This is a genomic window from Rhizobium tibeticum, from assembly GCF_900110205.1.
In the GTDB taxonomy this organism is placed as follows: domain Bacteria; phylum Pseudomonadota; class Alphaproteobacteria; order Rhizobiales; family Rhizobiaceae; genus Rhizobium; species Rhizobium tibeticum.
The window spans coordinates 1-112329 of sequence record NZ_FOCV01000010.1; the positions used below are offsets into that span (position 1 = coordinate 1).

Annotated in this window: 108 protein-coding genes and 2 pseudogenes; 47 read left to right on the forward strand and 63 right to left on the reverse strand. The window is 59.8% G+C overall.

From position 1 onward, the window contains the following. Positions 1-511: 511 nt before the first annotated feature. The 6 genes and pseudogenes from nadC to BSG20_RS38825 all read right to left on the reverse strand — a co-directional run bounded on the left by nadC (position 512) and on the right by BSG20_RS38825 (position 5630). Entirely contained in the window at positions 512-1363 is an 852-nt protein-coding gene (gene nadC / locus BSG20_RS12645) for a carboxylating nicotinate-nucleotide diphosphorylase (protein WP_177309838.1), read from the reverse strand. A gap of 1 nt (position 1364) precedes the next feature. Next, the gene (locus tag BSG20_RS12650) at positions 1365-2903 is read right to left on the reverse strand and encodes an L-aspartate oxidase (protein WP_072375703.1); all 1539 of its coding nucleotides are present in this window, start codon (positions 2901-2903) and stop codon (positions 1365-1367) included. Next, the gene (gene nadA / locus BSG20_RS12655; RefSeq protein ID WP_072375705.1) at positions 2900-3871 is read right to left on the reverse strand and encodes a quinolinate synthase NadA; all 972 of its coding nucleotides are present in this window, start codon (positions 3869-3871) and stop codon (positions 2900-2902) included. The genes BSG20_RS12650 and nadA overlap by 4 nt, the downstream gene beginning before the upstream one ends. Positions 3872-3940: 69 nt before the next feature. Then, positions 3941-4843: an NUDIX hydrolase gene (locus BSG20_RS12660; protein WP_072376021.1), complete on the reverse strand. Its 903-nt coding sequence runs from the start codon at positions 4841-4843 to the stop codon at positions 3941-3943. A gap of 97 nt (positions 4844-4940) precedes the next feature. Beyond that, positions 4941-5203, reverse strand: a pseudogene (locus tag BSG20_RS12665) (hypothetical protein); the annotation flags it as partial. Positions 5204-5327: 124 nt separating this feature from the next. Then, the gene (locus tag BSG20_RS38825) at positions 5328-5630 is read right to left on the reverse strand and encodes a hypothetical protein (RefSeq protein WP_420884117.1); all 303 of its coding nucleotides are present in this window, start codon (positions 5628-5630) and stop codon (positions 5328-5330) included. A gap of 66 nt (positions 5631-5696) precedes the next feature. Between BSG20_RS38825 and BSG20_RS12675 the strand changes: the two genes are divergently transcribed. After that, complete coding sequence (locus BSG20_RS12675) at positions 5697-6086, forward strand: helix-turn-helix domain-containing protein (protein ID WP_072375709.1); 390 nt, start codon at positions 5697-5699, stop codon at positions 6084-6086. 30 nt (positions 6087-6116) lie between these two features. On the opposite strand, the gene BSG20_RS12680 is transcribed toward BSG20_RS12675, so the two are convergent. The 6 genes from BSG20_RS12680 to BSG20_RS12700 form a co-directional block, all read right to left on the reverse strand. Then, complete coding sequence (locus tag BSG20_RS12680; RefSeq protein WP_072375711.1) at positions 6117-6386, reverse strand: hypothetical protein; 270 nt, start codon at positions 6384-6386, stop codon at positions 6117-6119. A gap of 68 nt (positions 6387-6454) precedes the next feature. Beyond that, positions 6455-7201, reverse strand: a complete 747-nt coding sequence (locus BSG20_RS12685) for a TfuA-like protein (protein WP_072375713.1) — start codon at positions 7199-7201, stop codon at positions 6455-6457. Continuing rightward, complete coding sequence (locus tag BSG20_RS12690; protein ID WP_072375715.1) at positions 7198-8457, reverse strand: YcaO-like family protein; 1260 nt, start codon at positions 8455-8457, stop codon at positions 7198-7200. The genes BSG20_RS12685 and BSG20_RS12690 overlap by 4 nt, the downstream gene beginning before the upstream one ends. A 12-nt stretch (positions 8458-8469) precedes the next feature. Beyond that, positions 8470-8601 carry a hypothetical protein gene (locus BSG20_RS38380; RefSeq protein WP_280142187.1) on the reverse strand — a complete coding sequence of 44 codons (132 nt, stop codon included), beginning with the start codon at positions 8599-8601 and terminating at the stop codon, positions 8470-8472. Between the two features lie 125 nt (positions 8602-8726). Beyond that, complete coding sequence (locus tag BSG20_RS12695) at positions 8727-10673, reverse strand: AfsR/SARP family transcriptional regulator (protein WP_072376023.1); 1947 nt, start codon at positions 10671-10673, stop codon at positions 8727-8729. Positions 10674-10914: 241 nt separating this feature from the next. Next, positions 10915-11955 (reverse strand): glutamine synthetase beta-grasp domain-containing protein, encoded by a 1041-nt coding sequence (locus tag BSG20_RS12700; RefSeq protein WP_072375717.1) that lies wholly within the window; start codon positions 11953-11955, stop codon positions 10915-10917. 493 nt (positions 11956-12448) lie between these two features. On the opposite strand from BSG20_RS12700, the gene BSG20_RS12705 reads away from it, so the two are divergent. Together BSG20_RS12705 and BSG20_RS12710 are read left to right on the forward strand one after the other, a co-directional pair. Further along, a complete protein-coding gene (locus BSG20_RS12705; protein ID WP_072375719.1) occupies positions 12449-12649 on the forward strand; it encodes a DUF2735 domain-containing protein in 201 nt (66 codons plus the stop codon). A gap of 210 nt (positions 12650-12859) precedes the next feature. Next, on the forward strand, positions 12860-14071 hold the full coding sequence (locus BSG20_RS12710; RefSeq protein ID WP_072375721.1) for a TIGR03862 family flavoprotein: 1212 nt from the start codon (positions 12860-12862) through the stop codon (positions 14069-14071). Between the two features lie 340 nt (positions 14072-14411). Here BSG20_RS12710 and panB read toward each other — a convergent pair whose 3' ends face one another. Together panB and panC are read right to left on the reverse strand one after the other, a co-directional pair. Beyond that, positions 14412-15233, reverse strand: coding sequence for a 3-methyl-2-oxobutanoate hydroxymethyltransferase (gene panB, locus BSG20_RS12715; protein ID WP_072375723.1), 822 nt, complete (start codon positions 15231-15233; stop codon positions 14412-14414). Beyond that, positions 15233-16108, reverse strand: a complete 876-nt coding sequence (panC, locus tag BSG20_RS12720; RefSeq protein ID WP_072375725.1) for a pantoate--beta-alanine ligase — start codon at positions 16106-16108, stop codon at positions 15233-15235. Before panC ends, panB begins: the two co-directional genes overlap by 1 nt. Positions 16109-16617: 509 nt before the next feature. Between panC and BSG20_RS12725 the strand changes: the two genes are divergently transcribed. After that, positions 16618-17283, forward strand: a complete 666-nt coding sequence (locus tag BSG20_RS12725; RefSeq protein WP_072376025.1) for a J domain-containing protein — start codon at positions 16618-16620, stop codon at positions 17281-17283. A gap of 20 nt (positions 17284-17303) precedes the next feature. Here BSG20_RS12725 and BSG20_RS12730 read toward each other — a convergent pair whose 3' ends face one another. The 3 genes from BSG20_RS12730 to BSG20_RS12740 form a co-directional block, all read right to left on the reverse strand. Then, entirely contained in the window at positions 17304-18299 is a 996-nt protein-coding gene (locus tag BSG20_RS12730) for a Tim44 domain-containing protein (protein ID WP_072375727.1), read from the reverse strand. An 88-nt stretch (positions 18300-18387) separates the two neighbouring features. Beyond that, a complete protein-coding gene (locus tag BSG20_RS12735) occupies positions 18388-18846 on the reverse strand; it encodes a YbaK/EbsC family protein (RefSeq protein WP_072375729.1) in 459 nt (152 codons plus the stop codon). 52 nt (positions 18847-18898) lie between these two features. Beyond that, a complete protein-coding gene (locus BSG20_RS12740) occupies positions 18899-19672 on the reverse strand; it encodes a DeoR/GlpR family DNA-binding transcription regulator (protein WP_072376027.1) in 774 nt (257 codons plus the stop codon). Between the two features lie 538 nt (positions 19673-20210). Here BSG20_RS12740 and BSG20_RS12750 point away from each other — a divergent pair. From BSG20_RS12750 to BSG20_RS12775, 6 genes are all read left to right on the forward strand, one after another. After that, entirely contained in the window at positions 20211-20954 is a 744-nt protein-coding gene (locus BSG20_RS12750) for a glycosyltransferase family 25 protein (protein ID WP_083539918.1), read from the forward strand. Beyond that, on the forward strand, positions 20951-22321 hold the full coding sequence (locus tag BSG20_RS12755; RefSeq protein ID WP_072375734.1) for an O-antigen ligase family protein: 1371 nt from the start codon (positions 20951-20953) through the stop codon (positions 22319-22321). Before BSG20_RS12750 ends, BSG20_RS12755 begins: the two co-directional genes overlap by 4 nt. A 5-nt stretch (positions 22322-22326) precedes the next feature. Continuing rightward, a complete protein-coding gene (locus BSG20_RS12760) occupies positions 22327-24252 on the forward strand; it encodes a polysaccharide biosynthesis protein (RefSeq protein ID WP_072375735.1) in 1926 nt (641 codons plus the stop codon). Between the two features lie 46 nt (positions 24253-24298). Next, positions 24299-25210 carry an NAD-dependent epimerase/dehydratase family protein gene (locus BSG20_RS12765; RefSeq protein ID WP_072375736.1) on the forward strand — a complete coding sequence of 304 codons (912 nt, stop codon included), beginning with the start codon at positions 24299-24301 and terminating at the stop codon, positions 25208-25210. Positions 25211-25254: 44 nt separating this feature from the next. Further along, complete coding sequence (locus BSG20_RS12770) at positions 25255-25833, forward strand: sugar transferase (RefSeq protein ID WP_072376029.1); 579 nt, start codon at positions 25255-25257, stop codon at positions 25831-25833. 123 nt (positions 25834-25956) lie between these two features. Then, positions 25957-26394 carry a GFA family protein gene (locus BSG20_RS12775; protein ID WP_072375737.1) on the forward strand — a complete coding sequence of 146 codons (438 nt, stop codon included), beginning with the start codon at positions 25957-25959 and terminating at the stop codon, positions 26392-26394. A gap of 32 nt (positions 26395-26426) precedes the next feature. Here BSG20_RS12775 and BSG20_RS12780 read toward each other — a convergent pair whose 3' ends face one another. Together BSG20_RS12780 and BSG20_RS12785 are read right to left on the reverse strand one after the other, a co-directional pair. Beyond that, positions 26427-27485 (reverse strand): adenylate/guanylate cyclase domain-containing protein, encoded by a 1059-nt coding sequence (locus tag BSG20_RS12780; protein WP_072375738.1) that lies wholly within the window; start codon positions 27483-27485, stop codon positions 26427-26429. Positions 27486-27570: 85 nt separating this feature from the next. Beyond that, entirely contained in the window at positions 27571-28017 is a 447-nt protein-coding gene (locus BSG20_RS12785; protein WP_072375739.1) for an SRPBCC family protein, read from the reverse strand. A gap of 303 nt (positions 28018-28320) precedes the next feature. On the opposite strand from BSG20_RS12785, the gene BSG20_RS12790 reads away from it, so the two are divergent. From BSG20_RS12790 to BSG20_RS12810, 5 genes are read left to right on the forward strand one after another with little or no spacing between them, the layout of a single operon-like run. Next, on the forward strand, positions 28321-29148 hold the full coding sequence (locus BSG20_RS12790) for a metallophosphoesterase family protein (RefSeq protein ID WP_072375741.1): 828 nt from the start codon (positions 28321-28323) through the stop codon (positions 29146-29148). Continuing rightward, entirely contained in the window at positions 29145-30314 is a 1170-nt protein-coding gene (locus BSG20_RS12795; protein ID WP_072375743.1) for an ABC transporter ATP-binding protein, read from the forward strand. Before BSG20_RS12790 ends, BSG20_RS12795 begins: the two co-directional genes overlap by 4 nt. Further along, a complete protein-coding gene (locus BSG20_RS12800; RefSeq protein WP_072375745.1) occupies positions 30307-31236 on the forward strand; it encodes a carbohydrate ABC transporter permease in 930 nt (309 codons plus the stop codon). Before BSG20_RS12795 ends, BSG20_RS12800 begins: the two co-directional genes overlap by 8 nt. Then, positions 31233-32069: a carbohydrate ABC transporter permease gene (locus BSG20_RS12805; protein WP_072375747.1), complete on the forward strand. Its 837-nt coding sequence runs from the start codon at positions 31233-31235 to the stop codon at positions 32067-32069. The genes BSG20_RS12800 and BSG20_RS12805 overlap by 4 nt, the downstream gene beginning before the upstream one ends. A gap of 25 nt (positions 32070-32094) precedes the next feature. Further along, positions 32095-33360: an ABC transporter substrate-binding protein gene (locus BSG20_RS12810; protein WP_072375749.1), complete on the forward strand. Its 1266-nt coding sequence runs from the start codon at positions 32095-32097 to the stop codon at positions 33358-33360. 57 nt (positions 33361-33417) lie between these two features. On the opposite strand, the gene BSG20_RS12815 is transcribed toward BSG20_RS12810, so the two are convergent. Beyond that, positions 33418-34395, reverse strand: coding sequence for a substrate-binding domain-containing protein (locus BSG20_RS12815; RefSeq protein WP_072375751.1), 978 nt, complete (start codon positions 34393-34395; stop codon positions 33418-33420). A gap of 219 nt (positions 34396-34614) precedes the next feature. On the opposite strand from BSG20_RS12815, the gene BSG20_RS12820 reads away from it, so the two are divergent. Next, positions 34615-35745 (forward strand): calcium:cation antiporter, encoded by a 1131-nt coding sequence (locus BSG20_RS12820; RefSeq protein ID WP_072375753.1) that lies wholly within the window; start codon positions 34615-34617, stop codon positions 35743-35745. 157 nt (positions 35746-35902) lie between these two features. Here the strand turns inward: BSG20_RS12820 and BSG20_RS12825 are convergent, their stop codons facing one another. The 4 genes from BSG20_RS12825 to BSG20_RS12840 all read right to left on the reverse strand — a co-directional run bounded on the left by BSG20_RS12825 (position 35903) and on the right by BSG20_RS12840 (position 41048). Continuing rightward, positions 35903-36262 carry an SPW repeat protein gene (locus BSG20_RS12825; protein ID WP_072375755.1) on the reverse strand — a complete coding sequence of 120 codons (360 nt, stop codon included), beginning with the start codon at positions 36260-36262 and terminating at the stop codon, positions 35903-35905. Positions 36263-36613: 351 nt separating this feature from the next. Continuing rightward, the gene (locus BSG20_RS12830; RefSeq protein WP_244541324.1) at positions 36614-38404 is read right to left on the reverse strand and encodes an alpha/beta hydrolase family protein; all 1791 of its coding nucleotides are present in this window, start codon (positions 38402-38404) and stop codon (positions 36614-36616) included. 146 nt (positions 38405-38550) lie between these two features. After that, complete coding sequence (locus tag BSG20_RS12835) at positions 38551-39969, reverse strand: oligosaccharide flippase family protein (protein ID WP_072375757.1); 1419 nt, start codon at positions 39967-39969, stop codon at positions 38551-38553. Continuing rightward, on the reverse strand, positions 39966-41048 hold the full coding sequence (locus BSG20_RS12840; RefSeq protein ID WP_072375759.1) for an endo-1,4-beta-xylanase: 1083 nt from the start codon (positions 41046-41048) through the stop codon (positions 39966-39968). The genes BSG20_RS12835 and BSG20_RS12840 overlap by 4 nt, the downstream gene beginning before the upstream one ends. Before the next feature lie 202 nt (positions 41049-41250). Between BSG20_RS12840 and BSG20_RS12845 the strand changes: the two genes are divergently transcribed. The 3 genes from BSG20_RS12845 to BSG20_RS12855 all read left to right on the forward strand — a co-directional run bounded on the left by BSG20_RS12845 (position 41251) and on the right by BSG20_RS12855 (position 45142). Beyond that, positions 41251-42729: a GumC family protein gene (locus BSG20_RS12845; protein WP_072375761.1), complete on the forward strand. Its 1479-nt coding sequence runs from the start codon at positions 41251-41253 to the stop codon at positions 42727-42729. After that, positions 42722-44086 (forward strand): O-antigen ligase family protein, encoded by a 1365-nt coding sequence (locus BSG20_RS12850; RefSeq protein ID WP_072375763.1) that lies wholly within the window; start codon positions 42722-42724, stop codon positions 44084-44086. Before BSG20_RS12845 ends, BSG20_RS12850 begins: the two co-directional genes overlap by 8 nt. Positions 44087-44209: 123 nt before the next feature. Next, the gene (locus BSG20_RS12855) at positions 44210-45142 is read left to right on the forward strand and encodes a glycosyltransferase family 2 protein (protein ID WP_072376033.1); all 933 of its coding nucleotides are present in this window, start codon (positions 44210-44212) and stop codon (positions 45140-45142) included. 6 nt (positions 45143-45148) lie between these two features. On the opposite strand, the gene BSG20_RS12860 is transcribed toward BSG20_RS12855, so the two are convergent. Both BSG20_RS12860 and BSG20_RS12865 read right to left on the reverse strand, forming a co-directional pair. Then, complete coding sequence (locus BSG20_RS12860; protein WP_072375765.1) at positions 45149-46009, reverse strand: DUF6492 family protein; 861 nt, start codon at positions 46007-46009, stop codon at positions 45149-45151. A gap of 17 nt (positions 46010-46026) precedes the next feature. Next, the gene (locus BSG20_RS12865; protein WP_072375767.1) at positions 46027-46806 is read right to left on the reverse strand and encodes a WecB/TagA/CpsF family glycosyltransferase; all 780 of its coding nucleotides are present in this window, start codon (positions 46804-46806) and stop codon (positions 46027-46029) included. Positions 46807-47071: 265 nt separating this feature from the next. Between BSG20_RS12865 and BSG20_RS12870 the strand changes: the two genes are divergently transcribed. Then, positions 47072-48163, forward strand: coding sequence for a glycosyltransferase (locus tag BSG20_RS12870; RefSeq protein WP_072375769.1), 1092 nt, complete (start codon positions 47072-47074; stop codon positions 48161-48163). A 56-nt stretch (positions 48164-48219) separates the two neighbouring features. Continuing rightward, a complete protein-coding gene (locus BSG20_RS12875) occupies positions 48220-48432 on the forward strand; it encodes a hypothetical protein (RefSeq protein WP_072375771.1) in 213 nt (70 codons plus the stop codon). Positions 48433-48599: 167 nt separating this feature from the next. On the opposite strand, the gene kduD is transcribed toward BSG20_RS12875, so the two are convergent. The 3 genes from kduD to kduI are packed head-to-tail and all read right to left on the reverse strand — an operon-like array spanning position 48600 to position 50550. Continuing rightward, a complete protein-coding gene (gene kduD / locus BSG20_RS12880; protein ID WP_072375773.1) occupies positions 48600-49352 on the reverse strand; it encodes a 2-dehydro-3-deoxy-D-gluconate 5-dehydrogenase KduD in 753 nt (250 codons plus the stop codon). Positions 49353-49359: 7 nt separating this feature from the next. Further along, positions 49360-49698 (reverse strand): cupin domain-containing protein, encoded by a 339-nt coding sequence (locus tag BSG20_RS12885; protein ID WP_072375775.1) that lies wholly within the window; start codon positions 49696-49698, stop codon positions 49360-49362. A 9-nt stretch (positions 49699-49707) separates the two neighbouring features. Beyond that, positions 49708-50550: a 5-dehydro-4-deoxy-D-glucuronate isomerase gene (gene kduI / locus BSG20_RS12890; RefSeq protein ID WP_072375777.1), complete on the reverse strand. Its 843-nt coding sequence runs from the start codon at positions 50548-50550 to the stop codon at positions 49708-49710. A gap of 247 nt (positions 50551-50797) precedes the next feature. On the opposite strand from kduI, the gene BSG20_RS12895 reads away from it, so the two are divergent. After that, the gene (locus tag BSG20_RS12895; protein ID WP_072375779.1) at positions 50798-51565 is read left to right on the forward strand and encodes a FadR/GntR family transcriptional regulator; all 768 of its coding nucleotides are present in this window, start codon (positions 50798-50800) and stop codon (positions 51563-51565) included. A gap of 81 nt (positions 51566-51646) precedes the next feature. Here the strand turns inward: BSG20_RS12895 and eglC are convergent, their stop codons facing one another. The 3 genes from eglC to BSG20_RS12910 are packed head-to-tail and all read right to left on the reverse strand — an operon-like array spanning position 51647 to position 56246. Further along, the gene (gene eglC / locus BSG20_RS12900; protein WP_072375781.1) at positions 51647-53131 is read right to left on the reverse strand and encodes an endo-1,3-1,4-beta-glycanase EglC; all 1485 of its coding nucleotides are present in this window, start codon (positions 53129-53131) and stop codon (positions 51647-51649) included. Positions 53132-53190: 59 nt separating this feature from the next. Next, positions 53191-54498 carry an HlyD family type I secretion periplasmic adaptor subunit gene (locus BSG20_RS12905; protein ID WP_072375783.1) on the reverse strand — a complete coding sequence of 436 codons (1308 nt, stop codon included), beginning with the start codon at positions 54496-54498 and terminating at the stop codon, positions 53191-53193. Further along, a complete protein-coding gene (locus BSG20_RS12910; RefSeq protein ID WP_072375785.1) occupies positions 54495-56246 on the reverse strand; it encodes a type I secretion system permease/ATPase in 1752 nt (583 codons plus the stop codon). Before BSG20_RS12910 ends, BSG20_RS12905 begins: the two co-directional genes overlap by 4 nt. A 686-nt stretch (positions 56247-56932) precedes the next feature. On the opposite strand from BSG20_RS12910, the gene BSG20_RS12915 reads away from it, so the two are divergent. Further along, positions 56933-57514, forward strand: a complete 582-nt coding sequence (locus BSG20_RS12915; RefSeq protein WP_072375787.1) for a L,D-transpeptidase — start codon at positions 56933-56935, stop codon at positions 57512-57514. Further along, positions 57511-58032: pseudogene (locus BSG20_RS12920) on the forward strand (inositol monophosphatase family protein); the annotation flags it as partial. The gene BSG20_RS12915 and the pseudogene BSG20_RS12920, both read left to right, overlap by 4 nt. Positions 58033-58262: 230 nt before the next feature. Here the strand turns inward: BSG20_RS12920 and BSG20_RS12925 are convergent. From BSG20_RS12925 to BSG20_RS12960, 8 genes are all read right to left on the reverse strand, one after another. After that, the gene (locus BSG20_RS12925) at positions 58263-59114 is read right to left on the reverse strand and encodes a glycerophosphodiester phosphodiesterase (protein WP_072375788.1); all 852 of its coding nucleotides are present in this window, start codon (positions 59112-59114) and stop codon (positions 58263-58265) included. Beyond that, the gene (locus BSG20_RS37360) at positions 59107-59391 is read right to left on the reverse strand and encodes a TOBE domain-containing protein (RefSeq protein ID WP_244541325.1); all 285 of its coding nucleotides are present in this window, start codon (positions 59389-59391) and stop codon (positions 59107-59109) included. Before BSG20_RS37360 ends, BSG20_RS12925 begins: the two co-directional genes overlap by 8 nt. A 173-nt stretch (positions 59392-59564) precedes the next feature. Then, positions 59565-60587, reverse strand: coding sequence for an NADP-dependent oxidoreductase (locus tag BSG20_RS12935; RefSeq protein ID WP_072375790.1), 1023 nt, complete (start codon positions 60585-60587; stop codon positions 59565-59567). Positions 60588-61123: 536 nt separating this feature from the next. Next, a complete protein-coding gene (locus BSG20_RS12940; RefSeq protein ID WP_072376035.1) occupies positions 61124-61627 on the reverse strand; it encodes a GNAT family N-acetyltransferase in 504 nt (167 codons plus the stop codon). 20 nt (positions 61628-61647) lie between these two features. Beyond that, complete coding sequence (locus BSG20_RS12945; protein ID WP_083539913.1) at positions 61648-62526, reverse strand: carbohydrate ABC transporter permease; 879 nt, start codon at positions 62524-62526, stop codon at positions 61648-61650. A 2-nt stretch (positions 62527-62528) separates the two neighbouring features. Further along, positions 62529-63419 carry a carbohydrate ABC transporter permease gene (locus tag BSG20_RS12950; protein WP_072375794.1) on the reverse strand — a complete coding sequence of 297 codons (891 nt, stop codon included), beginning with the start codon at positions 63417-63419 and terminating at the stop codon, positions 62529-62531. Further along, positions 63416-64525, reverse strand: coding sequence for an ABC transporter ATP-binding protein (locus tag BSG20_RS12955; protein ID WP_072375796.1), 1110 nt, complete (start codon positions 64523-64525; stop codon positions 63416-63418). Before BSG20_RS12955 ends, BSG20_RS12950 begins: the two co-directional genes overlap by 4 nt. 92 nt (positions 64526-64617) lie before the next feature. Further along, positions 64618-65874 (reverse strand): ABC transporter substrate-binding protein, encoded by a 1257-nt coding sequence (locus BSG20_RS12960; protein ID WP_072375799.1) that lies wholly within the window; start codon positions 65872-65874, stop codon positions 64618-64620. A gap of 157 nt (positions 65875-66031) precedes the next feature. On the opposite strand from BSG20_RS12960, the gene BSG20_RS12965 reads away from it, so the two are divergent. Together BSG20_RS12965 and BSG20_RS12975 are read left to right on the forward strand one after the other, a co-directional pair. Next, positions 66032-66826 (forward strand): GntR family transcriptional regulator, encoded by a 795-nt coding sequence (locus tag BSG20_RS12965; RefSeq protein ID WP_072375801.1) that lies wholly within the window; start codon positions 66032-66034, stop codon positions 66824-66826. Between the two features lie 574 nt (positions 66827-67400). Beyond that, positions 67401-67895: an HD domain-containing protein gene (locus BSG20_RS12975; RefSeq protein WP_083539914.1), complete on the forward strand. Its 495-nt coding sequence runs from the start codon at positions 67401-67403 to the stop codon at positions 67893-67895. A gap of 309 nt (positions 67896-68204) precedes the next feature. Here the strand turns inward: BSG20_RS12975 and BSG20_RS12980 are convergent, their stop codons facing one another. Continuing rightward, entirely contained in the window at positions 68205-69500 is a 1296-nt protein-coding gene (locus BSG20_RS12980) for an MFS transporter (protein ID WP_072376039.1), read from the reverse strand. 348 nt (positions 69501-69848) lie between these two features. Next, positions 69849-70484, reverse strand: a complete 636-nt coding sequence (locus BSG20_RS12985; RefSeq protein ID WP_072375805.1) for a GntR family transcriptional regulator — start codon at positions 70482-70484, stop codon at positions 69849-69851. A 173-nt stretch (positions 70485-70657) separates the two neighbouring features. Here BSG20_RS12985 and BSG20_RS12990 point away from each other — a divergent pair, with 173 nt between their 5' ends. The 5 genes from BSG20_RS12990 to BSG20_RS13010 are packed head-to-tail and all read left to right on the forward strand — an operon-like array spanning position 70658 to position 75204. Beyond that, positions 70658-72082, forward strand: coding sequence for a M20 family metallopeptidase (locus tag BSG20_RS12990; RefSeq protein ID WP_072375807.1), 1425 nt, complete (start codon positions 70658-70660; stop codon positions 72080-72082). Then, entirely contained in the window at positions 72079-72798 is a 720-nt protein-coding gene (locus tag BSG20_RS12995; RefSeq protein WP_072375809.1) for an ABC transporter permease, read from the forward strand. The genes BSG20_RS12990 and BSG20_RS12995 overlap by 4 nt, the downstream gene beginning before the upstream one ends. After that, on the forward strand, positions 72798-73538 hold the full coding sequence (locus BSG20_RS13000) for an ABC transporter permease (protein ID WP_072375811.1): 741 nt from the start codon (positions 72798-72800) through the stop codon (positions 73536-73538). The genes BSG20_RS12995 and BSG20_RS13000 overlap by 1 nt, the downstream gene beginning before the upstream one ends. Continuing rightward, positions 73535-74317: an ABC transporter ATP-binding protein gene (locus tag BSG20_RS13005; RefSeq protein WP_072375813.1), complete on the forward strand. Its 783-nt coding sequence runs from the start codon at positions 73535-73537 to the stop codon at positions 74315-74317. The genes BSG20_RS13000 and BSG20_RS13005 overlap by 4 nt, the downstream gene beginning before the upstream one ends. A 32-nt stretch (positions 74318-74349) precedes the next feature. Continuing rightward, on the forward strand, positions 74350-75204 hold the full coding sequence (locus tag BSG20_RS13010; protein WP_072375815.1) for a transporter substrate-binding domain-containing protein: 855 nt from the start codon (positions 74350-74352) through the stop codon (positions 75202-75204). 589 nt (positions 75205-75793) lie between these two features. On the opposite strand, the gene BSG20_RS13015 is transcribed toward BSG20_RS13010, so the two are convergent. The 12 genes from BSG20_RS13015 to BSG20_RS13070 form a co-directional block, all read right to left on the reverse strand. Then, positions 75794-76708 carry a TIM barrel protein gene (locus BSG20_RS13015; RefSeq protein WP_072375817.1) on the reverse strand — a complete coding sequence of 305 codons (915 nt, stop codon included), beginning with the start codon at positions 76706-76708 and terminating at the stop codon, positions 75794-75796. Positions 76709-76811: 103 nt separating this feature from the next. Further along, positions 76812-77690, reverse strand: coding sequence for an ABC transporter permease (locus BSG20_RS13020; RefSeq protein ID WP_072375819.1), 879 nt, complete (start codon positions 77688-77690; stop codon positions 76812-76814). A gap of 11 nt (positions 77691-77701) precedes the next feature. Then, positions 77702-78628, reverse strand: coding sequence for an ABC transporter permease (locus tag BSG20_RS13025; RefSeq protein WP_072375821.1), 927 nt, complete (start codon positions 78626-78628; stop codon positions 77702-77704). 10 nt (positions 78629-78638) lie between these two features. Further along, a complete protein-coding gene (locus BSG20_RS13030; protein ID WP_072376041.1) occupies positions 78639-79622 on the reverse strand; it encodes an ABC transporter ATP-binding protein in 984 nt (327 codons plus the stop codon). Continuing rightward, positions 79619-80635 carry an ABC transporter ATP-binding protein gene (locus BSG20_RS13035; protein ID WP_072375823.1) on the reverse strand — a complete coding sequence of 339 codons (1017 nt, stop codon included), beginning with the start codon at positions 80633-80635 and terminating at the stop codon, positions 79619-79621. The genes BSG20_RS13030 and BSG20_RS13035 overlap by 4 nt, the downstream gene beginning before the upstream one ends. Positions 80636-80725: 90 nt before the next feature. Then, positions 80726-82354, reverse strand: a complete 1629-nt coding sequence (locus BSG20_RS13040; RefSeq protein WP_072375825.1) for an ABC transporter substrate-binding protein — start codon at positions 82352-82354, stop codon at positions 80726-80728. A 270-nt stretch (positions 82355-82624) separates the two neighbouring features. Beyond that, positions 82625-83581: a sugar-binding transcriptional regulator gene (locus BSG20_RS13045; protein WP_072375827.1), complete on the reverse strand. Its 957-nt coding sequence runs from the start codon at positions 83579-83581 to the stop codon at positions 82625-82627. An 84-nt stretch (positions 83582-83665) separates the two neighbouring features. Then, on the reverse strand, positions 83666-84370 hold the full coding sequence (locus BSG20_RS13050) for an HAD-IA family hydrolase (protein ID WP_072375829.1): 705 nt from the start codon (positions 84368-84370) through the stop codon (positions 83666-83668). Between the two features lie 32 nt (positions 84371-84402). Beyond that, positions 84403-85152, reverse strand: coding sequence for a glycerophosphodiester phosphodiesterase family protein (locus BSG20_RS13055; RefSeq protein WP_072375831.1), 750 nt, complete (start codon positions 85150-85152; stop codon positions 84403-84405). A 500-nt stretch (positions 85153-85652) separates the two neighbouring features. Beyond that, positions 85653-87947 (reverse strand): xanthine dehydrogenase family protein molybdopterin-binding subunit, encoded by a 2295-nt coding sequence (locus BSG20_RS13060; RefSeq protein ID WP_072375833.1) that lies wholly within the window; start codon positions 87945-87947, stop codon positions 85653-85655. Beyond that, positions 87944-88927, reverse strand: a complete 984-nt coding sequence (locus BSG20_RS13065; protein WP_072375835.1) for an FAD binding domain-containing protein — start codon at positions 88925-88927, stop codon at positions 87944-87946. The genes BSG20_RS13060 and BSG20_RS13065 overlap by 4 nt, the downstream gene beginning before the upstream one ends. Continuing rightward, complete coding sequence (locus BSG20_RS13070; RefSeq protein WP_072375837.1) at positions 88927-89400, reverse strand: (2Fe-2S)-binding protein; 474 nt, start codon at positions 89398-89400, stop codon at positions 88927-88929. Before BSG20_RS13070 ends, BSG20_RS13065 begins: the two co-directional genes overlap by 1 nt. Positions 89401-89637: 237 nt before the next feature. On the opposite strand from BSG20_RS13070, the gene BSG20_RS13075 reads away from it, so the two are divergent. After that, on the forward strand, positions 89638-90231 hold the full coding sequence (locus BSG20_RS13075; protein ID WP_072376043.1) for a TetR/AcrR family transcriptional regulator: 594 nt from the start codon (positions 89638-89640) through the stop codon (positions 90229-90231). Positions 90232-90324: 93 nt separating this feature from the next. Here the strand turns inward: BSG20_RS13075 and minE are convergent, their stop codons facing one another. The 4 genes from minE to BSG20_RS13095 all read right to left on the reverse strand — a co-directional run bounded on the left by minE (position 90325) and on the right by BSG20_RS13095 (position 92671). Beyond that, on the reverse strand, positions 90325-90585 hold the full coding sequence (gene minE / locus BSG20_RS13080) for a cell division topological specificity factor MinE (RefSeq protein ID WP_024316787.1): 261 nt from the start codon (positions 90583-90585) through the stop codon (positions 90325-90327). Further along, positions 90582-91400 carry a septum site-determining protein MinD gene (gene minD / locus BSG20_RS13085; protein WP_072375839.1) on the reverse strand — a complete coding sequence of 273 codons (819 nt, stop codon included), beginning with the start codon at positions 91398-91400 and terminating at the stop codon, positions 90582-90584. The genes minE and minD overlap by 4 nt, the downstream gene beginning before the upstream one ends. Before the next feature lie 32 nt (positions 91401-91432). Then, positions 91433-92155, reverse strand: coding sequence for a septum site-determining protein MinC (minC, locus tag BSG20_RS13090; protein ID WP_072375841.1), 723 nt, complete (start codon positions 92153-92155; stop codon positions 91433-91435). A gap of 378 nt (positions 92156-92533) precedes the next feature. Beyond that, on the reverse strand, positions 92534-92671 hold the full coding sequence (locus tag BSG20_RS13095; RefSeq protein WP_072376045.1) for a DUF1127 domain-containing protein: 138 nt from the start codon (positions 92669-92671) through the stop codon (positions 92534-92536). Between the two features lie 364 nt (positions 92672-93035). Between BSG20_RS13095 and BSG20_RS13100 the strand changes: the two genes are divergently transcribed. Next, a complete protein-coding gene (locus BSG20_RS13100; protein WP_072375845.1) occupies positions 93036-95117 on the forward strand; it encodes an alpha-ketoacid dehydrogenase subunit alpha/beta in 2082 nt (693 codons plus the stop codon). Between the two features lie 3 nt (positions 95118-95120). Then, positions 95121-96347 (forward strand): dihydrolipoamide acetyltransferase family protein, encoded by a 1227-nt coding sequence (locus BSG20_RS13105; protein ID WP_072375847.1) that lies wholly within the window; start codon positions 95121-95123, stop codon positions 96345-96347. 41 nt (positions 96348-96388) lie between these two features. On the opposite strand, the gene BSG20_RS13110 is transcribed toward BSG20_RS13105, so the two are convergent. Beyond that, positions 96389-96676 (reverse strand): copper amine oxidase, encoded by a 288-nt coding sequence (locus tag BSG20_RS13110; protein ID WP_143147479.1) that lies wholly within the window; start codon positions 96674-96676, stop codon positions 96389-96391. An 83-nt stretch (positions 96677-96759) separates the two neighbouring features. Beyond that, positions 96760-96978 (reverse strand): DUF1127 domain-containing protein, encoded by a 219-nt coding sequence (locus BSG20_RS13115; RefSeq protein ID WP_072375851.1) that lies wholly within the window; start codon positions 96976-96978, stop codon positions 96760-96762. Positions 96979-97095: 117 nt separating this feature from the next. Between BSG20_RS13115 and BSG20_RS13120 the strand changes: the two genes are divergently transcribed. The 9 genes from BSG20_RS13120 to BSG20_RS35575 all read left to right on the forward strand — a co-directional run bounded on the left by BSG20_RS13120 (position 97096) and on the right by BSG20_RS35575 (position 106541). Beyond that, the gene (locus tag BSG20_RS13120; RefSeq protein WP_072375853.1) at positions 97096-97995 is read left to right on the forward strand and encodes a LysR family transcriptional regulator; all 900 of its coding nucleotides are present in this window, start codon (positions 97096-97098) and stop codon (positions 97993-97995) included. 290 nt (positions 97996-98285) lie between these two features. Further along, entirely contained in the window at positions 98286-100025 is a 1740-nt protein-coding gene (locus tag BSG20_RS13125; RefSeq protein WP_072375855.1) for a putative bifunctional diguanylate cyclase/phosphodiesterase, read from the forward strand. Then, a complete protein-coding gene (locus BSG20_RS13130; protein ID WP_072375857.1) occupies positions 100022-100537 on the forward strand; it encodes a ubiquinone biosynthesis methyltransferase UbiE in 516 nt (171 codons plus the stop codon). The genes BSG20_RS13125 and BSG20_RS13130 overlap by 4 nt, the downstream gene beginning before the upstream one ends. Then, positions 100534-101712: a class I SAM-dependent methyltransferase gene (locus BSG20_RS13135; protein ID WP_072375859.1), complete on the forward strand. Its 1179-nt coding sequence runs from the start codon at positions 100534-100536 to the stop codon at positions 101710-101712. The genes BSG20_RS13130 and BSG20_RS13135 overlap by 4 nt, the downstream gene beginning before the upstream one ends. After that, a complete protein-coding gene (locus tag BSG20_RS13140; protein WP_072375861.1) occupies positions 101709-104066 on the forward strand; it encodes a SpoIIE family protein phosphatase in 2358 nt (785 codons plus the stop codon). Before BSG20_RS13135 ends, BSG20_RS13140 begins: the two co-directional genes overlap by 4 nt. A 4-nt stretch (positions 104067-104070) precedes the next feature. Beyond that, positions 104071-104625: a slr1658 superfamily regulator gene (locus tag BSG20_RS13145; protein WP_072375862.1), complete on the forward strand. Its 555-nt coding sequence runs from the start codon at positions 104071-104073 to the stop codon at positions 104623-104625. An 18-nt stretch (positions 104626-104643) separates the two neighbouring features. Further along, positions 104644-104982: a slr1659 superfamily regulator gene (locus BSG20_RS13150; protein ID WP_072375865.1), complete on the forward strand. Its 339-nt coding sequence runs from the start codon at positions 104644-104646 to the stop codon at positions 104980-104982. Positions 104983-105035: 53 nt separating this feature from the next. Next, positions 105036-106217, forward strand: coding sequence for a helix-turn-helix domain-containing protein (locus BSG20_RS13155; RefSeq protein ID WP_072375867.1), 1182 nt, complete (start codon positions 105036-105038; stop codon positions 106215-106217). Positions 106218-106364: 147 nt separating this feature from the next. Further along, complete coding sequence (locus BSG20_RS35575; protein ID WP_244541326.1) at positions 106365-106541, forward strand: hypothetical protein; 177 nt, start codon at positions 106365-106367, stop codon at positions 106539-106541. Here the strand turns inward: BSG20_RS35575 and BSG20_RS38830 are convergent. Further along, positions 106538-106684 carry a transposase gene (locus tag BSG20_RS38830; RefSeq protein WP_083539920.1) on the reverse strand — a complete coding sequence of 49 codons (147 nt, stop codon included), beginning with the start codon at positions 106682-106684 and terminating at the stop codon, positions 106538-106540. The two genes, BSG20_RS35575 and BSG20_RS38830, sit on opposite strands and share 4 nt — an antisense overlap. 325 nt (positions 106685-107009) lie before the next feature. Between BSG20_RS38830 and BSG20_RS13165 the strand changes: the two genes are divergently transcribed. Further along, positions 107010-107231 carry a hypothetical protein gene (locus tag BSG20_RS13165; protein WP_024316773.1) on the forward strand — a complete coding sequence of 74 codons (222 nt, stop codon included), beginning with the start codon at positions 107010-107012 and terminating at the stop codon, positions 107229-107231. A 162-nt stretch (positions 107232-107393) separates the two neighbouring features. Here BSG20_RS13165 and BSG20_RS13170 read toward each other — a convergent pair whose 3' ends face one another. After that, positions 107394-107987: a hypothetical protein gene (locus BSG20_RS13170; RefSeq protein WP_072375869.1), complete on the reverse strand. Its 594-nt coding sequence runs from the start codon at positions 107985-107987 to the stop codon at positions 107394-107396. Between the two features lie 319 nt (positions 107988-108306). Between BSG20_RS13170 and BSG20_RS13175 the strand changes: the two genes are divergently transcribed. From BSG20_RS13175 to BSG20_RS13185, 3 genes are all read left to right on the forward strand, one after another. After that, positions 108307-108684, forward strand: a complete 378-nt coding sequence (locus tag BSG20_RS13175) for a VOC family protein (protein WP_072375871.1) — start codon at positions 108307-108309, stop codon at positions 108682-108684. 50 nt (positions 108685-108734) lie between these two features. Further along, positions 108735-110279, forward strand: a complete 1545-nt coding sequence (locus tag BSG20_RS13180; protein WP_072375873.1) for a DHA2 family efflux MFS transporter permease subunit — start codon at positions 108735-108737, stop codon at positions 110277-110279. Between the two features lie 248 nt (positions 110280-110527). Beyond that, positions 110528-111550, forward strand: coding sequence for an LLM class flavin-dependent oxidoreductase (locus BSG20_RS13185; protein WP_072375875.1), 1023 nt, complete (start codon positions 110528-110530; stop codon positions 111548-111550). 90 nt (positions 111551-111640) lie between these two features. Here the strand turns inward: BSG20_RS13185 and BSG20_RS13190 are convergent, their stop codons facing one another. After that, positions 111641-112228, reverse strand: a complete 588-nt coding sequence (locus BSG20_RS13190; RefSeq protein WP_072376047.1) for an IMPACT family protein — start codon at positions 112226-112228, stop codon at positions 111641-111643. Positions 112229-112329: the final 101 nt, after the last annotated feature.

Sequence of the window (112329 nt, forward strand, 5' to 3'; positions counted from 1 at the left end):
CAGTCGAGAGCCCGTATCTCATCATATCGGGGAGCAGCCACCTTCCAAGATCGCGATCGGATCCAGAGGGGCCTCGTGCCCGCGATTACACCATGGATGTCCGTCTTCGGGAGTGAGGTGGCTCGCCCTAGACTGTTCTTCCGGCTTCATGTGGGCAATTGCATGGGAGACACGACAGATCACGTCACAACAGCCGCAGGCTCACGAGTTCAGGCATTGGCGGAGGCGGGACAACGGCAGGGGAACGCCCGTTCGCCGCTTTGTGGCGAACTTCCGCGACAAAGATCTGTCTCGATGCAAAACTGGTGAGAACATCACCTTCACAGGCTACCTGGAACGTCAGGGGACCACACCCGCTGTCGAAGGTAGCCGCTGATGTAGCGCCATAGAGCAGCGGTTACCTCCACCAACGGTGCGGATCGACGTACATCGACAGGCTGGCGACGCGCATCTATCGGCTCACGTGGCTGACGCGTCGCGAACATATTGAGGCACTTGCCAACAGTATCAGTCAGCCTGGCACATCGAGACCGATATCCAATGTCGGGGCGCTGTGCGTGCACCAGCCAACTGAAACGAGATCGACGCCCGAGGCCGCGATTGCAGCGACCGTCGAAGGCGTTACCCGGCCCGAGGCCTCGGTGATTGCGCAGCCATTGACGATCGCGACCGCTTCGCGCAGCTGCGCCGGCGTCATATTGTCGAGCAAGACTGCGTCGACATCCTCCTGCAGCGCATCACGTAGCTGCTCGAGCGTATCCACTTCGACCTCAATCTTGACCATGTGTCCGACGCCGGCGCGGGCCCGACGGATCGCCTCGGCCACGCCGCCGGCAATCGCGACGTGATTGTCCTTAATCAGGACGGCATCATGGAGCGCAAACCGATGGTTCATGCCGCCGCCGGCGCGAACCGCGTATTTTTCCAGAGCGCGCAGTCCGGGAGTCGTCTTGCGCGTGCAGGCAATCGATGCCTTCGTACCCCTTACCGCCTCGACCAGACTTGCCGTCACGGTCGCGATGCCCGAGAGGTGGCCTAGAAAATTGAGCGCGGTGCGCTCGCCGGTCAGCAAGCCGCGCGATGGTCCGTTGATCGTGGCAATGGAGTCACCCGGCCTGACTTGGGAACCTTCCTCTATTTGCCGAACCACGTGGATTGCAGGGTCGACGAGATGGAAGGCGAGCTCGGCGGCATCGAGACCGGCAATGACACCCGCCTGCCGCGCCACCATGACCAGCGACGAGCGATGATCTGCCGGGACAACCGCGGCCGAGGTGATGTCGCCGGCAAGGCCGAGATCTTCGAGGAGGGCGGCGCGCACCAGCGGTTCGATGACAAGTCGCGGCAAAGGGGCAAGGGACATATCAGGCACTCCGGGCAAAAGAATGAGTGTCGGCACGCGCGACATTAAGCACATCAACGAGCGTCATGAAGCGGCGTTCGGCGACAGCCAGCTTCAATGGGAAATCGGTGCGTGCATGCGCGCCGCGGCTTTCCTTGCGCAGCATTGCAAAGACGGCAATCGTCAAAGCAACAATCGCCGGATCGGCAGCGGGACCACCGTTTTCGGCGACTGGCAACAGGGTGGCGACCGCCCCTTGGAGAGCACCGGCATTGCGCAGCACGCCGAGGTGACGCGATACGAGCGCACGCACGGCCGAAGCATCCGGCGCTGGCACAGATGGCACCCGCCGCACCGACCGAACGGGACCCGCCGAGGTCGCGCTGATGCCACCGGCAGCCCGCAGGCCGAGGGCAGCTGCCTCAAGCAAAGAGTTGCTGGCCAGCCGATTGGCGCCATGCAGCCCGGTTGAGGCCGCCTCGCCGACCACCCACAGGCCTGCAACCGAGCTGCGTCCCGTCAAATCGGTCGCAACTCCACCCATGTGATAGTGAACGGCAGGGCGCACCGGTATGACATCGCTTGTCGGGTCGATGCCAGCCTCACGGCATAGCGCGTGGATCGTTGGAAAGCGGGAGGCGAAACGACCGCGGAGCGCACAACGAGCGTCCAAGAAGACCCGCCGTCCTTGCGAAAGCTCTGCGCTGATGGCGCGCGCAACGACATCGCGCGGCGCGAGTTCCTCTCCATCGATGCCGGACATGAAGCGCTCGCCTCTGTCATTGACGAGGATGGCGCCCTCGCCGCGCACCGCCTCACTGACAAGCGCCAGCGGCGCTCGGGCAGAATCGAGGCCGGTCGGATGAAACTGCACGAATTCCATGTCGGCAAGGCTTGCGCCTGCCCTTGCCGCCATCGCAAGTCCCTGGCCGAAATTGCACATGGGATTGGTCGACGCGTCATAGAGCCCGCCGATGCCGCCCGTCGCCAACACCACCCTGTTGGTCACGAGGGTGGCGAGTTGCGCTCCTCGAGAGACGGTCAGACCGCTGATCGAACCGTCATGGGTCAGGAGCGAACGCACCTCGGTTGCATCGAGCACCGTGATCGAGGGCGTCTTGGCGACCGCGGCAAGGAGAGCGGCGATGATCGCGGCGCCCGATCCGTCTCCTGATGCATGCACGATGCGTCGGCGCGAATGGGCAGCTTCCAGACCAAGCACGAGGCGCCCTGCGCCATCTCTGTCAAACGAGACGCCGGCACGCTCCAGGGCGGTGATGACGGCGGGGCCATCGGCGATGATCTCAGATGCGGCTTGCGCATCGCACAGACCGTCGCCGGCAGCAAGCGTGTCGGAAAGGTGCAGATGAGCGCTGTCATCGTCGCCAAGACTTGCGGCAATCCCGCCTTGCGCCCAAGCACTCGAGGTCTGCGCACCAATGGCGCCGCGGGTGACGAGCACGACCGGCTGCGGTGCCAGCGTCAGCGCCGTCATCAGACCGGCCAGACCGCTTCCAACGACGACAACCTGCCCGCTGAACGCGTCAAGACGCTCGGTCATATCGCAAGCATCCGCTCGACGGCACGCCGGGCAGCAACGGCAATGTCGGGGTCGACCGTGACCTCGTGGCGATTTTCCTCCAGGGCCGCGCGGATGTTGGCGAGTGTAATCCGCTTCATATGCGGGCAAAGGTTGCAGGGACGAATGAACTCGACATCGGGGTAATGCACCGCGACGTTGTCGCTCATCGAGCACTCGGTGAGGAGCACGACCCGGGCTGGCCGCTTCTGCCCGACGAAATCGGACATCACCGCAGTCGATCCGGCAAAGTCCGCCTCGGCCACGACATCCGGCGGACATTCGGGGTGTGCCAGCACCGTCACGCCGGGATAGTTTTCGCGCAGTTGCTTGACGTCATCGGCCGTGAACAGTTCATGGACCTCGCAATGACCATGCCAGGCAAGCACCTCGACCTTCGTTTCGCGCGCGACGTTGCGGGCGAGATATTCGTCCGGAATCATCAGCACACGCGGCACGCCGAGCGACTCGACGACCTGTTTGGCGTTTCCTGATGTGCAGCAAATGTCCGATGCCGCCTTCACCGCCGCCGAGGTATTCACATAGGTGATGACGGGCACACCGGGATGGGCTTGGCGCAGCAGCGCCACATCCTGCGGCGTGATCGAATCCGCCAGAGAGCAACCCGCCCCCATGTCCGGTATGAGCACCGTCTTTTCCGGATTGAGGAGCTTGGCTGTCTCGGCCATGAAATGCACGCCGGCGAGAACAATGACGTCGGCATCCACATCGATCGCCTTGCGGGCGAGTGCCAGGCTGTCGCCAACGATATCGGCCACCCCGTGGTAGATTTCCGGCGTCTGGTAGTTGTGTGCCAGGATGACGGCATTGCGCCGGCGCTTCAGCTCGAGGATCGCCTCGACGTCATCGGCAAACGACATCCACTCGGCTTCGGGAATGACGCGACGAACACGCTCATAGAGCGAGGACATGGAAACGCGGTGGTTCATGGTTGACTCCTCGTTATGCTCTATCTGAGCATATCATTCGCCCATAGATATTCTCACGATGAGCATATGTCAATTACGAGAGAGTGGTAATTTCGATCCGGCGAGGGCGCGTTCTTCGAGGACGACATGCCGGTAGCGAAACAGCTTTGCGGGCCGCCCGCCCGTTTCGCTCGTCGTCTCGCCAGTCTCCTCGACCAATTCCTGCTGTTCGATCAACCGGCGGAAATTCTGCTTGTGCAGCGTCAGTCCGGCCAGCGCTTCGACGCTGCGCTGCAATTGCAGCAAGGTGAAGCTCTCCGGCATCAGCTCAAAGACGACTGGACGGTATTTGATCTTCGCACGCAATCTTGCAATGCCCGTCGCAAGGATGCGCCGATGGTCGGCGAACATCGCCCGGCCCGGATTGGTTTCGACCGGGCAGCCGGCCTCTGTCACGATGCCCGCTTCGTAGAGCAGTTCATAGCGTTGCAACACCAGATCCTCATTCCACGCGGCCTCGCGGAGCCCGAAAGCGAAATTCGCCCGGCGTAACCGCTCGTTCTGGCGGACGGGATCGCGCTCGGCCCACGCGACAAGACGCGTTACGATCCCATCGAGGATCGCCGGTCGCCCAGCGCGCCAGTCTTCCCAGGGGAAATAGCTGTACCAACCATGCCAGCCGGGTCGGCCGCCGCCCGGCGTCGCCTGCTCACGGACCAGACCGAGATAGCTGATCGAAATCGTCCTGCCGCCCAGGATCTCGTTGTTTCGGTCGCGGTCGGCAAAGGTGTAGAGTTGCTCCAGATAGCCGACGGGATGGCCTGTCTGCTCCTGAACCCACTCGCGCAGACCGCTCTGCAAGGTGCGGTGCCCCATTTCGAAAGGACCGGACGGAAGCGCGTCGCCCGATCGGATCGTCATGACACGCGGTTCGCCGCCCGTCACCGCCACGAGTACGGCTATCAATTCGGCATGGGCAAACCCGATCGTCACGGCGGCCACGAATCCATTCTATCGACGGCTCAATCTCTGGCACAGCAAACCGCCGCGTGAAAGCACCCCGGGGCATGACCACGGCAAATTGCTGACACTAGCGCAGGAACTGCCGGAAGCGTTTCAGCGCAAAATAGAAGAAGATGGCGCCGAGCGCAAAGAGCGCTGCAAGCTGCGGCCATACCACACTCAGGCCGGCCCCGCGGAACAGCGCCGCCTGGGATAGAATCACGAAATGCGTGTTGGGCGCCGCCAGCATGATGGTCTGAATGATCTTGGGCATACTCTCGCGCGGCGTCGTGCCGCCCGACAGCAACTGCAGCGAGACCAGCACGAGCTCAGGAGAAACCCAAGCTGCGGGGCTTCGAGCTGCCCGGGTATCCATTTGGGCGAACACCTGCCCGCCTCAACGAAATCGCCCTCGTTGACAAGAATGTCCTGAATGCGGCCGGCAGTCTTTGTCGAGATATCGATCTCGGCGGCCTCAATGCGCCCATTTACCGCCGGCAATACCATCAGGGAGACCATTATCGGTGAATTTCAGCCAAGCATAATACCCCCGGCCTCGATAATGGAGAGTAACGCAAGCAAAAGCCAGCTCTTCGTCGACATCAGGACCTCTCAACTCGGAGCGAATGGCCGACCACGATCTATGGTTGCTTTCAACCATAACAGCGATTTGACGGTGCAAATAATTACTATTCAAACGGATAATCGAATCTTCAATATGTTGAGCCCAGGCGCTCTGTACGCGATAAAAACGAATCAACACAATTGATCCGATCAATTATCTCCGTTAGGTTGATTGCTGGCATAATAGTCGCGCAACAACCGGCGTTGGAAGGAGAGAGCCATGAAAGATGGACCCCATGCAGTTGATATTCACGTCGGGAAGACGATCCGCATAAAGCGTCTGATGCGTAAAGTATCGCAGACCGAACTTGGCGATCGGGTCGGCGTTACGTTCCAGCAGATTCAAAAATACGAAAAAGGCGCCAATCGCGTTTCGGCGAGCATGCTGGTCGAAATCGCCGGCGCTCTCGATGTCGATGTCCGGTCTTTCTTCGAGGACGTCAGCACGGCGAACGACAATCCGACGCCCAGCGAGGAATTCGTTGTTTCGCGCGATGGCGTTCTGCTCAACGCCGCCTTCCTGTCGATCAAGAACGAGGCGGTTCGCAAGAAGATCGTAAAGCTCGTGCAGGCAATTGCCGGCATGGAGCAACTGGACGACGCCGAGTAACAGCACGGTCCGAACGTCCCGGCCTGATCGTCAATGGCAATCGAGAAGCACAAGGTTCTCGCTGGCATCCTTCATCGCGACCTGCGTCTTGGTGCCGATCAGCTTTTCGAGATTGACATCGAGTTCTCGCTCGGGGTCGATGCCGTCCCAATCGATGACGACCTGAAGAAGAGCCATATTGGTCAAGTGCGTCAGATTATGGAGCTTGAGCCTTTGGGCTTCATCCTTTGCGGCCGAGAGCAACCGGAAGATTCTGGCATACTCGCTACCCGTTCCCTCGTCCCTCGTCAGAATGTTCATTGCCACCGCCTTCTCTGCTGATGAGCGCCTTCTCGGCTTCAACGAGATCCCATCATTCAGGTCCAGCGTTACTCGAGCGTTACAGGCGTGACAGCCGCTGTGACTTCCGCCCGCAAATGCTCCCAGTGAGAGGTCGCAGCGAAGCCCCAGTCACGCTCCTGAGCGGCAAACTCCACGTCCTGCAGATATTGCAAGACGAGTTCGGCATCCTGACGCTTGCGCTCGATCTTTCGCGATCGAACTATCCGCAGGATCTCCTTGGCGCGGCCGTCCTTGGGGAAAGCGCAGCCTTCGACAACCTTGGGATAGGTGCGCTTTGAAAAGTGGAGCAAGCGGCCAGCAAGCAACAGCATCTTGTGTTCTGCAAGCGAGACCGCGCCCGTCCGGTACAGGTCATCGATCGTCGGCTGAAAATCCACCCAGGGGATGGAGAGGGGAAGCCAGCCGAGCTCTTCGGGTGCATGCACGAGCGCCACAGCCTCATCGTCGATCAGGCGACCTTGCGCATAGTCCTCGTAGATCGAGCCAAGACCGACCATGCCGAACGCCGCGCATTCGGCCGCGCGAAGCGCACCCATGCTGGCGCCGCCGACGACAACGACATTGTGCTGCAATGCGTAGAGGATTTCCTTATGCCATACCGAAGGCACTTCCCCGAAGTAGCCATCGACAATCCCGATCGCGCGCGCACCGTCCTGCACGGCTTGCAATATGTCACCGCGCGCAGCCGGCCCACGAAAATGGATCGACGGGTTTCCCGCGCGAAGCGTGCCGATGTCAGCTCCGAAGCTCGGCCCTGCGAAGATGACCTTCATTGCATTGCTCCCTGCATGGCGTTGACGGCGCGCAACCCGAGTTGAATGTATTCGCCGCTGACATCCACTTCGAGACCGGGCACGATCATGCGAACGACCGAGACCGGCAGGCGCGGATGGGGAAGCGGTACGGCCACCACCTGATCGATACCTCTCGACGCTAAGCGATCGAGAATCTGCGAGATGTTTTCCTGAATGGTGCGCCGCGAAGGTTCGAAAGAGAATGTGGGAGCGGCTGACGTCTCATCGCAGAGATTGATGAGCTCCTGCATCGGACCGCCGTCGTCGAGCCTCTGGTAAAGACGCGGCGAAAAGTCGTCACGACTGCCGGCAATTGCTGTCAAGCGGCTCTGCGCTGCCTCGGTGATGGCGCGCAGGGCTGCACGAACCGGATCAGGATGGCATCCACATCCGCCACAAACATGGGTCCAACGCGCATCTACGCGGTCCCCGAGATTGCCGGGAATGATGACGGCGAGAAAGCTGGGGACGCCAATATCGGTCGTCATGTCGAGCAGCAGCAGACGCATTCCCGCGCGCTCGATGCGATCGACAATGATATCGAGGACGGGGTCGGCGAATGCATTCGGATCAATCCGCGCGCCGCGCAGTTGCTCATATGGGCGCAACTGCGTCAGCGCCCAGGCGTCGCGTTCGACCAGTTCGCAAAGCCCGTGAAGCACGGCTTCTGCCGGCCGGTTTCCAGATGCGAGACCATCGCTCGACTGCTCGAAACCCGATGGCCGGACGCCCCGATGGTCGAGGCCGACGAGCGGCCAGGGTACGAAGACCGGACGGTTGGAGATGATGTCCAGGCCTTCGCCCCAGGCAATTGGCTCGGAACCAATCTCGGAAGGAACGCAGCGCGCCACTGAATCGAGGTCGATCATCGGCGCATGCTCAGCCCTCATACCGGCCAGAGTGGCAATCACAAGATCGCTCGGCTGGTTTTCCGCAACGCGTGTCTCAACGGCCTCCATCGCCGCCGAGGTCATTGCCGCCTCTTCGTCGATGCCCTTCCCCTGGAAGACGGAAAGCGTGTAGCTGTTGGGTCGCGTGGCAAAGGCTACGGGGATCTCAAGAAGGTCTAGTGCGGTGAGCAGCCCCACCCGCGTAATACCAAGTTCCTTGAAATGCGGCTTGATGGCCGCGAATGTCTGTCCAGGCGCCAGCGAGCGGTCGTGGTAGCTGTTGATAGCCGCCGATGAGAAGCTGAGATCTTGCGCCAGGCGCTCGAGTGCGGTCTGAACAGACATTCGCATGATTCCTCAACGGAACTTCAGGGCGTGAACGATGTTTGCCGTGGCGTTCGTGTCGAGCTGCACGGCCTCCTGCTTCAGGACGGCCTGAGCGGCGGCCGAAAGGCGGACTGCAACTGGCTTGATCTGAACCGTCGTCATTGTGTCATCTCCTTGCTGGAAGCAGCATTGTGCTGCGGACAGCGAGAAGATGCCCCGGCGGGCGTTATTTCGGCGTGACCGAGACTCGCGCTAAGAAGGAGGTGAAACGCTGAAGTTGTATCGCTTCAGGACAATCCGGCCATGCGAAGGCCGTCAATCAGCTGACGGGTGTCGTCCGGATTGCGATCCGGCACGAATTGCCAGACATCATCGGTTCGGAAATCAGGGAAATTCTCGAGGACGATGGAGGCATAGCGCGCCGCGGTTCTAAGATCGCCGTTCTTTGCATGAGCCGCGGCCAACAAACGCGAGGTTGCGGGACGGTCCTTGACACGATCCAGGACCTCGATCGCCTTCGCGTAATTTTCCTGGACGAAATGAATGCCGCCAAGATTCCAATAGTAGTAATCCGGCGGCAGCGGATTGAGCTTGAGTGCCGCCAAACTCAACTCCAGTGCCCGATCACTCTGTCCGTCATGCAACAGCGCATCCGCATAATCGGCGAGGATGTCGGCGTCATTCGGGTTGAGCATCTGTGCCTCGGCAAAGAAATCGAGGCTGTCGGCGAAGCGGCGGCGGTAAAGGGCCACGAAGCCCAACTCGCGCATCGCCCGGCCACTGTTGGGGTCGCTGTCGCGCGCAAGCCAGGCCGAGCGGTCGGCGTCCTCGAGTAATTGCGTGTCCTTCATTCCGCGCACCAGCCATTCCATGCCAAGCACGCGTGCCATTCCAGCGTGCGCGGACGAGAATTTGTCATGGCGTGCAAGCGCTGATTTGAACCATTTGCGGGCCTGGCGCAGGTGCTGAAGATCAGTCTTCGAAACGAGACGCTTTCCTTCAAGGTATAAGCGATAGGCCGACGGATTGACGTCGTGCGTCATATCCAGCAGCTCGCGGCGCTCGATCGTATCGGCGAGCGTCATCACGATACGCCGCGCAAGCTGCCCGAAGGACTGATTGACCTTCTGCATCGCAAGAGGCAGGTCGATCGCCCACAGCACCTCGGCTGTCGAAGTCTTCGTCAAACGGCAGGTCGAATAAATGTCTTCCTCGCGACCATGGATCGTGACGTATACAGTATAGTCAAACCGCAGTTCAGGTGGCGTTGGCGCAGGAATGGCGCCTGTAAGACTGCGATTGACGATTTCCAGACTGGTATGGGCGGCAATAACCTTGAAGCCGCGCTGCTGGCTCAGCCCGATCGTCACCTCTTCCAGCAAGGCGCGCCCCACGCGCTGCAGCACCGGATCCGACAAGATCGTATCCGGCGGCAGAATGAGGACGCGGGGCTGCCCGACCGGGTCGGTGGACGCGTTGCCTGATACGGCAATGGCGGAATTGGCCAGCATGGCGGGTGCGATGACCCCAAGTTCGTGAGCGAGTGCCTGCGTCACCGCATCGGGTTCCGCACCGTAGTCGGTCTTCAGCTCACTGCGGCAGCGGAAATATGCCTGGCGCGCTGCCGCAAGATCTCCGGCCTCGACGTGCCTTTTCATCAGCGCCCTGCAAGCGACCTCGTTTGCAGGATCGGCCTCAATGAGCAACCCTGCGAGGAAGAGGATATCGCCAGACGTCCGCTTCTCCGGCGTTTCAAGCAGCGCAATGATATGTGCCTCGCGGCGCTCAGCGATGCGCTGCCTTTCCACGCCGACGCGCTCTTCGGCTTCAATTGTTGGCGCTTTGAACCCCTCGACAAGATCACCGCGAAGCAAATCCCATGCAGGACGTGGCAACGGAGCGGCGGCATTGCTCAAGACGAGGACGTCAGCTTCCCACCCCTTGTCGTTAAACGCGACATGGGTCTTGGTCGCCTTGATGAGGCGCGGCATACCATCAGGAACGCTGCGATCGATACGAGCAAGAAGCTGGCGCAAGCTCCCGGCCCGCTGTTTGGACTGGTCCGATTGCCACAGGATGGCGCGCAGGATTTCGCGGTCCATGGAATATTGCGGCGCAGTCACCAGGAAGGCGAGCAGCGCATAGGCTTTCTCCGGCAAGGCAATCTCATGCCCTTCTGCGAAAAGCACGGGCGTTCCGAGTAGGCGCAGGACGTAGCTCTGTTTGCCTGTCACGGGCAACTCGCGATTGGAGGATCCGCCATGAGTATAGGACCAAACAATCACAACGCAAAAGGATTATGCTTGTTCGGTTGAAGTTTTCAACCGCTGGCTGATTTTGGTGGATGACTGCGGCGAACGCATGCCGACCCGAAGGCTGTTTCGGTGGAAATGTCAGCGTCAACTAGACCAATAACAAGAAAAATGGCGCCGATCAGTCGATCGGCGCCATCATATGCAACGCGGAATTGGTAACTTAGGCAGCTGCCGAAGCAAAACCGGCGGTCGGAACTTCCGAGATCGTCTTTAGAACCTGCGAAGCGATCTGGTAGGGGCAACCTTGAGAATTCGGGCGACGATCTTCCAGGTAACCGCGATAGTCGTTCTTGACGAAGGAGTGCGGAACGCGGATCGAGGCACCACGATCGGCAACACCGTAGGAGAACTTGTTCCACGGAGCCGTTTCATGCTTGCCGGTCAGGCGCTTGTCGTTGTCCGGGCCGTAAACGTTGATGTGGTCCATCAGGTTCTTGTCGAACTGCGCCATCAGAGCTTCGAAATAAGCCTTGCCGCCGACTTCGCGCATGAACTTGGTCGAGAAGTTGCAGTGCATGCCCGAACCGTTCCAGTCGGTATCGCCGAGCGGCTTGCAGTGATACTCGATGTCGATGCCGTACTTTTCCGTGAGGCGCTGCAGCAGGTAGCGTGCCATCCAGATCTGGTCGGCGGCCTTCTTTGAGCCCTTGCCGAAAATCTGGAACTCCCACTGACCCTTGGCCACTTCGGCGTTGATGCCTTCATGATTGATGCCGGCTGCGAGGCACAGGTCGAGGTGCTCTTCAACGATCTCGCGGGCAATCGAGCCGACGTTCGAGTAGCCGACGCCGGTGTAGTACGGGCCCTGCGGAGCCGGGTAGCCGCTTTCGGGGAAGCCGAGCGGACGACCGTTCTCGTAAAAGAAGTATTCCTGCTCGAAGCCGAACCAGGCGTCCTCGTCGTCGAGGATGGTGGCGCGGCTGTTGGACTGATGCGGGGTGACGCCATCCGGCATCATGACTTCGCACATGACGAGAACGCCGTTTGTGCGAGCCGGGTCCGGATAGAGCGCGACGGGCTTTAGCACGCAATCGGAGCTGCGGCCTTCTGCCTGCATCGTCGACGAACCGTCGAAGCCCCAGAGCGGAAGCTGCTCAAGCGTCGGAAAAGCGTCGAATTCCTTGATCTGCGTCTTGCCGCGGAGATTTGGTACCGGGGTGTACCCATCGAGCCAGATGTACTCGAGCTTATACTTGGTCATTTGCGATTCTCTCAAACATAAATCGTGAGCAAATCCTCACGCGGATCCGACCGTTGCGACGACCGGACCGCGAAGGGATGCCAAACCATATGCACGTTGCGTGCCAGTTTATGAGCGATGCCGTCGCGAGCAATTTGGGATCGTCTGATAGAGCCGTAGGGCAGGTTTGGCCGGCGGCACTTGCGGAGCGCGGAACTAACAGCGGACTCAATCAGTTAGTCGCCGGAGGAATTTGTTGTACGTGAGTTTCCAAGGGCCAGTGAAAGCCGACCAAGGCGCGCGACATTTTTTCGCAAGTCAACTACACTGATTATTATTTATGCAGATGATTATCTTTTATACTCGATGAGATTCTGTTTCAAATGACAGCAGATTTAAGTGCCCATAATTGCAACAAATATTGCACTTTTTTCAATCAGATCGCGCAAATCCTGTGCAAAGCTGCTATGGTGATGACAACGTCCTCGGGCGTGGATGAACAAGGAGGCATTGAATGGCCATTGGTGTGCATCACGAGACGGCAAAGATTTACGCCTTTCCCAAGCGCTTCGCTGCGACAGAGCGTCGCCCGGCGGTTGATATTGAACGGGATATTACCCCGTCCGTCTACGAAAGTTGCTGGTATCACGACGAGGCGATCAAAGAAGCCGCAGAGCCAGCACAGCCGAAGTTCACACCCCGCATTGTGGATTGATCTTTCCTCTGATCGTGCCGTCACCATGGTGACGGCGTATAAATTCCGGGTTCGACGGCCTTGTCTGCTCGGAGAGTGGGCGCCCGGAACAATATGCACATAGCACCTTTAAACCCGAGCGCCGGGCTCCGAACCCCACGACGACACTCTTGCACATGGCGCTTTCGCGGGCCATGAGAGGCCTTCGATATCGATCCTGGGCGATTTTTGATGGTCAAAAAGCAAATCGCGATCCTCGGCGGCGGCCCGGCAGGCCTGACGGCTGCCGAAAGCCTGTCATCGCTCGGGCACGTGGTCACGGTCTATGAAGCCATGCCGACGGTTGCACGGAAACTTCTCCTTGCCGGCAAGTCCGGGCTGAACATTACCCATTCCGAGGATTACGACCGCTTCGCGTCACGCTTCGGCGCGTCGAACGCCCGCCTCCGCGAAGCGCTCGATGGCTTCGAGCCGTCCGAGGTTAGGGCCTGGGCGGCGGGACTCGGTGCCGAAACATTCGTGGGATCCTCGGGGCGGGTGTTTCCGACGGCAATGAAAGCTTCGCCGCTTCTTCGCGCCTGGCTGCGAAGACTTGAGGCACAGGGCGTTCGGATCCTGACACGGCATCGCTGGCTGGGATTTTCGGACGGGGGCTACGTGATCGCAACGCCCGAGGGTACACATGTGATCCAGCCGGACGCGGCCCTGCTGGCGCTTGGCGGGAAGAGCTGGCCTCGGCTCGGCTCCGATGCCGGCTGGCTGCCTTGGCTCAGAGAGAAAGGCATCGCAGTCGATGACTTTCAGCCCGCCAATTGCGGCTTCGATGTGGATTGGAGCGACCATCTGCGGCGGGGGTTTTCCGGTGAACCGGTCAAATCGGTCACGGCGACCTCGACAGCCGGTACCATTCCAGGAGAATTCGTCGTCACCCGGCATGGCATCGAAGGCAGCCTCGTCTACGCTCACGCTGCCGCGTTGAGGAGGAGCTTAGCGGCCGGGCAAACCACAACCCTTGACGTCGACTTGACGCCGGGACGCGCACAGGATCGCATCGCCCGTGAGCTTGGAAAGCAAGATCCGAAAGCTAGTTTGTCAAACCGGCTTCGAAAGGCTGCCGGCATCGACGGTGTGAAGGTGGCTCTTCTACGTGAACTCGCAGGTTCCGCGAACCTCGGCGACCCTCATCAATTGGCCGGTCTAATCAAGGCGCTGCCGATCCCCGTTCAAAGACCCCGCCCGATCGCCGAGGCGATTTCCTCGGCAGGCGGCGTCATATGGGATGAAATTGATCGGAGCTACATGCTGAAGGCGCTGCCCGGCCTCTTCGTCGCCGGTGAGATGATCGATTGGGAAGCACCGACCGGCGGCTATCTCTTGACGGCATGCTTCGCCAGCGGGCGTGCCGCCGCCCTTGGGATCGAGGCCTGGCTCAGCAGGGCCTAAAGGTCGGCTATCAACGTCCGACATCACAGATGTGGTGGCTGCCCGCCTAAGGGCCGCGTCCTCGCTTGGAAGAGCACTCAAGCAGACGCGCAGGCACAATTTTCGCCCACCTTCCCGACAGTGGGCCATCACGGAGCACTGCCCCATGAGATCGATCAGGCGATGGAGCGGCCCTTTTTGCCCTCGATGATATGGCAGGACTGAGATTGAAGGCCGGCGTCTGCTTGCTGAAGTGTCGCGGCTTGCCAGTGACATCGACGTGGTCATGATCAACCACCCGGCTTCCCGCCCACAAGGGCGGATCATGCTCGTCACTGCAATCCGGCCTGAGGAGCGAGCCCTACCGCTTCGGTTGAAACGTATGCTCCTTGGCCGGAAATTGGCCAGTTCGGACCTCCTCGGCGTAGGCCTCAGCGGCTTGAGAGACGAGCGGGCCCAGATTAGCAAACCGTTTGACGAAACGCGGCATGAAGTCGTTGAAAAGACCGAGCATGTCGTCCGACACCAGCACCTGCCCGTCGCAGGCAGGCGACGCGCCAATGCCGATGGTTGGCACGCCAAGCGAAGCAGTGATGTCGCGGGCAACGGGTTCGACAGTTCCCTCGACAACAACCGCAAAGGCACCGGCCTCGGCGACGGCCAGAGCATCGCGTCGAATCTTCGCCGCCTCCTCATCTGAGTGTCCGAGCGAGCGAAAGCCACCGGCCGTGTTGACAAGCTGCGGCATGAGCCCAACGTGAGCGAAAACTGGAACCCCTCTTGCGGTCAGGAAGGCGATCGTCGCCGCCATTTCCTCCCCGCCCTCCAGCTTGACGCCATCGCAGCCGGTCTCCTGCATCAGCCGCACGGCGCTGCGAAACGCCTGTTCCTTTGATTCCTGGTAACTGCCGAAGGGAAGATCAACGATGACGCAGGCATGCGACGCGCCGCGCATGACGGCACGGCCATGGGCAACCATCATGTCGAGGGTCACTCCAACCGTCGTTTCCATGCCGTAAAGCACCATGCCGAGAGAATCGCCGACAAGGAGAAGGTCGCAGTGGGGATCGAGCAGGCGGGCGATCGGCGTCGTGTAGGCCGTCAGGCAGACGACGCGGTCCTTGCCCTTCATCGCTCGGATCGAGGCCGTTGTCAGCCGCTTCTGCTTGCTATGGGTGCTCACTATGCCGCCCTCGAATTCTTGATTGATTTGAGCCCGATGACCCTATTGTCGAGAAGCCGAGTGGTGCCGATGCGCACAAAAAGTGCGACAAGCGCAGACACCGATTGCAGCGAAGACAAGCGCTCAAGGGTTTCAGGATGGCGTACGGCGACCACTTCGGGTGTGGCGAGCGGCTCTGCTGCGATGAACTGCCTCAACGCGGCCTCCAATTCTTCGGGGCTATCGCAGCCCTTCGCATAGAGCCGCTCGGCTTCTGCCAGGGCATTTGGCACGACAACGGCCGCGGCCCGTTCCCGCGCGCTGAGGTAGACATTGCGCGACGAGCAAGCAAGCCCGTCGGCTTCTCGCACAGTCGGCACGGCAACGATGCCAACCGGTAGAGCGAGATCCTCGGTCATCCGCTTGATCAGCGCCACTTGCTGGTAGTCCTTCTCGCCAAAATAGGCGCGATCGGGCTGCACGAGGTTGAAAAGTTTCGTGACGACGGTCGCCACACCCGCGAAATGTCCCGGCCGGACCTCCCCTTCGAGCTTGTTTGCGAGCGTTGGAACATCGACAAGCGTCAGCATCGGTCGTGGATACATTTCGCTGACCTCGGGTGCAAACAGGACATCAACGCCGGCAGCCTCGAGCATTGCGCTGTCACGCGCCAGATCACGCGGGTACTGGGTCAGGTCTTCATTGGCGCCGAACTGCAGCGGGTTGACGAAGATCGATACAACGCTCACTTCGTTTTCGGCGCGCGCGCGCGCGACCAACTCCATGTGACCGACATGCAGGAATCCCATGGTCGGCACAAAGCCGATCGTCTTGCCGTTACGCCGATAAGCGCGAAGCTGATCACGCAATTCTGCGATCGTACGGATCGTGCGCATAAAACCTCCTCCGAATTCCCCGAAGCCTGAGCGCAGGCCGGACAAATGGTGGCGGATAGAACGCGATTTGACGAAATGCGTCAACGCGACTGCGCGATTATAACGATTAAGCAGGAGGCTGGGCATGTGTATTCTTCGTATTTCGGTAACGGCCCCTCAGCCTTCGCAGTTGAGCAGGCTGACTTTATCGCTCTTTCATGCGAATCGGCGTCAGTGTTGATGATCTGCAACGCCACATCGGATGCGGGATCCGTTGTGACGGCGTCACCTCCGGGACGAGACACTAGCGGGGATAGTTGCGCTAATCTGATGCAATTGCCCGCATGTCCAAGGTTTTTGATATCTCGGAACGTCCTATCAAAATGCCTGGCCCAGTCCGCCATTCGCTCGTGCGACTTTGTTTATTCTTTTTGTCCAAACTCCGCCCCAGTGATGGTAGAAGAATTCCCCGATGGACGGAATGCCCTTCATGGGTGTCACGGCAATGTCCGAACAGCGACGGAGGGATGGTGACCAATCCTTATGAGATTCTCGGGGTCCGGCGAGATGCAACCGACGACCAGGTGAAGGCCGCGTATCGGCGTCGCGCCAAGACGACGCATCCGGACTCCGGCGGCGACCCGGATGCGTTCAGCCGTGTCCAGAAGGCCTACGAGCTTCTGTTGGATCCGGTCCGCCGAAAGGTGTTTGATGACACGGGCTATGATGTCGAGCTCGCCGATCCCATCGACTTGCAGGCCTTGATGGTGATCGAAAAGCTCGTCAATCAGCTAACCTTGGATGAGCGCGAGCCAGGCACATTTGATCCGCTCGCCCGCATGCGCTCCGACCTTTCGGAGGAAATGCGCAAGGCGCGTTTCAGCAAGCGCGAACTCGAGCGTCACGCCTCACGCATAGAGCATCATCTGGAACGGCTGGAAAAGCGACCGGCGACCGATATCCTCGGCTCCATGTTGCGCGCCCGTATCAAGGCAATTTCGGCGGCGATCGGCGAAACCGAGGCCAAGATCAAGGCCAACGAACGCGCATGCGAAATGCTCTACGATTATGCTTATGAAGTCGACGTTCACGAAGGCGAGGAAGGCCTCGCTGTCGAGGATCAGTCAGCGCCGGCCCTGCGCAACAAGCGGGACGATCGCCCGCTTTGGGTCGTCCCCGCCGCTCAAGAAGGTTGAAGGGCATTCGCCGCGTGGGTTTACGCGGCGCGCTGGTCGGTGCCTTGGATTGCGGCAAGCTTCCACTCGTCTGCGCCCCTGCGCACGAATGTCCAGACTTCCGTCGTTTCCGTTGGCCGACTGTTATCGCCGCTGACGAGTTTGCCGTTCGCCCGCTCGACGAGGGCGTCGATTGAGGAATAGCGCATGGCGAGTGTTGCGTAGTCCGCCCCATCTTCCCGCCAGGCTTCGGCAATATCGCCCTGCAGCAGCTTCACGTTCGACACGTCGTTGCGCACGCCGTTCGTCGCATTCTCCCCAAGTTCCTCGGCAAGATAGGACATGGCTTCGGGCGTCGTCAGGCGACGCAATGTGCCATAGTCTTCGGCCCCGTAGGCGGTCTGCACCTCGGTCAGCAGTTCCTCGAAGCGGTCAAGATCGCGCTTGCTCAAGCCGATCTCGTCATTCGGCTTTGTGTTTGCCTGCTGCTGCCCAAAACCTGCCGCCGACCCGATCGAGGGAATCTGAAACGGCGCGTTGCCGCTCGGGGCCATGTTACTGGCTCCCCCGTGGCTCGGACCGCCATAAGCCGGTTGACGGCGATTGGCAAAGAAGCGCATGGCAAAGGAAATCGCAATCGCAATCAGGGCGATCTGCAACAGCATGCCGAGGAATCCGAAGCCGCCGCCAAAACCGTGGCCGAGCAACATCCCAAGCAGTCCGCCAGCGATCAGGCCGCCGATCATCGACCTTCCAAAACCATTGAAGAGGCCGGGCCTTTGCGTACCGACAGGCTGCTGACCGGCGTACGGCGCGTTGGTTTGCGAGCGAGGCGTCATCGAACGCTCGATTGGGGCGGCCGGCGAAGGCGCGGTGCTCGTGACGGGCGGTGCCTGGAAAGTCCGCGTGCCACGGCTGCCGAACCCGGAGCTGCCGGCACGGCGCGCATCGGCCTCGCCGATCGAGGCAAATACGGTAGCGCCTGTCAAAACGGCAATTGCCGCAATCTTGGCAAAACGCGAAACGGCACGAGGCATCCAATCTCTCCTGTCATGACAACCAATGCATGTCAGGAACTTATATAGGGACTGCTTTGCCGGTTTGAAGCTTGAGGCGCACCGATCTTTATTGGCACACGTCGACCCAGGTCGCCCCTGTCAGTTCTGCCAAGCGCTCGGTCGATATGCGCACGGCCGAGTTGGTGGAACCGGCAGCCGGCACGACTTCATCAAATCGCCGCAGCGAAACATCGCAGTAGATCGGCAAAATCTTCGGTAATCCGAAGGGGCAGACACCACCAACAGGATGGCTGGTAACCTCCACGACCTCCTCGGGCCCAAGCATCCGGCCCTTGCCTCCGAAGGTATCCTTGAACTTCCTGTTGTCGAGGCGCGCCAGACCGCCGGCAACGACCAACATGGTTTCCTCACCGACACGCAGGCAGATCGTCTTGGCGATCTGAGCGGGATCGACCCCATGCGCCTCCGCAGCCAAGGCCACCGTCGAGGAACTTTCGGCGGTTTCGACAATTTCGATATCGGGAGCATGGGCGCTGAAAAACGCGCGAACGGTTTCTAGACTCATGGCCAAAAGCTAGCGCAGGACCCCGATCAAATGAACCCCAAATTATCAGTGTCTATGCAGGCGCCGACCCAGTCTCGATCAACTTCACGCTGTTTTCCTGACAGAGACGACGGATCGAAGGCGTAATGCATCGATCGGTGATGAAGGTATGCACTTGAGGAAGCTGCGCGATGCGTACCGGTGCAGTCCGCTCGAATTTTGTCGAATCAGCCACCAGGATGACATGCCGCGCGTTGGCGATGATTGCTTGCGCCACCTTCACTTCGCGAAAGTCATAGTCAAGCAGCGCGCCGTCCTCGTCGATAGCGGACGCGCCGATCACGGCATAGTCCACCTTGAACTGTCTGATGAAATCAACAGCCGCCTCGCCCACAATGCCGCCATCCGAACCACGCACCACGCCGCCGGCTATGACAACCTCAATGCTCGGAAGCAGCCGCAGTCTATTGGCAACGTTGATATTGTTGGTAATGACCATCAGCTCGCGATGGCTCGTCAGCGCTTCACCGACAGCCTCCGTCGTCGTGCCAATATTGATGAAAAGCGAGGCATTGTTCGGAATAAGGCCCGCCGCCGCGACGCCGATCGCCTGCTTTTCGGTCGCGGCGATCTGGCGTCTTGCCTCATACTTTACATTCTCGGTACCGCTTGGAAATGTCGCGCCGCCATGAACGCGCGTGAGAATCTGTCCATCGCAGAGGTCGTTCAGATCCTTGCGGATCGTTTGCGGTGTGACGGAGAAATGGGTCGCGAGTTCCTCGACGAAAACGCGGCCGTTCGACTTGGCCATGCCAACTATTTCCGTTTGGCGATCGCTCAGGAACATAGGTTCGGCCTCTTTCATTTACGTTTCGTTTCGCAACATGAGAATGCTTAACAGAGGCTTCAGCGGGCGCAAGAGCGATTGGCAGCACCAATGAGATGGCGAGAGACTGTCGATCTCGTCTGCTCTGGCGCTTCCGACGCGATGCGCGGCCGGCACCCGGCCCGTTCAAGCAAAAACCGGGGAGCGAAACCGCGAAATTGGTGGGAATTTGCCCATGCGATCCACATCGGGGTTGCAAAGACGCGCGAGTACGACGATAGGAGACATCGGGCTGCATTTGCGCTTGAGCTTACCACCGCAGGGTTCCTAACCGTGGCGCGCTTGCTGTGGTTCGAGCAATTGTCGCTGTCACAATTGTGGACATACACGCAGAAGCTGTTGTAGATAAGGATGGGCAGAAATATTATCTATTCAAGCCGTCGAAAGCGGCCCTCGACTTGCGGTTCCTATCATCTCCTGGGCGCGCAAGGGCCAAAAGAGTGCCACAAATGACGCGGATCAGATGCTCAAATTGAACACAGCAATAGGAACGAACCGTTTGCAACGTCTGATCGGTGCGTATGTGATCAATCTGGACAGCTCCTCAAAGCGATGGGCGGAAGTATCGTCGCAGGCGACCTTTGCCGGCATGCAGATCGACCGAATCCCTGGTGTCGATGGGAGCTCGATCCCCGCAGCGCAAAGATCTGGATTCAACGAAAAAGAGTTCTTGCGCCGGAATGGCCGGCAGATGCTGCCTGGCGAATATGGCTGCTACCGTGCTCACATGAGGGCCTTGGAAGCTTTCCTCTCAAGCGACTTTGAAAGCGCCATCATCATGGAAGACGACGTGGAGTTGCGTCAGGATTTCACGCTGAGGGCAGCTGCGATCTTAAAAGCGGTGCCTTCCGCCGAGGTGGTAAAATTGCTCAATCACAGGTCGAAGTGGTGCCGAACGGTGGCCATCTCGGAGTATGGAGATTCCATTGGGCGCTGTCTGCACGGTCCGCAAGGGTCCGCAGCTTGCTACCTGGTTACGCGCGAAGGCGCCCGTAAGCTGCTTGAAAGCGCGAGTAATATCGAATTTCCCTACGACATGACCCTTGAGCGCGGATGGAAGACAGGCGTTAACATCTATACCGTCCGGCAAAATATCGTCGAACTTTCCGAGCGCTCAGCTGTGAGCCAGATTGCCAACAGGGCTCAATACCGCGCCGTGAAGTTGCGAGGCGTTCGTAAAATCGGAACGCACTTTCTTCGCTTGATCGAGTATGCCCGCCGAATACGGTATGCACTATCATGACAATATCCACATCTAGCAGTCCGGTGAAGTCGGCAACCCTCGACGTCGTCATCGCCATCTTGTGGCTGGGAATGATGTCAGTGACGTTGATCGAAAGCGATTTCTATCGATACGCTGCCCTCCTGCTCATGGGCCTGGCCCTTATGCTTCGCAAGGCCCCTTTGCGGACGTCGTTGACCGACTGGTTGGCGATCTTATGCGTGGCCTGGGGTGCCGTGGCCTTGTTGAGATTTCTCTTCGGATTGATTGTCGACGGTGAAAGAGGCGCATCCGAGTGGCTCTACGCTTTTGCAATCTTTTTTCCTGCGATGGGCCTGGCGCTGCATACGAGCTGGCATCTGATCAAGCCGATTTTGCTGGCTTTCTTCTGCAGTGCGCTTGTCCTCCTGATCATCTCGACGCCGTTTTCGGCGATCGTGGCGGGTGAGCGGATGTCCCCTGCCTTCCATCATAATTCAATTCACGGATCCGTCGGCTGCGGCTTTATCTTCATCGGGGCCTTTTACTGGGCGCTGCATCAGTGGGAAATTGGAAGCTCGGCGCGCGCCAAGGCCGTTGTCTCAGCGATCGCCGTGATGGTGATCGGCCTGGCGATTTTCAATATTTATGGCGCCAAGTCCAAGGGCGTGTGGTTGGCGCTACTGCCAGCGCTTGGCCTGATGACTGCAGCGACGCTTTTCTACCTCAGGCGAAAGACTGTGCTCGCCGCCGCCATCAGCGGCCTTTTGCTTTTGTCGTGGGGCGTCTACGAGGTTCGTGACAACGTGGCGCACTTCGGTGCTGCCACGCTCAATTCTGTTGTGATGATCGTCGAGCGGCTGGATAGCGGCGTTTCGGTGGAACGCGTTATGCAGGACGCGATCGCCTCGTCGGACACGCCGATCTCGCTGGATGAACGGCTGCAGCTGTGGGCCAACGCAATCGACGTTATATCCGTTGCCCCGACCTTCGGTAGCGGCAATTCGTGGCTTACGATTTGGCAAACAACGCCTTACCGTGGTGTGACTTACACCCTGTTGCACAATGGCTACCTTGAGATCCTGGTCCGATATGGCTTTACCGGTCTCGCCATATTGGCGCTGATCGTCATTTCGGCCATCTATCGTATTTATCGGGCTTCCTCGGCAGGCGTGATCAGCAAGAGCGCTTTTGCTTGCTACCTGACCTTCGCGGTCTATTTTGCCGTCACGATCCTCAGCAATTCGAATAACCGGCTCGCCCTCGGCGAATCCTACGCCCTGCTATTTGCGGCCACCTGTTTTGCCTGTTCGATAAGGCTGCGTGCCGGTTCGATTGCCCAGCGCGGCAATGCCGCTCTGCGTGCCAGCGGTTCGTCCGACGCAATCCCAGCTCACCTGCGGGGATAGGGCCGATGCGGGCGGTTTCCGACAGATACGTTCAAAGCATTCTTGATCTGCCGAGGCCGACCAAACGGGCGTTGGCGGTGTTGGTTGATTCGTGCCTTTGCATTCTGACGATCTGGCTGGCCTTCTGCTTTCGCTTGAATGATTGGGTGACGCTGACGGGTATGCAGCTCGTAACAATTCCAGTGTCCCTTGTGATTGCGCTGCCGATCTTCATCACAATGGGTCTTTACCGGGCAATCTTCCGCTTCCTCGGCTGGTCGGCGTTCATCACGGTGATCAAAGCCATAACGATTTACGGCCTTGCGTTCATGGCGGTTTTTACTGCCATCAGCTTCCCGGGAATACCACGCACGATCGGCATTATGCAGCCGTTGTTGTTACTGCTGGCGATCGGCCTAAACCGCTTTATGGCAAGATATTTCCTGAGTGAGGCCTACAAGCGGATACTGCGGCAGAACACGCAGACAAACATGCTCATCTATGGTGCTGGATCCGGCGGCAGGCAGGTCGCCGGCGCGCTGAGCGGCAGTGCCGATTTCAAGGTCGTCGGCTATCTCGACGATGACAAAAACCTGCATGGGAGCCTCATTGGCGGCGTTGCGGTTTACGATCCGGAGAAAATCGTCGCATTGAGCGCGCGGCTGAACGTCCGCACGATCCTCTTGGCGCTTCCTAAAATTGATCGGTCGCGCCGGAACGAAATCCTGGAGCAGCTCAGGGGCGCGCGCGTTGCCGTTCGCACTGTCCCCGACCTGAACGCCCTTGCCGGCGGCCAGGCCGAGTTCACCGATCTGCAGGAACTGGATATTGAGGATCTGTTGGGTCGCACACCGGTTCAGCCGGATCAAGCGCTCTTGGAACGCAACATCCGCGGCCGCGTCGTGCTCGTGACAGGCGCGGCCGGATCAATCGGCAGCGAACTCTGCCGCGGACTGGCTCGGCTGAAGCCGGCTGCGTTGCTGATCCTCGACCAAAATGAATATGGGCTCTATGCCTTGGAGAACGAGCTTGCCGGCAACAACCCGGACGCCGGGCTCCAGATCGTGCCGCTGCTTGCAAACGTTTGCGACGAGCTTCGAATCCAGAAGATTATGGAGACTTGGCGACCAAACACCGTCTATCATGCGGCCGCCTACAAGCATGTACCGCTGGTCGAAAAGAACCCGGTCGAAGGGGTCAAAACGAACATCTTTGGCACTGTTGCGGTCGCGAGAGCAGCGATCGATACCGGCGCTGAAAGGTTCATATTGATCAGTACGGACAAAGCCGTCAGACCAACCAACGTCATGGGCGCCACCAAACGGCTCGCGGAAATGGCGCTTCAAGGGTTGGCGGCCGAAGGCGCCTCGACCATTCTCACGATGGTGCGGTTTGGCAACGTGTTGGGATCTTCCGGTTCGGTTGTTCCCTTGTTTCGCCAGCAAATTCGCCAGGGCGGCCCTATCACGTTGACGCATCCCGAGATCACGCGCTTCTTCATGACGGTGCCGGAAGCGACCGAGCTCGTCATTCAGGCCGGGTCCATGGCCAAAGGAGGCGATGTTTTCGTCCTCGACATGGGCGAGCCGGTCAAAATTATCGATCTGGCTCGGCGCATGGTGGAGCTATCCGGCTTGACCATCGAAGACGAACGAAATCCGTCAGGAGATATCAGTATTGTTACGACCGGCCTGCGGCCGGGAGAAAAGCTATACGAAGAACTGCTGATCGGCGACAATCCCGAGCCAACTGAACATCCCAAAATCATGCGTGCGCGGGAGCGGTTTATCGAGTGGGAGATACTGACGCCGAAACTTCGGCAATTGAGTTCCACTGCCGACGAGGGCGATGTCGAGGGGCTGCGCGGCATTCTGAGCGCACTCGTCCAGGACTATCATCCGTTCGACGGCGTGGTTGACCTCGTCTCCGTTCGGCAGGGAGCCAGCCAGTGACAGCCTATGTCGAGGCGTTCGTGCTGCCGTCTGTTGGGAGCCGAGCATGATACTCGTTACCGGCGCGACAGGCTTTGTCGGTCGAGATCTTCAGCACGCACTTCGCATCCGCGACTTTGCATTCAGGGAGGCCGGCCGCTCCGCTCAAGCGGGATGTATTGCCGTTGGCAACATCGATGGTGCGACGGATTGGAAAGCCGCGTTGGTTGGCATCGATGCCGTCATTCATCTTGCGGCGGCAAATCAGAATGTCATCGATGGATCAAACTCAGGACCCGCAGTTTTCCGGACGGTGAACACCGAAGGGACAATCAACGTTGCTCGGCAGGCGGCCGCCTATGGGGTCAAACGGTTCATATTTATCAGCACGATTAAGGTGAACGGCGAACGATCGGTCAGGGGCCGTCCATTCACGCCGCATGACCTCCCTCATCCGACGACCGAGTATGCCGTGTCAAAGCTTGAAGCAGAACAAGCTCTGATCGCATTGTCCAAGACAACGGGCATGGAGACCGTCATCATTCGCCCGCCGCTGGTCTATGGGCGCGGCGCTGGCGGCAGCTTCCGCGCTCTCACGCAGCTCGTTCGGAGCGGAATTCCGCTGCCCATGGCTTCAATCGACAATCGAAGGTCCATGGTCTACGTCGAAAATCTCACCGATCTCATTATGACCGCAGTATCTCATCCCGCCGCCCCTGGCCAGATACTGCTGGCAGGCGATGATGAGGCAGTCTCGACGCCCGAGCTGCTGCGGCGGCTGGCAGCTGCCATGGGGCGCCCGGCGCGATTGGTTCCCTGTCCTTGCGCCGTTCTGCGTATTCTTGGCCGGGCAACGGGCAAAGGAGAGCTCGTAAGCCGCCTGACCGATTGGCTGGAAGTGGACATATCTGATACGCGCGGGCTATTGGACTGGAATCCGCCCTTTGATATGCGAAACGCCTTGAAGCGCTCACTTTGAGAGCTTCTGGCGTCAACGTTTAATACAGGAACTTGAATCTTTCGATGCTCAACGGCTTTAACAGATCTTTGAAGCGACTGTTTGATATCTGCGCTGCGTGTCTCGGACTGATCGTTCTTGCGCCGGTCCTGGTTATCATCGTGGTCCTCGTGCGTCGATCGTCCCCTGGCGGCGCGCTGTTTCTTCAGGAGCGGGTCGGCCGGGCTGAAGTACCGTTTGTTTGCATCAAATTTCGCACGATGGCGGCAGGTTCTCCCAATGTCGGCTCTCATGATGCGGCTTTATCCTGGATCACGCCGCTCGGCCGAAAACTGCGGGCATACAAGCTCGACGAACTACCTCAACTCATCAACGTTTTGCGCGGAGAGATGAGCTTCGTTGGCCCTCGCCCGTGTCTTCCCACGCAGCATGACGTCATCGCTGCACGGCGCAAGCGCAAGGTATTTTCCGTGAGGCCTGGCATAACGGGGTTGGCTCAGCTTCAAGGAATTGACATGTCGACGCCCGATGCGCTCGCAGAAGTCGACGCCCGCTACATTCAAAAAGCTGGTTTTTGGCAAGACATAGTCCTCGTGATCAGCACTTTGGCCGGGCGGGGAACAGGAGATGCGGCCGCGAAGTAGGAGCTGGCTGGACAACATGAAAATGTCAAACGGACTGAGCAGCGAGCGCCGGGGCGTGCTTGGCTATACACGCCTCGGTTCATCTGCGTTAGAATGACGGGCAATCGTCGGGGGAGGATTTGCATGACCACAGGCGAAGCACAACGCGCCGTCCCCAAAATCACCCGCGGCTCCTGTCATTGCGGAGCGGTTCACTGGGAGTTTCGCGGCACCATTCCAGATGCCACGATCTGTAACTGCACGGTTTGCCGACGCTACGGCGTGCTATGGGCCTATGGCTACGATGGCCAAGGAATTCACGTCGAAGACGAAACCGACGCACTTGCCGCTTATATTTGCGGCTCGCGGAGCCTTTCCTTCAACTTCTGCCGTCGCTGCGGCAACCTCGTCACCTGGCGCGCGTTGCGGCCAAGTCGCAACGGGGAGACAAGAATCGCCGTCAACCTCCGTCTCGCCGAACCAGCTGAGGTGGCCGACGTTCGGCTGCAGCGCTTTGATGGTCTCCACAGTTTCGAGGATCTGCCGCCGGACGCGCGCACCGTCGCAGATGTCTGGTTCTAGGCAGGTGGCTACGGCTCATCGTCGCGGCAGTCTCAGTCGCCGGGCAGCGTAAAGACCTCGCAGGGCTCAGCAATCCCGCGCAACACGTGGCGGCCCACAGGAACCAGCGTGGCAGTTGTCTTTTCCGCGACCGCGCCGGAAAGCAACACGGTCAACCCCAGAGGCTTGCATAACCCTTCAAGCCGGCTGACCAAATTGACGGCCGGCCCGATCGCAGTGAAATCCAGCCGGTCGGCGGCGCCGATATTGCCCCAGAGAATCTCCCCGAAATGGAGTGCCACACCGAAGGGGAGTGGCGGCAACCCCTGGTCTTGGCGCACGGTATCGAGATGGGCCATGCCGGCACGGGCAGAAGCAACCGCGCGCAATGCCGCCTCGCATGCCTCGCCGGGCGTGCTGGTGTCGGGAAAGATTGCCAGTACCCCATCGCCCATGAACTTCAACACCTCACCGCCGAAAGCGTGGACCGCACCGGCGATGCGATCAAACCAGGCGTCGAGCGTGGCGATCATCACCGCAGGTTCCGTCGCCTCGGACAGCGCCGTGAAGTCGCGCAGATCCGCGCAAAGCAAAGCCGCCCGTATGGTTTCGCCGGTGCCGCGAGACAAAGCGCCGGCCAGCACGCGGGCGGCGCTTCGTCGGCCGAGATAGGCTTCGAGAAGCGCGGCCAACCCCGCCCTTGCCGCCAGCGCCACCAGGGATGGTGCCGCAAAACGTGCCGCCTCGTGCAGTTTGCCTGCCTCGGCTGCAGTAAACGCCCGCGTTCCGGCCCACCCCAGAACTGGGCTCTCCGTTGCCGAGCCCACCGTATCCTCCTGGACTGGTCCAAGGCCAGTCAACCATTCATGCCCGGCCGGATTGCATGAAACATCGGTGAAGCTTAAAGCCTCGATCACGGCTCCGGTTTCGGCCCGCCACAACCATGTGCGGCGGGCGATGATGGGGTGCGGTGCCGCCAGTGTCAGGGCGCCGCCTGCCAGCGGCAACCCGTCTGTCAGCAGCCTGCGGCCCAATTCGGCCAGAAACCACTCGAGGTCCGGCGATGCGCCCGCTTCGTCGACCAGCCATGCAAGGGAGGTGGGCAGATCCATGCCTAGATCATGCCATGTCGACTGAAAGCTGTCACTCGTGGTTCAATCTGCTCACCGCAGAGCCGACGGAACGGGAGAAAAACCATCAAACCCGACCGGACCAGGGATCCGGGCCCGGATCGCGCCCGGCCGCGTATTGCGCCAGTCTGCCGATATAATGCTCCCAGCCTTCCGCATGTCCGGCACACTGTTCGGCATTCGGCAATCCGGTATGGGTCAACCGCAACAGGGTTCCATCCGGCTTCTCGATGAGGTCTATCTCCACCAAGCTCGACCCGGGCGGTACAATCTCGCTCCCGTCCCAGCCAAAGCTGTAGGCGAGCCGGTGGACAGGCACAACCTCCCGGAAGGAGCCCCGGGCGAAGCGAGCGCCGGTAACGTTGACGAGGTAAAGGCCACCTGGCTGGGGCTCGACTTGTGCCTCAGTCCCCATCCAGCGCAGGATCTTTTCGGGATCGGTGAGCAAGGCAAAAACAGCAGAAGGCGGCGCCGAAATGTGGGTCTCGCGGTGGACGACAAGGGGCTCTTGCATCAACGTCTCCTCTGGCTGCTGCAATCTGATCCGCCGACGGGCTAATCGGCGCCTTTCGTGAATTCTCACCTGAAGGGAGATAGGCACGAGGGCTGCCGCAACAAGTACACCACTGCGCCCTGATTGCACCGCTGCGCACCAGTTCAATCCGGAACAGAACACCGTCATCTGCGTGACAGTTGTGCGACGAAAAAGAAACGGCGTTGGAAAACGGTGTTATGGGCCTGACACAGGCCAGCATTAAAGAGGCTGCAAAGAAGCGTGCCTCGTAGTCGGGCACGCTCCCGAACCAGAGAGCGGCCCGTGAAAATCATCCAGATCACCGACACCCATTTCAGCCCGGAGAAGGCGCATTTCAATGGCAACTGGGCGCCTCTTCTGAATTGGATCGAGGCAACGGATGCTGACCTCGTCATCCATACCGGCGACCTCACCGTCGACGGCGCCGACAAGGAAGGCGACATCACCTTCTGCATGGATCTGATGCGCCAGACGTCGATCCCGATGCTCATCGTGCCGGGCAATCACGATGTCGGCCACCTGCCAGGCTCGGATCAGCCGGTGAATGCAGAGCGTCTGCAGCGGTGGCGCGCGCTTGCCGGTGACGACCGCTGGATCGAAGACGCGAATGGCTGGCGCCTCGTCGGCCTCAACTCCCTGCTTCTCGGCCACGAGGACGATGAGGAGGAAGCGCAGTTTGAGTGGTTGCAGACCGTCTTTAACGAACGCAACAGTCGCCGTCTTGCGCTGTTTGCCCATAAGCCGCTTTTCGTTGACGAACCCCATGAAGGCGATACCGGCTACTGGTCCGTCCACCCGAGACAGCGCAGGCGGCTCTACGATCTGATTGCTGCCCACGAGGTACCGCTCTTTGCCAGTGGTCACCTCCACTGGGCCTGGCAGGGGCGCTTCGAAAACACCTCGCTTGTCTGGGGTCCGTCGGCTGCCTTCGTCATCGACAAGATGGAGCGTGCAATGCCGGGCGAACGTCTCGTCGGTGCTGTCATCCACACGCTCGGCGACGAGGTCACAAGCGAAATCGTCACCGTGCCGGGCATGACCGCGCATTTTCTCGATGACGTGGTGCACGAGGTCTACCCGAAAGCCGTAAAGAAGGAGATGGTTGAATGAGTGCCCTGTCCCTTCGCGGCATCCATAAATCGTTTGGCGGCAACCCGATCCTGAAGGGCGTCAGCCTCGATGCGGAGCCGGGCGAATTCATCGCGCTTGTCGGTCCATCCGGCTGCGGCAAAAGCACCTTGCTGCGCATTCTGGCTGGCCTCGAGACCGCCGATGGCGGCGAGATCAAAATTGCGAACAGGGACATCAGTACCCTCAAGGCGGCCGAGCGCAACATCGCGATGGTTTTCCAATCCTATGCGCTCTATCCGCATCTGACCGCCGCGCAGAATATCGCCGTGCCGCTCGTCATGCGCCGGCTGACGCGCGCCGAGCGCCTGCCCGTCATCGGGTCGCTGATACCCGGCCAGCGCAAGACGGTCGCCGACATCAAGCGGGATGTGCGCAGCATGGCGGCTTCATTGAAGATAGATCACCTTCTCGACCGCAAGCCGGGCCAGATGTCCGGCGGACAGCGCCAGCGCGTCGCCCTCGGCCGTGCCATGGTGCGCCAACCGGCAGTCTTTTTGATGGACGAACCGCTTTCCAATCTCGACGCCAACCTGCGTGTACATGCCCGTGGTGAGATCGTCGAACTGCATCGCCGCGCCGGGGTACCGACCCTTTACGTCACCCATGACCAAGCCGAAGCACTTTCCATGGCAGATCGGGTCGCCGTGATGATCGGCGGCGCGCTCCTCCAGCTGTCGCCACCGCGGGTCATCTATGACGATCCGCAGCATATTGAAGTCGCAAAGTTCATCGGCCAGCCGCGCATCAATCTTCTGCCTTCGCAGATCGAGGCGGATTCGACGGTGGCCGTCGGCGGCGTCCGCTCTGCACTCTCAAACCGCACTCTTTCGACCGGCGCGGCAGTGACGCTCGGCATTCGCCCGGAATTTGTCCGCATTGCGCGCGGCGGTGATGGCGGCCTGAAGGCCCGCATCGAGCGCGTGGAATTCCTCGGCTCCGAGATCATCGTCTATAGCCGTCTGGATGCGATCGGCGAAACCATGATCGCCAAGGTCTCGCCCGTCGAAGGCACCGGCCTTGCAGCCGGCATGCCGATCCGCCTGCATGTTGCCGGCGAGCATATTCTTGTGTTCGGCGCCGATGGGGCACGCCAACCTGTAATGCCGCAGACGACCAGCGTTGCGCGGGAGACTGCGCATGGCTGATATTGCCGCATCCTCAGGCGTCATCGGACGCACCCCGTCCAGGACGGCCGAGCGCCATGAAGCCAGGACGGCTTGGCTGCTGTGCCTGCCGGCGATCGTGCTCGTCTTCCTGTTCATCCTTCTGCCGGTTGCAGCAGTGATCGCGCTCGGCTTTTCCGATTTCGAGCTCGGCTATGCGGGCTTCAAGTTCGTCGGCTTCGAAAATTACGCAGAGCTCTTGACCGATCGCACCTTCCAGCGCTCGCTCTGGAATACGATGGTCTATACGGCGATCGTCACGCCGGTCTCGATTTTCATGGCGCTTGGCCTTGCCATGCTGATCGAAACCGAGGGTATCGGCCGCTCCTTTTTCAGGACCGCCTATTTCCTGCCCGTCGCCTCGCTCCTAGTCGCCATGGCGACGGTCTGGCAATATCTCTTCCATCCGACCATCGGGCCGGTCAACGCGATGCTGTCGCAAATCGGCATCCAGGGCCCGAACTGGCTCGGCGCGTCGAGCACCGTGCTCTATGGCCTGTCGATCATCGGCATCTGGCAGTCGGTGGGCTTCAACCTGGTGCTCTTCCTAGCAGGCCTCACTGCCATCCCCCGCGAACTCTATGCAGCAGCGGAAGTCGATGGCGCCCGCTCGGGCTGGGATCGCTTCCGTCTCGTCACCTGGCCCATGCTCGGCCCGACGACACTTTTCGTGACGACGATCAGCATCATCAACTCCGTCAAGGTCTTCGAAACGGTCAAGACGCTGACCGAGGGCGGCCCCAACAAGGCTTCCGAAGTGCTTCTTTTCACGATCTACCAGGAAGGCTTTGTCTATCTGCGCGTCGGCTATGCCTCGGCCATGACTGTCGTCTTCCTCGCCATTCTGGTCGTCCTGATGTTCCTGCAATACCGCATCCAGGACCGGCAGGTACACTACACATGAGCGCAAACACCCTCCTCCTCGCCCGGATCGTTCGGCTGTCGATCCTGAGCCTTGGCGCGCTCGTTTTCCTCGCACCCTATATTTTCATGGTCTCGACGGCGGGCAAGGCCCAGAGCGACATCTTCACGTCCTCGTTGTCGCTCGTCCCGCAGCAATGGTTTCACGTCCAGAACTTCACAAAGGCCTTGTCGCGCGTCTCGATGGGCAACCTGCTTTTCAATGGCGTGATTGTCTGCCTTCTGATCCTTGTCATCCAGGTAATAATCGCGGTCCCCTGTGCCTATGCCATGGCGAAGCTCAAATTCCGGGCGGCCCGCGCGATGATGGTGCTGGTCATGCTCGGCCTGCTGGTCCCCATCCATGCAACCGCGCTGCCGCTCTATGTCGCCTTCGACAAGGTGGGTGGCCTGAACAGCTATTTCGCGTTGGTTGCGCCCTTCACGATCTCGGTCTTCGGCATTTTCCTGTTCCTGCAGTTCTTCCGCTCCATCCCGGACGATCTGATCCACGCAGCCCGCCTTGACGGCATGACGGAGGTTGGCATCATCGCGCGCGTCATCGTGCCGAACGCCTGGCCAGCGATCACCGCCTTTGCGATCTTCTCGGTCGTGGCGCATTGGAACGACCTCTACTGGCCGCTGATCGTCATCTCGAACCAGGCCTACGCCACACCGCCGCTCGGCCTTCTCTATTTCCGCGCCGCGGAGGCCGGAGACGACTACGGCGCGCTGATGGCCGCCACTCTCATCATCACCTTCCCCCTCGTCGCCGCCTTCCTGCTGGCACAGAAACGCTTCGTCGAGGGCATCACCATGACCGGTCTCAAGGGCTGACCGGTCTTAAACCAGGAGCCATGCGATGAAGCATTTCACCCAGATCCTTGCCGCCGCCGCGATCGCCATGACGGTGTCGCTTCCGGCCCATGCCGAGACGACACTGACCGTGCATTATCCGATGCCGGGATTCTTCAAGGACGTGATGGACACGATCTCGAAGAAGTTCATGGAGGAAAACCCCGACATCAAGATCCAGTTTGCCAACCCGTCGGCGACCTACGAGGAAGGCATCCAGACGATCATGCGCCAGGTCGGCACGCCGGAGATGCCGGACCTGACCTTCATCGGCCTCAACCGCCTGCGCATGGCCAATGAGCGCGACATCCCGGTCGACATGGGCCCGCTGATCGCCAAGGACAAAAGCATGGCGGAACAGGGCTTCTCCGACACAATCCTGAAGCTCGCCCAGGTGAACGGCAAGCAGGTCGGCCTCGCCTTCGCGACCTCAAACCCGATCATGTATTACAATGCCGACCTGGTGAAGGCCGCAGGCGGCAACCCGGACAACCCGCCGAAGAGCTGGGACGAGGTCATCGAACTTGGCGCAAAGATCAAGGCGCTTGGCAACAGCGTCGACTCCATCGACTTCCGCTGGCAGGGCGACGATTGGATGTTCTCCGCGCTGCTGTTCGGCGCCGGCGGCAAGATGCTGAGCGAAGACGAAAGCAGCGTTGCCTTCAACGGTCTGGAAGGCCAGAAGGCGATGACCATTATCGACCGCATGGTCAAGGAAGCCGGCATGCCTGTCTTCACCAAGGCCGCCGGCGAGCAGGCCTTTGTTGCCGGCAAGGTCGGCTTTGCCTTCCAGACGACCGGCGCGTTGCGCAACACGATCAAGAATGTCGGCGGCAAGTTCGACCTTCGCACGGCCGAAATCCCGCTGATCGATCCGGTTAAGGGCAAGCTGCCAACTGGCGGCAACGCGGTCGTCATCCTGACGCATGACGCCGCCAAGCGGGATGCCGCCTGGAAATTCGCCAAATTTGCCGCCGGCCCTTATGGCGCCTCAGTCGTCGTGCCCGGCACCGGCTATGTGCCGAACAACGAGCTGGCCGCGAAATCTCCGGAATATCTCGGCGACTTCTACAAACAGAACCCGCTCTTCCAGGCTGGCCTGAAGCAAATGCCGCGCATGATCCCGTGGTACGCATTCCCAGGCGCAAATGGTGTTCGCGTCACGCAGACGATCGTCGACAATACCTCGCGTGTCGTCGACCAGTCCGCAACGCCGCACGAAGCGCTGGACGACGCTGCTGATGAAGTAAAGCGTCTGCTGCCACGCAGCTGATCGTCAAGCTTAATGAGGACGACAACCACCGCTCCCGTGGAGCGGTGGTTTTGCTTTTCAGATCGCGCGAACTGTTCCGCCACGCCGCAAGCAATAGTCGATATCGAAATGCCGGGCAGGTGCAGCGTTTTCGGCCATATCCAGGAGCAACGAGGCCGCAGTTGTCCCCATGCTGGCGTCCGGCATTTCCATTGTCGTCAGCGACGGATCCATCATCTGGCCGATCGCGATGCCGTCGAAGCCGATCACCGACACGTCGCGGGGCACGCAAAGTCCCTCGCGCCGCAAGGCTCCGATCACCGCGAAAGCCAGAAGATCGTTGGAGGCAATGATTGCGGTTGGCGAAAACCTAGCCAATACGGCGCTCAAATCGAGTTGGTCATAGCCGCCAACGAACGGAATCTGTACGGGATCCAACGCTGCGATGCCGTCCTCCAGCATCGCCTGCCGATAACCGTCATGCCGCAACCGCGCCCGATCGGAAGCGGTAAAGGTGCCGGAAACAAACAGGATCGCTTTGTGGCCAAGTGCGGTCAGCATTTTCGTTGCTTCGTATCCCGCCCCGAAGTTGTCGACGGTGACGGCGGCGGGAAACATCTCCGTCGGAAGGTTGCCGAGGAGGACGGTCGGCGGCATCGATGACGGCAGGTTTCTGGTGTTCAATGGATCGCACAAAGTCAGGATCAGTCCCGTCGGCCTGTCGTTCAACAACGCCTGTATGGCATCCGCTTCGCGCGCGGGCTCATAGTGTGATTGCGCAATCAGTACCCCGTGACCTCCAACCAGCATCCTGTTCTCGATACCGGACAAGGACGAGGCGAAGACGGGGTTCGTGATGCTTGGAATCAGAACCCCGATTACGGGACGTCTGCCAACCTTGCCGCCTGCCACTGTCGATCGGTAGCCGAGCTCGGCGGCAGCGCGCCGAACGCGCCGGCTCATCGCATCGCTGACGGAACCATTGAGACTAAGGGCCCGGCTTGCCGTCGCAAGCGAACAACCAGCTCTTTGCGCCACTTGTTGCAAGGTCGTCATGCGCACTTCCCCAATCATCGAACCTGCCACCAACACTTGGGCCCTATTTCGACTTTTGAGATGAAGGTTTTATGTCAGCGGGAAACGGTTGCGCACCATCAGCGGCAATCAAGGCAACCGGTGGCCGCATCAACCCAGTGAAGTCGGCTTGAGTGATGGGAGTGGACGGATGGGCCGGGTTGTGGCGTATTCTTCGAAACGACTATGAGGACCTGCAGAATGAACGCGGAAGTAGTCACGCCGCGACGCCCCAGGTTGGCGCTGATACGCCGGGAATGGCTGCTTGCGGTCAGCATTGCGACGAGCGTCGTGTTCCTCTTTTTCGGTGAAGTTCTCTTCGAGTTGCTTGCCAATCCGATATGGCTGGCAGTTATCTTCATCTGGCTGTTTTCAGTCGTGCTTGGTTCTGCATTATCAGTCGTGCGCCACGCCGATCGTCTTGCGGAACAACTGGGAGAGCCTTATGGGACGCTTATCCTCACGCTTGCCATTACGTCGATCGAGGTGATGGCCATTACGGCTGTCATGCGGCACGGCGAAAGCAACCCGACGCTGGTGCGTGACACGCTTTTTGCCGTCGTGATGATCATCCTCAATGGCATGGTTGGCCTGTCCTTGCTAATCGGAGGCTGGCGGCGGCATGAGCAGCACCACAATCTGCAGGGCGCCAACGCCTATCTGGGCGTTATCGTGCCTCTGGCGACCCTCAGCATGATCATGCCGAATTTTACCCATCCGACAAATGGACCGCCCTATTCCACCGTCCAACAAACGGTTCTTGCCTTCATTTCCGTTGGGCTCTACGGCGTGTTCCTGACCCTGCAGACCGGTCGCCATAGAGGCTTCTTCATCGATGATGCCGGTGAGGCGGCGTTGGGGCATAGCAGAACCATAGAAGGATCTCTGTGGCCGCCCGTTATTCTGTTGGTTGCTTACATGGCTCTCGTCGTTATCCTGGTCGAACAGCTGGCCGCGCCAATCGATTATTTTATCGAGACACTTCGTGCTCCCACAGCACTGGGCGGCGTCGTCATGGCTGTCCTCGTCGCAACACCGGAGGCAATCAGCGCCGTGCGAGCCTCGGTCGCCAATCATCTGCAGCGGTCGGTCAACATTTTCCTGGGATCAGTTCTATCGACAATTGGACTGACCGTACCTGCAATGCTGGTCATCAGTCACCTCACTGGCCATCCCGTCGTGCTGGGCCTAGAGCGCACCGATGCCGTGATGCTCATTCTGACGCTGGCCCTCAGCATCATCACATTTGCGAGTGGTCGCACGCACCTCATGCAAGGCGCCGTGCACCTCGTTCTCTTCGTCGCCTACTTCCTGCTGATATTCGAAGTTTGAGGCGCCATTGCCTGCTCATGATCCGTCGGCACCACAGCACGATCAGCATTGCCCTTCGCGATCAATGCTGATCGCGAATCGAGCTGCAGCATCATTTGAGCGGTGGGCACGTTCAGTTCAGAGCGTCCACCGCTGCGGCGACCGGATCAGGCCTGGTCTAAGCGTGGGCGTGCGGATGATGAACATCCCAGACTGCCCACAGCGACACGGCGGCAACAAGCACACCAAGCACGACAACCGTCCACATCGCGCTCGCATTGACCGCAAAGCCGAGCAGCCAGGGCGACGCAATCAGCCAAAGGCCGAGCACGAGATTTGCCCATTCCTCCCATTCGGAAAACGCCGACAGGGCCGCGGTGGCTAGCGCAGCAAGCATGACGGCAACGATCCAGGCATTCCAGCTCGGCATCGCTTCGGCCGCGAAACCGACAACCCACGGCGAGACGAACAAGCAAACCGCCAGAACCAGATTAGCCCAGTCCTGCCTTTTCCTTCCTTCCATCAAAGTGATTGCCATGATGACCTCCCAATTTGAAGCTTACCAGGCGTCGCGTGAACTTCACGCTTAAGTAAATAAATTGGTGAACCATAAGACTTAATTCAAGATATGACCAAACAATGCCTAAACCCTTGTGCCTACAATAGCGCTCGCGCAGAGCATTCCGTCAGACCAACCCGAGTAAATTCCTGCATAACTTGCAGTTTTTCGACCTGCAACAATCAGCCTGGGTCATCATTCGGGCGGCAAAAATACAGCCCAAACTCCGCGATTCCGATTGCCTGAAAGCCCGAGCTCCGCTCAGCGGAGCCGGCGCCTGTTGAGCAGTGTGACGTTTATAACGACAACCGGAATGCCTACCGATCCGCGTCAGCCGTGAGCGGCACGTTGCTCATGACAACGGTTGCCAAGTGCAAGAGCTTGCAGCTTTGTCAGCTCAATCATCCTTTCACGCGCCGGCAGCGGCGTGAGATTATGGTCGGCGTCAGGAAACAAATGCAGTTGCACATTGGGGTAGGCGGACAGTTTTTCACCCGCGTCACCAAAGTTTACCCGGAACATCTCCTGCCCTTCGTCACCTTCCGTATAAATGATCGAAAGCGGGGTGCCCCGGTTGGCCAGGGCCTGAAAATCGCGATGCACGTGGCCCGTGAGCTGCGTGATCGGCTTGGCCGGCGCAAAGACGGGAGACAGCCCGCCGGCCATCCGATCGACGAGGCGAATAGAGATATTCTTGGTTACCGCGGTCAGATCCACGTCACCGGCCCAAAGGCGGCGAACCGTCTCCATATCCAGGGCATTCCTCATATAGGCCTTGAGCGTCTTCGGAAGCCCCTTGAAGCGCCAACGGAACGCGACCGGATTGACGATCATGCACGCGTCCCAGCGCGGATCGGCAAGGACGCTCCTGAAGGCGACGTAGGCACCGCTGCAGCGTCCGATCAGCAGGGCGCGTTCGCTTATGCCAAGACTGTCAACGTAGTCGCGGGCCATGCCGACATCGGCAATCTGGGTCTCGTCATAGAGGACCTGTTTTCGACGGGCCGCGACTGGCGGGCTATCCCCGACGCCGGCGCTGTCAAAGCGCAAGGACGATACGCCGACGCTCGCCAGCTCGCGTGCAAGCGCGACCGAGGAGCAGGCCCAACCTGCCGCATGATCATAGGCCGTCGTCAGAATAACGGCGGTCACGCCGATCGAATGACCGGTTGGCTCGCACAAAACCCCGTAGAGGCGGTCGTTTGGACCGAAACGAACGCCCGTCTCGCGAATTGCGCCGGCACGGACCGATGCAATCGGCGAAGGCGTCTTGGCCGGTAGCGTACTCTGGCCCCGCGGCAGCGATTGTAGCCACTCGATCAGTTCATCGATGAGCGCCTCAGGGATTTCCTGGTTCAGTGGGTTGGATACAAGCGCATCATATCCGGCAAAGGGTGTCGCGCGCAGATGGCAGCCTGCGGCCTGGAGACGGTCGCGAAACGTCGTGTCGGCTTCCAAGCCCGGGCGCTCGGCCATGAAGATATGTGGCTTGATGGCAATTTCGAGGCCGTTGAGGTCGACTGCCTTGAGGTCTTCTGCAACAGCGCGCGGCATGCGCAATCCCGCAATCGACCCGGGCGCGCTATCGCGCAGCTCCTGCTTTATGCCGAGACCATCATCAATGAGCCGCGAAAACAACGAAAGTTCGCGCAGATATGCACGCCCTTTCAGCACCGGCGCCAAAAGGGCAATCGCTGCAACTGATGGCTCAAAATGAGCTTGCATGAGCGCGAGACTGGCGCCGATGCCCTGGCCGATGAACACGAGGTTTCGGGCGCCTGAAAGCATCTTGAGTTCTTCGGCCGCCTTGCCGGTCACCTCAGACCACACCGACAAGCCGCGTTCGGCCGACGTCTCGTCGAGCGAATTCACGGTTCCGGGATAATCGAAGCGCAGGCTCGCGACGCCGACTTCTGCGAACCGTTCCGCCAAGATGCGATAGAACCGGCGCGTGCACATCTCCTCGATCCCCCAGGGGTTGAGAAGAAGCACTGCGAGATCGCTCTTCGGGGCGTCGTCATCGGCTGGCGTAAACAAACCAGGATGCGACCCGAAGACCGTCGGCTGCGAGGCAGAACGCCCCTTTCCTTCTCCGGAGTTCATGCCAGTCTGGTTCACCATGGCCTCCCCTTGCCAAGCCTTCCGATTGCGTGCCCACCGAACGTATCTCCCACTGATATACTTGAGGCGTTAAGAATTCGCGGAAACTCAGTGGCGTTACTTACCCTTTTGGTCCGTGCTCGATTGCAAAACCCCAGTGTCGCCGATCAGGCTGGCCGCAGCCGCCTCGTCAGCGCCATGCGCACGCCGGCGAGGTTCAGCGCAAATGCGGCTGCCGCATAAGCCACGACACCTGTGACGATTGGCACAGTCAGGTCGAAGACAGCATTGCCCGTCGGATGCCTGACCACCATGAAGGTCGGTGCCGCCATCGTGGCGGTTGCAAGACTAACCTTGACGATCGGGCGCAGTTCGAGTGGCAAGCGATGGGCGCGGTAGGACAGGAAGTACCCGGCGATCACGCCACCTATCTCGGCGATCAGCAGCGCCCAGGCCGCGCCGACAAGCTGGAAACGCGGCACGAGGACGAACATGGCGATGATGTTGATTGCCAGAATGATCATGCCTTGCGCGCCCATCAGGCCCGGCTTCTTCGCCAGCTGGAAGCTGACATGGACGAACTGATAGGAGATCGAGCGAAACAGCCAGGCAAATACCAGGATCGGGATGAGGATGGCAGCCGCATCGCGAAACTCGGGCCCAAGGATCAGGCTTGCAAAACCAGATGCCACCAGCGCCAGTCCAACGACCATCGGCATCAGCACGGTCAGCAGCACCTCGGCGGTTTCCATCAGATGCCGGTTCGTGGCCTTGTGGCCATCCTGCGCCAGCAGACGGATTGCCAGCGGAATCGTTGCCGAGCCGATCGCGACACCGGGAAACAGGATGATCTGCCGGACGAGATCGGCAGCGGCACCATAGACGCCTGCGGCCGTCTCGCCGATATAGGTTACGATGATCATTCGGTCGAGAACCGTGTGCAGCACGAAGACGAAGGACGAAGCGGTCATCGGCAGACCAAAGCGCAACATATCTTTGAGCAGCCCGGTATCGAACGGATGGCGCGGCCGGCGCCAGACATCTCGCGCATAGATCAACAGGGTCACGAGATAGGAGCAGGCCACGCTGACGAGCAGGCCCTGCCCGCCCATTCCGAACACCATCACCAGGCCTGCGGAGAAGATGAGCGTCAGCACAGCACGCAGGATGACCGACCACATGTAGGCGCCGGTCTGCTGGCGTGAGCGGAACACCTCCTGCACGAATTCGAACAGCCCGACCATGAAGGCCACGAACACAGCAGGCACGACATAGGTCGACGAGTCCTCGGCGATCAGCCAGGTTGCGAGAATGACGAGCGGGCTGAGCAGCATCAGTCCCGCATAGGCGCAAAGCGCGGTGGTACGGACATCCTTCGATCCCCCTTCGGAATCGAAACGCAGCACCGAGAACTTAATCCATCCGAACAGCAGGGTCGATATGACGCCGGCGACACCGGTGCCGACGACATAGATGCCGTATTCGTGCGGGCTCAGCATGCGGGTGAAGAGCACGACCGAGACGAACCCGAACAAGGCCGATACGGCGTTGGCAATCATGTATGTCGAGATCTGGCGAAACATCATTCGGCAGCACGCGTGAATTCGTCGATCACCTTCATCAGCGCCTTTGGGCGACACCCGGCATCGAGCGGCAGCGGACGGTTCGGCTTGCCGTCGTCGCGCTTAAACCACATCGGCACCCATGTATAGCGATCGGTGATGCCCCAGGTCAGGATTGCACTTGGCCGCGCCACGTCAGAGATCGCTTTGAGGAAATCACCCGCCCGTGCCGCGACGATCTGGTCCCGGTCATATTCCCGTGCGGGCAGCTTGTTGTCGATCACGTCGAGTTCGGTCACGAGAACCTCGAGCTGCATTTCCTTCACCGCCTCGACGAATTTCGACAGGCCCTCCTTTTCGATTTCCATGTCGCCCGGAAGATGTCCCTGAATGCCAACGGCATGGAGCGGCACGTCGCGATCCTTCAGATCGCGCAGGAGGTCGAGCAACGCCTGGCGCCGGTCGCGGCACTGCTGTGTCGGGTTCTCAATATTGTAGTCATTGATGACGAGCTGAGCGGAGGGGTCGACGTCAGCGGCAGTGCGCAGGGCAAGCTCGATGTAGCGCTTGCCGAGCCGCTCCTGCCAGATCGACCCACGGATCGTCGCCCCACGCTCGGGATGCTCGGCGATCGCCTCGTTGACGACGTCCCAGCTTGGAATCCGCCCCTGGTAGCGTCCGACGACGGTGGTGATGTGATGGACGAGCTCGCGTTCGGCTTGCGCCGGGCTCGCAATGGTCTGGGTCCAATCCGGCATGGCTCCGTACCAGGCGAGCGTGTGGCCGCGCATCTGCATGCCGTTCTGATGGGCAAAATCGATCAGCCGGTCAGGCTGATCGAACACGAACTGGTCTTCACTCGGACGCAGGTCGAACCATTTCAATCCACCCTCGCCGACCACGAGTTGGCAGTGGTCGACAATGGCTGCCTTGTAGTCGAATTCGGTATCGAGAAGATCCGTACGCACTGCCGCGCCATAAGGGATCACGCCTCTTACAGGCGCTGCCTTGGCAGTCGGGTCACTCCAGACAATAGGATCGAGCGCGCCGGAGGATGCCAGTCCGGCACCCACTGCGCCGAGAACGAAGTCCCGCCTGCGCATAAATTGATATCCTTAGATTGCGTATTAATGAACCAGAATTCGACCGCGCACGCGGGCAAGACCTTCAACTTCTGCTTTTTAGTGGAGACTTGCTTCGCGCGCACGCGACAATTGAAATCGCTCTTAATGGATACTTAAGGAAAATCAGGTCTCTTAACCATAAGTTCGCGCTTTCGCGCCGTGTCAATAAGATCTCGCCGCCATGTATGAAGCCGCTCCCCGACATCAGACCCCGGTCATCAGTACGCGCGGCTGGACGAACCGGGAGAAGCACGACGTTGGTGTTCCAGGGCGGCCGGTCCTCAAGGTTGCCGAGCCCGCTGCCGCGGAAGGCCGCCTTTCCGTCTTTCAGGAGCTGTTTCAGTTCGACCTTGCACGCATCCTCAAATGGTTGCGCTCGGGTCTTGTCTGGATCATCGCGTTTGCCATCCTGGGTGCTGTCGCCGGCTATGCCGTCGTATTTGTCGTAAAGCCGCGCTTTTCGGCAGGAATCGATCTTCTCGTCGACCCGTCGAACCTGCGGGTCGTCGCTGATGACATCTTCTCCGAAAGCATGCAGCGAGACACGCAACTGCTGGATGTCGAGAGCAAATTGAGGGTCCTGACGTCAGGTAACGTGTTGAGCCGCGTGATCGACGACCTGAAGCTCACCGTGGATCCCGAGTTCGTTTCACCGACATCGAAGGATCCGGCCAGCGACGCGCTGCGCGCACTTGCAAAACGCGTCACCGCCCGCCGGGACGAGCGCTCTTTCATCGTCAATGTCGCCGTATGGACGCAGAGCCCGGCCAAATCCGTTACCATCACCAACGCGATTGCGACCGCCTTCCAGGAGGAACTCGCCAAGGCGGAATCGGAAGGAGCCGGCCGGGCGGCAAGCTCGCTGTTTGCGCGCCTCGGCGATCTGAAGGTCGAGGTCGCCAAGGCAGAAGCTGCCGTCGAGGCGTTCAAGCGCGAACAGGGGTTGCAATCAAGTTCCGGGGAACTCGTGAGCACCCTGATGTCAAACCAGACGAACACACAGCTGATCGACGCCAAGGCGCGCCTCATCCAGGCGCAGTCGCGTTATAATGAACTTGTATCCACCAACCCGAAGAACCGTCTCAACGCCTCTGCCCTGCAGTCGGAAACGATGACGATGCTGCGCACGCAGTATTCGACCCTCAGGCAACGCGTGACGTCTCAATCGGCGGTACTGGGGCCGCGTCATCCGATGATCCTGGGGCTCGGGCCCCAGCTCAGAGCGCTGGAAGGCCAGATCGACGCCGAGACGGCACGCATCGTGCAAGCCGCAAAGGCCGAACTCGACCAAGCCAGATCGGCGCTTGACGCGCTGAACTCGGAAGCCAACCAGATGAAATCCTCGGTCTTCCAGGATACCACCGCGCAGATCCACCTGCGCGAACTGGAGCGCGAGGCGCGCGCCAAGGCGACGGTCTACGAAGCCTTCATGGCCCGGGCAGGAGAAGCCGCTGAGCGCCAGCAGATCGACACGACCAATGTGCGAATTGTTTCGCCGGCAGTCGTCCCGACAGCGCGCAGCTTCCCGCCGCGTGGCTATGTGCTTTCCGGTGCCGGCGGCGTCGTCGGCCTTTGCCTCGGCCTTGCCGTCGCGGTCTTGTTGGGGCTTTGGCGAGACTATCGCCGGCTGAGCGCCGGTTTGGGCAAAGCCTATGGCTGACGTTGGCAGAACTACCCCGGTCAGAAACGGCGGCGCCTTCGCAGCCTTTCTCTTCCTGTCTATCTTCAGTTACTTTTGGGTCGGACTGAACCCGTTTCCCGATCCGAACGCCGCCAGCCTTTCCACACCCTATGGCGGCAGCTCGAACGTCCTCAATCAGTTGATCGTGATCGCCATGTCGGGCGTGGTGCTGGCCACAGTATTGCAAAACCCGGCGCGTCACCTGCTGCTGCGCCCCTATGGCCTCCTGATTTGTCTGCTCGTGTGGCTGCTCTTCACCGCTCTCTTTGCGGGCGATCAGAGCGCGGCCTTCCGGCGCATCGTTTTTGCGATCCTGGTCTGCCTTTGCGCAAATGCGACGCTGCTCATTCCAAAAAATGGCGCGCAGTTCGCCAGGCTCATGTGTATTGGCCTGACGTTTACGATCGGCCTTTCCTATTTTGGCGTCATCGCCCTACCGCACCTTGCCGTCCATCAGCCGACAGATGCGCTGGAGCAGTCGCTTGCGGGTGACTGGCGCGGTCACTTCGGCCATAAGAACGTTGCGGCCGCGGCAATGGTCTATGCCGTTTTCTTGGGCCTCTACATCGCCAAGGCTGGGCACGCCCGGCTCGGTTCGCTGATTGCATTGTCAGCGGGCTTCTTCGTGCTTCATGCCGGCGGCAAGACGTCGGCGGCGATGCTCCCGGCAATCCTTCTGCTTGCCTGGATTTTTGAACGCTCGACCAGGCTCGGCATGGTGATGCTGGCCGGCGGCCTTGTCAGTTTGAACCTGATCTTGCTTTCGGCGGCGGTATCGCCTTCCTTCAGCAGTTTGCTTGCCTCGGCCGGCATCGATCCGACCTTCACCGACCGCGGCTCCATCTGGCGCCTTGCACTTTCGGCAATCGCCGAGCGACCGATCATCGGCTATGGGTTCCAGTCGTTTTGGCAGACCGACGCCTTGTTCAACAGCGGCCAGGCCATGACAACCTGGGCAGTGACCGCCGCCAATTCACACAACGGCTATGTCGAGCAGCTGATCAATGGCGGCATCCCGGCGCTGGCAATGACGGTCACCTGGCTGGTGATCCTTCCCATTGGCTACGCCCACCGTGCACTTGCCGGCAGCAACGACATCACATTGACGCGCCTGTTCTTGCGGATCTGGTTGTTCACGCTGTTTCTGGCCTGCCTCGAAAGCCCCTTCTTCGGCAACAGCGGACCGATCTGGTTCACGATGCTGATCGCTGTGTTCGGTTTGAGATTGCAGGCCAATGCCGGCCTCGTCGCCAGCGCACCTGCAGCGCCTGTGCTGAAGATGGACCTTTGCTCCGCGCCGCCGGTCAAAGCGGCGGTTTTGGGAAAAGCCCGTTAACCTCATCCTTAGCCACCGATTGTAGAATGCCGGCGAGCCAACTACAGCTTCGCCGCCGACAGTGGACCAACTCGCCCAATGCGGCAAGGCCAACAATCTTTGGCGTCGATCGAGGTTTGGATGATGCAGGAAAATAAGGGGTCCGTTGAGGCAGTCGTTTGCATCCCGACGTTCCGTCGGCCGGCATGGCTTGCGCGCACCCTTTCATCCCTCGTCGATCAAGTGACCGATTTCCCTTTCGCCATCGTCGTTGTTGATAACGACGCGGCCAATCCCGCCGGCGCGCGCTATGCCCGCGATTGTCTCGCCAGGGCCAACCTACCATTCTTGATCCTCACCGAAGAGCGGCAGGGCAACTGCTACGCCATCAACCGTGCCTTCGGCGAGGCGATGGCGGCCTTTCCCGAGGCCGAGTTTCTCTTGATGATCGATGACGATGAAATGGCACTGCCCGGCTGGCTTGCCGCAATCGTCGGCACAGCCCGACGCGAGAGCGCCGACATCGTCGGCGGACCAGTCGTCCGTGAGTTCGAGGTGCCAGTATCCGACGCTGTCACCCAGCATCTGCTCTTCGGTTCGATAGAGGGTTCGACACGCGCAATCGATCAGATTCACGGCTCCGGCAACTGCCTGATACGGCGGCGCGTATTTGCCGGCCTTACCTCGCCACTTTTCGATGTCCGCTTCAACTTTCTGGGCGGCGGCGACATGGAATTCTTCACCAGATGCCGCAAAGCCGGTTTCAAGTGCTGGTGGTGCGCAGAAGCCCAGATCCGCGAGTTCGTACCGGAGGAACGCGTTTCGGCCCGCTTTTTGATGAAGCGCTCGCTGCGCACCGGAAGCATCAACTATGTCATCGACCGGATCCACAGCACCTCGGCGATGCGTGTCGTTGCGAAGAACGCCTTAAGCCTTGGTGCCGGCTGCCTGCGGTCGATGGCACTATTTCTGCGAACCCGGCGGTTGCTGCCGGCAAGCCACCCGCTGCTGGTATCGCTCGGTCGTACCTTGGCAAGCCTTGGGTTCCTGCCGACCCCCTACCGGGCCAACAACTAGGCTGCGTCAGCTAAGCGCGACCTCGCGGATCACCTCGATTGGCGTGCGTGTATGCGACTGAATGGCGATTGTCGTCTGATCTGGCCTCAATCCATCGACGAATGCCGCCAGTCCTGCCTTGTCGAGAGCGGGCCCCTGCCAGTAGGTCAGGCACGGGCTTTGCAAAACACGTTCGTGCCGCTCGGCGAGTTCGGCGTCATTGGCAACAGCGATACCATAGATCAGGTACTCGGAAAAATGCCTGATGCGGGCAAGCGCCTGCCACCACCGAAGGCCGCTTGCTGCTTCGATCCGCTTCACCATAGCCACCACCGTCCGCCGCTCCCAAAGGACCATCTGGCTGATGAAATCGTCGCCCGGCAGCGCCGGGGCGCCCAGGCCAAGCAGCCGATGGGCATTTTGCCACCAGCGGACATGGCTCGGCCGCGAGCGATTGACATCCCCCGGCGCAACGTAGTGAGCAAGCTTCGGCGTCGACGCGGTCGCGCTCAGGTCCAGCGGACGGCAGAAGCAATTGTCGGAATCGATGCACATCACCCGCTCGCCCGGCTGCGCCAGCGTCATCGCGATCTTGCGCATCTGCTGCAGGTGCCAGCCATAGATCGGCAGGAGAAGACGTGGCGCCCACCAGTAGCGCCGCCCACGCCATTTTGGCAGTGACCAGAGCGGCGGAAGCAGGCTGGACGAGACGATGACGCGGCGTCTTTCGCCTTCGAAACTGGCGAAAGCGTCGGCGTCCTCGTCGCCGATCACGATGTAGTGCACGTCGTAGCCCGTGACGTATCGATCGATCGAGTCGCAGAGAAGGCGGCAACTGTCGAGGTCACCACGATAGCTCGGTGTGATGAGCGAGATTGAAGAGCTCATATGATCGTCGTTCCCGATCAACGACCTGCAGCGAGAGCCCGCAGCGAATGCCGAAGCATCGCATAGATCGCGACCGGATTGGTTGTCAGATAGCGCTTGGCCAGCCGACGCGGTTCGAGGATCATGCGATACAGCCACTCAAGGCCCATCCTCTGCATCCATTGGGGTGCGCGGCTCTTGCGTCCGGCCAGGAAGTCGAACAGGCCGCCCGAGGTCTTGATCAAACCGACATTGTGCAGTCTGTTGATGTTACGAACGACGAATTGCTGCTCCAGCGGCACGCCGAACCCGATCCAGAGGATATCCGGAGCGGCCGCATTGATTGCCTCGACGACCGCATCTTCCTCGGCACGGTCGAAATAGCCGTTGCGCCGCCCGGCAAAACGAAGCCCAGGGTAGGCGTTGGACATATTCTCGACCGCTCGGGCATTCACCTCTTCACTGGCGCCGAGGAAATAGAAGCTGACGCCGGCCTTCGCCGCGCGCTCGGCGACGGCATGCACGAGATCGGTTGTGGCGACACGCTCCGGCAACGGGTCGGTGGAAGAAAGCCTGGAAAACAGCACCACCGACATGCCGTCGGCATGGATCTGGTCGGCCTGACGTGTCATCGAGCGAAAATTGTCATCGTGCTCGCAGAGCGCGATGACATGACCGTTTGCGGAGGTGGAGTAAAAAGGACGCCCGCCGGCGCCCCTTCGCTCGAGCGCCAAGCGAATGAAGGCCTCCGCAGATTCCTCCATGCCGGCCCGCACGATCGGCAGGCTTCCAAGCCGGTTCGTTGGCCATTCATTCATCGAATAACTCAGACGCGCTGACGCACTGCTATGCCTTGCCATTCACGCACCTTCGAAACAGGCATCGGTTCAAGCCCGACCATTAGCTGTTTCGACGGACGATCGCTGTAAAACCTCGCGCTATAGTTAATCCACGCTCCACACGTGACGGTCGCACGCGCCTTCATGAAGATACGCCAAGCATCGAACCCAAAATTGTAAGCCGACCTTTACGAAAAGACGGTATCAACGCGATGTGGCCGCCCGCCCATTCAGAAGGTTCGATATGCCGAAACGTCGCTATCTCGCACTCGTCTCCGACGCCTACCAGACCTGCGGTGTCGAGGAATTTGCGCGGCAAACGGCGTTACGCCTCGCTGAGCGGGCTGATCAGCGTCTGCTTGACGGCGATATTCGCCGGCTCACGTCATCGCTTGCTGATGTGGACGCCGTCGTCCTCAACTTTCCCGTTGTGGCCTGGAAGAAGAAGCTCACGCAGCCGATCGCGGCAGCACTTACCACCCGGCTGCATCGAAAACAGCTTGTCGTGGTACTGCACGAGTGGGACGCTCTCGACTGGAAGCGCCGCCTGGTGTTGGCTCCGGTGGTGATGCTCGCAACACAGATCTTGTATTCAGCGCCTGAGGTGGCTGCCGAATTTGCCAGAAGTCCGCTGTCTGCCCTGTCAATCGGCCGCCGCGGCGTCATTCCCATCCCGCCGAACCTTGCTTTGCCGTCTGTGCTGCGTGACGGCTCGGTTGCCCGGACACTCGAGGAGCAGCGCAAGGCAGGGCGGCTCATCCTTGGGCAATTCGGCTCGATCTATCCCAAGAAGCAATCCACCGCCGTTCTGGAGATTGCCGCGCGCCTGCTGGCACTCGGTCACGACGTCGGTGTCGTGTTCGTCGGATCGTTCATCCGCGGCACCGATAACGTGGAGCGCGATTTTTATGCGCTCGCAGACAAGCTTGGCATTTCGGATCGGGTCGCCGTCACCGGCTATGTTGCCGATGCAGAGGAACTCTTCGGCATCTTCAAGCACGTTGACGTATTTTGCTATCTCTTCTCCGAGGGGCTGACAGCGCGTCGGGCAAGCGTGCTTGCGGCAAGCTTTTCGGGAAAGCCCGTCGTCGTCAACGCGCCGCGACAGCCCAACGCCGTCGCCCACCATGGCCTGTTTCGCAAGCTGATAGACGGCGGCGCGATACGTCTCGTCGACACACAGGCCGACGCCAATGCTATGGCCGACGCTGCGTTGGAAGCGAGCCAAAGCCACGTCGCATCGATTGACGCGAAAGCGGAAGTCGACGCCTTGTGGAGTGCCGTCATCGACGCACTTGATGGCGGAAAGGAGACTGGGAACAATGGCTCGCGATGATCGTTCTTTTCCTCAGCGGCAATGGGTTGCCGCGGAATGAAAGGACGTGATTTGAGATGGAAATGACGGAGGGCCGCCGGCTTGCCGAGGAATATCTGCGGCTCGGCGGGAAGAGACGCGTCAAGATCGACGATAACCAGCAGACGGTTCGCGCATGGGAGGCGGATCCGCCTGCCGCGGAGCGGTTCTGGCATGATCGCGTAGAGGGTTTGGAAGCACGCCGCCGGAAGGAAGTTGAGTTCTTCTTGCCGTCGATCAACTCCCCGTAACCGGAGAGAAGATGTGAAAGAAGAAACCCTCATTTGCTGGCCCGGACCATCGAGTGCTGGCCCGGACCATCGAGCCTGGCCTCTGGTTGAACGCGTCGCGCGATTTCAGCGATGGGCACAATCCAATCAGCGATGGGCACAATCTAAGTAGATCCGCTTGCGTGCGCTCAGCGCGCGAGCCATCCGCCATCCACCGGCAGTACCGTCCCGTGGACATAGTCCGAGGCTTTTGACGCCAGGAACACGGCGGCACCTCCAAGATCTGCCGGGTCTCCCCAGCGCCCCGCGGGAATGCGGGCAAGGATGCCGGCGCTGCGCTCAAGATCCTCGCGAAGCGCCGCGGTATTGTTCGTGACGACATAGCCAGGGGCGATGGCATTGACATTGATGCCTTTGCCCGCCCACTCACACGCCAGCAGGCGCGTTAATCCGGCAAGCCCGCTTTTTGCCGCCGTATAGGATGGAATGCGAATTCCGCCTTGGAACGACAGCAACGAGGCAATGTTGATGATCTTGCCGCTACCTCTTTCCAGCATGTGCCGGGCCGCGGCCTGCGACAGGAAGAAGACGGTTTTCAGATTGACGTCCATGACTGCATCCCAGTCAGCTTCCGTGAAATCGATAGCGTCGGCACGCCGGATGATCCCGGCATTGTTGACGAGAATATCGAGCCTGCCGAATGTCGCCACTGTTTCGTCGACAATAGCCTTGACGGGTTCGATCGAACCAAGGTCCGCCTTGATCGTATGAAACCGTGCACCCAGGGTTTGGACAGCCGCCTGCGTCTCGTCCATGGATGAGCGACCGACAGCGACAATCGAGGCGCCGGCACCTGCCAGCGCCACGGCAATGGCCTGACCGATGCCGGTGTTCGCGCCGGTGACGACGGCGACCTGCCCGGAAAGATCGAACATGGTCATAGGCACCTCATTTGAGGAATTCGGCGCGATGCGGCGTGAACGTATCGATCAGCCGACCCTTGGCAAGAGCCCTGACCCCGTGGACCAGATCGGGAGGAACGATGAAGCTCCCTCCCTGGTGAAGGGTTTCGGTCCTACCATCGATCGTCACCTCGAAGCTGCCTTCCGCAACATAGCTTGCCTGGATGTGCGGATGAGAATGCAGTGCGCCGACGGCGTCCTTTTCGAAGACAACCTCGACCATCATCATTTCAGGCAGATAGGTCATGATGCGACGGGTGACGCCCGGCTCCGGGTTCTTCCACTCGGCACCGTTGCCCGATACGAAAAGATCACTCGCTGTCATACAGCCTCCTCACTTCAGATCTTCGATAGCGACGAGATCGACGTCGGTATAGTCGACATTATCGCCGGCCATTGCCCAGATGAATGTATAACTCGATGTCCCGACACCGGAATGGATCGACCAACCCGGTGACAGAATGGCCTCCTCATTCGCCACGATGAGGTGGCGCGTCTCGTCAGGCTCTCCCATCAGATGCACGACGCGGGCCCTCTCCGGCAGATCGAAATAGAGATAGGCCTCCATCCGCCGGTCGTGAACATGGCAGGGCATGGTGTTCCAGACGGAGCCCCTCGCAAGCGTCGTCATCCCGACGACGAGCTGACAGGTCTTTGCGCCTTCAGGGTGGATGAATTGAAAGATCGAACGCTCGTTGCTCGTCGCCTGCGCACCGAGATCGAGACGCTTGGCATCGGCGATGCCAATATGCCTTGTAGGGTGGCGCATATGGGCTGGCGCGCTCAGCAGATAGTATTTTGCCGGCTGTTCGGCAGAGGCAGATTCGAACGTGACCGAGGAGCCGAGCCCAGCATAGATCATGTCGCGCGGCCCGACCAAAAAGCGCTCGCCGTCGACCACAACGGCGCCGGCACCACCAATGTTGACCGCGATCAGCTCGCGGCGCGCCAGAAGCGCGTCCGTTCCCGCCGGCTTGATCGTTTCCAATGCGAGCGCTTCGGAAGTCGGCATGGCACCGCCGACAATCATGCGGTCATAATTGGTGTAGTGAAGCTGGATGCGCCCAGCCACAAACAGCGGCGGCAGCAAGAAATTGTCGCGAAGCTCGGCGGTACCAAAGCCGGCTGCGGTCTTCGGATCAATCGCGAAACGATTGGTATAGTCGGTGTGACCCATGATGCCTCCCAGAGCCTTCAGCTACAGTCATCATACATATTGATCACACTTCGGCAACACACCGCCATCCGTTTATCCCGCAGCAAACCCGTCAACGTTCACCGACGGTGAAAGAATATACAACGTTTCCAATCTGATAGATCAAGCTCCTTGTTGTTATCATACTTGTATGATGATTTTGAGAATTGTTGTCTTTGTGCGCCGTTGGCGATATGCTTAAGCACCCTTCACGGAGACGACGATACTCTTGAACACCATCCCTCCTCAGGTCGATCTCATTGCATCCCGACGGCAGAAGCTCTCCGAACGGATTGCCGGGTCCCTTCGCCAGGATTTCCTTTCAGGCCAGGTCTCCCTTGGCCAGAAGTTACCGACAGAGACCCAGCTCGCCGGGACCTTCGATGTCAGCAGGACCGTCATTCGCGAGGCAATCGCAGCTCTGGTGGCCGATGGATTGCTGGAAACCAGGCAGGGGGCAGGTATTTTCGTGATCGGCCATCAGACGTCCGGTCCGATCAAAAGACAGGACAGATCAAGCAACATACCGCACGCATTGAACGTGCTCGAAGTTCGCATCGCGCTTGAAACTGAAAGTGCAGCACTGGCTGCAACCCGCAGAAACGCGTCACAGGAAGCGCAAATCCAGGAGAGCTTTTTCGAATTCGATCGCCTGCTGCAGCTTGGCGAACCGACCGGCCAGGCTGACTTTGCTTTCCACCGATCCGTTGCCGAGGCGACCAACAACCCTTTCTATGTCGAGGTTCTCGATGCGCTCGGCGCGCGCACGATCCCGTGCGACGTGACGTCACCCTATGCCGCAGAAGACGTGCTCTCCTTCAGCTATCAGGCCGGACTACAGAGAGAACATCTTGCAATCCTGAACGCAATTTCTGCAGGCGACGCTGATGGCGCGCGCAATGCCATGCGCGTTCATCTGTCGGCAAGCCAGGAACGATATCGCGAACGCCTGCGCGATCGGCGAACGCGATACCAAAGCGATATGGAAGCGACCTAACGGATAAGGACGCTCGAATGGCACGGATTGACTGATGTCATCACGACCCCTGCAAGGTCCTCCCGGACCGGCTCCGTTCCATTAAATGTGCCAATCGCTGCCCGCGCTGGCTTCGGTGGCAGCGTGCACCGGAGCGTCCGCAAGGGCATATGCCCTGATATAGTCGATATGCATTTCCGAACCGTTCGCAAGGGCATATGCCCTGATATAGTCGATATGCATTTCCGAACCGTTCGCCAGGCCGTTCGACGGCGTCCCCGCGGGCCCGCCGATAGCCAGGTTGACAAGCATGTACATGGGGTCGTGCATGTCCGCAGGCGTATCAGTCTGCGCCACTGCGACGTCATCGAAGTACCATGTGACATGATCCTCGTCCCACAGGACGCCATAATTGTGGAATCCGTCAGTGCTCGGCACTTTGACGGGAAAGGAAGTCATCGTATGCGCTCCGTTGTGGTCGCTGTGTACCGTGACATTGACCGTGTTCGGATCCTGCCCCCGCATCTCAACGACATCGAGTTCAGGCGGCCAGGACCCATCCTCCGGAAGCAGCCAGAAGGCTGGCCAGACGCCCTGCTCTGTCGGCATATCGGCGCGGATTTCGAAATAGCCATAGGTCTGGGCAAAGGAGGAATGGGTGTTCAGAAGTCCTGATGTGTAGTCGTAGCCGTCGATCTGCGCCTGGATTGCCTGCGAGGCAGGTTCCGCCGAGATCGTCAGCACGCCATTGTTCACCGAGAACGGATTTGCCGCTGCCGTCGGCGCGTAGGACGGATTGATGTACCACTGCAACTCACCGTTTCCGGTCAATGGGCTGCCGCGTTCCGGAGCCCACCAGAACTTCGCATCCCACGTGCCCTGATCTCCGTTGCGCAGAGACAGGCTGTTGAACTCGTCGTCGAACGTCAACGCCAGATGTGAGCGGTCGAGCGTCAACTGGAATTGGCTGGCCTGCAGATCGGAGGCATCGGTATTGGCAAAAACGAGGCTCTCGCCGCCGCCGAGATCGAGCCGCAGATTGGCGCCCTCCTGGGTGGTATGAGCCAGAACCTGCTGGAAGGACGAAAGCCCGTAGCTGTTCAGCCGCACGGTATCGTCGCTGCTGAAATCGACGATCAGATCGCTGCCGTTGCCCCGGGAGAGGATGAACGTATCGGCCCCACCTCCGCCGATCAGCACGTCGTTGCCAGCGGCGCCATCGAGCGTCTGGCTGCCCGAGGCTCCGGAGATGATGTTGTCTTGCGCATTGCCGAAAGCATAGCGCCCGTTTCCGGTGACGGTCAGGTTCTCGAAATTCGCAGGCAGCGTGTAGCTCATCCAGGTGTTGATCGTGTCGATCCCTGCTCCAGGCGCCTCCACCGCGCGATTTATGCTGGAATAGAGATAGTAGATGTCGTCGCCGGTTCCGCCGTGCATGGTCACATTGACGGAACTGTCACCCCATATTGAATCGTTGCCGGAGGTTCCGTTCAGCACGGGGCCGGAACCGGTCGCGGAAAACCATGCGGTCGAGGCGCCACTGTAGTACAGTGGTTGGCCGACGGCGTTTTGTATCGACTTTGCCATTATCAGCTCCTTCGGGTTTTGATAGGTTTCAAGGGTCGTGCTCCTCCCATGGGCCGCAACTATTCCTCCCGAAATGCACGGGCCAGCTGGTCCGTGAACGGCTTTGCGAGATAACCGAGTGCTGTGCGCTCGCCGGTCTCGATAAAGGCTTCGACGGGCATCCCGGCAACCGGTGCCAGGGCGCCAAGCCTCTGCCATTGGTTTTCAGGCACTGCGACCCGAAGCGTGTAATAGGATTGACCGGAACGTGTGTCCGCCGTCAGGTCAGCGGAGATGGACGCAACGCGTCCCCTCAGTTCCGGCGTCGTCCTGTAACTGAACGCGGAGAACCGCAGGCTGACCTCCTTGCCAACAGCGACCTGGTCGACATCCTGTGGCGACAGCTTCAGTTCGGGCGTGAGCACATCGTGATCCGGCACGATCTGCATGATGGCCTCGCCGGGCGAAATCACGGCCCCCGCTGCATGGACGGCGAGCTGGTGGACGATGCCGTCTTGCGGCGCCCTGAGGTCGACGTGTCGCAGCTCATCTTCTATCGCAATGCGGCGCTCGGCATATTCGCCGCTGTCGCCCTCGGCCTGCCTGAGCTGTTCGGATACCTCGCTTCTATGATCGTCCCCCACCTGGATAATCTGCAGCTCCGTTTCGGCGATCTTGCCCTTGATTTCGGCTGTCGAGGCAACGAGGCTGCCGAGCTCTCCCGTCAAATCGGCCGCATCACGTTGCAGGGCGTAGACCCGTGTTGCCGGAATGGCTCCCTGTCGAAGCAGCGGCTCAAGGCTTGCGAGTTCCTTGTCGATGATGCCGATCGCACGGCGTTTGCCGTCCTGCTGGGCCGTCAGACCTTCGGCCTGCTGTTCGAGCTGGGTTACGCGCTCGCGCAGTTGCGCCGTGCGTCCGCGAAGCGATGCAAGGCGGTCATCGAACAATCGCTGCTCGGCGCTCACGAGGGCGGCAGCCTGAGCGGCATCGTTGCCGCTGACGACCGCCGGAAAAGCGATGGCATCATGGCCGTCGCGCTCTGCTGCAAGCCTGGCGGATCGTGCCGCAAGCTCTCTCAGCCGTCGCGATATGATCGAAAGGTTCGCCTTCGTCTGCGTGTCGTCGAGATGGACGAGGATCTGGCCAGCCCTGACCCGATCACCGTTGCGGACGAAGACCTGCCCCACGGTGCCGCCCTTCTGGTGCTGCACGGGCTTGACGTAGCTGTCGACGACAAGTGTTCCCTGAGCGATGACTGCGCCGTTTATGCGGATCGCCGAGGCAAGCCCGCCAAGCACGCCGACAAGAAGGATGCCGGTTGCCAGAGCGAGCAAAGTGAGACGGCGGATTGCCCGTTCTGTCGATGTCACGGCTGCTCTGATCATGACGACATCTCCCCACCGGCACGCAGCAGTCGGACGAAGGAGCCGGTGGCAGCGGCTGGCTTTGGCCCGGTTTTGAGAACATCGCCCTTGGGGCCGAACGCTTTGGCGCGGCCACCTTCGAGAACCAGCACCTTGTCGACGCCAGAAAGCACACTCGACCGGTGGGCAATGACGAGCACCACCCCTTGGCGCGATCGAACACCATCGATCGCCTGCGCCAGCGCCAGTTCGCCCGCGACGTCGAGATTGGAATTCGGCTCATCCAGCACGACGAGGAACGGATCGGCGTAGAGTGCCCTTGCCAACCCGATGCGCTGCCGCTGGCCCGCGGACAGGGCCCTGCCCTGCTCGCCGATCCGTGTATCGAACCCTTCAGCGAAGCCGACGATCATGTCGTAGACACCCGCGGCTTTAGCGGCAGCGATGATCAACGCCGAAGAGGCTTCCGGGTCGAACCGGGCGATGTTTTCGGCAATCGTCCCTTCGAACAACGAGACATCCTGCGGCAGGTAACCGATATGGCGGCCGCGCGCATCCGGCGCCCATTGTGAAAGCGACGCACCGTCCAGCCTGATATCTCCGCCAAAGGCTGGCCACAGCCCCACGACAGCGCGCGCCAGCGAAGATTTGCCCGAGGCGCTCGGGCCGACGATACCAACTGCCTCGCCCGCCCTGATCTCGAAAGACAGTCCGCGAATGATCGGCATTTTCGAGCCTGGCGCCCCGAGATGCAGGTTTTCCACCGTCAGTGATTGCCGCGGCGCCGGCAGCGCGACGTCGTGGCGCGTCTCTTCCGTGAGCCGGACGTCCCGGTCGAGCCGCGACCAAGCCTGTCGCGCTGCTGCAAATCCTCGCCAGTGTGCGATGGCAAGCTCGATCGGTGCGAGAGCGCGGCTGACGAGAATGGAGCTGGCAATCATGATGCCGCCGGTGGCTTCCTGGCGAATGACCAATATCGCGCCAACCGCCAGCACCGCGGACTGCAGCAGCATGCGCGCGGATCGTGACAGCGTCGACAGCGAGTTGACGAGAGTGGCCGTGCGCAAGTGACTGTCGAGGTGGCGCTGGTTGATCTCAGCCCATCGCGCCGAAAGCATTGCCGCAAAGCCCATTCCGACGACAGCTTCCGAATTGCGCCTCGCCGTTTCGGCAAATGCCATCCGTTCTTGAAGGATCGCGACCGTCTGTCTTGTCGGTTCGCGCGACCTGAGCTCGGCAAGCAACGCCAGCCCCGTCAATATCAAGGCGCCGGCTGTGGCCGTTAAGCCAATCCAGCTGTGAAAAAGGAAACACAGCGCAAGATAGAACGGCATCCAGGGCAGATCGAACAATGCCGACGGACCCGGGCCGGACAGGAAGCCACGCACTGTGTCGATATCACGGATCGTCTGCAGTCCATCTCCGGGCGAGGGTTTGCGCGATGCCGACAAGGCGACGGAGAGAAAAGCACGCCCTGAGAAACGCTCGTCCACAGCCCGTCCAACCTGACCGAGCAGCAGCGACCGCGTTAGATCAAGCAGCCACTGGAAGGCAAAGAGAGCTACAACGATGACGGCTAAACCGACGAGCGTCGGTAGGCTGCGGCTCGGAATGACACGGTCATAGACCTGAAGCATGAAGAACGAACCAGTGAGCGCCAGGACGTTGACGAGGCAACTGGTCACGCCAAGACCCAGACCGGCGACGCGCAATGACGAAAAAAGGCCAAGCAGAGGTCGCGGCTGTGGAAGGGATTTGACTTCAGACAACTGGGCTCCTTGTGGTCTTAGCGCAGGCGCACCGTTGCCGAAGCGCCGGTGGCCCGAGACATCGAGATAGTTTGCCTAGACTGAGCCAAAAGGGATTGGATGACGACCGCAAAGGGCGGCATCTGTTCCATTGAGCACTAACACACCAAACCAAGCGTTAAGCGCGAAGTCGTAGTCCAGTTACTTCGTCAAACGACTGTCTTCATTCGAGCGCGACAACGCGATTGCCGGCCAATCTACTAAGACGGATGAGCGCATTTCAGGAATTATATAAAATGCTGGTTGCATTTGCGCTTGGATTTGCGTTTCAGGCTGCAACCTCAAGGGCAGCGCAAGTCTCGTCGAGCGCGGTCCCGTCCATTTGATCTGCGCCGCGCAGCTGATTGGCAAGGAAGAGGCGCTGGCACCGAATGATTGGACAAGTTCCGCAGCATTGGACCAAGTATCGCGCTGTATCCCGACGTCTTTGACCAGCAAACGCGCCGCAGGCATATGGCTGAGAACTTTGATCAACGCCTGGGGCCGACAATTGGCATGGCTTTGTGAGGTTAGCGATCATCACGTCCCCAAATGACCGAAAACGCGCGAAAACACTTGAGTATGGCTCCGCCGTCAGAACAACGGGTGCCACAATGCCGCCATAGATTTCGAGGCTATCTTTCTTGCAAAACAAGCGGATAGCGGAAATGAAATTCCTCGCTCTATTTGCAACAGCGCTTTTGCTTATCGTCTTTCAGGCTCAGGCCCAGATCTACGAACCGTATGACGACTACGGCGACTACGACTACTATGACCCGTATGGACCATATGGACCACCGCCGGTTTATGACGAGCCAATGCCAGAACGCCAACCACGGACGAGGAGTGGAAGGGGGACAATTGTCATCACCACGCGGGAGCACACGCTTGTTTATACGACGCCATGGGGCGAGCAGCTCGCCTATCCGATTGCTGTCGGGCGCGACGGGAAACGATGGTACGGCACCACACACGTCACGTCGAAGCGCAAGCATCCTGAGTGGCGACCAACGGCTGGCATGCGCCAGAAGAACCCCAAGCTGCCCGTCGTCGTGAAGCCTGGCCCTTCTAATCCACTTGGTACGCGCGCCATTTATCTTGCCGACGGCCTATTGCGCATCCATGGCACCAATGATCCCTCTTCTATTGGCACCAATGCATCGAGCGGTTGCTTTCGCATGTACCGAGAGGATGTCGAGGAGCTCTACGACATGGTCCGACCGGGAACGCGTGTGATCATCCGGCGGTGACGCTAGGGCAAGCAAGAGGTGCCAAAGCGCGCAGCTCTTTGCGCCGCCGCCTGGTTGGCGAATTGGTGGCGAAAGCGCCGAGGGATTATCAGACCGAGATTGACGTTGCCGTCGAGCGGATCATCGTCGACGCGCTGAACAGGTCCTTTCCCTCCTACGCGATCAAAGGCGAGGCAGCGGTTGGCAACCGGAACGCAAAGGATGGCGCGCCTGTCATCTATATCGATCCAATAGACGGGACGACGAATTTCGCCTGGGGGCATCCCACATTTCGGCATGACGATCTCGATCGTCGAAGATGCTGAGATCGTCGCCGGCGTCGTCTATGACGCGATCTGGACGAGCTCTACAGCGCCGAACTGGGCGGCGGATCGTATCTGAATGGCGAGCGGATCCGGTGCGTGAGCTCCAAGGGGATCGAAGACGTGCTCGTCGGAGCTGGCTTGCCGATCCCGGGCAAACTCAAGGCCGTGCCCGAGGACGTCTATTTCAGCGCGCTCAAACGATTGATGGCCACCACCGCAGGCGTACGGCGGCTTGGGTCGGCGGCATTGTCGATCGCCTATGTCGCCCTGCGGACGGCTGGACGGCATTTTCGAGGATGGATTGTCATTGCACGATTACGGCGCCTCCGCCCTGGTGGTGCGAAGCAGGCGGTGGTTTCCGCTTTCAATGGTGGACCCGTCACCGCCAACGGAGACGTCCTTGCCGGCAATCGGGTTCTCCACCCCTGGCTCGTCGAAGGTTTTCAGGCCTGTGCGTCCATCAGAAGCCGTTCCAAACCGACCGGGTCATCCGTCGTGATCTGGTCAGCTTTCAGCTCCAATAGGCGCTTGACGCCCGGTAAGGCAGACGCCACGGCCGAGTTGATGGTATAGGCGTCGACGACCCGTCCGACCTCGTGAAATGCGCCAATCAGGTCATAGCCTGCCTGATCGGCGTAGAGGACTAAACGGCGATCGAGATAGATCATCTGCGCGCGGGGCACTGCGCGCAAGGTACCGGCAACAAAGCCTGCGAAATCGCGGGTTTTCATCAGCCGCTCCATGGCGCCATCGTGGCACGGGTCGTAGCCGATTGCCATCTCGGGCACAGCCTGCGAGAGCCGCTCGACGGCAGCCGAGTCACCGCCTGAAAGGATAACCGAACCCACGACAGGGGAAATGGCAGCCGCGAATGCGGCGATATCTTCCTCGGAAATGGCGTCTGAGTTTTCTTTCAGGTCAAGCTGCAGGCCAGCTCTTGGATGTCGGCTGATTTGACCGAGCAGGTGCGCAAGATCCTCGAGCATCATCACCTTGTGTCCACTCGGCGCCCCGAAAGCGTCGCGAAGATAAAGACCACGCAAATAGGCCTCGGATGCCTCGCGAACCGGACCGGAACCGGTTGTCGCGGCATCAAGCGTCTCATCATGCAGTACAGCGAAGCCATAACCGGCGAAGCGCACGAGATCGATCTCCACGCTGGCGCCGAGTTCCATGCCCTCGACGATGCGTTCGCCCGTAAAGGAAATGTCGCCGGCAAAGCGGTGTCCTCGGTGCCACTTCAGCCAGGTACGATGCCCGGCTCTTTCAATCGCAATTCCGCGGCCCTCAAGCATGCCCAAACACCCGATTCTTCTGTCGTGCGCCTATCGCACGGGACTCCTGAACGAGCCGGTTGTCCCGGAACGCCCTGAAGGCCGCGGCTCCCGGCTCCACTAGTGCGCCCTTCGCCCAGGCGCTGTTGCTCGATGTCATTGCTCTCACCCTCGTTCCGTCGTCAAGATCAACCTCGACGATCTTATGGGTACCAAAATCGATGCTGCGATGAACGATGCCGGCACCCATCCCCTCCGCCACGACAAGAGACAGCGCTTCCTGCCGAACGGCAAGCACCACTTCCCCGTATGCAACGGGAACGGAAGCGCAAAGGCTGCATGCTGGCTGACACCACCCCTCACCGTCGCGCGAATGAAGTTCATCGAACCGATGAAGCCGGCCACGAATACGGTCTCTGGCTCTCGGTAGATGCGATCGGGCGGCGGCAGCATAGCCGGGTTCGGCCAGAGTTAGTCGATGTCTGCCATCCGCACGAGCAGCTTCCCGAAATTCTTCCCAGTCAGCATCCCGATGAAGGCGTCAGGCGCGCGCTCGAGACCGTCCACGACGTCTTCCTTGTACCTGATCCGCCCCGACGCAACGAGCGGGCCGATCTCTTTCTCGAAGGCGCCGTAGTGGTCCTTGACGAATTCCGACTGAATGAAGCCTCGGATCCGCAGGCTACGTCGCAGGATTGCCGACATGGTAGCGGGGAGCCTGTCATGGTCAGCCGCACCCGGACCGTTGTATTGGGCGACCAGACCGCAGACTGGCACGCGTGCGAACTGATTCAAGAGCGGAAGCACAGCGTCCCAGACGTGGCCACCGACATTTTCGAAGTAGACATCGATGCCCTTCGGGCAGGCCGCCTCGAGATCGGATGCGAAGTCCTTGGACCGGTGATCCACCACCGCGTCGAAACCCAGTTCCTCTCGAACAAAATCGCATTTTTTCTTGCCGCCCGCGATGCCAACCGCCCTCGCCCCGGCGAGTTTCGCGATCTGTCCGACCATGGATCCGACAGGACCGGAGGCGGCCGCGACGACGACAGTTTCACCGTCCTTGGGTTGGCCAATAACCTTCATGCCGCTGTAAGCGGTGAATCCAGGCATGCCCAATACGCCGACAGCAGTCGTGATGGGCGCGCCATGCGTATCAAAATGATGGACAATATCCGCCTTCACGACAGCGTCGGTGCACCACCCCGTTCGTGCGCGAACCTTGTCGCCAGGTGCGAAATCCGGATGACGCGAACGAATGACTTCGCAAACGGTCTCGCCCTCCATGACGCCACCCACAGGCGTTGGTGCCGCGTAGGACTTGGCGTCGCTCATCCGACCGCGCATGTACGGGTCCAGCGAAAGGTACAGAACCCGAAGGGTCACCTCGCCTTGCTGGGCGTCGGACAACTCGACCTCTTCGAAACGGAAGTTTTCGAGAGTTGGAGCACCCTGGGGTCTACTTGCGAGAACGACACGTCTGGCGATTGGCATATGAATCTCCCCTGTGCTGTCAACGCTCGACATCAGATAGGCACGATGCGTCGACTTCAAGGATTGGATATTCCTGATACGGTTTGAATCAAGCAGGCCTTTCTACTGTCCTCTCGAACGACGAAATGGAGCGAGCGAAGACGTTCAGTGACCGGCCAAGCGCCTGTCAGCCAATAGTCTTCAAAGGGGCTTCGCTTATTCTTCGAACCCTGATCGACAACGGCGCTTGGCGGCTCGGCCCCCAATTTCGATGAATACTGCCTACCATGGGAAGTCAGCGAAGGTTGTAGGCTCCCTGCTGGTGGTCGTTGAAATACTCTGCTAACGCCACCTGAAGGATCGCGACACCAATGAAGGATCCGTTGAGGAATCCTTCGTAACGAAATGATCAGAATAGCGTTTTTCTAAGAAATGACGTGTGCTGGATGCCCCTCTGAGTGACACAAGCATCACTTTGGCACACTGCCACACTGCGCTGCCGTCGGGAGGTGGCATCCACCCCATCAGTTCTCGATGAAAATTAACAGTCAGCAGCCCTAGACGTGCGATTCCGAGATTTCGTCTGGCTCGGCCTCGGCCAACATGCCGCGATAGATTCCGGGAATGGATCCCTCGATCGGCACGGCACCAACGCTTCGGCGGTAGAAATCCGTGGGGCCGGCACCCCCGATGACACCATAAGCGTAGCCCTGAGCGTACATGTCGAGGAGCGTCGTCAGGAGTAACGCATGGCCGGCACCTTGGCCGCGGGCAGCGCTATCGACGCCAGTGGGCCCGAAGAAGCCTTTTGCCGTCGCCTCGTGGCAAGCAAAACCGATCAGCGTGCCGTTCTGGATGGCGACGAAGCATGTCGGCGGCTGCCGCATGACGGCAGCCGTGGCCTCGGACGACCAACCGACACCGAAGCGTGGCGTGATCCAGTCGGTCAAAGCCTTCAGCTCCGGCGGCAGAACGCGACGGATGGTGATGCCTTGGCGTTCCATTTTCGCATCAAGGGCGGCATCCGGCCCGAGATCGTAGAGCTTGACGAGCATATCCATGATTTCGTTCCTTTCGGTCTTCATCCCTTGACGGCACCGGCGGTCAGCCCGGCGACGATGCGCCGCTGGAAAACGAGCACCACTGCGATCAGCGGCAGTGTCACGGTGACGGACGCTGCCATGATCTGTCCAAAGGGATATTCATAACGGTTGGTGCCGGCGATTAAGCCGATCGCCACCGGCACCGTTCGGTTTTCGTCCGTCAAGGTAAACGTGAGGGCAAAGAGGAACTCATTCCAGGCGAGGATAAAGGCGAGGATGCCGGTACTTGCGAGCGACGGTCCCATCAGTGGCAGCAATATCTTCAGAAGAATGCGCAGATGCGAGCAGCCGTCGACAATCGCTGCCTCCTCCAGTTCGCGTGGAAACTCGCGGATAAAGGTGGTGAGGATCCAGGTCGTGAACGGCACGGTCGACAGCAAATATGTCAGCACGAGCGCGCTTGGCCGGTTGAAGAGCCCGAGCCAGTTGATGAGCTCGAACATCCCCGAAAGCACGACCACCTGGGGAAAGATTGAGATCATCAAGATGACCATCAGCACCGCCCGGCGCTGCGGGAAGTCGATCCGCCCGAGCGCGTAGGCTGCGCTGATGCCAATCACCAGAGACAGGAAGGTCGTCGCAACCGCCACATAGGCGGAATTCAGCAGCGAACCCATGAAGATCGGATTGTCGATCAACTGCCGATAATAGGTGAAATCGAGTGCCGGCAGGAGAACGGACCGGTAAAGCGCTGCTCCCTGCTTCGTCGATGAAACGAATGCCCAGTAATAGGGAAACAGCGTGTAGATGAGGACCAGGAACAGCGCGAATATCTGCAGACTGCGCAGTGCGCGGCGCCGCAGCCTGTAATAGGCGCTGGATCTGCGGACCGGGAGGGGAAGCGTCAGTTCGGTCATTGTCAATGCCCCGCCGCCTTATCGAGCCGCAATGCACCGATGATGATGATCGCCACCAGAGCCACCAGAAGGAAGACCCACGTCGAGGCGGACGAGCCCACTCCGAGTTCCTGGAAGCTGATCAGCCGGTCGCGGGCATAGATAGATACTGTCATGACCTTTTCGTTGCTGCCGGCAAGCACATAGGAAAGGTCGAACATGCGCAGCGCATCGAGTACGCGAAACAGGACTGCAACACCGATCGCGGGCCTCAGCATCGGAAGGGTGATTGACCAGAATCGCTTCCAGGCTGGAATGCCGTCAACTTCGGCGGCCTCGAAGATCTCCTGGGAGATCATCTGCAGACCTGCGAGGATCAGCAGCACCATGAACGGGGTCGTCATCCAAACGTCGATAAAGATCACCACGCCCATGATCAGCGAACTGCTTGCCGTCCAGGCCACACCATGATCGATGACGCCAAGTCCCACCAGGATCTTGTTGATGACGCCGAACTGGTCATTCAGCATCCATTCCCAGATTCTGGTAGCAACGACCACAGGGATGGCCCAGGGCACCAGGATGGCGGCGCGGGCAAGTCCGCGGCCGGGGATGGCCTCGTTGATCAAGAGCGCGATCGCAAGGCCCAGCACCGTCTCGATCGTAACGGAGATGGCGGTGAAGATCAGCGTATTCCTGACGGCGAGCCACCAGCTGTGGTCGTTGAAGACCTCGATGAAATTGTCGAGGCCGACCATTGAATAGACGCTGGGATCGTCGAGATAAGCGTCGGTAAAGGCAAAGAAGAATGTCCGTCCGAGCGGCCAAACGGCGACCACCAGCATGGCGACGATGACTGGAAGAAGGAAAAGCCAGGCGGCACGGTGATCGCGGCGAGCGAGGCGTGCGCTCATCGTATCGCCCTCCTAATGTCTGACGGTTCCGCCTCCAAGCCGATTCGCCTGCCGTTGGCGGCAAATAGAAATACCGCCTGATCGTCGAAGGAAAGCGCGACAGTCTGGCCGATTGTCTCCGCAGCCGGAGCTGCCGCGAGGCGGATCACCCAGAGCGCGTCGCCGGCGATCCGGCAATAGGCGAAGTGTTCGTGACCCAGGTCCTCGACGCGTTCGAGCACGCAGTCGAGACGGCCTGCACCGGTTGGCACGATGCGCACGGCCTCCGGCCGGACGCCAATCTCTGCAATCGTTTCGCCATCGCCGGCCTTGGGCGTCAGTGACAGGCCGCCGGGACCGATGACGCCTGCGCTATTGTCGCCTGTCTGCGTCTCGACCGGGAGAAAGTTCATGCGCGGGCTGCCGATAAAGCCGGCGACGAAACGATTGTCGGGCCGATGATAAAGTTCCGAGGGCGTACCAATCTGTTCGATCCGGCCATGATTGAGAACGACGATCCGGTCGGCAAGCGTCATCGCCTCGGCTTGGTCGTGCGTGACATAGATCATCGTCGTCTGGAGATCGCCATGCAGCTTGGCGATCTCCATCCGCATTTCCATTCTGAGGTCGGCATCCAGATTGGAAAGCGGTTCGTCGAATAGAAAGATATCGGGCTGCCGGACCAGCGCTCGGCCGATGGCGACGCGTTGGCGCTGGCCTCCCGACAACTCCCGTGGCCGTCGATCAAGAAGATGGTCGACCTTCAGCATGCGGGCGACCGATTGCACCTTCTGCGCAATTGCGTCGCGGCGGATGCCCATCGTTTCCAGCGCAAAGCCGATATTACGGGCGACGCTCATATGAGGGTAGAGCGCATAGGATTGAAAGACAAAGGCAACGCCGCGCTTGGAGGCTGGGACGTCGGTTACGTCGTCGCCGCCAATCCTGACCGTTCCAGAGGATGCGGAGATCAGCCCCGCCACGATGCGAAGGAGCGTTGACTTCCCGCATCCGGATGGGCCGACGAAGACGATGAATTCGCCATCGTCGATCTTCAGATCCACATTATGAATGACACTCTGTGTTCCGAAACTCTTCGAAACAGACTCCATCGAAACCGATGCCATTTTTCACCTTGGCTTGCGCATAAGGGCACGGCCGGCGCAGCGCCGGCAGCAAAAAACGAGGGGAGCCTTAAGGCAGCTCCCTCGCCTTTCAATCAGCGGCTCTCTTTGAGCTTTTCCAGGCGCTTTGCCAGCGACGCAAAGCCTTCCTTCGGATCGGCGCTGCCCGATAGCATGTCGTGGGTGGAGCGATAGAAGGCTTGTGAGACGCGGTTGTAACTGGTGCCGGTGTAGCCTGACGGCCGTACGGCGCTATCGGCAAAAGCCTGCTGGTTGTCCTTCAGGAAGGGAATCTTTTCCAATACGTCCGGGTCACTATAGAGCGACTGGATGGAGGGGTTGAGGGTCGCCTCGACGGCGCGCATCTTCTGCATGTCCGTGCCGGTGATGAAGTTCACGAAGTCGGCTGCGACTTGCGCCTTGGCGCTGTATTTCGAGACGCCGTAATACATCGGCCCGAGGCAGCCGCTCGACTTCTGGCCGTCCTTGCCGACCGGAAGCGGCATGACGCCGACCTTGTCGATGACCGAGCTGCCTTCCTTGTGGGACGTGCCCCAGACATAGGGCCAGTTGCGGTGGAATACGGCATCGCCGGATTCGAAAACGGCGCGTGATGCCTCTTCGTCATAGTTCAACACGCCTTCCGGGCTGATCGAGCCGATCCACCCCTTTGCCTTTTCTATGGCTTCGGCGGCCTGGGGGTTGTCGATCGTCACCTTGCCGTCATCGGCAATGATGGTCCCACCGCCATTCGATGCGATCAGCTCGATCGCGTCGCAAGTCAGACCTTCGTAGCTCTTTGCCTGCCAGGCATAGCCCCACATCTTGTCATTACCGGCAGCACGCTCCTTTTCCTGAATTTCCTTTGCCGTGGCGGCAAGCTCGTCCCAGGTCTTCGGCGGCAGCTTTCCGTATTTCTCCAGAAGGTCCTTGCGATAGAACATCAGGCCGACGTCCATATAGGCCGGCATGGCGACGAGATTGCCGTCGAGCTTTGCAGCGTTCAGCGTCGAGGCGAAGTGCTTGTCCTGGTCGGCCTGCGGGACCATCGATTTCAGATCGAGGAGGTTCGCCTTGAACATTCCGAGCCAGATCACGTCGAGGAACAGAACGTCGATGTCCTTCGACTTTGCCGCCAGCAGCTGCTGATAGATCGGGATCGCATCGTCCAGCAGCGCCGGCATCTTGTTGATCTTCGCTTCATTGCCGGTCTTCGCCTTCCAGGCGTCGGCAACCTTGGTGCAAAGTTCGAATTCAGTGGGTGCGCAGAAAACGGAGATGGTTTCCGCATGTGCCGCGCCAGCCCATAGGCCGGCATAGACTGCTGCCGCAGCGAGGCATTTCTTCAACATGAGCTGTTCCTTGTCTTTAGCACACTTGCATTGTGGGGAACTCTGTGGCTCCTGACCAATAGGACTGGTTATGACCAGTCATGTCAACTGGACTCTGCTTCAATTGCAAGCAAAGATGCAAAGCCGGATAAATCAGTGTCGAGGCGGAGAGCGTAACGTGACGACACGTCAGCGGGAAAGAGCGACGGAAAGGCATGCGGCAATCGATCGGGCCGACCCTCGCCCGCTCCACCAGCAGGTCTATGAAGATCTGCTGGCATCGATTCGCGATGGGAAAGTGCCTTTACGCGGCAAGCTGCCGTCGGAGCGCGAACTCGTTTCGCTCTACGGTGTCAGTCGCATCACCGTGCGGCATGCCGTTCGCGAGCTGATACGCCAGGGCGTTGTTCGCAGCCAGCCAGGCAAGGGTTTGTATGTGGCGGAAAATGGCAAAGGATTTGAACTCGAGGTTCTGCGAAGCTTTACGAGCACGGCGCTAGCAAGTGGCCGTGCGCCAGGACATCGCCTTCTCAGGCTGGAAATGGTGAAAGCGTCCCTCGAGATCAGTCGGCCGCTGTTTCTTGCGCCAGCATCGGATGTGATCGTGCTGTCTCGTCTGCGCTTGTTGGACGGCGTTCCGGTCGTCCTGCAGACCGACTGGGTACCGGCCTCCCGCGCGCCGGGCTTGACAGGCCTGGACTGGTCCGTCGCAAACCGTTCGCTTTATGCCGAATTGCGAGAAATCTACGGGATTGAGCCTCGGCGTGGACAAACGACGTTGAGCGCGCGTTTGGCGAGCGAAAGCGAAGCTGAGATGCTGGAGCTTCCTCGGCCGGCCGCGGTACTCACTGTCGACCAGATCGCCTTCGACGAACGCGACCGGCCAATCAACATGACGGCACTTGTCCATCATCCCGACCGTTATCCACTGACGTTGCTGCAGTCGGCGACGGGAGACTTCCGCGAATATTAGTAGCGGTTATTGATGCGCATCACGCTGACTATGACAGCCAGCCACAGCCAGGAACGACGTAGAAAGCCTTGGCGGCTACAAAGAAGCGAGCGTCTCGATTTCAAAAGCAGGCGGCCGGGAGATGGCAGTTTATGTCGGGGAGGACCGCCCGGCGAGACTGGAGAAGTCGGCACACTCTTGAAGGAGCGGGGCCGGACGGTTGTTTTTGAAACTTAGAGCCGTCCTCTTTGTTCCATCGATCCAGAAAGACTTTGAACACGGCCTATTCGATGTCGAAAACGCCGCTCAAATGCGGGTCGACGGGCACCCATTTTCAAAACACCTCGTGGGAGACCGTTGCCGGATCGACACACACTCACTCCTGGTTAAACAACGTTGGAACTCATTGTTTTTGCTTACGAACGCTTTCAGTTGTCGGCGACACATAATTGTGTTTGCGATGGTTTCAAGATCGGTGACCCTGGGCGAGAACGTCGGAAGCGCCAGGAAGGACGTCGCCCCAGAATTGTAGCGTTGAAAAAATCGATTGGAACTTCAAGCGTTTCCTCTCGTTTCTCGTTCGCGGAGGTGAGCCATGCCAGTCGGTTCACGCGAATGGATCAACGAACACGATCATCGAGGGGCGTCGGATCTCCTCAGGGCCGTCAAGATCGCCTTCAAGGCTCACTCTGGACAAACCGATAAGGCAGGTGAGCCGTATTTTTCCCATTGCAAGCGCGTTGCCGACGCTGTCGAAGGGGACAACGAACGCATTGTGGGCTTCCTGCATGATGTTGTGGAAAAAGGAGCCGGTTGGACCCTCGTGCAACTGGCAGAAGCTGGCTTCAGCACAGAAATTGTGGAAGCGGTCGATGCGCTTACACGACACCCCGAAGAGACTGATCAGGAATTCGTCACGCGCGCTGCCGAAAACCGGCTTGCCCGTCCCATCAAGGTTGCCGACCTCAGAGACAATCTTACGCAGGCCCAAAAGGCTGGTGCCGACACTTCCAAGTATGAGGAAGGTCTTCGGATCATCGAGATCATGGAGGCGGATGCGAAGTCGCGGGAACAGGACGTTCCCCAATGATCGAACAAACCAACACCTCATCCCCGGTGCAATCCAGAGCAGGAGCAAGCCGATCAACGTGGCCATCGGCCAGATCCTTTTGGAGCCCTTTCCGATCTCGTTTGCGATTAGCACGGTTCCAATGTGACGCACGGATCCGCAGGAGGCTGAAAGGGTAAAGGCTGGATCCCTCTCGCCAAGGCGCTGGCGGTCGCTCGCGTTTCCACTCGTCGGTGCCGTCCGCAGTCGGTTCTGCGGATCGGCGATCGTTTATACGGGCTATCGAGGCTTTTCGAGTGGTTTATCCAGGAAAGCTTGGCGTCGCGAGCCTCATACGCCAGCTTTGAGGTCGTGAGACGTCGCCTGGCGGCCCAAAGTTCGCCCTATGATCAGGACAAGAAGCGCGGCTGCGGCCAGGCAGAAAGCGAGGAAAAACATCGGCGCAATTGTGCTACCCGTTGCGTCTTTGATCCAGGGCACGACGTTCTGCGCTACGAACCCTCCGAGATTCCCCACCGAGTTAATAGCAGCCAGTCCTGCCGCTGCTCCCGCCCCGCGGAGGAAGCGCGAGGGCAGGCTCCAAAACACTGGCTGCCCAGCAAAGATTCCGGCTGCTGCCACACATAGAAGCAAAAACTGCACCACGTGGTTCGGGATAACTGCGGACAGCAAAAGGCAGACGGCACCCACAAGTGCCGGGATGACAATATACGGCGTCTTCGATGTCGCACGGTCCGCTGCGGATGGCACGACATAAAGAGCAATAGCGACCAGCACCCACGGGATGATATTTAGAAGGCCATTTGTCGTGTTGCTGACGCCAAAGCCCTTTACAATGGTTGGGAGCCAGTAGCTGAGACCATAAGCTGCGAGGGGAAACCCGACGTAGCAGAGCGCCATCAACAACACACGCGGATCGATCAGCGCCTTGAAGCCGTCGCCAGCAGACGCCTCCATGCCGGAATTCTCTCTAGCGAGACGGTCTTTCAGCCAAGCCTGTTCATCGGGCGTGAGGAACTTCGCATCCGCGGGTCTGTCAGCCAAGTAAAATAGAGTGACAACGCCGGCGATGACCGCCGGTATTCCCGTTGCGATGAAGACCCATTGCCATCCGGCAATCCCGTACAGTCCGTCCAGATCCAGCAACACCCCTCCCAAAGGAGCGCCAACTGCATTGGCGATCGCACTGAAGATCATAAACAAGCCGACCATTGTGCCGCGATAGGCAGAGGGATACCAAAGCGTCAGAAGATAAAGCACACCGGGAAAGAAACCCGCCTCACAAGCCCCCAGCAAGAAGCGAAGAATGTAAAACATCGTAGCATTCTGCGTATAGGCGAGCGCGATCGTGACCGCGCCCCACGAAATGAGAATGCGGGCAAACCACTTGCTGGCGCCAAATTTGTCGAGAAGCAGATTACTCGGGACCTCAAATATGAAATATCCGACGAAGAATAGAGAAGCCCCCAGCCCATAGGCGTATTCGGTCATGCCAAGCGCCCCGACCATATCAAGCTTGGCGAAGCTCACGTTCTGGCGGTCGATGTAGGCGATCAAATATAAAACGCCGAGAAACGGCATGAGCCGCCAGGTGATTTTCGAAATAAGTTGTTTCTCCACAATCACGCAGTTTCCTTCCTTTCCAAAGAGCGACATAGCCAAGATAGAGCGCTGGCGCGTATATCAACCAAAAAGCGTGGAGGGTTGGCGCGACAATCCGATGCGCAGGCGCTCCTGTGCCAAAGGATGGCGCTCGATGATGGCGCGGCGTCGGAGGCGAGCCGGCATGCAGAGCTGATTGGAATGTATGGTTTCTCTTTGATAACGACGACGGCTGCGACCCGATCAAATCACGGTTTGCGCCAGCTGTTTTGCGAACAGCCTTGGTTCTCCGGCGCCATGTTTGACACGGCGCCGTTCTCGCCTGTTTGCTGCAAGCGCTTCCTTGCGCTCGCCACGAAGACGCACCGGATGCTACTTCTGCAGGATGTGCTGTCGTGTGAGCTCCGCAAACAGTGTCCCGTCCCTGTGTTCGATCGCATCGATCATCATGTGATGCTCCCGCCCGGATTGCTCAACGCGTGCGCGCGTTCGCCATTGCGAGACCGGGGCGGAAGAGGTCCGCTGGCGGATCTCCGTTACAAGGTCGACCAGCTCGATATTGCCGCCAAGCATCAGCAGCTGACGATGGAAGGCAAGATTTGCCTCATAAAGTTCCAACATCGTTCCGTTCAGCGTCGCTTCATCGAAATGCTTCGCAAGCTTGCGAAGGGCGCGGACATCATCTGCGGATGCATTTTGAACGATCGTTCCGGCAACCGCGGTTTCGAGAATGACGCGGATCTCGCTAACTTCTCTCGCCCGGCGTCCGTCCGGCTCATAGACATGATAACCACGGTTTGGCACATGCTCGACCAGCCGCTTCTGAGCGAGGCGGTCGAGTGCGCGACGCACGTCCGGGCGGGTACAGTTGTAACGTCGCTCCAGATCAACCTGCTTCAACCATGTTCCCGGCATCAACGCCCCCGCCAGAATGTCCTGGAGAATAAGGTCTGTCACGTCGCGCGCGGCTGAAGCCTCTACCCTTGAATCGAAGATGGCATCTGCCATTCAAACCCCCTGTTCTTTCCTGACCGATAGCACGGCAAACCGAAATTCTGTAGGCGCCGAGACACCTAAGACCTGACGAAAATTTTTGAGCATACGGATTGCCCAAACGGTTTTTGTATCATAAATTGGCGCCAATTTTGGATACTATTCGAAGCAAAGCAGTTTTGAAAGCCATGAAAAACGCCGACACCGTATGGGACGCTGTAGATGCCAAAAGAGCCGGCTTCTTTGCCCTGAGCGACCGCATCTGGGACATGCCAGAGACGAATTACGAGGAATACCGCTCTGCCGAAGAGCACGCCCATCAGTTGGCCGTTGAGGGATTTCGCGTCGAACGAGGGATAGCGGGATTGCCAACAGCGGTCATGGGTGAAGCCGGCCAAGGCGGGCCGGTCATCGCAATCCTAGGCGAATTCGATGCCCTGCCCGGCATGAGCCAGGAAGCCGGGATAGCAGAACAGCGTCAGGTCAAGGCGAACGGCAACGGCCACGGATGCGGGCATAACATGCTGGGTGCAGGCTCGATGCTTGCTGCGGCGGCAGTCAAGGAATTTCTCTCTGCCAATGGCCTGAAGGGCCGCGTGCGTTACTATGGCTGCCCGGCGGAGGAAGGTGGTTCATCGAAGGGTTTCATGGTCCGTGCGGGCGTTTTCGATGACGTCGACATTGCCATTTCCTGGCATCCGGCCGCTTTCGCTGGCGTGAATAATCCGGTTTCGCTGGCATGCAATGAGATCAACTTCCATTTCACCGGACGATCTTCGCACGCCTCGGCGACGCCACATCTTGGCCGCAGCGCGCTCGACGCCGTCGAACTTATGAATGTTGGCGTGAATTACATGCGCGAGCACATGCCTTCGACCGCCCGCATCCACTACGCCGTAACCGATACAGGCGGTTCGGCACCAAACGTCGTCCAAGCACGTGCAACGGTTCGTTATCTGATCCGCGCACGAAATCTTCCGGAACTGCTTTCCTTGGTCGAACGTGTGAAAAAAGTGGCGCAAGGCGCTGCTTTAATGACTGAAACGTCGGTTCGCAGCGAAGTGATCAGTGGCGACGCCAATCTCGTTGGCAATGCCCCTCTTGAGGAACTGATGTTTGCCAAGCTGCAGCGCCTTGGACCACCGGTCTTCGATGATGACGACCGCGCAACAGCGCGCAAATTTCAGCAGACGATGAGCTCGGAGGATATCTCATCTTCCTATGCCCGCTTCGGATTGAAGCCGAAGAAGGACCAGCCACTGTGCAATGAAATCTTTCCGCTCTATGCCGGCGACAGTACGATCGTGGGCTCTACAGATGTCGGAAGCGTCAGCTGGGTGGTCCCGACCGTACAGATGCGCGGTGCGACCTACGCAATCGGAACGCCTGGCCACTCCTGGCAGTTGGTTGCTCAAGGCAAACTTCCAGCGGCCCACAAGGGCATGGCACACGCAGCCAAGGTCATGGCCAGCACAGCGATCGAGCTTATCGGCAATCCGGCGCTCATCGACGCTGCCAAGGCGGATCTGAAGGCCCGTCTCGATGGCACGCCCTTCGTCAACCCGATCCCGAACGACGTTCAGCCGCCGCTGCCAGAAAGGCAGTCTCAATGAACCAGCCCAGCATTCTCGAGCTGGTCAGCTTCGGTTCCGACGGTTGGGGCAAGGCGCTGCTTGCCGGCGCGTGGATGACAATTCTGATCACGTTGGCAGGCTACTCCATTGGAGCCTTAATTGGCTCATTCGGAGCTGGGGCAAAGGTCGCGGGGGGACGCGGCGCTCGGTTCGTTGCCGACGCATATACGACGGTGCTTCGCGGCATTCCTGACTTGCTGGTAATTTTCCTTTTCTATTTCGGCGGGAGTGCCGTCGTTACCACGGTTGGTCGCCTGTTCGGTGCGGAAGGTTTTGTCGGCTTTCCCGGTTTCCTGGCCGGGTCGCTCGCGGTTGGTGTTACCTCCGGCGCGCAATTCACAGAAGTTTTTCGTGGCGCGTTCAGGGCTGTCCACCCGGGCGAGATCGAGGCGGCGATTGCCTGTGGCATGGGACGGTCTCTTCGATTTCGCCGCATCATCGTGCCGCTGACGCTTCGGCACGCTTTGCCGGGACTCGGCAATATCTGGCAGGTGGTCCTGAAGGAATCGGCCCTTGTTTCCATCACAGGAGTTGCCGAGCTGTTGCGCCAGACGCAGATCGCCGCGGGCTCGACCGGGCTGCCGTTTGATTTCTACCTGATTGGTGGCGGTATTTATCTCGTGATTTCAACTGGTTCTGGGATTCTTCTCCGGCGCGCTGAAAAGCACTTCACGCGGGGCGTTAGGAGAGTGTGATGGACTTCGTATTTCTGTGTGAAACTTTCGTCAGCCTCATCTCGGCAATCCCCCTGACGCTGAAGCTCGCTGCCACGTCGATTGCACTTGGCGCAATCCTGGCGCTCGCTATTGCCCTTTGCCGCCTATCCGGCATCTTCGTGCTTGAGTGGTTGGCACGCAGCTATGTCTTCGTCTTTCGCGGAACACCGTTGCTGGTCCAGATTTTCCTGATCTATTACGGCCTCGGGCAATTTCCGGCGGTGCGACACAGCATCCTCTGGCCACTGCTGCGCGACCCCTATTGGTGTGCCGTTTTAGCGCTGACGATCAACACCGCCGCATACGCCAGCGAAATCATACGCGGCGGCTTGCTTTCCGTGCCTTTTGGTCAGGTCGAAGCGGCTCGCGCTTGCGGGATGCCACGGCTCATGCAGTTCCGTCGCATCGTCTTGCCACTTGCAATCCGTCAGGCGTTGCCAGGCTACAGCAACGAGATGATCGCGATGGTCAAGGCAACATCCCTGGCCTCGATCATCACCCTCATGGACGTGACAGGCGTCGCCGGAAAGATCATTTCGGAGACATATCGTGCGATCGAAGTTTTCATTGTCGCCGGCGCGATTTATCTGACGATCAACTTTGCGCTGACGCGCTTGATTCATCTTGTCGAACACTGGTTGAGCCCGCACTTGCGCCAGCCGATTGCTTACAGCCCTGCGGCTAAAATCGCTCCCGCACTAGAAGGAGACGCCCAATGACGGTGGCGACCACTCCCCTTTCGCCGATCGCACTAAGGGTCAAGAACCTACACAAGAGCTTCGGCCCCCTCGAAGTTCTCAAAGGCATTTCGCTTGATGCGCATGAGGGTGACGTCGTGTCCATCCTCGGCTCGTCGGGATCGGGAAAGTCCACCTTCTTGCGTTGCATCAACCTCCTAGAGGCACCCGATTCAGGCGAGGTCACGGTCGCCGGCGAGACCATTCGCATGCACGCGAATGGTCATAAGGGCAGCCGTCCCACCGATCGCAAACAGGTCGATCGCATTCGCTCTCAGCTTGGCATGGTGTTTCAAAGCTTCAACCTTTGGTCTCACAAGACCGTGCTTGAGAACGTCATCGAGGCTCCCCTTCATGTCCTCGGCCGTGCCAGGAGTGAATGTGTCGAAGAGGCCGAAGCACTGCTTGCCAAGGTTGGCATCGCCGAAAAGCGCAACTTCTATCCTGCTCACCTGTCTGGCGGCCAGCAGCAACGCGCGGCAATTGCTCGTGCCTTGGCAATGCGCCCAAAGGTGATGCTCTTCGATGAGCCGACATCAGCGCTCGATCCAGAGCTCGTCGGCGAAGTCTTGCGCGTCATGCGATCACTGGCCGAAGAGGGGCGCACCATGCTCGTCGTCACGCACGAACTGGGATTTGCCCGTGAGGTCTCTAATCGCGTCGTTTTCCTACACCAGGGTCGCGTCGAGGAAGATGGCAAGCCGCATGACGTTTTCAGCAATTCTCAGTCGGAACGCTTCCGGCAGTTCATCAGCAAATAACTCAACCTCACGAGGAAAAAGGGGAGCATTAAATGACATTTCAATCTCGGGTCCTGACGGTCGTTTCCACCGCGGTTTTGCTTGCCGCAGGGACTGCGCACGCTGAGGACAAGAAATGGACGACAGTCACTATCGCCACAGAGGGGGCATTCAAGCCCTACAACTTCACCAAGCCGGACGGTACGCTCGATGGTTACGAGATCGAGCTGTCCAAATACCTCTGCAATCAGATGAAGGTCGAATGCAAGGTCGTCGTCCAGAACTTCGACGGCATGATTCCGGCTCTCAACGCTGGTAAGTTCGATGCCATCATCTCGGGCATGTCGGCAACTGCGAAGCGCGAACAGGTCATCGCCTTCAGCGACTCATACGGTTCCACCGGCCAGGCCTTCGCGACATCGAAATCGAGCGATCTCGCCAGCCTTCCGGAAAAGGGAGAGGTTTTCTCGCTCGCCGGTGACGAGGCAGGCGCCGTTGCCGAGATCGACAAGATCAAACCGAACCTTCAGGGCAAGCTCATCGGCGTGCAGACGGCATCGACGGCTGCTGCTTTCGTCGACAAGTACCTCAAAGGAGTTGTCGAGGTTCGCGAATACAAGACCACCGAGGAACACGATCTCGACCTGAAAGCCGGTCGCGTAGATCTCGTTATGGCCTCGATGGCATATCTGACGACCGCGTCACAGAAACCGGGCAACGAAGATATGACGACCGCAGGTCCGCGCTTCCAGGGCGGCTTCCTCGGTCGCGGCAGTTCTGTCGGCTTGCGAAAGGATGACACACAGCTAAAAGCGATGTTCAACGAAGCGATCGCTGCCGCAAAGGCCGACGGTACCATTAAGACACTGTCCGAGAAGTGGTTCGGCTTCGACGTCACGCCGAAGTGAAAGCTGCGTAAAAGGCAGAACGTATGTGGCGGTACGGGCGCACGAGGGTGCCCGTACTCGTTTTGATGTCGGCACCACGCATAAAAATGCCTTCTCGATTCGAGCCGGAGCTTTGGTGGCCGGCCGTTGTCAAACCGAGGATTGGCGTAGCGGACGACTGGCACGCAAGAAGGCATCGCGAGCGCGCCGGCCGTGTCGCATCCGTAAACGGGATCGGCAGTGCGCGTTCGAGATGGGCCTCAAATTCCCGCCGTCAAACCGGCCTCCCCTGGCATGAGATCCCAAATCGATGATAGCGACACTACTCGCCGATATCGGCACCTTCGATTCCAGCTCTCGCTCATCGAGGGCGCGATTGGCCGTGGAGTAGCACCCCGGCGTAGCTGAAAGCGTCAAGAAAGGCGCTGCTCAACCAGCTGCAATCCGGGGCTTGCGTTGCCAAATCACCTGTAGTCCCTTTCCCTCTTCCATCTCCTCGCTGCGACAGGTGCCGGTCGGAAAAGCGCCCGATGATGTTGACGGCGCAGGCTTCGCGGAATGTGCGAGCCTGGGTGGCGCCAAGGCTCGCACAGTTCTGCGTTGCCCAGCCCTATTCCGCAGCTGCGGCAATGCGATTACTGTTCAACGCGATGAGGCGCTTTGCGCGCTCGAGCGACGCACTTTGTTCGTTGCGATAGCGTGCGCCGATCTCCATCATCAGAACCGTGTCCGGCAGGAACGCGAGTTCGCTAAAGATGTCTTCCCAGTCGATATCGCCCCAGCCAAGCGGCATGTGCAAATCGCCGATGCCAAGCGCCGTCGATTCCTGCAGGTGGTAGGGCTTGTAAAAGCCCTGCGGGCGACCGAAGGAATCGTGGACATGGAGATGGCCGGCAACCGGTGCCATGGCCCGGATCTGTTCCCGGAAGTTCAGGCCGCGGTAGGTCGCCTCGATATAGGCATGGCTGAAATCGATTAGCGCCACCAAGTTTTGATGACCGACAGCCTTGACGGTCTCGGCCACCTCGACCGGCGTCTGGCGGTACTGCCCCGGTTCAGTGGTGAAAATGTTTTCGAAGGCAATCCGCACGTCGTAGCGCTTGGCAAATTCCGCCAGCTCGAACAAGGCCTCACGCTCGCGCTGGTCGGCCCCGGCACGCTCGAAGAGTTGGTCGGCGCGCAGATGGCCACCATGCTGCACAATGACCCTAGCGCCGATCAGGTCGCAGACTTGCACGAGTGCTTTTGCGGCATCGATCTGGTAGCGCGTGGTCGCCGGATCCATGAAGTTGGATGAGACGAGCCCGTGGACCGTGTAGCGGAACGGAAATTGCGCGGTCAGCGCCTCCAGGCGCTCTGCCCGCTCCTTGACGACACGGCCGCCAGCGATCAGGTCGATGCTGGTCAGGCCAAGCTCGACGGTCTCGACGCCAAGGCCGGCCAGGCGGCAAAGATCAGCTTGAAGGCTATCGAGTTCTCCGTCGACGGAGCCGGAATTGAAACCGGTCGAGATGATGTTGCTCATGGCATTTCCTTCTTGAATTGAGGGGTGTCGGGCTGCGGCGGTGGCCACCGCCGCACGCAAGGGAGATTTGCGGGGCTCTTGGGTCCGGAAGTAACCGTCCGCGTCAGGTGACGGTCGGGTCGAGCTTGTCGCGCAGCCAGTCACCGACAAGCGAGATCGAGAGTGTGGTCAGCATGATCACGCTGGCCGGCGCCAGCATGATCCAGGGTGCGCGCGTCAGGTATTCCCGTCCAAAGCCGACCATGTTGCCAAGGCTGGTCTCCGGCGGCTGGACCCCGAGGCCGAGAAACGACAGACCGCTTTCCATCAGGATGATTTCCGGGAAGGTCAGCGTCATCGAGACGATGAGGGTCGAAGCGACATTGGGCAAGATGTGGCGGAGATAGACGCGTGTCGGTGTCGCGCCGAGCTGCACGACGGCTGCCGCATAGCCCTGGGCACCGGCGGCGACGGCAAGGCCGCGTGCAATTCGTGCGTAGCGTTCCCAGCCATAAAAGCCCATCAGACAGACAAGCAGCAGCATTGAAGAGCCAAAGAAAGCCAGCACCGCCAGCGACATGATCAGGAATGGCAACGCCGCCTGGAAATCCGCCAGCATCAGCACGAGATGCTCCACAAAACCGCGAAAGCGGGCGGCAGCGAAGCCGAGAAACGTGCCGAAGACCGCCGAAAGCAGCGTCGCGCCGAAGGCGATGACCAGGGAAATGCGGATCGATTGGATCAAGCGTGAGAGAACGTCGCGCCCAAGCTCATCGGTTCCGAGCCAATGTTTTGCCGAACCCGGCATGGAAAGCCGGCTGGTGAGGTCCATCGCGGTGATATTGTAGGGCCGGATGTGATCGGCGAAGGCCGCAATCACTACCATGGCGATCAGCCACAGGATGCCAATGGCGACGAGCGGCGGCACGGTTTGCCGCAGGCGCCAGATCCAGCCGCTTCCTTTTCGGACATGCGGCGTTTCACTAAGATCGACAGAAGCCATGGTTGCTTTCCTCAATGTCCTGCGTGCGCGCGCAGCCGCGGATCGAGCCAGCCGTAGAGTAGGTCGACGACGAGGTTGGAGACGACCATCGTGGCGGCAATGATCAGGAGAATGCATTGAACGACCGCCAGATCGCGGTTGCTGACGGACACGACCAGCAGGCGGCCGATACCCGGCCAAGAAAAAATCGACTCCACCACAACGGCACCTGCGATCAACGACCCGACCATGAAGCCGACGATGGTGACGATCGGAACGGCGGCATTGGGCAGCGCGTGGCTCCAGACGACGTCGCGCCACTTCAGGCCCTTTGCGGATGCCGTACGAATAAAGGGTTGCCCCATGACCTCGATCATGGCGCTGCGCGAGAACCGGGCAAGAATGCCGATGCCGCCGATGCTCATCGTGATCGTCGGCAGGATACCATGCATCCAGGTATCCTGACCGCCGGACGGCAGAAGCCCGAGCACGACGGAGAAGATCAGGACGAGTACCAGCCCCATGACGAAGGAGGGTATGGTGAAGCCGAAGATCGCAAGCAGGATGACCCCGCGGTCGGCAAAACTCTGCCGGTGCAGCGCAGCGTAGACCCCGGCGGGAATGCCGATCACGAGTTTCAGGATCAGCGCCGGCACCGTCAGCTGCAGCGTCGCCGGAACGCGCTCCATCACCAGGCGCAGTGCCGATGCCTTGTCGCGCATCGACACTCCGAAATCGCCGGTGAAGATCGATTTGAGATAAGCGATGTATTGGACCCATAGCGGCTGATCGAGGCCCCAGGCCTTTCGGAACGCGTCGACGGAATCCTGCGGCACGTCGGGCCCCAACATCACCTGTGCCGGATCCCCGGACATGCGCAACACGACGAAGGCGAATGTCACGACGGCAAGGATCGTGATCAGCGCTCGAAACAACCGCACGAGAATGAAGCGAACCATCAGGGTCTTCCTATGCTGCAATTTGGGCGTCGTCGCCCGCTGTCACGTGGCAGGCCACGGTTCGCCCGTCTCCAATGTCCTTCAGCTGAGGCGCTGCGGTGCGACAAAGATCGCGCGCCAGCGGGCATCGCGGATGAAAGGCGCAGCCTGACGGACGATTTGCCGGATTGGGCGGCTCGCCTTGAAGGATCACGCGTCCTTGAAGAGGACTGCCGGGACGTGGCACGCTCGATACCAGCGCGCGAGTGTAGGGATGCATCGGCGAGCGGAAGATGACATCCGACGAAGCCTCTTCGACGACGCGACCGAGATACATGACGGCAACCCGATCGGCGATGTTGCGCACGACTTTGAGATCGTGGCTGATGAAGACCATGGCGATACTATGCTGTTGCTGAAGGTCGCGCAGCATGTTGATGATCTGCGCCTGGATCGAAACATCGAGTGCCGAAACCGGCTCGTCGCAAACCAGAAGCTTCGGTCGAGAGGCGATTGCGCGCGCGATCACAACCCGCTGACGCTGCCCGCCGGACAATTCGTGCGGGAAGCGCGTGGCCTGGTCCGGTCTCAGACCGACCGCACTCATCAGTTCGGCGACCCGCGCCGCGCGATGTTCCTTCGGAATGAGCCGATGAATCTCGAGGGGCTCAGCCATTTGCGTGGCAATCGTCAGGCGTCGGTCGAGCGCCGCAAGCGGATCCTGATAGACGAGTTGCATCTTCGCACGTAGCTTCCGCCATTCGGGCGTTGCGCCGGCGGGCATTGCCTTTCCATCGAACACGACCTCGCCTTCTTGTGCGGCATCGATCCCCAGCAACATGCGCCCGAGCGTTGATTTTCCCGATCCGGACTCTCCGACGATACCGAGCGTCTCGCCCGCCATGACGGCAAGCGAGATACCGTCGACGGCTCGAACCGGGGTCGGATGGCCAAACAATCCGCGGCGTACATGGTAGATGCGAACGAGGTCGCGGGCTTCGATCAAGGGCGTCATCGCGCCATCCCCTCTGCGATCCGGCATCTCGTCTCGGCGGTGATCGCTGCCGACGGGACCGGTCGGCAACATGCGAGCCGGCGACCGCGGCCGATCGAAACGAGCGGCGGCAATTCTTGGCCGCAGGCCTCGGCGGCGCGAGAACAGCGCGGCGAGAAGGAGCACCCTTTTGGCAGTCGCCGGGGATCGGGAACGGTCCCGGCAATTGGAATCAAACGCTGGCGAGGACCGTCAATGCTCGGGATCGCATCAAAGAGGCCGCGCGTATAAGGATGGCGCGGATCGGCAAAAAGCTCCGCGACCGTACCTTCCTCGACGATGCGTCCGGCATACATGACGCAGACGCGCTCGCACACCTGCGACACGGCGCCGAGGTCGTGGCTGATGAAGACCGTCGCCATGCCGGTCTCGGCCCTGAGCGAGATCAACAAATCCAGAATCTGCGCCTGGATCGTCGCATCGAGCGCTGTTGTCGGCTCATCGGCAATCAGCAGGTCCGGCTCGCCGGCGAGCGCCATGGCAATCATCAGCCGCTGACACTGCCCGCCTGAGAATTCGTGCGGATAGAGATCGAAACGGCGCCGCACATCCGGGATGCCGACCATATCCATCAGCCGCCACGCCTCTACCTTCGCCGCCTCGCCGCGAAGACCGCGATGAATGGAAAGCGCCTCGGCGATCTGCCGGCCGATCGTCAGAACCGGATTGAGCGAACTCGACGGGTCCTGGAAGATCATCGCGACGCGTCCACCTCGGATCTGCTCCAGCGCGGCGCGAGGCGCACCCAAAAATTCCTGCCCTTGGATTTTCACCGATCCAGCTACGCTCGCCTTGCCGGGCAGCAGACCGAGCGCCGCGAGCCAGGTCACAGACTTGCCGCAACCCGATTCACCAACGAGGCCGACTGCCTCGCCTTTGGCGATGTCGAGATCGATACCATGCAATACCTGCACGCCGTCGAAGGCGACTTTCAGCCCGCGTATTTCAACGAGCCTGGTGACAGTGGCACTCATCCGTTCACCCTTTTCTCCGGTCGTTTGCGTCCATAGCGAACGAAAAGGATCCGGCGGTTCGTCACCGCCGGATCACATTCATGGCCGAAATCAGCTCGGCCAGTTGTTGGAACGGAAGTCCATTGCGAAGGCCGGCGCGGCCTTCCACTTCAGCGATGACTTCATGCCAGTGAAGACGGCGTTCTGATGCAGGACCTGGTAGACGGGGTCTTCGCGCTCGCAAATCTCGAGCATGCGGGCGAAGGCCTTCTTGCGTTGCACGCGGTCGGTGCTGGTTTCCATAATCTGCGACATCTGGTTGACCTCGGCATTCGACCAGTCCTTCTTTTGCTGGACTTCGCCATTGGGGCCGAACTGGGCGACGATCGAGGACACCGGATCGTTGAAGCCTGCCCCAGCCGACCAGTCACGCACCCCCTTGATACCTGCCGGATCGTGGATCTGACCCCAGTTCTCCTTCATTTCGATCTCGACGTTGAGGCCGACCTGTTTCCACATCTCGACCATGATCTGACCGTTCGCGGTCTGGTTGGTGTAGTAGTTGTTGAGCAGGCGGAAGGGGATCGGATCGCCCTTGTAGTTGGCTTGCTTCAGGAGATCTTGTGCCAGCGTCGGATTGTATTCGGGAACGAACCATCCCTCGACGAGCATGTCGCCATAGAAAGGGAACTGCAGGCCCGCGGGAATCTTCGTCTGGCCGGCCCATAGCGCATCGACGATCGCCTGGCGGTCGATCGAATGGGTCATGGCGCGGCGAACCAGCGGGCTCTTCAAAACGGGGTTCTGGACGTTGAAAACCGAGATGCGGTGATTGTTGATGGTCGAACCCTGCACCTCGAAGCCGGGCGTGTTCTGGACAGTGGCGATCTGGTCTGGCGGAAGGTCGCAGGCGAAATCGTATTCGCCGGAGAGCAGCCCGTTGACGCGCGAGGCGACTTCGGGGACTTCAACGAAGCGGATCTGTTCGAGCGGTGGGCGGCCTCCCCAGTATTCGTCGAAGGCCACCAGTGTCAGCGACACGTCGGGCTTGAATTCGGCAACCCTATAGGGACCGGTCGTGACTGGCTTGCGGGCCCAATCGACATAGGTTGCAGCCTCATCCCAGGCGCGGCGGTTGGCAATCTGGCTGCCGAAGGCATAGAGGCGGCCCTCGAGCGTCACATCGGGCGTCGCGTTGTGGAAGCGAACCGTATATTTGTCGATGGCCTCGACACCGGCGAGTGCCGGCCACAGACGGCGACCGACGCCTGGCACAGTTGCCGGCAATTCCTTAACTGAGGTCGGCTTGTTGTCGTCTTCGAAGATCGTCTTGCCGCCAGCCGGCTGCGTGCTGGCGAACACGCGCTGGGAGGAGAAGCTGAAGACGACATCGTCGGCTGTCAGCTCGTCACCGTTGTGGAACTTCGCGCCTGGACGCAGCTTCAGCTCAAGGGTCTTGTCATCAATGCGCTTCCAATCGCTTGCTAGACCAGGCACCGGCCCCTGATTGCCCATCCAATCGCGCAGGATCAGGCCCTCCCAGAGATTGGGGAAGAACACGCGCTCGCCGACATTCGACTGCTCGTTCCAGATATCAAGCGTGTTGTTGTTGGTGATCTTCTGCACCGCAATCGTCACGGACGGCCGCTTGCCCTGGCTCAATGCGAAGCGTGGCAAAATCGCGCTGCCGGCTGTTGCACCAAGCAGCCCCAGGACGCTGCGTCGATTGATTGAAAGCATGAGGGTCTCTCCTTTGGCGAGGTTTCTTGTCGGACACGGGGTCGGTCGTAATGTCGCGGTGTTTTATGGCCGGCTAGGTGTCGTTTTGTTGATGATCCGATGAAGTTTATGTGACATTTAAGCAATTGTATTCATTCACTAATATTAAACAATTTTTGGCATCGGATATCGACCTAAATCCATATGGATTTTGGTTCACAAGGCTCGTGTCGAGCCAGGCCGGCAATGTACAATCGGCAGATCAGGTCGTCGTTTCTGACGGCTCCGTCGTCATCGTCCAAGCAGGCTCTGCGCAGTGATCTCGTCAGTCATCAAACCGTTGATCAGGCGTCCCCTGAGAGCGCCCTGAATAGCTGGCAGCTTCCGTTCGCCCTTCGCCACGCCGATCACCACCGTCCTGCTGCAGGAGGGAATAGGCGCGCTGGCGACGCGGTCGTTGGTGAGGCCGTCGATCAATTTGCCGTCTTTATCGAACGTCCAGCCGACAATCTCTCCGACCGCACCTGCCTGGTGCAGGAGTTTGAGTTCGTCCTTCAGGATGAAGCCATCGAGGAAGAGAGGGGCTTGAACGCCCACGTCCCCGATGCCGACAAAGGCAACGTCTGCACGTGCGGCAAGCGACAGCGTCTGGCGGATCACCGGTTGGCTGTGGAGGATCGTCCGTTCCTGTCGCGACGAGGCGATGACCGGAACCGGCATCGGAAAGCATTTCGCGGTGATCAGGTCGGCGAGCTTGAAGACGACATTGTAGAACCAGACCGATCCTTCCCGGGTGATATTGCCGGTCAAGGAAACGATTCTGTGCTGAGGCGCCTCCATCGGCACCATTTCCTCGATCGCGGCCTTGAGCGTATGGCCGGTTCCAATCGCGATGACGGCAGCCTTGTCGCAGGCCAGCCGCCGTTCGATTTCGGCAGCTGCGGCCTGGGCAAGCCCGCCGCTCAAGCTCTGGGCATGCTCACCCGATGGGATCACCTCCACGAACTGCAACGAGAACTTGCTTTTCAGCCGTGCGGCCAGGCTCATGCAGTGCCCGACCGGATGGTCGAGCCGGATCTTGATCAGGCCCTGAGAGACCGCGCGTGATACGAGCCGTTGGGCGGTCTGCCGGGAAACGCCAAGCTTCTGGGCGATCTCGTCCTGACTGTGCCCGCCTATGTAATAGAGCCAGCCCGCCTTGGCAGTGAAATCAAGCCGACTGCCATAGTCATCTCGCCTTGCGATCATCTCGCCGTCCTCCCTAGCATCTGTCGCCGTGGGATTGACCGGCCCTGCGATGCATCATCCTGCGCGCCGCGGCGTCGATCGATATCACGCCTCCACCTCCGCTGACCGCTGGGCGTGGTGCTGGCTGCCACCAAGGCGCTGCAGGATCTGCTGCAGCTCTTCGGCGCCGAGAGCGACTTCTTGCGCCCCCGCCGTCAACAGGGCTTCACGCCTATCTGAGCGCGGATCACTTGGCGCCACGAAACCGATCGCCTGCACTCCGGCAGCACGTGCCGCTTGAATGCCGGCCGGGCTGTCGTCTATAACAACGCTTCGCGCGCCACTCGCCCTCATTTTGGACAAACAGAGCTCGATGAGATCCGGGGCCGGCTTGGGTGCAGCCACCATCTCGGCGCTGAAGACGTTCGGCGCGAAGTCTGACCACAGATCGAGAAGACCGAGGCTCATCCCAAGGCGTTCAACCGTGCTATTCGACGCGACACATTTTGCGACGTCGAGCCGACGCAGGACTTTGCCGATGCCCTGCATCGGCCGGAGCTCGCGGCGAAAGGCGGCAAATATCTCCGTATGCCACGCGGCAAAGACGGAATCGACGTCGGCAAGGCCACGGTCAGCAAGAATATCCCGCAATTCGGGTTCCGACTTTCCGGTGAATTCGATGAGCACCTCGCGCGGCGTCATCGCAATGCCAGCGCGGGTTACGGCATGAGCAAGCGTGCGCGCGGCAATCGGTTCGCTATCGATCAACACGCCGTCGCAATCAAAAATCAGAAGGTCTATGTCTCTCATAAATTCACAATTCAGCTGCGGTTGCCGAGCGATCAAGCGGCGGTATCGCGCGATCCGGTACGGACCACCAAAGCAAGGGCTGGATTATCGCTGGTGATCCAGCCGACGCCTTGGCTGAGCCAGTATTCGAGCTCCTCTCGCTCGTTCAAAACCCAGCAGCAGAGACGTTCGCGCGAAACGATCGCGACGGCATCCTGAAAGGCCGCCGCCAACAACGTTTTCTCGACGGCAACGATGTCAGCAAGTTCCGCGGCTTTGGTGATGGTCGCAGTCACGCCGAGCGCCTCGGCGGACTTGGCATTGATCGAGCACAGGCGGCCGATTTCGGGGGCGACGCGTCTGCACTGCGCGAGAACGTCGAGACTGAAGCTTGTCAGCAGGCTACGCTCGGCAAGTCCATGGCGCCGGATGGCCGCGGCCGTCAAGGCTTCGATCCCTTCGTAAGCCACTCCATCGGCGTCGGCCTTTAGCTCGACATGAAGTTCGAGCGGCCGTGAGCAGGCAAAGAGAGCAAGCGCCTCATCGAGGGTCGGGATCGGTTCCTGTGACCCTTTGAGACGGGTCGCCCGCCGGTCGGCAGGCGAGAGCGCCTTGACCTTGCCCGTTCCTTCAACCGTGCGGTCGAGCATGGCATCATGTATGACGACGAGTTCGCCCGCGTCTGTCAGGTGCAGGTCGAATTCGATGGCATCGACCGGCAGTTCCAGTGTCTTTCTGAAGCCCTCCAATGAATTTTCGGGCCATAGATTACGTGCGCCGCGATGGCCAACGATCCTTGTCATGGGACATACTCTCTCAGTTGAAATCATGCGCAGCCCGCGGATACGATGCTCGCCCGTCACACTGTGACAGACGTGAAGCTGGCATTGCGTTGGGTCCTTCGATCTGAACTTGGCCACCAGCGATGGGGGGTTGGCGGCGACTTATATTGCGCGTAGATAACCGTTGCATGACATCTGCCTCCACGGGTGAGCAAATGCTCAACTCCGCGAGCAAAGCGGCTTGCGCAAGTGCGGCTTGGGATTTTCCGTGCGGTTCGTGGCCCTGAAGCAGGCTTATTGAGCCTGAAGCGCCGATCGCTTGCCTATGCTGGGACGATACCAGCGAGCACTTCCGCACGCGCCGGCAGTTGCGGTCCGCGATGGCAGTGCTGAGCTGGTGCAACGTCTGGGCTGCGGAGGTTCGCTATAAAAAATCTGTTCCCGCGCGCTGCAATCATGGCGCGCGAGAACTACGAACGGTCCATCACCTTGGCAGCAACCAACCTGACAAACGAACCATGTCACAGCAGCTTGTCGAGCGTTATCGGTAGGTCACGAACCCGCTTGCCGGTTGCGTGGAAGACGGCGTTGGCGATTGCCGGCGCGACACCGACGATGCCTACCTCGCCCACGCCCTTACCCCCAAGCACCGAGGCATTGAGGTCAGGAATGCCAACAGAGATCACCTGGATCGGCGGGATGTCGGCATTGGTCCCAACGAGATAGTCTCCGAGATTGTTGTTGATGACGCGCCCGTTGCGCTGGTCAACCAAGCCTTCTTCGAGCAGCGCCTGACCGATCCCCATGATGATGCCGCCGCGCCACTGGCTCTCTGCGAGCTTTGGATTGTAGATCCTGCCGCAATCGAATGCAGAGACCATGCGGGAGACGCGGATTGTGCCAAAATCCTCGTCCACCTTCACCTCCACGAAATGCGCGCACCAGCTGTGCATGGAAAATTCACCCGCCGTTGGCCCCTGGATGCTTCCCATCGTCGTCCAGGCTTTCCTATGGCCCTCCGGGCCCTGGTCTCCTTCCGGAAGGGTGTTTCGTCTTGTTTCGATGACGTCGCGGCCCAAAGCTGTCATAAGGTCCGCAATGGAGACAGACAGACCTCCGTCACGGGGCACTGAAATCCGGCCGTCTGCGACCGTCAGTGTGTTGGCGCCGGTATCACGAAACGGAGAGGCGCCGTCGTTAAGGGCGAGTTCGATCAGTTCGTCGCGGGCAGCCAATGCGGTCTTGTGGACGGCTCCGGTGATGGCGCCGGCGAGCATGGAGCCGCCGGCGACCGTGGCACCAGGAAGCGATGAATCGCCAAGCCGCACGTTGATGCTTTCAGCCGGAACGCCAAATACGTCGGCCGCCGTCTGGGCGAGGATCGTGTAGGTGCCCTGCCCCATATCGATCGCGCCGCTGACGACCTCCACTAAGCCATCGGCGAGGATGCGGATCAAGGCCTCGCTCGATGCGCGCAGAACCGGGAACGTGCCGCATGCAACACCCCAGCCGATGAGTTGTCTGCCATCGCGCATCGAGCGCGGCGCTAAGCTGCGGCGTGACCATCCAAACGCCTCGCCGCCTTCGGAGAGTGCCTCGCGCAGCCGGCGGGTCGACCACGGCTTTCCGGATTGCGGATCACGCTCGGCATAGTTGCGAAGTCTGAGCTCGACGGGATCGATGCTAACCGCATAGGCAAGTTCATCCATGGCGCTTTCGAGACCGAAAGCACTTGGGTTCTTGCCCGGCGCGCGCAACGCTCCGGGCATGACGGTATTTACCGGCACAAGACGGTGTTTCGCGCTGAAATTCTCCACAGCATACATCAATGGCGTCGCAGCGTTTGTCTGCTCGGGAAAATCCGCATAAGTGGCGGTCTCGCTGGCCCCTAGATGGACGATCGACTGCAGCACACCGTCGGCGTTGGCACCGAGCGCGATGGTCTGCCTGGTCTCGGCTCGGCCGCCATAGGCGGTAAAGGTCTGCGGGCGCGTCACAGCGAGCTTGACCGGTCGCCCGAGCTTGCGGGCTGCTGCCGTTGCAATGGCGCCATAGGCATAGGCTGTCGCCTTGGACCCGAAGCCTCCACCGATGAAGGGCGAGATAATACGCACGTCGTCATACGGCAGTCCGTACCATTCGGCATAGGTGCGGGCCATGCCATGCGTCCATTGGCTTGGCTCCCAGATGGTCAGCTTGTCGCCGTGCCATTGGGCGATCAGTCCATGCGGTTCGATCGTCACATGATATTCACGCGGCGTTCGGTATTCTGCCTCGATGCGCACCGGTGAGGCGGCGAGCGCAGCCTGCGCGTCACCCCAGGTCACCGCAAGCGCATCGAGCGTCTTCCCGTCTCCAGCCTTCGGATCGTCGAAGTCAATGAGTGCCGACGCTTCCTCATAGACGATGTCGACCAGCCGGGCAGCTTCGGTCGCCTGCTCCAGCGTTTCACCAATCACGGCAGCGACTGCCTGACCATTGAAGCTGACAGTGCTCGAGAGGGGATAGTAGGGTTGGTTGTCCGGCCGGTTTCCGTACCAGTCGGACGCCATCTTCAGGCCGAGATCGTCGTCAGGTGTCAGCACCAGCAGCGTGCCTGGCGCCGCTTGTGCCCTTGTAGCGTCAACCTTGATAACGCGACCGGCAGCGATCCGGCTCTGCACCAGAACAGCATAGGCCAACCCTGCAACCGGTTGTTCCAAAGCATATGTCGCGCCACCAGTGATCTTCAGTCTTCCATCGAAGCGCGAGAGGCGGCCGCCGATGGTACCATCGGAGGCGTCGCCGCGTTTGCCGCGGGGTTCCATGACGTTCATGCCAGACCTCCCATCGTCAGAATGGCGCGCGCAACGACACGCGGCGCGAGTTCGATCTTGTACCGATTGCCGCCATGAGCGACGGCGCCTTCCATTGCCAGTCGGCTTGCCTTCTCGACCGTGCCTGCATCGATGACCTTCCCAATCAGAGCTTTTTCGACTGACCGTTCGCGCCAGGGTTTGGTGGCAACGCCACCCAACGCAACACGGATGTCGCGGATCGTCCTGCCATCCGCCTCCAGCTCCAGCCCGACGGCAGCGCTTGCGGCTGCAAATTCATAGGATTGGCGGTCGCGGACCTTGAGGTAGGTCGAATTTCTAGCAAGTGGCGACGCCGGAACGAGGACCGCCACCACCATCTCGCCACGCTCAAGGGTCGTTTCACGTTCGGGCGTGTCGCCGGGGAGCACGAAGAAGTCTTCGGCAGTGACTTTGCGGCCACCAAGATCGATCGTCGCCTCCAGGGCAACCAGCGCAACGGCGAGATCACCGGGATAGGAGGCAATGCAGGCATGGCTGGTTCCAAGCACCGCGTGATTGCGAGTCACACCAGCGATCGCAGAGCAACCGGAGCCGGGAGCGCGCTTGTTGCAAGCGGAAAACGTCGCGGGATCGCGGAAGTAGGGACAGCGCGTCCGCTGCAGAAGGTTGCCGCCGATCGTCGCCATATTGCGCAGCTGAGGAGATGCCGCCAGCAAAAGCGACTGTGAAATGACGGGATAGTCCGCACGAATTCCCGGGCTGCCGGCCACATCCTCCATCTTCGCAAGCGCGCCGATGGTAACGCCATCAGCATTCGCCGAAATCTCCGCCAAGCCCGGGACATGACTGATGTCGATGACCGAATCCGGTTCGGCAACACCGCATTTGGCAAGATCGAGAAGCGTCGTGCCGCCGGCAAGCAGCATCGCGCCTGATTGCATAGCGCGCTGGCGGGCATCGTCGAGGGAGCCAGCTCGGATATAGCTAAAGTCTCTCATCACGCCATCTCCGCCGCTTCGCGCACTGCCGCCACGATATGATTGTATGCGCCGCACCGACAGAGATTGCCGGCCATGTATTCCCGGATCTCTTCGTCCGAGCCCGCCCGACCTTCGCGAATGCAGGCGACGGCCGACATGATCTGGCCTGGCGTGCAATAGCCACACTGGAAGGCGTCATGCTCCAGGAAGGCCGCCTGCACCGGATGCAGATCGCCATTCCCGGCCACAAGCCCTTCGATCGTGGTGATGTTGCGCCCTTCGACCTGGGCAGCAAGCGTCAGACAAGCAAGCACACGCTTGCCGTCGACATGGACGGTGCATGCACCGCATTGCCCTTGGTCGCACCCCTTCTTGGTGCCGGTAAGACCAAGTTGCTCACGCAATGCATCGAGCAACATCACCCGCGGCTCGACATCGAGCTCGTGCCGCCTTGTGTTGATGTCGAGGGAAAGATGAACCGTTCGTGTCATGATAAGCTCCTGCTATCGTCACGAGATTGGACGTCGGAAATCCAAAAAAGATGGTCGTCCGAGGTCGGTGCGCTAGGTAATGTCATCAAAAGCAAGCCTAGGCAGGTTTGGCATGACATCCTGCCCCCTTCTGGATTAAGAAGTCGAAGGCACCTGCCTGCATTAAGCGGAGGCGCCTCCGTTTAATCTAGTGACTTGCCGTCCATCGTCAAGTCCGGAATCTGCTTGGAGCTTATTTTGGCCTCGGCCCCGCCGAAGACGGAACCGTCCACATCGCCGCCATTGCGCGCCGACGCCCGCCGCAATCGCGAGAAACTGGTCGAGGTTGCCGCCGCCGCCTTCGCGGAAGCCGGCGTCGAAACATCGCTGGAAGACATTGCCCGCAGAGCCGGCGTTGGCATCGGTACGCTCTACCGGCATTTTCCAACGCGCGAGCATCTCGTCGAGGTGGTCTATCGCCGAGAACTCGAAAGCCTTGCGGCAGCCGCGAAGGAACTGGCGGCAAGCGATGCGCCTGATGTTGCGCTGGAAGAATGGATGCGCCGCTTTGTGGATTACATCGCCGCCAAGCGGGGGATGGCAACCAGCCTGAAAATCCTGATGGACTCCAACGCCTCGCTGTTTGCCGAAGGCAGCGGCATCCTGCGAGGAGCCGCCGAAAATCTTCTAAGAGCAGCAGCCGAGCAAGGATTCATTCGAAGCGACATCGACACGACGGACCTTCTGCATGCCCTTTCGAGCATCTATTCGCTACCGGCGTCTGCGGAATGGCGGGACCGCTCGAACCGGCTTATCGGCCTGCTGATGGACGGACTGCGGACGCAAAAATAGCCGCCCCACGTCCATGGGGCGACGTAAACGGAACCACGTCTGAGATGGCTTCCGGACAGGAAAAGAAGCGGCGCTCTTGGCGCCGCTTTGGATTCATGCCGCCCGAACACTCGCGCCAAGCGGGATTTCCACGTCGATCTCGAGGATCGACATATGCTCGTCGCGATCCATCGTGACGCGAACCCTCTCGCTATCGACCTGCACGTGCTTAGCGATGACGGCAAGGATTTCTTCGCGCAGCAGCGATACGAGATCGGATCCTGCCGAAACGCGCTCGTGCGCCAGTAGTACCTGCAGGCGCTCTCGGGCCGCCGGCGCGGTCCTCTGTTTGCTAAAAATGCTGAAAATGCTCATGCAGCGGCCCTCCGTCCGAAGATCTTGCCGAAGATGCCTCGCTTCTCTCCCGGAACGACGACAGGCAGCTCTTCGCCAGCCAGTCTGCGCGCAGCATCGAAATAGGCCATCGCGGGCGCGCTGCGGCTATCGGCCAGGGTCACGGGGCTACCGATATTGGACGCGCGCAGCACATCCGTGCTTTCGGGAATAATGCCGAGGAGCGGAATGGAGAGGATCTCCAGCACGTCATCGACTTTGAGCATGTCGCCGCGTTCAGCGCGGCTGGCATCATAACGCGTCAGGAGCAGATGTTTTTCCATCCGCTCGCCGCGCTCGGCCTTGGCAGTTTTCGCGTCCAGCAGGCCGATGATGCGATCGGAGTCGCGGACGGACGAGACCTCGGGGTTCGTCACGACCACCGCCACATCGGCGTGGCGCATGGCGAGTGTGGCACCGCGCTCAATCCCGGCGGGACTATCGCAGATGATCCAGTCGAAGTGACGCTTGAGGTCATTGATGACGCGCTCAACACCCTCAGCCGTAAGGTTGTCCTTGTCCCGCGTTTGCGAGGCCGGCAGCAGGAAGAGCGTCTCCAACCGCTTGTCGCGGATCAGCGCCTGCGAAAGCTTGGCATCGCCCTGGATGACGTTGACAAGGTCATAGACGACCCTTCGCTCCGCCCCCATGACCAGATCGAGATTGCGCAGGCCGACATCGAAGTCGACCACGACCACTTTCTCGTTCCTCTGCGCTAAGGCCGCTCCGAGGGCTGCGGTGGATGTGGTCTTGCCCACTCCGCCCTTGCCCGAAGTGACGACGATGACTTTCCCCATCTTTCTCTCCTGTTTAATAGCCAGCTTCGGGCCTAGATAAGTTTCTCTGCCTTGATCGAATCGCCTTCCAGCCAGAGCTGAACGGCGTGTCCGCGAAGGTTCGGCGCTATGTCTTCCGCCATCTTGTAGATGCCGTCGATCGCGACCAGCTCCGCCTCAAGCTTGCGGCAGAAGATGCGCGCCGACGTATTCCCGACAGAGCCCGCCATCGCGCGCCCCCTCAGTGTTCCGTAGACATGAACCGAGCCGCCGGCGATAATTTCCGAACCGGATGCGACGGAGCCGATGACCGTGACGTCGCCTTCCGGAAAAATCAGCGACTGACCCGAACGAATCGGCTCGCGAATGACGATCGACTGCAATGCCGGGCGGGTCTCGACAACCGCGGGCTTGGCACGAACATCGATGATCGGCTCCTGCTGGGGGACCTCGAAATCGGAGACCGGGCGCCCGCCCTTGAGCGCCGGCGGCATGCCCGGACCGAGAAGCGACGGACGGCAGCCCTCAATGCCCATGATGCTGACGTTGCGCTGCGCAAGCTCAGCAACCAAGCCCTTCAGCTGCGCCCGGTCAATCTCCAGGTCGCTGACGTCGAGTACGACCGGTCGCCCCAGGAAGAAGCCGGCGGAGCGCGCGGCAAGATCATCTAGTCTTACGAGCCAGTCATCGAAGGGAAGATCTGGCGAAAGCATGACCGCCAGGAAGGAGCGGCCCTTAATGCGGATCGAGCGAGCGTTTGTTAGCACTTTGGTCATCTAGGTTAAGAAATCGTTGAATATTTCTATGTCTGATTTGGTTAATAAATAGTTAATTTCCGGGCCCGGATCATTAACAAGCCTCAGCGCGCGCACTCAAAAAATTCGCGATGTGCCATCGACACGCCATGCCGGACAGCGACCTTCAAAGGTCTGTTTTTAAGACACTATTGGGCGCGGAGCTTCGCAGCGGAGAAGCAGGCCAACCCACCCGAAAGTTCACGCCCGCCGCTGTGGCCCGAGGGCTTGAGCTGGACGGAGCCGTCGCCGAAGGCAAGCCCGAGTCGGCACGCAGGCTCTCGCCCTCGTCCGTGCAGGCACCAAAAACAACAAAGGCCCGCATGAGCGAGCCCTGATGTCTGGATATTGTTAAGAGTCTTAGCGGCCGTAAACCAGGCGCTTAATATCGCCGCGCGTGACGCCGATGTCCTTCAATGCTGCATCGTCGAGTCGGGAAAGATCTCTGTATGCCTTACGGAGCTGAAGGAACTCCCCGAACCTGTTGCCGATTTTCATGTCATATCTCCTTGTGCGTTGCACAATTATATAGCTCATCGCCTCCTCAATGAGCACTTCGAAAACCGCATACGAGGCATCCGGAATTTGCAACGTCGACATGCAGGTTGAGAAGAAAACCGCGAGCCGCTGCCGCCACTCGCTGCCAAAAAGCTTACCGGACGCACCCATATCCGATCGGCGATTCGGAAGTGCGGCCCCGCTAACGCAAACCTATAGCCAGGATTTCGAATTGATACTGCGCAACTTCGTGCATTGGCGAAACGAACGTTTCACATCTCGGCATTTTTGCCTGAAAGCTGAAACGCAATTTCCTCATGGCTGCACTAATCTCTTCACAGACCATAGGCTTGGAGGATCGAAGATGGCGCAGGCAACCGCGGCTTTATTGCGTGGCAGGAACGCACCCGATGAGGGAGTAGACTGGCAACGCGTTACCTACCTCCTGCATCTCTCGCGTATCCTTGACGAGATGGAGGAAACCCGGCTCGTTCCCGAGAAGAAAGTCCTCTATCAATTCTCCGCCCGCGGCCATGACATGGCGCAGATCATGCTCGGCCTGCAACTGACGAACCGCCACGACGCTACCTGCGGCTACTATCGGTCGCGCCCGCTGCTTTTGTCGCTCGGCGTCGACCCGGCCGATGCGCTTGGCTCGGCGATGGGCCGCGCCGGCGGCTATTCCGATGGCCGTGATATCGGCGTGGTCTTCAACTATCCGAACCACAACGGCGCTTCGGCTCTGCCGATGTGCGGCGGTGTGGGAGCCCAGTACACGCCGACGGCTGGCTGGGCCCAGGCGCTCCAGTATTACGCGACGGTGCTTGGCGAGCATGACTATCGCGATGCGATCGCCGTCGTGCTGGGGGGCGACGGTTCGGTCGCATCGAACGGTTTCTGGTCTGCGCTGACGATCGCCACGACGCAGGCGCTGCCGATGTTGTTTTACATCGAGGACAACGGCTTCGGAATCTCGGTCCCTTCCGACGTGCAGACGCCCGGCGGAAACATCGCAGCCAATCTCGCGAGCTGGCAGGGCTTGACGATCTTTGAAGGCGATGGGTGCGATCCCGCGGAGGCCGCGCGATTGACGCAGCAGGCGGTCGGCTTCATTCGCGAGCGTCGAATGCCTGCCCTTTTGCGGCTCACTGTCCCCCGACTGGAGGGGCACAGCTTCCAAGACACCCAGTCATATAAGAGCGAAGCGCTCGTCAAGGCAGAATGGGCTCGCGATCCGCTACCACGGCTTCGAGACTACCTGGTTCCGTCGGTGATGAGCGCGCAGGAGTGGGAAGCGTGCCGGCTTGAGGCGGCCGGCGTTGCAGAACGAGCGCGCGTCGAGGCCGAAGACCGGGTTGTTGCCGTTCCCGAAACGGTCACCCGTCATGTGTTCTTCGAGGGCGACATGCAGGCAATGGGTGGTCAGCATTGCGACGGCTACCGTGCACCGGAATGCACCGACGAGGCGGCACCGGACGGCCAGCGTATCAATATGGTCACGGCGATCAGGCGGACACTCGATCACGAACTGACCATCAACAAGCGTGTGGTGCTGTTCGGCGAGGACATCGGCCCGAAGGGCGGCGTTCACGCCGTCACGCTAGGACTACAGGACAAGTTCGGCAAGGAACGGGTGTTTGATACCTCGCTCTCGGAGGAAGGCATCGTCGGGCGCGCCGTCGGCATGGCGCTTGCCGGGCTTGTTCCGGTTCCAGAAATTCAGTTCCGCAAATATGCCGAGCCCGCGGCGGAACAGATCAACGATTGCGGCACGATCCGCTGGCGCACCAACAACCGGTTCGCAGCGCCCGTCGTGCTGCGCATGCCCGGCGGTTTCTTCAAGTGTGGCGACCCATGGCACAGCCAGACGAACGAGGTTGCCTTCGTCCACCAGCCGGGCTGGAAGGTCGCCGTTCCCTCGAACGCCGAAGACGCCGTCGGGCTATTGCGGAGCGCCTTGCGCGGCAACGATCCTGTCATCTTCTTCGAGCATCGCGCCATGCTCGACCATCCGTGGGCACGCCGCCCTTACCCGGGTGACAACTACGCCCTGCCCTTTGGCAAGGCACGCTTTACGCGCAAGGGCAATTCGATCACGATCGTGACCTGGGGCGCCATGGTTCCCCGCTGCGAGGAGGCGGCGGAAGGCATCTCTGCCGATGTCATCGATCTTCGCACGCTGATGCCCTTCGACCGCGCGAGCGTCGTTTCGTCGATCCGTCGCACGCGCCGGTGTCTTATCGTCCATGAGGATCTTGGAACAGGTGGCTTCGGCGCCGAGATTGCCGCCGTCGTTGCCGACGAGGCCTTCATGGATCTCGACGCACCGGTATCGCGATTGACGATGCCGGATATCCCAAGCCCGCACAATCCGGCCTTGCTCGACTGGGCGGTGCCGTCGGTTGACCGCATCAGACAGAAAATCACGGCCCTCGTGGAGTACTAGAACATGGTCGATTTTTCCGAAGTCCTCGTGCCCGTCGAACAGGAGGGAACGAAGGCAGTCGTACGCAACTGGCTAAAGCAACCAGGCGAGATCGTCGCCGTCGACGATCCCCTCGTCGAGCTCGAAACGGACAAGGTCACGCAGGAGATTTCGGCACCCGCAGCAGGAATCCTCGACGAGATCGTCATGGCGTCAGGCACCGATGCAGCGCCCGGCGCGGTTCTCTGCCGCATTCGTCTGAGGCCTAGCAACGCCGGAGATGACCGTGTGCCGGATACTCCACCCTTGCCGCATGGCGAGAGTGGCAATGAGAGCGGCGACCGCTTCTCGCCGGCAGTTCGCAGTGCTGGCGAGCAATACGGCATCGATCCGGCCGAGGTCGTCGGCACCGGCAGGGACGGACGTGTTACGCGTATGGATATGGATGCGGCGTTCGCCCGCAACCAGAAGCTGGAGCGCGATAAAACGCCATCGTCCGCCGGCATCCCGACCAGCCCCGATCCGGGCACGTTTACCCGCGATCAGATCACCCACCGCTCGCACATGGTTGCTCATACTCCCATGCGGCTTTCCATCGCGCGGCACATGCTGGATTCGGCTACGACCGCCCCACATGTCACGGCGATCTTCGAGGCCGATTTCACCGCGATCATCAAGCATCGCGAGAAGAGCAAGGCGGCATTTGCCGCCGACGGCATCAATCTTTCCTATACGGCCTATATCATCGCCGCCTGCGTTGCGGCTATGCGGGCTGTGCCGGAGATCAACAGCCGCTGGCATGACGAACATTTGGAGATCTTCGACGATATCAACATCGGCGTCGGCCTGGCGCTTGGCGACAAAGGCCTGGTCGTTCCGGTCGTTCGGCACGTGCAGGACCTCTCGCTGGCTGCGATCGCCGCCAGACTTCAGGACCTGACCAATCGTGGGCGCGCCGGCGGCCTCACCAACGCCGATATGCGCGGCGGCACCTTCACGATCTCAAACCACGGGGTGTCAGGCTCCCTGGTCGCGGCACCCATCATCATCAATCAGCCGCAATCGGCAATCCTTGGCGTCGGAAAAATGGAGAAGCGCGTTGTCGTGCGAGAGGTCGATGGCGTCGATACGATCCAGATTCGATCGATGGCCTATGTCTCGTTGACGATCGATCATCGCGCGCTGGACGCTCATCAGACAAACGCCTGGCTGACGCGTTTCGTCGAAACCCTGGAGGGCTGGCCAGCATAGGGCCGGCGGCCCCCGCAAGAATGGGGCGCCGTGCGGCGCTGTCATTTCGCGTTGCGGATCGTCAGCGCCGGGTTGTGCGCAAAGAAGTTATGCGGCTCGATATGGATGGTCTTCCATTCGGTCGACATCACACGCCAATCCTCCATGCGCGGGATATGCGGCCGTGAACCAGGTGACGATATCCATGCCCACGAGCAGCTTGTTGGCCTTGACCCATTGTGGCAGCGGATCCCATCGCTCTGGATCGCATATTTGCCGCCCGCATATTGCTGATCGATGTTGTAGACGGTGTTCCAGACCGAATACTCGATATAGGCATTGCGCTTCATCGGCGGATCCTTCGCAAAGTCGAACGGACCGATTGCGAGGCAAGCGCAGTTTTTCAGCAACGAACGTCGAGATGGGTCTGTTGCTATCGACTCCAGAACCACGACTTGCCCATCTCGGCAGAGACCTCCTCCGGCGTAATCCCGATGTCCTTGAGCTGGTCCGCCGTCAGCTCCGCGAGCGCCTGACGGCCGCGCCGCTTCTCCAGGCGACAACCCAAAAACTCAACTGCACGACTGATGAAGCCTCGCGGCGAAGCGACATTGCTTTTCCAATCCAGTTCCTTTCTCAGGTCAGTCGACATTTCACACTCCGCATCATTCGCCGATCCGCCATGTCAGCGGGATAACCGACAGATAAGACTAGCGAACACCTTGAAGGAAGATTATGATCCAAATACAAACTATAAGGATTTCTTATATTGCTGAATATCGACCAGCTCGCGGCCTTTGTCAGCGTTATCGATCTGGGAAGCTTCACGGCGGCGGCCGACAAGGTTGGCCTCACTCAGCCGGCCGTCAGCCTGCAGGTCAAGTTGCTCGAACAGCGGTTGGGGGTTCGGCTGATCGAGCGCGTGGGGCGACGCGCGCAACCATCGCCGGCCGGCGCGGATCTCCTCGTTCACGCAAGGCGCATCCTTGAAGACTGTGCGGCAGCAACTGATTCCATGACGCCATATCGGGAGGGCGCGGTCGGCCGGGTCAGGATCGGCAGCGGCGGAACGGCCTCGATCCACCTGCTTCCGCGCGCAATCGCGGCCGCCAAAAAGCAAATGCCGGGGCTTGAGATCACGGTCCGGATCGGCAACACCGATGAGGTTTTGCGCGACCTCGAATCCAATGCGCTCGACCTCGCCGTCGTTACCCTCCCCGCCTCGGGCAGGTCGCTAGAAATCGAGCCTTTCTATGAGGACGAGTTGCTTGCAGTGGCCCCCAAGGGCAGTGAAATGCCGGAAGGCGGACCCGACGCCGACTTTCTCAAAGACCAGGTTCTCATGCTCTATGAGGGGGGCAACACACGCACCGTCACGGATGGCTGGTTCGCAAAGGCCGGCGTCCAAATACAACCCACGATGGAGTTCGGCAGCGTTGAAGCAATCAAGGAGCTGGTCGCCGCAGGATTGGGCTGGTCGCTGCTGCCTGCGCTCGCGCTGAAGCAGGACCGCGCAGGGTTCCTCACGACCTCGCCTGTCAGGCCGCGCTTGGCCCGCCAACTCGGCATCGTGTTGCGTCGGGACAAGCACCTCACCAAAGGACTGCGGGAAGTCATCAAGTGTCTGCGGGGATTTGGCGAAATGCCGCGGGCCTCTTTGCGGCGATAACCAAATCGCCGGTCTCTGACCAATTTCGCATTGCTTTTGGAAACGTGTATTAACCTGCCAACAGCAAGCGCGGATTGCGGTCATTAATCCGTTTAGGATGATCCGAAAGCGGGTCGTTTTGCATGCAGCGCGCATCCGCAGTCGCAAGAGTGTGTGCAATACTGCCCTATGGTAGCGTTTTTCATTGACTGCAACACTCCATGCGCTAGCTCTTATACAAACAGCTGATTCAATATTGGCGGGATACATCGAAGAACCGAGGCGCGGCGCAATGAGGAGATCCAACCCATATGCCGGAACGTCGTGCGAGTTGGCCCAAGCTGGTTCCACAGGGATCCGAATTCCTCCGCCGCGCCGACGCGGCTTTCTCGCTCTGGGATCTCGACTTCGTCCTTGTCGATTGGTCTGAGAAATTTAAGCGGCGCGAGGGTTTCAACGAGCAAGCCGCGACAAGATTGTGGGACGTTTACCCTGCACTGGCAAATCCTCCGTCCGCTGACATTGTCCGGCTCGTCGTTAACACGGGCAGGCCGCAATCCATCCGGCTGGGCATATCGACCGGTGACCGTTACGATCTGCTGCTGCTGCCTGCCAGGGAGGGTCTGGCGGTCGTCGAGATCAGCGGCGCCGATCTCAATGAAAGCACACGTGCGCAGGAGCAGGAGCGAGCCCTGCTTCTGCACCAAGCAACCCATGACGTGCTGACCGGACTGCCCAATCGCCGGCAGTTCAGCGACGAATTGGGGCGACTGCTCCCCACCGGCGGCAAGAGCGGTCTTGCACTGATGCAGATCGATCTCGACGACTTCAAGCCAGTGAACGACACGCTTGGGCACGGCGCTGGAGACATCGTTTTGAAGCTCGCCGCCAACCGGATCCGAAGCGTGCTTGGCACGGACGAGACAGCCTTTCGTCTCGCCGGTGACGAATTTGCTGTGATCCAGATTGCGCAAGAGCAGCCAGGCGAGGCCGAGCGACTGGCCGAGGCGCTGGTTGGCGAGTTCACGAAGCCCTTTGTGGTGGATGGCATTACTGTCTTCGTGGGAGCCAGTGTCGGCATTGCGATTGCGCCACGCGACGGCGACGAGGGCGAGCAATTGATGAAGGCTGCCGATGTCGCCCTTTATGCGGCCAAAAAGGAAGGGCGCCGTCGTGCACGAACCTTTGATCAAAGTATGTTGCTGGTGCTAGAGCAACGGGAACTGCTGCGGCGCAGCCTGAGGGTGGCGCTTCAGCATGGCGAATTTTTCCTCGAGTACCAGCCGCTCGTTGACGGCGCGCGCGCCGTCATTGGCTTTGAGGCCTTGTTGCGCTGGCGTCATCCGAGGCTCGGCGTGGTTCCGCCGATCGCCTTTATCCCGATGGCGGAAGCCGATGGCCTGATGAGCGAGATTGGCCAGTGGGTGCTTGAGGAAGCCTGTCGAGCAGCTTTGGACTGGCCGGCGCATTATACCGTCGCCGTCAATCTGTCGCCCGCAGAGTTCCTGACTGCAGGCTTCACGGACCGCGTATCGCAAACGCTCGATCTGGTCGGCTTTCCCGCCGAGCGCTTGGAGCTTGAGATCACCGAAACCGTCCTTCTGGAGCGCACGATCAACAACCTCGATACGCTGAACACCCTCAGTGTACTCGGCATCCAGATCTCCCTTGACGATTTCGGAACCGATTATTCGTCCTTGAGCTACCTGAAGAACTTTCCGTTCGACAACATCAAGATCGACAAATACTTCATCGACGACCTCCTCGACGACGAAAAGAGCCAGACGATCGTGCGCTCTGTCATTGCACTGTCGCACGGGCTCGGCATGCGTGTCACGGCGGAGGGCGTCGAGACGGCCGGACAAGCCGCGTGGCTGGAGGCTGAGGGATGTGATCGATTGCAAGGCCACTTCCTGAGCCCGCCCATGCATGTTGACCATATTGGTCAGTTCGTCGGCCACCGAAAAGGGCGTCGGACCAACGCTGCGCCGGGCAACAGGGCCGGCCCTGAAGGCGTACAAACGGCACTCGGCCAGGGAGGTTCCGGTTGAATAGGCAGGAAGCGATAACAAACACAGCTTTCGAGCAGCTGCTCAAACTGGAAATCGAAATGGCAACCTTCACGGCCAACTGGCTGCATTGCGACCAGTTGTCGAATTATATTGCCCGCATGGTCAGCCATGATCGCCGTGATCCGCTGCGCCACTCCAACCTGCTCTCTTCGGCTCTTAACGAACTCCTTGAGATGTCGTTTCGCTCCGACGCGCAAGCGGGCGAGCTGGTCTGCGATCTCTATCGTCATGAGCAGACAGAGCGAATCGAGTTGAGCTTTCCCTGCCCGTCACAACAGCGACGCTTTTACTCCGAGCTCGTCCACAGTCTGAAAGACAGTGAAAAGCTGGCAAACTACGTGGAGGTCATCGCCGACGAAACTGCTCCCATCGAGCAAGCGGTGCTGTTGGGATTGGCGGTCAACTATGACGCGGACATAGAACTGCGCGCTTCGGCTGCCGACGCCCTCACCTTCGTTGTCGACCTGCCGCTCGAGAGGCTCCTCAATTGACCGCGAACAGTTCCTCACCCGTCTTCACGACGCAATTCGACGCCAGCAATCAGGAGTTTGTTGCAACTGGTGTTTTCCGACCGCGTTCGATTGCCGACATTGCCGATGAGCTCTTGCTGCTGCGAGACAAGATTGAAACGGTCCAAGGGGTTTTCTACGTCAACCTGAAACGCGTCACACACATGAACAGCACGGCGTTCCGCGCCCTGGCGCGCGTCCTCGTCGACGCCTCCCGCTCGAGGCCGGAGCTCAAGATCGTCGTTGTCGCATCGAGTGTTGTCACATGGGCGACGCAAATGTTTCGGCACCTGAGCGAACTCTCGCCCAATATCTCCATGGAGATCTACGATTCTGCCTTCTATCCCGGCCAGACATTTGTCGAGAACCAGAGCTTCATCCCGATTCTCCGGACGCAAACAAAAATGACCTGGCGTCACGAACGGGAAATCCTGCCGCGGCATGGACTTCGCAACGGCATGGTGATCGCCGACATATGCTGCGGCATCGGCGATTTCGTGATGCTTGTCAGGAGGGAATTCAATCCGGCCAGAATCGTCGCCCTCGACCACTCCGCAGCAAGCCTCGACTATGCGCGCTCCGTTGCGGAGGAGTTTTGCGTTCGGGATATCGAATACACGTATGGTGACGCATCCCAGATGCTGTTCGAAGGCGATCAGTTCGATTTCGTGACGTGCCGGCACTCCTTGCAGATCTTCGACCGGCCGGAACTTCTCCTCAGAGAACTCTACCGGATCTGCAAGCCGGGCGGCAGGGTCTACATCACCAACGAAAAGAACTCCCATTGCCTGGGCGAACCGCGCGCCGACAGCATCCAATGGACCTACAACGAGGTAGCCAGGCTCTTTCGTTATTTCGATATGGACGTCGAAATGGGGCCAAAGAGTTCCCGCCTGCTGCTGGATACCGGCTTTGAGGATGTGAGGATCGAAAGTTTCATGGTCACCAACCTCGACGGCGATCCGCAGGAATTTGCCGATGTCATTCAAGCATGGGAGGATGTGTACGCAGGCGAGATGTCCGTCAGACGAGGAGATTCTCCGGAGTTCATCGAACGGTTCAGGCAGGGGTTCAAGGATCATATCTTCGCAGCGCTTCATCCGCGAGGCTATGCCGGCTGGCCGATCTGGGCGGCGTCGGGGCAGAAACCGCTATGACCGTTTCTCCACCAAAGCCAAGCCTCGGATTGCGCTCGTTTCGGACGAAATTCATGATCGTTGTCGGCGGCGCCGTGCTTTTCGATCTTCTGGTCAGCGGCGGCCTCGCGCTCTGGAATGTGCAGCGGCTATCACGCGACGCAACCACCCAAGTTGGCCAAGGTCTTGAAAAGGCGAGCCAGGACTATATCCGCTCCTCCACCGATTCCACGGTCGCGCAGGTTGGCCTGCTTTTGGACCAGGTCCATTCCGACGTCAAAGCCTTAGCCGGCGTGCTCCAGGCCCAGATCGATCGACCAATCAGGAACGACGCAGTTGGCGCGGCTATGGCAAGGGCTGACCCCGGCGCAGTGACGGTGAGTTTCAACATGAGCGGCAATTGGGCGCAGAACCTTCCAGGTTCGCCCTCCGTCGTCAGCGTCTGGGGCTACCTGCTCGACAAGGATCATCATCCGCTGCCGCAAGTGCAGGCCGACATCGAAACCAGCGCCGTCCTTGATCTCGTTGCGCCGAACCTGCTGGGCACAGGCGCCTCCAAACTCCAGATGTACTACATCGGCCCGAAGGAGCGGCCGATTTTCAGAACAGCCCCTTATACCGATCAGGCGCAGACATTCGACCGGCTCTATCCCGGCCATGATGACGCGAACTTCTGGGATTTCTTCTTTCCGGGCATTTATGAGTCGTGGCAGCAATGGGCGCAAGATCCCGCTTCACGTCCCGTTCCCGAAAACATCACGCAGACCGCTCCTTATACCGACGCCATTACGGGAAAGCTGATCGTCAGCTTCTTCCACCCTCTTTGGACGGCCGATCGACGCGGCGTGGCGGGAACCGCCGGCGCTGATATCACCCTCGATCAACTTGCTGAAATTGTCGAACACGTGAAAGTCGCAGAAAGCGGTTTCGGCTTTTTGGCGATGTCGAACGGCAATGTCGTTGCGATCAACGCGGCCGGAGAGAAGGTCATCGGCCTGCGCGCGGCGAGCGACGCGACCAGCAAGGGCGTAACGGGACTTGATCGCTCGCTGCGCAACAGCTCGCAGAACGCCGTTGCATCCCTTCCACTGGATACGGACGGCGTGGTCCAGCACATCGCGCTCAGCGAGAATGGCGAGGACGTTCCCTATCTGGTCGTCACAAAACAGCTCCGCCCTTCCAATCTGTGGGTCAACGGTCCAGTTCAGCGCGAAGTCATGTCGCTCGGCATTGTCGTCCCCGAGCGAGAAATTTACGCCTCTCTGATCGCAGCCAGGCAGCAGATAGCGCAGGCAACCAACCGTATCCTCATCTATCAGATCCTCGCGGTGCTCGTTTCGCTGCTCATCGTCACGGCCGCGGTATTTGCGGCGTCGAAACGCATTACCAGCGGGATCAGAGCTCTGGCAGGGGCCGCCAAGCGCATCGAGGCGAAGGACTATTCCGTTCGGGTCGACATCCGCAGCAAGGACGAAGTCGCGCAGGCCGGACTCGCCTTCAATCGCATGGCCGAGCAGATCAGCTTCCACACCGAAAACCTTGAAAAACTGGTCGCGGAGCGGACGGAGGAGATCGAGGAGGCGAAGGAAGAAATCTCGGCCTTGAACACGCAGCTGAAGAGCGAGAACCTGCGTCTTGGCGCCGAACTCGATGTGGCCCGACACATCCAGATGATGGTGTTGCCACGCGCAGCCGAGCTCCGCGCGGTCGAGAATCTGGAGATTGCCGCCTATATGCGTCCCGCCGACGAGGTTGGCGGCGACTACTACGACGTCCTGCAGAATGGTGGAAGCCTGAAGATAGGCATCGGCGATGTTACCGGCCATGGCCTGGAGAGCGGCGTGCTGATGCTGATGGTGCAATCGGTCGCCCGCGCCTTGCTGGAGGCGGGGGAGACGGACCCCTCGAAGTTCCTTGCACACCTCAACCGGGCGATCTTCAAGAACATCGAGCGCACGAGGACCGACAAGCACCTCACCTTGTCGTTCCTCGATTACGATGGCGAGCGCCTCACCATTTCAGGGCAGCATGAAGACCTCATCGTCATTCGCCAGACAGGGGAGGTCGAGCGGATCGATACTGGTGATCTTGGACTGCCGGTGGGACTTGAATCCGACATTTCGCCCTTTGTTGATACTCGCGAAATAGCCTTCCAGACGGGCGACCTGATCGTGCTCCATACGGACGGCGTGACGGAAGCTGAAAATCCGCGCGGCGAACTGTTCGGTATCGATCGGCTTTGCCAGAGCGCGCGGCGCCTGCACGGTCAAACGGCCGAAGCGGTAAAGGACGGCATTATCGAGGGCCTGATGGCCTATATCGGAACGCAGAAAATACATGATGACATCACATTAGTTGTGATGCGGCATAGGTGATGACATGACGGTCGTGCTCTTTGGGCAAGAACACCTCGCCTTCTCTGACACCGCTCACGCAGTGCGACTTCTATTGCTTGATGGTCCGCTTGATCTTGCCTGGAAGCACTCCGGAATGACGTCTGATTTCATCGCCGAGATGATGGCGCCGAGATTTCGTCCATCGAGGCGGCTCTACAATCAACTCAAGCAGGATATCGGCTATCTCGCAAACGAACTGATCGAGAACGCCATAAAGTTTCGTGCGCGTGGAGAAGTCGTGGTGGAGGCGCTCGCGCAGACGGATTGTGTTCGGCTCCGGGTTTCCAATTTTATTGACAGCGAAACGGCTGCCAGATTCCAGCGGCTGCTCGTGAATGTGACGAGTGGCGATCCCGGTGACCTGCTTATCCGACAGATCGAGGCCAGTGCCGTGGCCACGACCGGCGGCACTTCCGGACTGGGTTTGTTGACTCTGATGAGCGACTACGCGGTGCAGTTTGCCTGGCTCTTCGAGGAGGACAGCGTTCACGAACGAACAAGAATTGAAACCTATGCCGCGATGGCAATTCCGGCATGAAACGGTAAGAGGTGCGCCATGGAAATTAGAGAAGAAGCCTACCGCGTCTGGTCCGAAGGCAGCACAGTCTATTTCGACGGGACAATGCGGCTGGCGGGACCTGATGCCTACGCGCCTATCCATGCACTCGCCATGAAGGCGCTTGAAGGTGGGGGCGGCAAAACCACATTGGACTTGACAGGCTTGGAGTTTCTCAACTCCTCCGGCATAAATCTGCTCGCCAAGCTGACGATCGAGGCGCGCAAGCGCCCGGACATTCATTTGACCGTGTTGGGGTCATCGCAGATTTCCTGGCAGATGAAGTCGCTGCCCAACCTGAAAAAGCTGCACCCCGGTGTGGATCTAAGAATGACCTGACGGCGTAGGAACTGATGTGGAACGAAGCGCGCTTGCCTGATCGATGATGGACGATGGAGACCAAATTGCAAGACGACGAACGATCTCGCCCCTCCCCAGCCCAACCCGATGACCGCTCGCGCGACGATAGCAGACCTGCGCAGAGCGAACGCCGCCGCTTTCGTCGCGAGACGACACCCACGGACGAGCAACCGGCGCCTCCGCCAGCATTGCAACCGTTGCGGTTTTCCACGCGCGACCTCGAGCCGGCACAGCAATTTGCCGCCTGGCAGTCTTACGTCGCGCCGCTTGTCGACGTCCGGCGCCCGGACAATTCTCCCCCAGATGCAGGTTTTGGAGCCGAGCACGCAGCCTGGAATCTCGGCGGCATGCTCATTATTCAACAAAGCACCCCCGCCCATAGCTATAGCCGTTCGGAAGCGAAGGTCAGATCAAGCCCCATCGATCACTGGCATATCTCGGTCCTGCGCAACGGTCGAACATGGACGGAAGTCGGCGGGCACGTCTCCGAAGGCGAGCCCGGGAAGGTCGAATTGCGCACTTTGGGACATCCCTTTCGCGGTCGATCGACGGACGCAAAGACGCTATCCCTTTATCTTCCCCGCGAGCTGCTTCATCCCGCCTCAACCGAGATCAGAAACAACATCGCCCTTTCCGGAACGCGTGCCAAACTGCTGATCGACTATCTGGACGGCGTCGAGGCAAAGCTGGCACAGCTGGCAGAGGCGGATCTTCCGCATGTGGTCCAGACCATCCGCGACATGATCCTGACCAGTGTTTCATCATCGCCAGCGTCCGCAGAGCCACACAACAGCTTGGCCCTTAAGGAACGCGTCTACCGCTTCGTCCAGCACAATTTGATGTCGCCCGACCTGACAACCGACCGTTTGTGCCGGGAATTGGGCGTCTCCCGCACGCGGCTCTATCAGGCTTTCGAGCCGGACGGCGGCGTGCATCACTACATTCAGCGCCGCAGGCTTCTGGCTGCACACGCCGCGTTGAGTGATACGGCCAACCGGCAACAAATCGTTGATATCGCCTTTGCAGCCGGCTTTTCCTCTGCCGCACATTTCAGCCGCGCCTTCAGCAAGGAATTTGGCTACAGCCCGCGCGAGGCGAGGAACGTGGCCATGCCGTCTTATCTCGGGCACCCGGTCGAGCCGGTGTCCGAGGCCGAGAGCGCTCAATCCTTCGACAAGTGGCTAAGAACGCTCGGACACCTCCGCCGCGCCTGAGCGCTTCCAACCCCGTCGCGTCGAAGGCGTTCCTCGGCAGGACGCCGACGGGCGATCATCCCCTCCCCGTCGGACACTCTGATCGCCCGCATCACTCCCAGGACCGGGTGCCAAAATCAATCACGCGCGTTATGGTATCGCCGGTGATTGATCGCCGCCAACGCCTACCTCGGACGCATGGATGAAGCGCGCAAGCACCTTGCCGCGCTCGAGACCATTTCGCCCGGCGTCAACCTTGCACGCATCCGTCGCGGCCAGCACGCCATCGACCCGCACAGAATCGAGGTGCTGATCGAGGGCATGCGCATGGCCGGGATGCGCTAGCGTTGAGTTGAGTTCACCTCGACGGGCGACAGGCGATGCCGCCGCGCAACCACGCAGACCGACATCTCGCCACTATAACTTTCCGCGACAATGCGAGCCTTCTCCTCGTCGCTCCAATCGCGTCTATGGTCGAGCCTGTGAATATCTCCAACTGCTGAACGGCTTCTTCAGCGTTGGCATTATGGGTAGATCCTGTGATCGGCATATGTCGAAGCCCCTCCTTTGGACGAACATCAACGATCGGATCGTGATCCCGTGATCCGGAAGGTGGGTCGAAACACCGCCCTACGCTGGGGCACTACCAAAAGCCACAGAAATGGACGCTGCTGCAAGTTTCTGGATGCGCAGCTAACGACAGGCACGGCGTAAGCCATTAATAAAGAAGCATAATCGCAGTGCAGGCAGCAAGACGGAACGCAATAGCGAATGCGCTCCCGTTAAAAATGAAGCAACTTTCAGGGGCATATCATGGAACCGACCAATCCTACGATCCAGATCAGCAATCCTCGATATCCTGCGAATGATCCATACCGCGTTGTCGAGCGCGAAGAAGTCCTTGCACAGGCCTTCAGAGCTTTCGTCCAGCGAGCCGTTGCTGCGGGTTGGAAGGAATCGGAGGTCGCGCTGACTTTGGCCGACATCGCCGACGACTATGTAATGGCTCTCGCTCGAAGGGTTAAGGCAAACTAGTACCGAGTACCGTCCGCGCGTCGCAGCTGGGGGCGAACGCGGAATTGCCAGCATCCCTTCAACCGGCCCGGGGCCCATCGCTTCGCAGATGATGCGAAGCGGTGGGCCCCGGTCGTTGAGCCGTGTAAAAACCGACGGCCTATCGAGCTCGTCGGATACCAGTCAAGGCGACCGCGGCAAGGACTGAATATAGTCGTAAGCGATCGTGGTCTCTTCGTTCGTTCCCTCATCGTAGACTTTGGCCAGCGTCGCATGCAGATCAGGAGAATAGAGGGCGCTCCACAACTCAGCCTGTTGGCCCGCCCTCTTGATTTCCTGCCTAATCCTGAAAGCCTCGTATTTACAGCGGCCAACCGCTACCGTCTCGCGCTTCGTTACCGTTAGCTCCAACGTCCATTGGTCCTTGGACTGCTGCGGATCTAAAGGCACAAAGGTGATGACATGGTGCGCATCCTTTTTGAGCGGAAAAACCTTGTCCAAATCCCCAAGCGGATAAATGGTGTAACGCTCATCATTGCTGGAGCGCGACAGGTCGAACAGGCCCTCGTATGAATAGACAGTCTGCCTATTCGAGTCCCCGAACGAGTTGGTTATTGTAATCAAAGGACCTTCGGCCGGCCTGAATTCACTGATCGCGCCTGAGTTCCGTAATAGGAAACCATTCTTCGCAGTCTTGGCTGAAGGGCAGTCGACAGCATGGGCAGCAACGGGAAGTACAACGGCAATGACTAAGGTAAATAGGTGCTTTGCAATCATGGTTACCAATCGACGTCGGTTGAGAACACCTCCCCCTTAGATCAGCTGCACTAAAATATCCACAATATAATCTCCCTTAGGTTGCATTTCGCATAGATTCTTTTCAGAAGTTCGATGCGGCTTCGATAGCCCGGACCGTTGCCGATATTGATCAGGTGGCGATCCCTACCCGAGAACACCTTGGCTGCCCCGGCAAATAAGGTCGGCGTCAGAATCGACAATCGAGAGCCCTGTCATTTGCTTTACAGATACGACGCTGTACAGTCCCGAGCAGCTGATTGGCCGCAGCTCCCAGCTGACACCTTTAGAAGGAGGAACGATGTTTCATCATGTTTCTATCGGCGTGTCCGATCTCGACCGTGCGCGCAAGTTCTACGACGCAGCACTTGAGCCCCTGGGCTATATGAGACTTTCCACGAGTGACAAGTGGCTGGGCTACGGCTCGGAACAACCACAGCTTTGGGCAAAGCTTGCCGAGCGCCCTGTCGTTCCCGACATGGAGTCGGGACTGCACTTCTGTTTTGTTGCCGGCAGCGAGGAGGGCGTCAGGGCCTTTCACGCAAACGCTACGACCAATGGCGGGACGGATAATGGCGAACCGGGAATACGTCCCGAGTACGGATCGTTCTATTACGCAGCATTCGTGATCGATCCGGATGGCTACCGTCTGGAAGCCTTTTTCCATCGCCCCGAATGAAGGTCTGTAGCGCGGGCCGCCTTGAATTACACTGATCGCAAGGTAACCGCATGTCGCAACACCTTGAGCCCCCCTCCTCCCATGTCCACTCGGCGGTGATTTGGGTGGGCTTCATTGCGATGTGCGTCGGCATGTTCATGGCAATCCTGGACGTGCAGGTCGTCGCGACATCTCTTCCGACCATCCAGCAAGCGATCAATATCGACCCCGACCAGATGAGCTGGATCCAGACCGTTTATCTCATCGCGGAGGTGGTCGCCATACCATTGACCGGCTTGCTGACGCGCGTCTTGACGATGCGGTGGCTCTTCGTCGCTTCAATAGGCTTGTTTGTCGTTGCTTCGGCTGGTTGTGCGGCGAGCAGTAACTTCAACGAACTGATTGCTTGGCGCGTCGTCCAGGGCTTCTCCGGCGGAACGCTGATCCCCGCAGTGTTTTCAGCTGTCTTCATCCTCTTTCCAAATGAGCGGCAGGCGATCGCAACGACAATTGCGGGCGTGCTGGCTGTCTTGGCACCGACGGTTGGGCCAATCATCGGCGGCTGGCTGACGGCGACCTATTCCTGGCATTGGCTGTTCCTCATCAATATTGCTCCTGGTATCGTCTCGGCGCTCGTGGCATGGCGGTTTCTGCCGCGGCAGAAAGGCGACCCTTCCGAACTCCGGCATCTCGATGGTGTTTCGCTCGTCATGATGGCGCTGGCGTTGACGAGCCTCGAGTTGGGACTGAAGGAGGCGCCCACGAGCGGCTGGATCTCGCCATATGTTCTCAGCCTGCTGGCAGTCAGCCTCGTATCGGGAGCCGCATTTGCATCCCGGTCGCTGCGCAGAATGCGCCCGATTGTCGAACTGCGTCATTTCCGCGATCGAAATTTCTTCGTCGGTTCAGCCCTCAGTTTCGTGCTCGGGATCGGCCTCTTCGGCTCCGTCTATCTCATGCCGGTTTTCCTTGCCTTCATCAGAGGGCACAATGCACTGGAAATCGGGACCACAATGCTGGTCACAGGGATCACGCAGTTGATCACTGCACCGATCGCAGTTGTGCTGGAGAAGCGAACGGATCCGCGCCTGCTCTCGGCATTGGGATTTGCCCTGTTTGCGATCGGCCTGGCGATGAGCGCATTCCAGGATCCCCGATCTGACTTTGACGCCATGTTCTGGCCCCAGGTCGTGCGCGGTGCAGCGATCATGTTTTGCCTTCTCCCGCCCACGCGCTTGGCGCTCGGAACCCTGGCAGCGGCGCAGGTCCCTGATGCAAGCGGGCTCTTCAACCTGATGCGAAACCTTGGCGGAGCAATCGGTATCGCATTGATCGATACGATCATCTATACGAGGTCGGAGCCCCTCGCGCAGATATTATGGGATCGGTTGCGTGCCGGCGACACAGGTGCCGCTGCGTTTGTCGGGGCGCCAGCCGGCACGATGACGGGCAATGCAGGCAGTTTCAGCCCCGACACAACCGCAGCGCTGGACCCGCTGGTACAAACGGCGGCAAGCGTCCAAGCGATCAACGAGGCATGGCTCATCGTCGCCATACTGACAGGCTGCGCACTACTCTTTCTGCCATTCGCAAGACCGGTCGCTCCACCGCAATAAGAGCGCAGTAGGCTTTTCCGGCAGCGTTGCTCACCGTTTCGGGATTGTCGGCCATAGGACGACGTCTTCGGGCCTTCCGCCGCCTGACGTCTCGATTTTCTGCGACCCTGATGACTGGCAGGTGGTCCGATAGGCCGGCGGCAAAGTGTGAACAGAGCGTTCAATCGTCTTTTTATCGCAGATGCCGCTTCCCATGTTATGGCCATCACAATCCCACGGCAGATCCCTGATATCAACGGGCAAAAATCATGAAGAAAATCGGCTTTCTCTCCTTCGGCCACTGGACGCCCTCTCCCCAATCGCAGACCCGCTCGGCGGGCGACGCGCTGCTCCAATCCATCGACCTTGCCGTTGCAGCAGAAGAACTCGGTGCGGACGGCGCTTATTTCCGCGTCCACCATTTTGCTCGCCAGCTTGCCTCTCCCTTTCCGCTGCTGGCGGCAGTCGGCGCGAAGACGAAGACCATAGAAATCGGCACCGCGGTCATCGACATGCGCTATGAGAACCCTCTCTATATGGCCGAGGACGCCGGAGCCGCCGATCTCATCGCGGGTGGCCGCCTGCAACTCGGCATCAGCCGCGGCTCCCCGGAGCAGGTCATCGATGGCTGGCGTTATTTCGGCTACCAGCCACAGGACGGCTTAAGCGATGCCGATATGGGCAGGGGCCATGCCGAAGTGTTCCTGAACGCACTGAAAGGCGAAGGCTTTGCCCAACCCAACCCGCGTCCGATGTTTCCGAACCCGCCCGGCCTGCTGCGCCTTGAACCTTATTCGGAAGGATTGCGAGAGCGCATCTGGTGGGGTGCCGGATCCAACGCAACCGCCATCTGGGCGGCCAAGCTCGGCATGAACCTGCAGAGTTCGACGTTAAAGGATGACGAAACGGGCGAACCCTTCCACGTCCAGCAAGCCGCACAAATCCGCGCTTATCGAGATGCTTGGAGGCAAGCCGGTCATAGCCGCACGCCGCGCGTGTCTGTCAGCCGCAGCATCTTCGCGCTCGTCGACGATCGCGATCGCGCCTATTTCGGTCGGGGCAGCAAGGAGCAGGATTCAATCGGCTATATCGATGAGAACACCAAGGCCATCTTTGGTCGGTCCTACGCGGCCGAACCGGACGCGCTGGTCAAACAGCTCGCCGAAGACGAAGCCATCGCCGAAGCCGATACCCTGCTGCTCACCGTCCCCAATCAGCTTGGCGTCGAATACAACGCCCATGTGATCGACGCGATCCTGAAGCATGTGGCGCCGCCTCTTGGCTGGCGTTAACTGAGGAGTTAAACCATCACATCAACATCGGCATCGCAAATGGGCCTATGACAGTCACAAATTGCCCACAGGCGGAGGCTCACACGCGCGCTATTGCGTCAGTACCAGCGCGCTTCGTCCGCTTGTGGTGTCGGCAATCAGCCGGGCGATCTCCCCAGATTTTGCTTGCGGAAAGCTCGCAGTGATCTCGGCACCGGCGCCAGAGAATGTCTCGCTTAGGACGTGCACCCCCTCGAAAGCGGCGAGCCTTGCCTTGAGGATCGCAAGGTCGGAGAAGGCCGCGCGGATCGTTCCTTCCAAAGTTGGAACAAGCTCGATAAGTTCGCCAGCTCGCAGGCAGGCGGCGGCCGTTCCACCATAGGCGCGGATTAAACCGCCGGTGCCGAGAAGAACGCCACCAAACCAGCGTGTGACAATAACGAGGACCTTATCGAGCGACTGGCCGTCAATCGCCTGCAATATCGGCTTTCCTGCGGTTCCGCCCGGCTCGCCGTCATCGTTGAACCGGTACGTCTGGCCGATACGCCAGGCCCAACAATTATGGTTGGCGTCGCCATGGCAGTGCGCGGCAAGCGCCTCCTTGGCTTCGAGCTCACTGGCGACAGGCACGCCGATCGCCAGGAACCGGCTTCTTTTCACGACTTGCTCGAGGGATGTCGGACGTTCCAGCGAATACATGACAGCGATATAGGCTAGTGTGGCCACCGAGCGAAGATGTCTGACAAAGATTTCATCCGGCAACGGGCGGATGTGAGGGTGGAGAAGCCCGCCAAGCATGG

What these genes read in the sequence shown, in the direction of transcription:
- BSG20_RS12935 (WP_072375790.1), bottom strand. Translation starts at nt 60,587, where the DNA reads ATGCCAATCGCCAGACGTGTCGTTCTCGCAAGTAGACCCCAGGGTGCT.
- BSG20_RS12915 (WP_072375787.1), top strand. Translation starts at nt 56,933, where the DNA reads ATGAAATTCCTCGCTCTATTTGCAACAGCGCTTTTGCTTATCGTCTTT.
- BSG20_RS12875 (WP_072375771.1), top strand. Translation starts at nt 48,220, where the DNA reads ATGGAAATGACGGAGGGCCGCCGGCTTGCCGAGGAATATCTGCGGCTC.
- BSG20_RS12740 (WP_072376027.1), bottom strand. Translation starts at nt 19,672, where the DNA reads ATGTTCCTGAGCGATCGCCAAACGGAAATAGTTGGCATGGCCAAGTCG.
- BSG20_RS12955 (WP_072375796.1), bottom strand. Translation starts at nt 64,525, where the DNA reads ATGGCATCGGTTTCGATGGAGTCTGTTTCGAAGAGTTTCGGAACACAG.
- BSG20_RS13165 (WP_024316773.1), top strand. Translation starts at nt 107,010, where the DNA reads ATGGAACCGACCAATCCTACGATCCAGATCAGCAATCCTCGATATCCT.
- BSG20_RS12960 (WP_072375799.1), bottom strand. Translation starts at nt 65,874, where the DNA reads ATGTTGAAGAAATGCCTCGCTGCGGCAGCAGTCTATGCCGGCCTATGG.
- BSG20_RS12800 (WP_072375745.1), top strand. Translation starts at nt 30,307, where the DNA reads ATGGCTGATATTGCCGCATCCTCAGGCGTCATCGGACGCACCCCGTCC.
- BSG20_RS12650 (WP_072375703.1), bottom strand. Translation starts at nt 2,903, where the DNA reads ATGACCGAGCGTCTTGACGCGTTCAGCGGGCAGGTTGTCGTCGTTGGA.
- BSG20_RS12860 (WP_072375765.1), bottom strand. Translation starts at nt 46,009, where the DNA reads ATGAGCTCTTCAATCTCGCTCATCACACCGAGCTATCGTGGTGACCTC.
- BSG20_RS12690 (WP_072375715.1), bottom strand. Translation starts at nt 8,457, where the DNA reads ATGTCTGTTCAGACCGCACTCGAGCGCCTGGCGCAAGATCTCAGCTTC.
- BSG20_RS12775 (WP_072375737.1), top strand. Translation starts at nt 25,957, where the DNA reads ATGACCACAGGCGAAGCACAACGCGCCGTCCCCAAAATCACCCGCGGC.
- BSG20_RS12815 (WP_072375751.1), bottom strand. Translation starts at nt 34,395, where the DNA reads ATGACGACCTTGCAACAAGTGGCGCAAAGAGCTGGTTGTTCGCTTGCG.
- BSG20_RS13100 (WP_072375845.1), top strand. Translation starts at nt 93,036, where the DNA reads ATGGCGCAGGCAACCGCGGCTTTATTGCGTGGCAGGAACGCACCCGAT.
- minD (WP_072375839.1), bottom strand. Translation starts at nt 91,400, where the DNA reads ATGGGGAAAGTCATCGTCGTCACTTCGGGCAAGGGCGGAGTGGGCAAG.
- BSG20_RS13180 (WP_072375873.1), top strand. Translation starts at nt 108,735, where the DNA reads ATGTCGCAACACCTTGAGCCCCCCTCCTCCCATGTCCACTCGGCGGTG.
- kduI (WP_072375777.1), bottom strand. Translation starts at nt 50,550, where the DNA reads ATGGGTCACACCGACTATACCAATCGTTTCGCGATTGATCCGAAGACC.
- BSG20_RS13150 (WP_072375865.1), top strand. Translation starts at nt 104,644, where the DNA reads ATGGAAATTAGAGAAGAAGCCTACCGCGTCTGGTCCGAAGGCAGCACA.
- BSG20_RS12675 (WP_072375709.1), top strand. Translation starts at nt 5,697, where the DNA reads ATGAAAGATGGACCCCATGCAGTTGATATTCACGTCGGGAAGACGATC.
- BSG20_RS12785 (WP_072375739.1), bottom strand. Translation starts at nt 28,017, where the DNA reads ATGCAAGAGCCCCTTGTCGTCCACCGCGAGACCCACATTTCGGCGCCG.
- BSG20_RS13005 (WP_072375813.1), top strand. Translation starts at nt 73,535, where the DNA reads ATGACGGTGGCGACCACTCCCCTTTCGCCGATCGCACTAAGGGTCAAG.
- BSG20_RS12940 (WP_072376035.1), bottom strand. Translation starts at nt 61,627, where the DNA reads ATGGATATGCTCGTCAAGCTCTACGATCTCGGGCCGGATGCCGCCCTT.
- BSG20_RS12850 (WP_072375763.1), top strand. Translation starts at nt 42,722, where the DNA reads ATGGCTGACGTTGGCAGAACTACCCCGGTCAGAAACGGCGGCGCCTTC.
- minC (WP_072375841.1), bottom strand. Translation starts at nt 92,155, where the DNA reads ATGACCAAAGTGCTAACAAACGCTCGCTCGATCCGCATTAAGGGCCGC.
- BSG20_RS12805 (WP_072375747.1), top strand. Translation starts at nt 31,233, where the DNA reads ATGAGCGCAAACACCCTCCTCCTCGCCCGGATCGTTCGGCTGTCGATC.
- BSG20_RS13110 (WP_143147479.1), bottom strand. Translation starts at nt 96,676, where the DNA reads ATGAAGCGCAATGCCTATATCGAGTATTCGGTCTGGAACACCGTCTAC.
- BSG20_RS13050 (WP_072375829.1), bottom strand. Translation starts at nt 84,370, where the DNA reads ATGAGAGACATAGACCTTCTGATTTTTGATTGCGACGGCGTGTTGATC.
- BSG20_RS13045 (WP_072375827.1), bottom strand. Translation starts at nt 83,581, where the DNA reads ATGATCGCAAGGCGAGATGACTATGGCAGTCGGCTTGATTTCACTGCC.
- BSG20_RS13105 (WP_072375847.1), top strand. Translation starts at nt 95,121, where the DNA reads ATGGTCGATTTTTCCGAAGTCCTCGTGCCCGTCGAACAGGAGGGAACG.
- BSG20_RS12885 (WP_072375775.1), bottom strand. Translation starts at nt 49,698, where the DNA reads ATGACAGCGAGTGATCTTTTCGTATCGGGCAACGGTGCCGAGTGGAAG.
- BSG20_RS13020 (WP_072375819.1), bottom strand. Translation starts at nt 77,690, where the DNA reads ATGGCTTCTGTCGATCTTAGTGAAACGCCGCATGTCCGAAAAGGAAGC.
- BSG20_RS13010 (WP_072375815.1), top strand. Translation starts at nt 74,350, where the DNA reads ATGACATTTCAATCTCGGGTCCTGACGGTCGTTTCCACCGCGGTTTTG.
- BSG20_RS13015 (WP_072375817.1), bottom strand. Translation starts at nt 76,708, where the DNA reads ATGAGCAACATCATCTCGACCGGTTTCAATTCCGGCTCCGTCGACGGA.
- BSG20_RS13190 (WP_072376047.1), bottom strand. Translation starts at nt 112,228, where the DNA reads ATGTATTCGCTGGAACGTCCGACATCCCTCGAGCAAGTCGTGAAAAGA.
- BSG20_RS13060 (WP_072375833.1), bottom strand. Translation starts at nt 87,947, where the DNA reads ATGAACGTCATGGAACCCCGCGGCAAACGCGGCGACGCCTCCGATGGT.
- BSG20_RS12925 (WP_072375788.1), bottom strand. Translation starts at nt 59,114, where the DNA reads ATGCTTGAGGGCCGCGGAATTGCGATTGAAAGAGCCGGGCATCGTACC.
- BSG20_RS12995 (WP_072375809.1), top strand. Translation starts at nt 72,079, where the DNA reads ATGAACCAGCCCAGCATTCTCGAGCTGGTCAGCTTCGGTTCCGACGGT.
- BSG20_RS12830 (WP_244541324.1), bottom strand. Translation starts at nt 38,404, where the DNA reads ATGGTGAACCAGACTGGCATGAACTCCGGAGAAGGAAAGGGGCGTTCT.
- BSG20_RS13065 (WP_072375835.1), bottom strand. Translation starts at nt 88,927, where the DNA reads ATGAGAGACTTTAGCTATATCCGAGCTGGCTCCCTCGACGATGCCCGC.
- panC (WP_072375725.1), bottom strand. Translation starts at nt 16,108, where the DNA reads ATGCGCACGATCCGTACGATCGCAGAATTGCGTGATCAGCTTCGCGCT.
- BSG20_RS12945 (WP_083539913.1), bottom strand. Translation starts at nt 62,526, where the DNA reads ATGACCGAACTGACGCTTCCCCTCCCGGTCCGCAGATCCAGCGCCTAT.
- BSG20_RS12705 (WP_072375719.1), top strand. Translation starts at nt 12,449, where the DNA reads ATGGCCATTGGTGTGCATCACGAGACGGCAAAGATTTACGCCTTTCCC.
- BSG20_RS12680 (WP_072375711.1), bottom strand. Translation starts at nt 6,386, where the DNA reads ATGAACATTCTGACGAGGGACGAGGGAACGGGTAGCGAGTATGCCAGA.
- BSG20_RS12825 (WP_072375755.1), bottom strand. Translation starts at nt 36,262, where the DNA reads ATGGCAATCACTTTGATGGAAGGAAGGAAAAGGCAGGACTGGGCTAAT.
- BSG20_RS12975 (WP_083539914.1), top strand. Translation starts at nt 67,401, where the DNA reads ATGCCAGTCGGTTCACGCGAATGGATCAACGAACACGATCATCGAGGG.
- BSG20_RS13035 (WP_072375823.1), bottom strand. Translation starts at nt 80,635, where the DNA reads ATGAGTGCCACTGTCACCAGGCTCGTTGAAATACGCGGGCTGAAAGTC.
- BSG20_RS12685 (WP_072375713.1), bottom strand. Translation starts at nt 7,201, where the DNA reads ATGAAGGTCATCTTCGCAGGGCCGAGCTTCGGAGCTGACATCGGCACG.
- BSG20_RS13040 (WP_072375825.1), bottom strand. Translation starts at nt 82,354, where the DNA reads ATGCTTTCAATCAATCGACGCAGCGTCCTGGGGCTGCTTGGTGCAACA.
- BSG20_RS13125 (WP_072375855.1), top strand. Translation starts at nt 98,286, where the DNA reads ATGCCGGAACGTCGTGCGAGTTGGCCCAAGCTGGTTCCACAGGGATCC.
- BSG20_RS13170 (WP_072375869.1), bottom strand. Translation starts at nt 107,987, where the DNA reads ATGATTGCAAAGCACCTATTTACCTTAGTCATTGCCGTTGTACTTCCC.
- BSG20_RS13175 (WP_072375871.1), top strand. Translation starts at nt 108,307, where the DNA reads ATGTTTCATCATGTTTCTATCGGCGTGTCCGATCTCGACCGTGCGCGC.
- BSG20_RS13145 (WP_072375862.1), top strand. Translation starts at nt 104,071, where the DNA reads ATGACGGTCGTGCTCTTTGGGCAAGAACACCTCGCCTTCTCTGACACC.
- nadC (WP_177309838.1), bottom strand. Translation starts at nt 1,363, where the DNA reads ATGTCCCTTGCCCCTTTGCCGCGACTTGTCATCGAACCGCTGGTGCGC.
- BSG20_RS12855 (WP_072376033.1), top strand. Translation starts at nt 44,210, where the DNA reads ATGCAGGAAAATAAGGGGTCCGTTGAGGCAGTCGTTTGCATCCCGACG.
- BSG20_RS12710 (WP_072375721.1), top strand. Translation starts at nt 12,860, where the DNA reads ATGGTCAAAAAGCAAATCGCGATCCTCGGCGGCGGCCCGGCAGGCCTG.
- nadA (WP_072375705.1), bottom strand. Translation starts at nt 3,871, where the DNA reads ATGAACCACCGCGTTTCCATGTCCTCGCTCTATGAGCGTGTTCGTCGC.
- BSG20_RS12845 (WP_072375761.1), top strand. Translation starts at nt 41,251, where the DNA reads ATGTATGAAGCCGCTCCCCGACATCAGACCCCGGTCATCAGTACGCGC.
- BSG20_RS12755 (WP_072375734.1), top strand. Translation starts at nt 20,951, where the DNA reads ATGACAATATCCACATCTAGCAGTCCGGTGAAGTCGGCAACCCTCGAC.
- BSG20_RS12990 (WP_072375807.1), top strand. Translation starts at nt 70,658, where the DNA reads ATGAAAAACGCCGACACCGTATGGGACGCTGTAGATGCCAAAAGAGCC.
- BSG20_RS13140 (WP_072375861.1), top strand. Translation starts at nt 101,709, where the DNA reads ATGACCGTTTCTCCACCAAAGCCAAGCCTCGGATTGCGCTCGTTTCGG.
- BSG20_RS13070 (WP_072375837.1), bottom strand. Translation starts at nt 89,400, where the DNA reads ATGACACGAACGGTTCATCTTTCCCTCGACATCAACACAAGGCGGCAC.
- kduD (WP_072375773.1), bottom strand. Translation starts at nt 49,352, where the DNA reads ATGACCATGTTCGATCTTTCCGGGCAGGTCGCCGTCGTCACCGGCGCG.
- BSG20_RS12820 (WP_072375753.1), top strand. Translation starts at nt 34,615, where the DNA reads ATGAACGCGGAAGTAGTCACGCCGCGACGCCCCAGGTTGGCGCTGATA.
- BSG20_RS13025 (WP_072375821.1), bottom strand. Translation starts at nt 78,628, where the DNA reads ATGGTTCGCTTCATTCTCGTGCGGTTGTTTCGAGCGCTGATCACGATC.
- BSG20_RS13000 (WP_072375811.1), top strand. Translation starts at nt 72,798, where the DNA reads ATGGACTTCGTATTTCTGTGTGAAACTTTCGTCAGCCTCATCTCGGCA.
- BSG20_RS12700 (WP_072375717.1), bottom strand. Translation starts at nt 11,955, where the DNA reads ATGACCAAGTATAAGCTCGAGTACATCTGGCTCGATGGGTACACCCCG.
- BSG20_RS12950 (WP_072375794.1), bottom strand. Translation starts at nt 63,419, where the DNA reads ATGAGCGCACGCCTCGCTCGCCGCGATCACCGTGCCGCCTGGCTTTTC.
- BSG20_RS13030 (WP_072376041.1), bottom strand. Translation starts at nt 79,622, where the DNA reads ATGACGCCCTTGATCGAAGCCCGCGACCTCGTTCGCATCTACCATGTA.
- BSG20_RS12795 (WP_072375743.1), top strand. Translation starts at nt 29,145, where the DNA reads ATGAGTGCCCTGTCCCTTCGCGGCATCCATAAATCGTTTGGCGGCAAC.
- eglC (WP_072375781.1), bottom strand. Translation starts at nt 53,131, where the DNA reads ATGGCAAAGTCGATACAAAACGCCGTCGGCCAACCACTGTACTACAGT.
- BSG20_RS13115 (WP_072375851.1), bottom strand. Translation starts at nt 96,978, where the DNA reads ATGTCGACTGACCTGAGAAAGGAACTGGATTGGAAAAGCAATGTCGCT.
- BSG20_RS12840 (WP_072375759.1), bottom strand. Translation starts at nt 41,048, where the DNA reads ATGCGCAGGCGGGACTTCGTTCTCGGCGCAGTGGGTGCCGGACTGGCA.
- BSG20_RS12865 (WP_072375767.1), bottom strand. Translation starts at nt 46,806, where the DNA reads ATGAATGAATGGCCAACGAACCGGCTTGGAAGCCTGCCGATCGTGCGG.
- minE (WP_024316787.1), bottom strand. Translation starts at nt 90,585, where the DNA reads ATGAGCATTTTCAGCATTTTTAGCAAACAGAGGACCGCGCCGGCGGCC.
- BSG20_RS12770 (WP_072376029.1), top strand. Translation starts at nt 25,255, where the DNA reads ATGCTCAACGGCTTTAACAGATCTTTGAAGCGACTGTTTGATATCTGC.
- BSG20_RS12730 (WP_072375727.1), bottom strand. Translation starts at nt 18,299, where the DNA reads ATGCCTCGTGCCGTTTCGCGTTTTGCCAAGATTGCGGCAATTGCCGTT.
- BSG20_RS12760 (WP_072375735.1), top strand. Translation starts at nt 22,327, where the DNA reads ATGCGGGCGGTTTCCGACAGATACGTTCAAAGCATTCTTGATCTGCCG.
- BSG20_RS38380 (WP_280142187.1), bottom strand. Translation starts at nt 8,601, where the DNA reads ATGACGACGGTTCAGATCAAGCCAGTTGCAGTCCGCCTTTCGGCCGCC.
- BSG20_RS12810 (WP_072375749.1), top strand. Translation starts at nt 32,095, where the DNA reads ATGAAGCATTTCACCCAGATCCTTGCCGCCGCCGCGATCGCCATGACG.
- BSG20_RS12835 (WP_072375757.1), bottom strand. Translation starts at nt 39,969, where the DNA reads ATGATGTTTCGCCAGATCTCGACATACATGATTGCCAACGCCGTATCG.
- BSG20_RS12870 (WP_072375769.1), top strand. Translation starts at nt 47,072, where the DNA reads ATGCCGAAACGTCGCTATCTCGCACTCGTCTCCGACGCCTACCAGACC.
- BSG20_RS13095 (WP_072376045.1), bottom strand. Translation starts at nt 92,671, where the DNA reads ATGAAAATCGGCAACAGGTTCGGGGAGTTCCTTCAGCTCCGTAAGGCA.
- BSG20_RS12765 (WP_072375736.1), top strand. Translation starts at nt 24,299, where the DNA reads ATGATACTCGTTACCGGCGCGACAGGCTTTGTCGGTCGAGATCTTCAG.
- BSG20_RS13055 (WP_072375831.1), bottom strand. Translation starts at nt 85,152, where the DNA reads ATGACAAGGATCGTTGGCCATCGCGGCGCACGTAATCTATGGCCCGAA.
- BSG20_RS12735 (WP_072375729.1), bottom strand. Translation starts at nt 18,846, where the DNA reads ATGAGTCTAGAAACCGTTCGCGCGTTTTTCAGCGCCCATGCTCCCGAT.
- BSG20_RS13155 (WP_072375867.1), top strand. Translation starts at nt 105,036, where the DNA reads ATGGAGACCAAATTGCAAGACGACGAACGATCTCGCCCCTCCCCAGCC.
- BSG20_RS12780 (WP_072375738.1), bottom strand. Translation starts at nt 27,485, where the DNA reads ATGGATCTGCCCACCTCCCTTGCATGGCTGGTCGACGAAGCGGGCGCA.
- BSG20_RS13185 (WP_072375875.1), top strand. Translation starts at nt 110,528, where the DNA reads ATGAAGAAAATCGGCTTTCTCTCCTTCGGCCACTGGACGCCCTCTCCC.
- BSG20_RS12985 (WP_072375805.1), bottom strand. Translation starts at nt 70,484, where the DNA reads ATGGCAGATGCCATCTTCGATTCAAGGGTAGAGGCTTCAGCCGCGCGC.
- BSG20_RS12905 (WP_072375783.1), bottom strand. Translation starts at nt 54,498, where the DNA reads ATGATCAGAGCAGCCGTGACATCGACAGAACGGGCAATCCGCCGTCTC.